Source organism: Chitinophaga caseinilytica (assembly GCF_038396765.1).
Lineage (GTDB): Bacteria > Bacteroidota > Bacteroidia > Chitinophagales > Chitinophagaceae > Chitinophaga > Chitinophaga caseinilytica.
The window spans coordinates 2,760,934-2,876,276 of the sequence record NZ_CP150096.1; the positions used below are offsets into that span (position 1 = coordinate 2,760,934).

Sequence of the window (115,343 nt, forward strand, 5' to 3'; positions counted from 1 at the left end):
TTCGCGGCGGGGTATAATTCCAGCAAATTCTATGTGGGCGTACATTATGTAGACATCTCCACGCGCGGCGATGCACCGGTAGACGGAGCTTACCAGACCTTCGGTGCGGGTAATCTCCGGTTCAGCATCGTGCGCCGGTTCGGGCTGAAGAAGCCGCTTTTCTGATCACAGCTTTTCCAGTTCCCTTTCCAGGTTCAACCGGGCGCGGCGCTCGTATTTTTCGCGGAAAAGTTCCGTGCGGTAGATGTGCGGCATCGCCAGGAAGTGCTGCAACACCTTCACGCGGCCATTCCGGTATTCCAGCCAGGGGTACATCCGGTACTCGCGGCGGATGTTTTTCGCATATACCTTATAGCGTTCCTCCGGCACGGAAAGTATGGACAAGTCGAAATCCAGGAAATAATCGAGGTCGGGGTCGGATAATTCCGGCTGATGGCCCGCCGTGGCCAGGATGTAGCGGTAGACTTTATCTTGCCGCTCTACCGGCGCGCCTACTTTCCGGAGATAAAAAATGGCTTCCTCGGCGCTTTTCAGCTCATTGTCTTTCCGTTTCGGCTGATAGATAAAATCGTGAAAATAAATGGCGTAGAGTACGGAATCATTGTCCAGCAACAGTGGTGCGTATTGCCGTTGGAGCTTGACGAGCTCGGCGAGGTGATCGAGGTTATGGTAATGCCGGCCATGGGTGGAATACTGGAAAGTGATCCGGTCGATTTCGTGCCAGGCGGCCTGGGGCGGGCTTCCGCATCGCTGGTTAAGGTCCATCCAGTATTTCCTGATCGCTTCGGGTTGCATAGCCTCGGGATTTTGGGGTGATTGGAACAAAAAACAGGCCGTTCCCGGTGGGGAACGGCCTGTAATATATGCTTTTCAGCGATTTTATTTTTTCGCCGCTGCGAACTGGGCGCGGATCACGTTGAGCGCACCGCCAGCTTTAAACCATTCGATCTGCTGCTGGTTGTAGGTGTGGTTCACGGTGATGGAATCTTTCGATCCGTCTTTGTGGTTCAGTACTACGGTCAGCGGAGTGCCGGGCGCGAAGGTGGTCAGGCCGTCGATATCGAACGTATCGTCTTCCTGGATTTTTTCGTAATCGTCCTTGTCGTTGAAGGTCAGTGCGAGCATGCCCTGTTTTTTCAGGTTGGTTTCGTGGATACGCGCGAAGGATTTCACGAGGATAGCACGAACGCCGAGGTGGCGGGGCTCCATGGCAGCGTGTTCGCGGCTGGAACCTTCACCGTAGTTTTCGTCGCCCACAACAACGGAACCGATGTTAGCGGCTTTGTAAGCGCGCTGGGTGGCCGGAACGGCGCCATATTCGCCGGTCAGCTGGTTCTTCACGGTGTCGGTTTTGTCGTTATACGCATTTACCGCGCCGATGAGCATGTTGTTGGAGATATTGTCCAGGTGGCCGCGGTATTTCAGCCAGGGGCCTGCCATGGAGATGTGGTCGGTCGTACATTTGCCTTTGGCCTTGATGAGGAGTTTCAGTCCTTTCAGGTCGGTACCTTCCCAGGCCTTGAACGCTTCCAGGAGCTGGAGGCGGTCGGAGGTGGGGGATACGAGCACCTGAACGCCGGAGCCGTCAGCTGCGGGTGCCTGGTAGCCGGCGTCTTTCACGTCGAAACCTTGCGGGGGCAGCTCATAGCCTTTGGGTTCATCGAGTTTCACGTCTTTACCGTCGCGGTTTTTCAGTGTGTCCGTGAGGGGGTTGAAGGTGAGGCTTCCCGCGATGGCCAGTGCGGTAACGATTTCGGGGCTGGCCACGAAAGCGTGGGTGGAAGCGAGGCCGTCGTTACGTTTGGCGAAGTTGCGGTTGAAGGAGGTGATGATGGAGTTTTTGCGGTTGGGATCGTCGATATGACGGGCCCACTGGCCGATGCAGGGACCGCAGGCATTCGCCAGCACTACGCCGCCGATCTGGTCGAACGTGTCGAGCAGGCCATCTCTTTCGATGGTGTAGCGAACGAGTTCGGAACCGGGGGTGATGGTGAATTCGGAATGCACTTCCAGGTTTTTATCGATTGCCTGTTTCGCGAGGGATGCGGAACGGGAGATGTCTTCGTAGGAAGAGTTGGTGCAGGAGCCGATGAGGGCAACTTCCAGCTTTTCGGGCCAGTTGTTTTCTTTAACGGCCTGTGCGAATTTGGAGATGGGCCATGCCAGGTCGGGCGTGAAGGGACCGTTTACATAGGGCTCCAGTTCGTCGAGGTTGATCTCGATCACCTGGTCGTAGAATTTGGCGGGGTCTGCGTACACGGCTTCGTCCGGACGGAGGTGTTCGCGAACGCCGTCTGCCAGGGCGGCAACTTCGGCGCGGGACGTGGCTTTCAGGTATTCGGCCATGCCTTTGTCGTAAGCGAAAACGGAGCAGGTGGCGCCGATTTCCGCACCCATGTTACAGATGGTGCCTTTACCGGTGGCGCTCATGGAGTCGGCACCTTCGCCGAAGTATTCCACGATGCAGCCGGTGCCGCCTTTTACGGTGAGGATGCCGGCAACGCGGAGGATCACGTCTTTCGGGGAAGCCCAGCCGCTCAGTTTGCCGGTGAGTTTCACACCGATGAGTTTCGGCATTTTCAGTTCCCAGGCCAGGCCTGCCATCACGTCTACGGCATCCGCACCGCCAACGCCGATGGCCAGCATGCCCAGACCGCCTGCGTTAGGGGTGTGGGAGTCTGTACCGATCATCATGCCGCCGGGGAAGGCGTAGTTTTCCAGCACAACCTGGTGGATGATACCGGCGCCGGGTTTCCAGAAGCCGATACCGTATTTGTCGGAAATAGAAGACAGGAATTCGTACACTTCCTTATTGGTGTCGATCGCGGTGGCAAGGTCTTGCGCTGCGCCCGTTTTCGCCTGGATCAGGTGATCGCAGTGAACGGTGGACGGAACGGCAACCTGGTCGCGGCCGCAGGTCATGAATTGCAGCAGTGCCATTTGCGCGGTAGCGTCTTGCATGGCCACACGATCAGGAGCAAATTCCACATAGGATTTCCCTCTTTCGTACGGTGTGGTCGTAGCTTCGTACAGGTGCGCGTAAAGGATCTTTTCTGCCAGTGTAAGCGGCCGGCCCAACATCTTACGGGTAGCTTCCACTTTACCCGGGAGTGCCGCATACAATTTTTTAATCATGTCAATATCAAACACCATGGAAATAAATAATTTAAGAGCGGTTACATTAAAATTTGCACGGCGAAGTTAATCATTTCCGAACTTTTTTTAAAGTTAAAACTCTTGTTAACGGGGTCAATTTCATTTGTTAAATTTGCTGGATTGCAATAAATTTGATATATGAATAAGGTCAAAGATTTTGTGGAGTGGAAGACCTTTGGCGTTTGTACCGCCATCGGGGAGAAGCTCGGCATCGCCACGTCCCGCATCCGTCTGTTCTTCATCTATGCTACTTTCCTCACGATGGGCTCCCCCTGATCGTGTACATGATCCTCGCATTCTGGATGAACATCAAGCATTACATCACCAACGCCCGCCGCAACCCCCTTCGTTACCTCTAATCCCCCATTCCGTTCAACCCCGTCCGTCATCCCCCGGAAAAAAAATTAACCTTCCATTAAACTTTTCCTGTCGTAATCGATCAAATGACTTTGAGTGACCTAACCAAATGCTCAACTTAAACCGTCTTTTGATGAAAAACACATGGAAAAACCTGGCCCTCGGCACCTTTATGCTGGGCGGTATCGCAACCCTCACAGCCTGCTCCAACACCGATTCCAACGGCGGGCCCGAGAAAACACGCCTCCAGATCGCCCTCACAGACGATCCCGGAGACTATGCAGAAGTCTGGATCGACGTGAAAGAGATCCGTATCAACAGCTCGGATGCGGACGATCAGAACTGGGTGCCGCTGCCGGGAGTGAAGGCCGGGGCCTACAATCTGCTGGACCTCGTGAACGACAAGGATACCATCCTGGCCGACGCGGAAATCCCCACCGGCAAAATCTCCCAGATCCGCCTTGTGCTCGGCGATAATAACTTCCTCGTCACCAACGACGGCAAGCGCCTCCCGCTCACCACGCCCAGCGCGCAGCAATCGGGCCTCAAGCTGAACATCCACCAGGCCGTTATCGGCGGTATCATCAACAAGCTCACCCTTGATTTCGACGTCGCCAAATCCATCGTAAAAGCCGGCAACAGCGGCAAATACATCCTCAAACCCGTGATCCGCACTGTGCTCGAAGCCGTTGGCGGCAACATCAGGGGCGGTGTATTGCCCGATTCCGTGCAAACGGCCGTGCTCGCCATCCAGGGCGCAGATACCGTTGCCAGCACGTATTCGCTGAACGGCGGCTACCTGCTCCGCGGCATCCCCGCCGGTGCTTACAGCCTGCATTTCATTCCGACAGACACCAACTTCCTGCCGGCCGTGAAGAACGCAGTGCCGGTGGTGCTGGGGCAGATCACGACGGTAGATACCGTACGGCTGCAAAAGAAATAGTGATTTAAGTGGTTTCCGCCACGAGTGATTCCCAAATACAAAGAGGCTGCCGACGGGCAACCTCTTTTTTTATATAGTAATGTTTGGAGCGGTTTTATTCGAGATGGATAAGCGTCATCCCGTGATAGTGGTTCTGCAACTGATGGACCATAAGATGGCCGGCGATGTTCCGGGTTTCATCGCGGTAATGCAGGATGGTGCGGGGATCGGAGCCGTTGTGAAGGGTAATGGTGAAGGGGCCGCGGACGTATGTATCGGGGGCGCCGTTCAAGGTGGTTTCTTCCGATTTCTTGAATTTCAGTTTCAGCAACTGTTCTACCGTCAACGGAATGGGGAATAAATCTGCCGGCTCGTACCAGTTTTCCTGTTCGCCAACCAGCACGCAGGCCTGGCCCAGCTCGCGGTCTATTTGGAGGACCGGCCCTTCTGATAACTGTTCCTCGAATTTTGCCAGCACAAGATCGCCTGTCTTTAAATCATGCAAATGAATCATAGTGCAGTGTTTTTTGGGTTTGAAAACTTTGCTTATCGAATTCAGTATGGCTATGAATTTAACGGAAATCCGGGGAACTAAAAAGTAAAAAAGGCAGAACCGCGGTGGCCCTGCCTTGTTATCGTTACTTTTTGTAGACCGCTTCGCGGAGGCGCACCAGCTCTTCGAGCAGGGGCTCCAGGAGGTCGAGGCGGAGCATGTTGGCGCCGTCAGACTTCGCGCAGGCGGGGTCTGGATGGGTTTCGATGAAAAGCCCGTCTGCTCCCGTGGCGATGGCCGCTTTGGCGATGGTGCCGATCATCTGCGGGTTGCCGCCGGTTACGCCGCCGGGCTGGTTGGGCTGCTGGAGCGAATGTGTGCAGTCCATGACCACCGGTGCGCCGAGGCCTTTCATGACGGGGATATTGCGGTAATCCACCACGAGGTCCTGGTACCCGAAGGTAGTGCCGCGCTCGGTGAGGAGGATGCGGTCGTTACCGGCCTGCTGGATTTTTTCCACGGCGAATTTCATGGATTCGCCGCTGAGGAACTGTCCTTTTTTCACGTTCACGAATTTGCCGGTGTCGGCGGCGGCCAGGAGGATGTCTGTCTGCCGGCAAAGGAACGCCGGGATCTGGAGCACATCCACATAAGCTGCGGCCATGGCGGCTTCGGCGGCGGAGTGGATATCTGAGGTCACGGGTAAGTTAAAGGTTTTGCCGACTTTCTGCAGGAGGTCGAGCCCTTCCACATCGCCGATCCCGGTGAAGGAATTGATGGAGGTGCGATTGGCCTTCCGGTAGGAGGCTTTGAAGACGTAGGAGATATTCAGTTTTTTGCAGATGGCGGACACTTTTTCGGCCACGCCCATTACCAGGTCTTCGTCTTCGATCACGCAGGGGCCTGCGATGAGGAAAAAGTTTTCAGGATGATATTGCTCTTTGAAAAGCGATTGTAAAGTTTTCATTGCTATCTGTTAGACTGTTAATTCAAAATCGGTGTGCTACCGCCCGGGGTTGCACGGCGCAAAATTAGGCCTTATTTTCGACATGGCTGATGCCCGCGTTACGAAGGGCAACAGGCGTTCGTTCAAATTGTTATGGTATTGTCATTGTTTGGATGGGTAATTCAGGTAATATTGCGACTTGAAGCTAAATTTGGCCACTCATTTTTATTAATCGCTATATGAAGAAAGACAAGATTCTGGTTATCGGCGCCTGCGGCCAGATCGGTGTGGAACTGACACTGGCCCTGCGCAAGATGTATGGAGATTCCAACGTGATCGCATCCGACCTGCGCGAAGAGCACGATCTGCTGAAGGGAACCGGCCCCTATGTTTCGCTGGACGTGATGAACAAGGAGATGCTGCACGTGCTGGTGATCCGTCATAACATCACCCAGGTCTACCTGCTCGCAGCGATCCTCAGCGCCACCGGCGAAAAGAACCCGCTGCTGGCCTGGAATATCAATATGGCGAGCCTGCTCAATGTGCTCGATATCGCGAAGGAAGAAGGGCTCGATAAAATCTACTGGCCCAGTTCCATCGCCGTGTTCGGCCCCAATTCCCCCAAACAGGAAACGCCGCAGCACACCATCATCGAACCTACTACCATTTACGGCATCTCCAAATTCGCCGGCGAGCGCTGGTGCGAATATTACAATACCCGGTATGGCATCGACGTGCGCAGCCTGCGCTACCCGGGCCTTATCAGCTATAAATCCGCCCCCGGCGGCGGTACCACCGATTACGCGGTGGAAATCTACCACGAAGCCCTCGAGGAAGGCAGCTACAAATGCTTCCTGTCGGAAGGAACGTACCTGCCCATGATGTATATGCCCGACGCCATCCGCGCCACCATCGAACTGATGGAGGCAGACAGCGCGAAAATCTCCGTCCGCTCAGGCTACAACCTGTCTGGCATGAGCTTCTCGCCGAAAGAGATCGCCGGCGCCATCCGCGAGCATATCCCCACCTTCTCCATCAGCTACGAGCCCGATTACCGTCAGCACATTGCAGACGGCTGGCCGCAAAGCATCGATGACGAACTGGCCCGCAAAGACTGGGGCTGGAAACCCGAATTCGACCTGGAGAAAATGACGGCGGACATGCTCAAAAACCTCAGGGCACAGAAAGGCATGTAATCTCATTTTAACACTACTATAGGTTGTACCCCGGCATTTTTGCCGGGGTTTTTTGTTGTGCGGAAAAATGATGAACGACATGGAAAATGTTCACCCTTTGTTTTCGGAAGGCGCTCTTTAATACGTTAACTCAATAACTGTTTCTTTATGAACAAACCATTCGCCAACATGAAATTTTCAGCACATTATCCGGGAGCGCATTCGGCTTCGTCATTAACGCATAGTATGGTCCGCGGTTTTATATCCATGATGGAAGGCTTCCTGAGTTTTGGCCATCGCCGGAAGTTCGTTCCCAGATCACCGGACGACGATAAAATGCATCTGCGGGAGGATTGGAAAACCGTCGGCGGCTACATTCGCGAAGCCATGCAGCAGGTAATGTCCGTAACGCCGGGAAGTACGCCAGGCAACACGGTTTGGGAGTCGAGAAGTGAAGATAGGGTAGCATTGCCTTCTCAATTTGAAGCTTCCGTAACTTCAGCCATCACCGACATTTTGAAAGAGGAAGAGCCTGCTGAAAAGAAGTCCGCGGCCTTCACGAATCTTTTGATTTCCATTTCCCGCCATCATCACGGCCCGCTTCCGGATGGGGAAACGGTAGCCGCATATTCCCGGTTCATTCCGGATGGGGGCAACCGTGTGATGATCATGGCGGAGAACGCACAGGCGCACCGGCAGGAGATGGACCGCACTGCCATGCAGAAAGATTGTCATCAGAGTTTGAGAGGGCAATGGATGGCTGCAGTCGTAACGGTGCTGTTTTTAGGAGCAGCGGTATTTATAATTTTACAGGGTCATGAAACGGCGGGCATCGCTATGTTGGGTGTATTGGCAACGGTTATTTCGATTTTCATTTATGGCGAATGGAAGAAGAAACTGACGGGCCGGCAATAATCGTTCAGGTACGAAATGCGGGATGATGGTGGACGGGTTACCCATAATATTTTTATGGGATAGGGGATTCATTGCGCTAAAATAATGGTTCTCACACGGGTATGGGCCGCATAAGGCGATCTGTGAATAACGGGTTTTCTTATTATAAATTACTTATATTTGTATCGGCCCCCGCGCCACCCGATCCTATGAAGAAAACCTTGATCCTCTGCCTGCTGGCCCTCGGTGCCGGCAAGGCCCGCGCGCAATTCACCACCATCGCCGAAAGTCCCGCATTCCAGGAGCCCGGAGACGGCAACGCGCGCATCCTCCAGCTCACGAACGGCAACACCCTCTTCATCCACTTCACCCCGAAGCAGGGCCTCCAGCTGCAACTGTTCGACCGCCAGCACCGGCGCATCGACACCCTGCCGCCCATTACCGACTGGAAATCCTATAAAAACGCCCAGCTCGACGCCGCCTTCGAATCCGGCAACGGCAACGCCACCATCTTCCTCAGCGATCGCGCCAAAAGGCATCCCCTCCTCCGCCGGCTCACCATCAGCGCAGAAAACGGGCTCCTCACCGAAGACAGCGTCATCGCCGAACAGGATAAAGTAGATCTGCGGAAGAAATCCCTCGCCAGCTCAGACTTCCTCATCATCCGCGATCCCCACTCCGGCAGCTACGCCGTCTGGATGTACTTCAACACCGACGATGAATCCGACGCCGGATACCAGATCGTCCACTTCTCCGCCCATCACCGCGAAATCAGCCGCGCACGGTTCAAAAACTTCGATCACGGCGCACCCTTCCGGTATTGGGATATGGCCGTCATCGGCGAAGAAAAACTCTGCATCCTCGGCATGGAAGAAAATAAAGGCCAATCGGGCGACAGCCTCGTCATGAAACTCGCTACGCTCGACAGCGGCATGGTCTTCTTCAAATTCCACGATCTCCGCTTCCCCGCAGAAGCCGCAGTGACAGGAGCTTTCGTCAAATACAACCCGCAATCCCGCCAGCTGCTGCTGCTTCAGGCCGTAAAGAAAACGGAAAAGAAAACCGAGCGCATCATGACACGCAGCTCCGTGGTGCAACTCCCGGCATTGAATATTTCCTTCGCCAAAGACATTTACTTCTGGGGCGTAAACCAAAAGCAGCAGGAAGCTTTCGGTTCCGAAACGGATTACAACGGTGTACCGCAGAACGTGTTCTTCCGGGCAGACGGCGGCTACAGCATTGTGTTCGAAGAGCTGGACAACCACATCCGCATGATGAACAACACGCCCACCGTGGTGAGCACCGTGCTCGCCAACGTGGCAGTGGTGAACTACGACAGCACCGGGAAGGAAATCAACAGCTGGATCATCCCGCGGCGGCACATCAACCAGGGCGTGGTGATGAAACCCTTCTACCTCAAAGCCCGCGAAAACGTGAACGCGCCCTTCCAGTGGGGAGACCAGTACAAACTATTCACCTACATCCCCGGATACATCCTCATCAACGACCTCGACGCACGCCGCAAAGCCGCTGATCCCTCACGCCAGACCGCCATCCGCGATATCAGCAACTGCCACGGTTTCTATTACACGCTCGAAGGGAAAGACCCCGTGCCGCAGCGCGATTTCGTTTTCAACACGGAAACCGACCGCCAGGTTGCCCTTTTCGCTTTCAGCGACTACGACCCCGTGAAACGTACGCTCGTTACCCTGAAACGCAATCCCGGCAACAAAAGGGAGATCAAACTGGTATGGCTGCAGGTGCCGGAACGCAAAACCGACGGTCATGATATGGCCGGCGCCGCTTCCAATAACATGAAATGAGACGCTAAAATGCTATAAAACGGGAAAGCCGGGGCAATGGTCCCCGGCTTTTTATTTTAGTTGACAGATGGTGCGCGCTATTCGATGAAACCCACGGCCACCGTGGCGTTCGAGAACTCGTCGACGAGTATGAACGTGCCGTTGGCGGGATTGATTTCGTATTTGTCGGCGAACACGGGCTGGGCGGTTTTCAGCACGATGCGGCCGATATCGTTCAGCCCCATTTCCGTTTTCTCCTCGATGCGGTTGGTCGTCACCTCCGTTACGTTCACGATCTGCTGCACTTTGGATTTGATGCGGGTAGGACCGTGTTGCAGGAGGTAAGTCTTGCCGGGCGTGAGTTTGTTCTGGTCCATCCAGCAAATCTGCGCTTTCACTTCGCGGAGGCCTTCGGGCTGCGGTTGCCCTTCCTTCACCAGCAGGTTGCCCCGGCTGATGTCGATCTCGTCTTCCAGCGTAATGACCACGCTTTCGCCGGCATGCGCATCCTGCAGTTGCTCCCCGAATTTCTCGATGGATTTGATTTTGCTTTTTTGCTCGTTGGGGAGCGACACGATGGTGTCTCCCACCGAAAAGCTGCCGCTGGCGATCTTGCCGGCAAAACCCCGGAAGTCGTGGAACTGCTCCGTTTTGGGGCGGATCACGTACTGGATGGGGAAGCGGGCGGGATGGTTACGGTCGTTGCGGTCGAACTGGATTTCTTCCAGGAACTCCAGCAAGGGGAGCCCTTTGTACCAGCTGATCTTTTCGGTGCGCGTCACCACGTTTTCGCCGTACAGCGAGGAAATGGGGATGCATTTCACTTCCTTTCCGTCGTAGAAGGAGCCCGGCAGCAGTTGCTGGAAATCTTCCACGATCTGGTTGTAGCGCGCTTCGTCGTATTCCACGAGGTCCATCTTGTTGATGCAGACCACGAGGTGCGGGATGCGCAGCATGCAGGCGATGAAGAAGTGGCGGTAGGTTTGCTCCACGATGCCTTTGCGGGCGTCGATGAGGATGAGCGAAACCTGCGCGGTGGATGCGCCGGTCACCATGTTGCGGGTGTACTCGAAGTGCCCCGGGGTGTCGGCGATGATGTATTTGCGGTTGGGTGTGCTGAAATAGATGTGCGCCACATCAATGGTGATGCCCTGCTCGCGCTCGGCGATGAGCCCGTCCGTGAGCAGCGAAAGGTCGGTGAAATCGAGCCCCTTTCTTTTGCTGGCGGCCTGGAGGGCTTCCATTTTGTCTTGCGTGATGGATTTGGTATCGTAGAGGAGCCGCCCGATGAGGGTGCTTTTGCCGTCGTCTACACTGCCGGATGTGGTGATACGTAAAACGTCCATATGTTGCGTTGCGGTTATCGGTGATTGTTAGAAATAGCCTGCCTGTTTGCGTTTTTCCATGGCGGCTTCCGACCGTTTATCGTCGATCCGGGCGCCACGCTCGGAAATTTTCGCTGCGAGGATTTCCTCGATGATGTCTTCCAGCTTATCGGCTTCAGACAATACAGCGGCGGTGCAGGTCATATCGCCCACCGTGCGGAAGCGCACTTTCGAGCGGAAAGGAACTTCTTCTTCGGTGGTGTTGAGATAGGGCGAGAAGGGCCAGTACATACCGTCGCGCTCGATGATCTCGCGTTCGTGGGAGAAGTAGATCGAGGGGATGGCGAGTTCTTCTTCGCGGATATAATTCCATACGTCGAGCTCCGTCCAGTTGGAAATGGGGAACACGCGCACGTTTTCGCCGATGTTGATTTTGCCGTTGAGCATGTCGAACAGTTCGGGGCGTTGCATTTTGGCGTTCCACTGGCCGAATTCGTCGCGGACGGAGAAGATGCGCTCTTTTGCGCGGGCTTTTTCTTCGTCTCTGCGGGCGCCGCCGATACATGCGTCGAACTTCAGTTCTTCGATAGCATCGAGGAGGGTTACGGTTTGAAGGGCGTTGCGGGATGCGTATTTGCCGGTTTCTTCCTTCACTTTACCCTGGTTGATGGAATCCTGCACATTGCGGACGATCAGTTCGAGCCCGAGCGTTTCCACGAGCCAGTCGCGGAACTCGATGGTTTCGGGGAAGTTATGACCGGTGTCTACGTGGAGGAGGGGGAAGGGGATCTTTCCGGGATAGAAGGCTTTCTGTGCGAGGCGCACGAGTGTGATGGAGTCTTTACCGCCGGAGAAGAGGATCGCCGGGCGTTCGAATTGCGCGGCGGTTTCCCGGAGGATGTAAATCGCTTCGTCCTCGAGGGCCCTTGGAAATTGCCATTGTATGCTACTCATATCTTGCTGTTATAAGTCTTAACTGTGTAATCCGCATTCTTTTTTAGACAGCTCCCACCACCAGCGGCCGGCGCGGGGATGTTCTCCGGGCTCGATGGCGCGGGTGCAGGGCGCGCAGCCGATGGAGATGAATCCTTTGTCGTGCAGTTTGTTGTACGGCACGTTATTGTCTTTCAGATAGGCGATCATCTGCTCGTAGCTCCAGTGGATGAGGGGATTGTACTTGTACAGTCCGCGATGATCGTCCCACTCCAGCACGGGCATATCCGTCCTGTTCTCGCTCTGTTCGGCCCGCAGCCCGGTGATCCAGACTTTGGCGCCCTGGAGCGCCCTGCCCAGGGGCTCCACTTTCCGGATATGGCAACACTCCTTACGGTTCTCGACGGAATCGTAAAAACTGTTGGTGCCCTTTTCCTTCAGCAGGTTTTCCACTGCCGCGGTTTGGGGAAAATAAATATCGAACGGCTGCTTGTAACGCGCCCTGGTGACGTCCATCAGGTCGTACGTTTCCTGGAAAAGCCGGCCGGTGTCTAACGTGAAAACGCGCACCGGCAGGGCGTTGCGCCAGATGATGTCTGCCAGCACCTGGTCTTCCTGCCCAAAGGAGGTGGAAAAAACCACTGCTCCCGGAAATTCCTCCGTCAATATGCGTATTCCCGTGGCGATGTCCGTTTGCTGGGCAATGATGCCCGTTAAATCTTTCATATCCTTATCTGAGTGTCCGTTCAACAAAAATACATAAAGTCTATAAAAAATATAGACTAATTTTCGTGAAAAGGGAAGAGCCCCGTCCTGCGGAGCCCTTCGGCGACTTTTCTGGGGAACGTCATATTTGGAAATAACTCTGCGAAAGCAACGTAAGCGGGTTGGAAATCAAAAGTATACACGTTGAATAGGGTAGCTGCAAGCGCGCTGTTTCCATGACAACAGGTATACATTGACGGAGAAATATCCGTTGCAACAAAGGTACCGGGCCCCGAAACTTCTGACAATACTCACTTCTGAGTATTTTCTATGGGTTTGGGTGAAAATCCGTCCACTCAACCCGCAGAATTCCCCTCCCAATTGGTATTATCTTAGCCTGAGGCGGTTTTTGCGCCCATAAAAAAGAGGCTGTATCGCATCGATACAGCCTCTGTACTTATAACCCTGAGAATTTCTTATTCCCTTGTGAGAATATCTTTCAAAGATTTGTTTTCCAGCAATTTAAGCGTAGCGTCGCGCACTTTACTCATCACTTCATGCAGCCCGCAGATCGCTTCGTCCTTGCAATTTTCGCAGCGCTCGTAATAATTGAGGCTCACGCAGGGAAGCAGGGCGATAGGCCCGTCCAGCAGGCGGATAATGCGCGCCAGCGGAATTTCCTTGGGCGTGCGCATCAAATAATAGCCACCGCCTTTTCCCTTCTTGCTGCCTAAGATACCGGCATTCTTCAGCTCCAGCAGGATGTTCTCCAAAAACTTGATGGAGATGCTTTTTTCCGAAGCGATTTCAGAAATCAGTATAGGACCCTTATCCACATTCTCTGCCAGGTAAATCAAGGCATGGAACGCATATTGTGTTTTTTTAGACAGCATATTCCTTAGTCTCCAGTAATTTTTGCACTCTCAATTGTACAAATATAACAAAAAACGCCAGCTTTCGCGGGGAGGGGAAGATCAGAGGTTGAGGACGTCGCTCATATTGAAGATCCCTTTCTTGCCCTTCAGCCATTCTGCCGCGGTTACCGCCCCGGCGGCAAAGCCTTCCCGGGAATGGGCCGTGTGGGTAATGGTAATATCGTCGATAGTGGAATGATAATCAATGATATGTGTTCCGGCGGCGGGGTCGATCCGTTTGGAATGGATGTACAGCTGCGAGGCGTCTTGCGTGGCATCGTTCACCCAGCCTTTCTTGCCGGGCAGCTTGTCGATGATCTGCTCCGCCAGGGTGATAGCCGTGCCGGAAGGCGCGTCTTTCTTCTGGGTATGGTGGATTTCCTCCATGCGTACGGAATAGGAGGTCTGACCCGCCATGAGCTCGGCCAGCCGCTGGTTCAGCGCAAAAAAGATGTTCACGCCGATGCTGAAATTGCTGGCGTACAGGAAAGCCTGGTGCTTTTCGAGGCAGATGGCTTTCACTTCGGGCAGCTTTTCGAGCCAGCCGGTGGTGCCGCACACCACGGGAACGCCTGCTTCGAAGCATTTCAGGATGTTGTGGTAAGCGGTTTCAGGGGTGGTGAACTCAATGGCAACGTCTGCCTGGGAGAGGTTTTCCTTCTCCAGGAGGTGGCTGCTGTTGATGTCTATGCGGTGAATTACTTCGTGCCCGCGGCTGGTGGCGATGGCTTCAATGGCTTTGCCCATTTTGCCGTACCCGATGAGTGCGATTTTCATATCTGTAAGAGGATACTGTGATTATTTGAAAGAAAACCCTCCGGAGCGTTGCTGCTTCGGGTTGAGGGTGATGGTGAGCCCCACGCCGATGGTCCGTTTGTCGAACATTTTGGGCGATATGCGGATGCTCAGGTCGTTGGAGATGTCGAACTGCCTTAAATGCGCGAACACCGTGGCATCCACGATATTGAGCGCGTAGGCGGCCACGAACACGAGTACGGAATAGTCCACATACTGGCGGTAGGCGTCGCGCAGGTACGTCAGATCTGCGTCTACGTATCTTTTATACGGGTCTACCCAGTCGGGATTGTCGCGATTGGCGACGCGGGCGCGGAAAGCGCCGCGGAACTCGCGGTATTTATCCATATTGAAAAGGAAAACCCCGGTGCTGACGCCGATAGCGGCGTAAACGATGGGCACTTTCCAGTATTGGCGGTTATAGATCTGCCCCAGGCCCGGGAGCACGGCGGAGTAAAACGCTGCTTTCCTGGGGCTGTGAAGTGGCTTGTAATTGGCCACGATGCTGTCTGCCGGACTGGCATATACGGTGTCTGCGCCAACTTCTGTGGTGGTGGGCCTGCGTTTGAGCGAGTCCATTATCACACGGTTGCCGTTGGCGGTGTCCGTCTGCGCCAGGAGCCCCGAAAAGGGGAGGAGCAGCAGGCAGCAAAGCAGGAAACGGGCGCTGTTTTTCACTTACAATGATAATTTTTCCAGGATGGCGTCCAGCTCTTCGTCTGAATAGAATTCGATCTGGATGTTGCCTTTCCCGTTCTTGCCACGGGCCAGGTTGACCTTGGTGGAGAAGTGGGTCGACAGGTTGTCCTGGATTTTCTGGTAAGCCGGCGGCAGGAGGTTTTTGGCCGGTTTTTTCGCATTGGCCTTGTCGTTGGCGTTCACCTTACGGACGAGTTCTTCCGTTTGGCGGACCGACAAGCCATTTTTCATGATCTCGCCGAAAACGAACAATTGCTTGTCCACGTCTTCGATGCTGATGATCGTGCGGGCGTGGCCCATGCTGAGTTTATTGTTGCGAACGGCCACCTGGATGTCTGGTGGCAGTTTCAGCAGCCGGATGTAGTTGGTAACGGTGCTCCTTTCCTTGCCCATTCTTTCGGCTACCTGCTCCTGGGTGAGGTCGATCTCTTCCATGAGGCGTTTGTAGCTGAGGGCGATCTCGATGGCGTTGAGGTTCTCGCGTTGCAGGTTTTCCAACAGCGCCAGTTCCAGGAGCTCCTGGTCGTTGGCCTGCCTTACATACGCGGGAATATCCTTCAGTCCGGCCATTTTACTGGCGCGGAAACGGCGTTCCCCGGCGATCAGCTGGTATTTCTTGCCGATGCGGGAAACGGTTACGGGCTGAATGATGTCGTGCAGCTTGATGGATTGGCTCAGCTCCTGCAGCGCCTGCTCATCGAAATCGCGGCGGGGCTGCTTGGGGTTGATCTCGATCAAATCCAGCGCGATCCGCTCGATGCCGGTTGCCTGGGCTACCACTTGTTCGGCAAGCGCACCGGTGGTTTGCTTCAGGTCTGTGTCGATATTCTGTAACAGCGAGCGGATGCCTTTGCCCAACGCCTCTTTCTTACTCGGATTGGTCATCGTTAATTGCTAATATTTTGTCTTCTTGATTGATCTTGGTAAAGTTATGCTTCTGCAGGATTTCCTTCGCCAGGTTCAGGTAGTTGATGGCGCCGGTGCTCATGGCATCGTACATAATAACGGACTTGCCGAAGCTCGGGGCTTCGCCCAGTTTGGTATTACGATGGATGATGGTGTTGAACACGCTTTCCTCGAAGTGTTGTTTCACTTCGTCTACCACCTGATTGCTGAGGCGGAGGCGGCCGTCGTACATGGTCATGAGGATACCCTCGATCTCCAGGTCCGTATTCAGCCTGCTTTGCACGATCTTGATCGTATTGAGCAGCTTGCCCAGGCCCTCCAGCGCGAAGAACTCGCACTGTACCGGGATGATCACCGAATGGGAAGCCACCAGGGCGTTCACCGTGATCAGGCCCAGCGAAGGGGAGCAGTCTACGATAATAAAGTCGTATTCGTCCTTGACAGTGTCAATCACCTGCTTCATCACCCGTTCCCGGTTGGGATGGTTGATCAGTTCCAGCTCCGCGCCCACCAGGTCGATGTGCGAAGGCAACACTTTCAGGTTCGGCGTGTCGGATTCCAGGATCACGTCCCGGGCCTGCACGTCGTTCACCATGCAGTCGTACAGGCTCTGCTGGATATTACGCAGGTCGAAGCCCAGCCCTGTGGTACTGTTGGCCTGAGGGTCAGCGTCCACGAGCAGCGTTTTGTACTCCAGTACCGCCAGGCTGCTGGCGAGGTTGATGGCGCTGGTCGTTTTCCCCACGCCCCCTTTCTGATTGGCGATTGCGATGATTCTTGCCATTGTCTTGTCTTAAATTCCAGGTTTAATAGGATAAAATAGGATATCAGCCGATGGCATCGATGGTTTCACCGATCCCCGGCAGCAGCAGGGTCAGCCCTGCTTCTTCGAACAACTGCTGTGCGGCAGCCTTATCGATCTTGATATATCCGAATGTGTCGTAATGTACTCCAATAATGCGCTGGCATTCAATGAATTCTGCAGCGATCACGGCATCGTCTGCCCCCATCGTGAAATTGTCGCCCACCGGCAGCACCGCAAAGTCCAGCTTCGCCCACCGCGGGATCAGTTCCATATCGAACGTCAAAGCCGTATCTCCCGAATAATAGAAATTCCCCTCACCGGTCATGAACAGGAAACCCATCGGGTTGCCCCCGTAATTGCCGTCGGGCAAACCACTGGAATGATGCGCAACGGTACATTTCACCGTACCGAAGTCAAAATGCCACTTGCCGCCCGTATTCATCGGGTGCACTTTTTCATGCCCCTGCTTCTGCACCCACTCCGTCAACTCATAAGCCCCCACCACCGTGGCACCCGTGCGCTTCGCCAGCGCCATCAGGTCGGCCACATGGTCGGCATGACCATGGGAAACGAATATGTAATCCGCCTCAATACGTTCAACGTCAATGGATTTTGCCAGCTCGTTGTGCGTAATGAACGGGTCGAACACGATCTTTTTCCCCTTCACTTCCACCGCAAAACTGGAATGCCCGTAATAGGTGAATTTCATATTGCAATGATATAATAATATGACCTAATCGGACAAAAATACAACGAATCACCTAATAACGGGCCATGCTCCCTATTTATTTATTCACACCGCCGGCTGGGGAAAAATCACATTTTTTTAGGTTTTACTTTGCAATTTTTTGGTCAGATATTCGTCTTCCTTACCACGGAAGCCATCCCCATCAGCGCGATTGTGCTATTTTTACAGGATTGCTTCGATAATTAAATCATTGATCCATACGATATTATGCGAGCCGGACCCAATTTACTCTCCACCATACTCCTCGTCATCATCATGCTGGCGCTCGACGCCTACGTTTTTTACGCCCTCCGTTCCCTGATGGCCAACGCCGCCCCCAGGCTCCGAGGTGTCGTATTTACCCTTTACTGGGTGCTTTCCGCCGTGGTGATGGCCTCCATCGTCTTCTACGGCAAGATCCCCTGGGCCAAATTCATGCAGGCAAGGGCCTATTACCTCACCTTCGCCTTTTCCTTCTCCTTCTCCAAACTCATGGTCGCGCTTTTCCTCTTCATAGACGATGGCCGCCGCGCCGTGATGTGGGTCGTGGAAAAAGTCCGCTCTGCCCCGGCCGTTGCCGCCGCCGTTCAGGCCAGGGAAGAAGGCAACCGCGAAACCGAAGGCATGTCGCGCTCCCGGTTCCTCCTCAAATCAGGCTTCCTCGTTGGCGGCACCCTCATGGGCACGCTGTTGTACGGGCTTTCCAACAAATACAACTACCACGTCCGCAAACTGCGGCTGGCCTACCCGAATTTACCTTCGGCGTTCAAGGGCCTGAAAATCGTTCAGATATCCGACATCCATTCCGGCTCCTTCAACGATAAGGAAGCCGTTAAGCGCGGTGTTGAGCTCATCCAGGCGCAAAAACCTGATCTTGTGCTGTTTACGGGCGACCTGGTGAACGACCGGTCCCTCGAAATGGACGATTACCTCGACGTGTTCGACAAGATCAACGCCCCGATGGGCGTGTTTTCCACCCTCGGTAACCACGACTATGGCGATTATTACCCCTGGCCGGATTACGATAACAACCGCCGCTCGCGCCTCAAGGCTCAGAACCTCGAAACCCTCAAGGGCATCCACGCCAAAATGGGTTGGCGCCTGCTGATGAACGAAAATAAAATCCTCGAAAAAGACGGCCAGCAGATCGCACTGCTGGGCGTCGAGAACTGGAGCATGAACCCCCGGTTCCCGCGGCTCGGCGATATGAAAGCGGCGTACGAAGGCACCAGGGAAGTTCCCTTCAAAATCCTCCTGTCCCACGACCCCACGCATTGGGACGGACAGATCCGCACCGAATATCCCGATATCGACCTCATGCTCGCCGGCCATACGCACGGCATGCAGTTCGGCGTCGAAATCCCGTTCTTCAAATGGAGCCCGGCGCAATACATCTACCGGCAATGGGCGGGTCTGTACGAAGAAGGCAAGCAACGGCTGTATGTGAACAGGGGCTTCGGTTTCCTGGGATATCCCGGCCGCGTGGGCATCCTTCCGGAGATCACCGTGATCGAACTCGTATAAGTTCTGTAATTTGCGGGCGATGAAAAACCTCGTCGCCCTTATCCTCATTTTTACGCTGCCGGTTTCGTTCGCCCGGGCGCAAAGTCTCGCCGAACTGGAAAGACAGCTGGATTCGCTGTTGGACAGCCGTTATAAAAGCGAGGTGACCCTGGCAGTGGGGTTCGGCAACAACCCCGCGTACGGCGGTAAAGCGGCGGACGCTTTCCGGCCCATAGACATGAAGCCTTTCCTTTCCCCTTCTGTCACCTACACGCATAAAAGCGGTCTGTTCGCCAACGCAGCGGCGTATTACCTGCTGAGCGGCGGCAACAAGCCCTGGTTCGAATTCGACCTGGGTGGCGGGTACGACTACACGCGCAACCGCGATTTGATGACGGGGATTTCCTACACGCGATATATGTACGCCGATAGCTCCGACGTTCCGCAAACGCCCATCAAAAACGAATTGTACGCCTATTTCATTTACCGCAAATGGTGGCTGCAACCCGGTCTGAGCCTCGATTTCGGCTGGGGGAGCCTCAAGCGGGAAGAGGCATCGGTAACCACCCGGGAACACGGGAACGATTTCAACGTGATCGTGGACGTTCGCCATCCGTTTTTGTATATGGATGTGCTGACGGCGGATGATGGCCTGCTGATCATGCCCATCGCGGGATTGACGACCGGCACCGCGAAATATTTTTCGAGCATGAGAAGCTTTCGGTACGCGACGCGGGGGAATGCCATCAAAAAATTCAGCGAAAAGAAGAACAATGGCCGTGGGAACGGGAATGGTAATGGAAACGGCAACGGCGGTGGACAGGGAGCGCCGGTTGCGGAGGCTACGGAAACCATTTTATCCGACGGAAGCGCGTTCAAGCCGCGGGCGGTGGACCTGGGGCTGCGGGTGTCTTACATCATCGGCAAGTTTGCGATATCCCCATCTTTCACTTTGTTCAAAATGTTGCAGGGCCCGGACACTTCCGTATCCGGATACTTTACTGCCAACGTGAGCGTTACATTCTGAAAACTGATCGAGTGCTCTTTTAGCATGGAATTTGCAACGAGCGTAGGGGTTGCAGGCCCGGGGTTCGTCTGTATGGACGGAAGTGGTTCGCAATCAAGCCCATCAAGATAAATTAGCTGCTTAACACTAAACAAATATCGAATATGAAAAAACTGTTTTTGGCCCTTGTTGTAATCTCCGGCCTGACCGTATCCTCCGCAAAAGCCCAGAAAATGATCCGTTTCGGTTTCAAAGGCGGCGCCAACCTGGGGAAGATCGACGGAACGGGGTATGACGACGCCTTCAAACTCGGGTGGCACCTGGGCGGTTTCGCGCAGATCAACCTGGTGAAAGGTTTCGGCATCCAGCCCGAACTGATCTATTCCAGCTCCAAAACCGAAGTTAAGAACACCGGCGAATTCCAAACCGAATACGAACTGAACCAGGTAAAAGAGAATAAGCCGAAATTGGATTATCTTTCCATTCCGGTGCTCGCCAACATCGACCTGGGCTCTCCCCGCTTCAAACTGCAGGTAGGCCCCCAGTTCAGCATCATGACGAGCAAGAAAAGGAACGTGTTCCAGGAAGGAAAGGAAGCATTTAAAGGCGGTGACTTCGGCGCTGTTGGCGGCCTCTGGCTCCAGCTCCCTATCGTGAACATCAGCGCCCGCTACGTGATCGGCCTGTCCAACGTCAACGACATTACTTTCGCCAACGGTACCAATCCCGAAAAGTGGAAGAATCAATCTATTCAACTGGGCGTAGGTATTACTCTCTAAGTTTTACCTACAACTGAGCGATGACCGCTTCCGGAAACGGGGCGGTCTTTTTTTGCCCCGGGCAACCCCCGGCCGCCTTCCCGCGTTTCCTATTTTGGCATGCCCACAGCAATGGCACTAAAGTTGACTATATAGGCTTGTTCTATTTTCAGGGACTTTTGCAGGAGGGATCCTGCCATTCTGTCCCGATACTTAAAACTGACAGATGAATACATTTTTCTTGGGCAATACAGAGGAAGAGATGGAGTTTATGCCCATCATTCCGCTTAATGAAGACGGAGAAGGGCAGGAAGAAGACCTAATTCCCGAAGAACTGGCACTTTTACCCCTCCGCAATACCGTACTGTTCCCCGGCGTGGTGCTCCCCATCACCGTTGGGCGCGACAAGTCGATCAAGGCGGTGAACGATGCGTACAAGACTGACAAAATGATCGGTGTAGTCGCACAAAAAGACAGCAATGTCGAAGAACCTGCGGTGACAGACCTCAACGAAGTGGGGACGGTCGCCAAAATCGTGAAGCTCATCAAAATGCCCGATGGCGGCACCACCATCATCATCCAGGGCCGGAAACGCTTCCGTATCAAGGAAATCGTGACGGAAGACCCCTATTTCAAGGCGAAATACGACATCCTCAGCGATGAAGTGGAAGAAGGCGATTCGGAGTTCGACGCCTATGTTTCTTCCATCAAAGACCTGGCGGGGCAGATCATCGCCCTCAGCCCGCACCTCCCGTCGGAAGCCAGCATCATCCTCAAAAACATCGAGAACGCGCCTTTCCTCATCCACTTCGTGTCCAGCAACCTGAACAGCGACGTGAAGGAAAAGCAGCGCATCCTCGAGATCAGCAACCTCCGCCAGCGTGCGGAAGTGCTCATGAAGCTCCTGCAGCTGGAATTGCAGCTCGCGGAACTGAAAAACAAGATCAATAACAAAACCAAGCAGGACCTCGACAAGCAGCAGCGGGACTACTTCCTCCAGCAACAGATGAAATCCATCAAGGAAGAACTGGGCGGAGACAGTAACGATCGCGAGATCAAGGAAATGATCCGCAAGTCGGAAGCCAAGAAATGGCCCGATGCCGCGCGCGACCTGTTCACCAAAGGCATCGAGAAGCTGGAGCGCATGCATCCCAGCACGCCCGATTACTCCGTGGTGTACAATCACCTCGACCTGATGCTCGACCTGCCCTGGCAGGATTATACCAAAGACAGTTACGACCTGAAGAAGGCCAAGAAAGTGCTCGATCATGATCATTACGGGATGGACCGGATCAAAGACCGCATCCTCGAATACCTGGCCGTGCTGAAACTGAAAGGCGACATGAAATCGCCGATCCTTTGTTTCGTGGGCCCTCCGGGCATCGGTAAAACCTCGCTGGGGCGCTCCATCGCCAATGCGATCGGCCGTAAGTACGCGCGCCTCAGCCTCGGCGGGCTGCACGACGAAAGCGAGATCCGCGGTCACCGTAAAACCTACATCGGCGCCATGGCCGGCCGTATCCTGCAAACGATCCGTAAAGTGAAATCCTCCAACCCGGTGATGATCCTCGACGAGATCGACAAAATCGGCAACGACTTTCGCGGCGATCCGGCTTCGGCGCTGCTCGAAGTGCTCGATCCCGAACAGAACAGCACCTTCTACGATAATTACCTGGAGCTGGAATACGACCTGAGCAAAGTACTGTTCATCGCTACGGCCAACAACCTCGGCGCTATTCCGCACGCCCTGCGCGACCGCCTGGAGATCATCGACCTGAGCGGTTACTCCATCGAGGAGAAAGTGGAGATCGCCAAGCGCCACCTCCTGCCGAAACAAAAGGAAATGCACGGGCTCGATAACGTGAAGTTATCGTTCGCCAATAAAGTGATCGAAAAAGTAATCGCCAATTATACCCGCGAAAGCGGCGTCCGCGAGCTGGACCGCCAGTTTGCGGCCATCATGCGCTCCCTCGCCAAAGACGTGGCACTCGGCAAAACGCCGAAAGAGGCCGTATCCGAAGAAAGGATCGCGCAGGCGCTGGGCAAGCCGAAGTACAACAATGAAATGTACAAAACGGGCAATCCTCCCGGCGTGGCCGTGGGCCTGGCCTGGACGTACGTGGGAGGAGACATCCTCTTCATCGAGTCCAGCCTCTCGGACGGGAAGGGCGAGCTGAAGCTGACCGGTAACTTGGGCAATGTGATGAAAGAATCGGCCGTTACGGCGCTCAGCTGGCTGCAGGCCAACGCGCTGAATTTCAAGATCGATCCGAAAGTGTTCCAGCAAAAGACCATCCACATCCACGTTCCGGAAGGAGCGGTGCCGAAAGATGGGCCCAGTGCGGGCGTTACCATGCTTACGGCGCTGGCCTCGGTGTATACCGGCCGTCGCGTAAAGCCGTACCTGGCCATGACGGGCGAGATTACGCTCCGCGGACAGGTGTTGCCCGTGGGCGGTATCAAGGAAAAAATCCTCGCCGCCAAGCGCGCCGGCATCAAGGAGATCATCCTTTGCTGGCAGAACGAAAAAGATATCCAGGACATCAACCCCGACTATATCAAGGGGCTGAAGTTCCATTATGTGCGCGAAATGAACCAAGTGCTCGAATCTGCGTTATTAAAGAGGTAGGACGCACGGTCCGTTACTCCTGACGCAACCGTGCCACCAAGTTCACTTGAAAAAGTGAGCGCATGTTGATTGTTTAAGGGTTTGAATAGAGCCATCCATGAAGGGTGGCTTTATTCTTTTTTGTTCGGTCCAAGTTGTAACTTAACGGCCGTAATCCTTTGCCATTTCCCTGTGAAGATCCGGTTCCTCCTCATATGGTTGTTCCTGCCGTTTGCCGCCGCCGCCCAGTTGCTGGGAGGGCGGAGCTCGTACGCATTCCTGGAACTGCCGCCCTCGCCGCAGATCACCGCGCTGGGAGGCGCCAACGTGGCCATCCAGGGGAATGACGTGAGCACGGCGCTACTCAACCCCTCGCTGCTCCGGCCGGAAATGGGCGGGCAATTGCAGGTGAACATGGCCGGGTACAACGGTGGCATCAAATATGGGCACGCCGCTTTTGGCGCGTATGCTCCTAAAATGCAGACTTCCTTCGCGGCAAGCCTTCAGTACGTGGGGTACGGGCAGATGCAGCATACCGACGTGACCGGGAATGTAATGGGGACCTTCCGGCCGGTGGATTTTTCCTTCCAGCTGACCGCCTCCCGCCGCTACCTCGAAAAATGGTATTACGGCCTCACGGTGAAATACATCCGCTCCAGATATTTCGACTACAGCTCCACCGGCCTCGCGGCCGATGTCGGCATCACGTTCACCGATTCCGCACGCGGTTGGCAGGCGGGGCTCGTGGCCATGAATATGGGCACGCAGTTCACCAAATACGCGTCCGACGAAAACGCGACCCTGCCTTTCGACCTCCAGGTCGGGATTTCGAAGCAACTCGCGCATGTGCCGATCCAGCTGTCGGCCACCATCCATCATCTCCACCAGTTCGATATCCGCTACAGCGGCCCCGACCTGCGCAACGATATCCGCATCGAGAACGGCGATACCCTGCGCACGGGCGGATATGGAATCGACAACCTTTTCCGGCATTTCGTGCTCGCTGCGCAATGGAACATCGGGAAATACCTGGAAATCACCGGCGGCTACAATCATTTGCGGCGGCAGGAACTTTCGCTGCCGGAGCGCCGGGGCATGAGCGGCTTTTCGCTGGGCGTGGGCGTGGTGGTGAAGAAGTTCCAGCTGCGGTATGCGAGAAGCTGGTACCAGCGGGCGGTGGGCTTTCATCACATCGGTTGCAGTATTCCTTTGCAACAATGGGCAGGAATCGGTATTTTCGATGGGCGCGCGGGACGTTGACCCGGATTATCCCGCCGCATTATCTTTCATCAACATGCATATGCAACCAGTTATCGCCATACGGCATTTAAACAAGCATTTCGGAAAGAAACAGGTATTGATGGACATCAACCTGGAAGTTCGTCCGGGTGAAGTGATCGGCTACATCGGCCCCAACGGTGCCGGTAAATCCACCACCGTGAAAATCCTCATCGGGCTGTTGGGCGATTATGAAGGCGATGTGAGCGTGATGGGGCACGACCTGCGCGAGAACACCCTCGCCGTCAAAGCCCTCACCGGATACGTGCCCGAAAACGCGGAGATCTATGAAGTACTCACGCCCATGGAATACCTGTCGTTCACCGGCAAACTGTACGGGCTTGATGAAGATACCATCGCAGAGCGCGCCCAGCGCATGCTCCAGGCGTTCGGGCTGCTGGAGAACAAAGACCAGCGCATGGATACGTTCTCCAAAGGCATGCGCCAGAAAGTCCTCATCATTTCCGGCCTGCTCCACAATCCGCAGATCGTCATCCTCGACGAGCCGCTTTCCGGGCTGGACGCCAACGCCGTGATCATCGTGAAGGAAATCATCACCCTGCTCAAAAAAGAGAATAAAACCATTTTCTATTGCTCGCATATGATGGACGTGGTGGAGAAAGTGGCAGACCGCATCGTGCTGATAGACGAAGGCCGCATCGTGGCCGACGGCACTTTCCGGGAATTGCAGCAATCCGGCACCGAAACCCTTGAGCAGGTGTTTGCCCGGCTCACCGGCAAGCAGCGCCTCAGCGAACAGGCGGATCAGTTCATCAACGCCCTCGGCCAATAAATTACCGCGCCCATGAATAAAATAATGCTGGCGATGGTATCGCTTTTCAACCCGCTGTGGCGCATGCTGGGAGTTGACGTGATGCAACTCCGCACTATCCTCGACACCAAGCTGCGCATAGACGACCGCCGGCCCAACGTTTACAACCGCGGCTCGCGGCAGGGCTCAACGAAGCCGGTGCGCAACAGCGCCATTCTCACGATGGTGCTGTCGTTTTTCATCGGGATGATCTATCTGTCGGTTTTTACGGTGGGAACGGATATCCGGCTGCAAACGTTCCTCTGGTTTTCCGCGTACCTGCTCACGATGTGCATCACGCTCATCACTGATTTTTCGTACGTGCTGATCGACCCGCGTGACAATTACATCCTGCTGCCGCGGCCCGTGAGCGATCGCACGCTGGTAGTAAGCCGGCTGTTGCACATTGCGCTGCATATTTCGAAGCTCGCGGTGCCGATGGGCTTATCGCCCTTCCTGTATATCTGTTATTTCTTCGGCGTGCTGCCGGGGCTGTGGTTTGCGCTGCTGGCGCTCATGCTGACTTTCCTGGCGATATTCCTCATCAATCTGGCCTATTTGCTGGTGCTGCGGATCACCTCGGCCGAAAGGTTCAAGGAAGTGATCAACTCCATGCAGATCGTGTTTTCCATCGTGATGTTCGGCGTGTACTTCCTGGGGCCGCGGGTGTTGCGGAACATCCAGGTGGAGGGCGTGTTCAGGAGCGAAGATTTTCCCTGGCTGCCCTTTGCGCCTACCTGGTGGTTTGCGGGATCGTTCAGCTGGCTGGTAGACGGATGGCGGGCGAACACCGCGCTCAGTATCACTTTGGCCTTCCTGACGCCTATGGTGTGCCTTTGGGTGGTAGTGCGGTTCCTGGCGCCGAGCTTCAACCGGAAGATCGCGGGAATGGGCGCCAGCGACCCCGCGCCGCCGGTCGTGAAAACGGTTAAAGCCGTAGACGGGAAGGAGCCGTTTTACAGGAAAATGTCGCGCCTCTTCGCCAAAGACGGGCAGGAACAATTGTCGTTCGAGCTGGTATGGCTGCTGACGGCGCGCACGCGCGAATTCAAGCTGAAAGTATATCCTTCGATCGCGTATGTGTTCGTCATCACCGTGGGGATTGTTTTCTTCTCCGACCGCGGATCGTTCCAGCAGAAATGGGGGCAGATACGGGATACGCCGATTTATCTGTTCCTCATCTACATGAGTAGTTTCATTTTCATTACCGCTATTTCCCAATTGGTATATTCCGAAAAATACAAGGCTGCCTGGGTGTATTTTACTTCGCCGCTGGAGGCGCCGGGGCCCATTCTCGTGGGCGCCTGGAAAGCCGCGCTGGTGAAGTTTTTGCTGCCGGTATATGCGGGCGTTTCCGTGTTCGCCGCGGCGATCTGGGGCCTGAAGATCCTGCCAGACCTCATCCTGGGTTTCATCAACGTATTGGTGATCAGCTTGCTGTATGCGCTCATCGTGCTGCGGGAGCTGCCGTTTTCCGCGGCGCCCGATCTGGCGGGAAGTTCCGGGAAACTGATGCGTAATTTATTGGTGATGACCATTCCCGGGATCATCGGCCTGGCGCATTTCCTGCTGGGGTTTGTGGGGAAGGAGACGCCGGTGCTGTATTTCGGCAGCGTGGCGCTTTTTGCGGCGATATCTGCCGCCATATTTTACCTGCTGTACGGTTCTTACCGGAAATCGGGTTGGAAAGACGTAAAAAGCTGACGGGCGGCCGTCAGCTTTCTGGATATTGTTGCAGGCAGTGCGTGGGCGCTGCCTGTTTTCGTTGATGGGAGGGGGTTAGTCCTGCAATTGCCGTTTGTACAGCTGGATGGTGTTTTCCAGTCCGAAGTACAGCGCGTCGCAAACGAGGGCGTGGCCGATGGACACTTCTTTCAGTTGCGGGATGTGCAGTTTGAAGAAGCGGAGGTTATCGAGGTTGAGATCGTGACCGGCGTTGATGTCTAGCCCGATTTCGGTGGCGGCGCGGGCCGTGTCTTTATAATCGTTGAAGAGCCTGAAATTCTGCGGTTGCGTGCGGGCATTGGCGTATTCTTCCGCGTAAGGGCCGGTGTACAGCTCGATGCGGTCTGCACCGGCGGATTTGGCGCCTTCCACTTTGCTGACGTCTGCGTTGAGAAAGATGGAAACCCGGATGCCGGCGGCTTTGAGGGTGCCGATGACGTCTTTGAGGAACGACTGGTAAGTGACGGTGTCCCACCCGTTATTGGAAGTGAGGACGCCCGGCGGATCGGGGACGAGGGTGCATTGATGGGGTTTTACGTCCAGCACGAGGTCCATGAAATCGGGGGCGGGGTAGCCTTCGATGTTGAATTCGGTGGTGACGAGCGGTTTCAGGTCGCGGACGTCCTGGTAACGGATGTGGCGCTCGTCTGGCCGCGGGTGAACAGTGATCCCGTCTGCGCCGAATGCTTCGCAATCCTGCGCTACTTTCAAAATATCCGGAAGATTGCCGCCGCGGGCATTGCGCAGCGTCGCAAACTTGTTGATGTTAACACTCAGCTTAGTCATGCCGCAAAATTACGATTTATAGGGGAGGAACGCGGCGAAGTGCGGGATAAAAATGACGAGCGTAACTGGCGGGGTGATGAGGGGTGTTGGTGGAATAAAAAAAGCAGCCCCCTTGCGGAGGCTGCTTCGTGATATCGGTAAAACCGCTGTTAGTAGCGATAGTATTCCGGTTTGAAGGGACCTGCGACGGGAATGCCGAGGTATTCGGATTGAACGGTGGTGAGCTCGTCCAGTTCCACACCGATTTTTTTCAGGTGGAGGCGGGCAACCTTCTCGTCGAGGTGCTTGGGAAGAACGTACACCTTGTTTTCGTATTTCTCGGTGTTCGTCCACAGCTCCAGCTGGGCGAGGGTTTGGTTGGTGAAGGAGTTCGACATAACGAAAGACGGGTGACCGGTGGCGCAGCCCAGGTTCACGAGGCGGCCTTCGGCGAGGAGGATGATATCTTTCCCGTCGATGGTGTATTTGTCTACCTGCGGTTTGATCACCACTTTGGTATTGCCGTAGTTCTTGTTCAGCCAGGCAACGTCGATCTCGATGTCGAAGTGGCCGATATTGCAGACGATGGTTTTGTCTTTCATGGCTTTGAAGTGCTCGCCGGTGATGATATCGCGGCAACCGGTGGTGGTTACGATGATATCGGCTTCTTTCACGGCGTCAGCCATTTTTTTCACTTCATAACCTTCCATAGCGGCCTGGAGGGCGCAGATGGGGTCGATTTCGGTAACGATCACGCGGGCGCCTGCACCGGAGAGGGATTCTGCGGAGCCTTTGCCTACATCGCCAAAACCAGCCACAACAGCCACTTTACCGGCGATCATCACGTCTGTAGCGCGACGGATCGCATCTACGCAGGATTCGCGGCAGCCATATTTGTTATCGAATTTGGATTTGGTAACGGAGTCGTTGATATTGATGGCGGGCATGGGCAGGGTGCCTGCTTTCATGCGCTCGTACAGGCGGTGAACACCGGTGGTGGTTTCTTCGCTGAGGCCCTTGATGTGCTGGATCAGCTCGGGATATACGTCGAACACCATGTTGGTGAGGTCGCCACCGTCGTCGAGGATCATGTTCAGGGGGCGGTCGGTAGAGCCGAAGAACAGCGTCTGCTCGATGCACCAGTTGAATTCTTCTTCGTTCATCCCTTTCCAGGCGTAAACCGGGATACCGGCGGCAGCGATGGCGGCGGCGGCATGGTCTTGCGTGGAGAAGATGTTGCAGGAAGACCATTGCACTTCAGCGCCGAGGGCTACGAGGGTCTCGATCAGCACGGCCGTTTGAATGGTCATATGCAGGCAGCCGGCGATGCGGGCGCCTTTGAGAGGCTGGGTTTTACCGTATTCTTCCCGCAGGGCCATGAGGCCGGGCATTTCAGCTTCCGCTAACTGGATTTCCTTGCGACCCCAATCAGCCAGTGACATATCTGCGACTTTGTACTTGAGGCTCAAATCAATCTTGGATTTCGTTATCGTTGACATTCCAATAATTTTTTGCAAATCTACCTTTATTTTACCTATTCCCATAAACTAAAATCCCCTCATATCTGCATCAGTTTGAATGGTTATTTACCTGCTTTTCGTAATTATATATAGATAAATAAGTATAATTATTACTTGTTTTAATATTATAATTATTATACATTTGCTTCGATAGGTGGATTCCGTCCAGTTATCAGTTCAGTATCCGGAGTCATTGAAGTAGGAGCGTGGCGCCTTCCCAGGGGCGCCCGTCGTGGCATTGGTTATCGTGCCGACAGTTCCCGCCGGTGGTGCAGTCCTTAGCTTCCGGAGTCAAAAAACGCCAGTTTCAGGCGGAAAAGTATGTATGTAAAGAAATTTTAAAGTTTTTTATGTTAGTCCTATCCTATCCTATGAAAGCGGTCATCCGTTTCGCCAATGCATCCCGGTGCGTCGCGATCGTGCTTACCCTCCTCTTTCTTTCCGGCAGGGCCATGGCGCAGGTTACCCCTGTCACCATCAATCCCACGGGCGGCAACGCAGGCGGTAACGACCTGAGGATCACCATTACCGACACCAGCGTGCAGGTAAGGCATAACGGCGCCGACCAGTTTTCCCTCGACCCGATGCTGGACCGGTACGCCAGGGGCGGATTACGGACCTACTTCTCCCTCGAACAGGAGATGGGGCCCAAGGTACCGGCCGACATAAATCCCCAATACCTGAAACATTGCGAAATCTCCGAAGTTTCCGGAGACGGCACCGCCGCCAACCCCTGGAGGGTAGTGGCGCAATCGAGCATCCATAACAAGCGGGGATACGACTATTTCATCAGCACCACTTATAAATACGTAGCCGGGAACAGGTATTACACCATCGATTTCATGGTAACCTCCAGCGAAACCGCCCACGATGGCACCAACGGAGGCACCTATTGGCTGCACTTTTACCTGTCGGAAGCCTCCTTCATCGATGGGAGCACCTGTGCGAAAGGGTTCAAAGACGGGATCACCCCCAGCACCCTGGACCATTATTATTCCATGACGAGCTCCGGCGGCGCCGTGGTCGATTTTTACAGCACGGTTGGGGTGACGCGCACCGCCGGCGACTGTCCAAACCCGGTGACGGGCACGCACGTTTTCAAAACGGAAGCGCCGTTTTCTTCGTTCGCATCGCGCCCGTTCATCAGCCGCGACGACAGGAACGGCAATTTCCTGCTGTCCAACATCATGACCGATAATGTGCCGCTCGACATGGGGATCACCGTTCACAAGGCGGTGGAGATCGTTCCCCACCTGGATTTAACCACCTACCGGCACGCTTCCAAGCAATTCGTTGTCGGTTTCGACCGGGCGGAAATCAACGGCGTAACACCCGTAGATCCGCCGGTGCCCGCACCGGGCGTGGAAGACGATCCCATGCGGATCTTCAATGCCACCGTCAACTTCGCTTCCGCCGCGCCGGAAGGGATGGAGGGGAACAGCGACCATGCCATCACCGGGCTCGAACTGATGATCGGCCGCGGGCAGTTCAACCTGCCGCAGATCCTCGAAGTGGTAGCCACCCCCTCGGAGCCGGGGCAGGCCATGCCGTTCCCGGGACCGATTATGAAGTTATCCGTCAAAAAATCATCATCGAACCGGGCCGGTACTGGGATTCCATTGTGGCCATCGATCCCATTAAAATCAAAGGGAACACGATCGTCGACAACGACCGCAAGTTCCGTGTGGAACTGCGGCCGCTCACCTGCTCGCCGCACCTGACGATCGGGCCTAATAACGTTGTCGAATACACGATAATCGATGACGACGAGAACCGCGTTTTCCTGGAACCTGTGTCCACAGCCGTTCGTGAAGGAGAAAAGGTAAGAGTGAAAGTAAAAGTGACCGGCATTACCCCTCTCGCCAGCGACCTCACGGTAGCGCTGACGAAACCCGCGGTAGGGGAGCCCGCCGCCGAAACAACGGATTACTCCGGCATCCCCAGCTCCGTGACCATCCCGGCCGGCCAGTGGGAAGCCTTCTTCGATATGACGGCCACGGCAGACCGCATCCTGGAAGAAAAAGAAAAAATCGATATCGAGGCCACTGCGGTGTTCCCCACAAAAACGAGCACCCACAAAGTGACCCTCACCATCATAGATACGACCGGCCTGAACCCAGACAACCGCATCATCACCCTCGCCGTGCCGCAGGGCAAAGAGGGCGAAACGGTTGCCGTGAAAGCCAGTCTGCCTGTGGGCGTAACCACCGAAAAACCCATCACCGTCAACATCGACCTGCTGGCGGGAGACCCCACCAACACGGCCGATGCGTCTGACGTAAGTACCATGCCCGCTTCCATCACCATCCCCGCATACGGGAATTCGGAAGAGCATAGCATGTACCTCGAAGAAGACTTTGTGATGGAAGATTTCTACGAATACTGGAATTTCGAAGGATCGGCTTCCGACCACGACGGCGCTTTCACCGTGATGCCGGGCACGTTAATAATAGAAGATAGTCCGATGGGCAGGGAGCTCAACGTATTATTAATGACGCCCACCCTGTCAAGGGAAAACGGCAGCCAGGTAACGATCCTGTTCGAGATGACCGGATTTGCGGTTGCGCCTCCCGGCGGCCTGAGGTTCCCGATCCAGATCAAAGTCGTTGACCCCGCTACCGACGCGGATATAAACGATATCGCGTATACGGGGAATTTTGAAGTGGAGATCCTGGAAAACGAATCTTATGGTGAGTACACTTTCACGATCCCCAACGATCCTGTTTGGCTCGAGGGCATGGAAAAGCTGTACCTGACCGGTTCCAAATTGGGCTTCACTTTCCTGAACGATGTAATGGTGAGGATTGTGGACGAAACTGCGGCAGACCCCGACAACCTCCGCCTCATCGTGGAAGCACCGGCGAATGTGAAAGAAGGCAACACCGGCACCATCACCGCCAGGCTCGCCAAACCGACGCTGAAACATAAAGGCGCGGTGCAGGTAGACCTCACGTTCGACAACTCCACGGCCATCCCGTCTGACTACACGCTGCCGGATACGAAGATCATCATCCCCCAGGGCGATAACGGTGCCTCCATCACCATGACGGCGGTAGCCGACGCGCTCATCGAACCGGCGGATACGCTCAAGATCGTGGGAAGTGCTACCATCGCCCTCACGCCGGCAGTGTCTGACACCGCGAAGATCGCCATCCTCGATCCTCCGTCCACCAAAATCAAATTTACCGCCACGCCGCTCACCCTCACCGAAGGGCCCGGCGGCGTCACCGTCACCGCATCGCTGGAATACGGCACCGCGGCCGCGGATATTCCCATCACGCTCAAAATCGGTAGCGGCTCCACGGCCGAAGCTGCCGACTTCACCACCACGCCGGCATCCATCAAGATCCCGGCGGGTAGCCAATCCGGCACTTTCACGATTTACGCTACGGACGATCAGCTCCTCGAAGTCCAGGAATCCCTGGAACTGAGCGGCGAATCCACCGGCTATACTTTCGAAGGACTGACGTTCCAGATCACCGATCTGCAAAACGGCAACGTTAATAATAAGAAGATCAGCATCCAGCCGCAGGCGGCTACGCTGAACGAAAACGGCGACCTCACTGTTTGGGTGCGCCTGCCTTCCGGCATCAAAACTTCGACGGCCATCACCGTGAACCTCGGAAGGGGCGCGGCCAGCAGCACCGATCTGCAGACTTCAGAATACAACATGCCGGCCAGCGTGATCATCCCCGCCATGGGCAACGAGATCAGCTTCACGCTGCATGCCAATACCGACAATGTGCTCGAAGCGGATGAACTGCTCGAGATCGAAGGCACCGCCACCGTTTGGGGCACCGCTCAAACCGGCAAAGGCAACGTAACTATTAAAGATGTGCGCACCGTTGGAATGAAGCAACTGGTGGTGACCGGCCCCACCGAAGTAACGGAAGGGTTCACCGGGAACTGGCGCATCGCACTGCCGGCGGGTGTTACGGCAGAAACACCCATCGTGGTGAACATCGCCGTGGCAACGGTTGGCAACACGACCACCGGCGCGGATTTCACCGGCGGATACCCGGTTTCTGCCACCATTCCAAAAGGACAACCTTATATCGATGTGCCTTTCGTTGCGAAAGCGGATAATATCGTGGAAGGGATGGAAAGACTGGAGATGACACTTTCCTCTACCGACGGCTTCACCTTCACGCAGCAAATCGGCATGAACGTGAAAGACACCGACCCCGCGGGCTTCCAGATCCGGCTGACGGCCGGCGCCACCACCCTGAACGAAGGCGCCGCCACCCTGATCACCGCTACGCTCGACGGCTTCACCGCCACTTCCGCAATTGATGTGGTACTGAGCGCGCATAGCTCGTCGACCGCAACGGTAACCGACGACTACGATCCCCTCGGCACGATACACATCAACGCCGGCGCCAGTTCCGGCACCTTCACGCTGCAAACCAAATCCGACCTGCTGCTGGAGCCCGATGAACTCATCGCCGTGCGCGGAACGTCCACCTACACCGTTGTGGGTGAAGACATTACTATTAAAGACGTAACCGGCACCAACGCCAACAAAACGCTGTCTCTCACGCCTGTCACCGCTTCCGTGAACGAAGGCGGCCAGCAGAAAATGACCGTGAGCCTGCCCACTGGTATTAAAACCACGCAGCCCATTACCGTAACCATCACGAAAGGTGCGGGCAGTGCAGCCACCATCACCGCTTCCGATTACACCATGCCGGCCACGGTAGTGATCCCGGCGATGGGCAATGGTGTGCAGTTTGACCTGGATGCCAATACCGACGGCATTATCGAACCCGCAGAACTGCTGCAGGTAAGCGTTTCGGGGACTGTCTTCGGATTCGCCACTTCGGATGTATCGGATATCACCATCAACGACGTTTCCAACAAACAAATCACGGTAACCGGCCCGGCAACTGTAGCGGAAGGTGGCAATATCACCTGGCGCTTCGCATTGCCATCGGGCGTTACTTCCACCAGCGACATTAATATCGCGTTGGCGCTCGATCCCACATCCACCGCCACCCTGGCCGATCTTACGGCCATGCCTACGCTGAAAATAACAGCAGGGCAGCCTTTCGGCGAAATCATCTTCAACGCGAAGGCCGACCAGTTGATCGAAAGCACCGAATCGCTGAAATTCACACCCTCCGCCAGCGGGGGATTCACTTTCACGCAACCCGTTTCCTTTACCATTACGGATAACGACCTCGCCGCAGCGGGCATCGCATTATCGTTTGCCCCGAGCCCCGTGGCAGAAGGCGGCAGCACGGTGATCAAAGCCACTTTGACCGGTGGTGTGAAATCTGCCGGAAATATTACGGTGACGCTGGCGAAAAGCGCCACATCGACCCTCAGCGACGATGAGCACGGCACACTCGGCAACATCGTCATCGCCGCGGGAGATACGGAAGGTACGCTCACGCTGACCACCACTACCGACCTGCTGCTCGAACCGACGGAAACGCTGGTGATCACGGGAGCGGCGACTTCCGCTATCCCCGTTACCGGCGCCACCCTCAACGTGACCGACGCTACCGGCACCCTCGCCAACAAAACCCTCCAGATTTCCCCGCTCACCGCTACGCTCCTGGAAGGCAGCGATCTGGAAATTACCGTTGGCCTGCCGGCGAATATCATCACCACGCAGGATATCACCGTAACATTGACGAAAGGCGCGGGCAGCGCGGCTTCGCTCACATCCACCGATTACAGTTTCCCGGCTACCGTGCTCATCGAAGCAGGGAAAAACAACGCGAAATTTATCCTGCATGCCAATACCGACGGACAGATCGAAGCAGCGGAACTGCTCGAACTGAAAGCGAACGCATCCGTGTTCGGCAACAACAGCACGGCCACCTCGCAAATCACCATCACCGACGTATCCAATAAACATATCACGGTGACGGGGCCGGCTACCGTTGCGGAAGGCAATAATATTACCTGGCGCTTCGCGCTGCCTTCTGGGGTAACCGCTACCAGCGATATCAATATTACCCTGACACGGAATTCCGCTTCCACGGCTACCATGGCCGACCTTGGCGCATTACCCGTATTGAAGATCGCGGCAGGACAGCCTTTCGGAGAAATCATTTTCACCGCACCGGCTGACCAGCTGATAGAACCCGGAGAAACGATGATCTTTGATGCAGCCGCAACAGGATTTACGTTCTCCCAACCGGTGACCTTCTCCATTTCCGATAGCGACCTCGCCGCGGCGGGCATCACGCTGTCGGCTACACCGGCCACGGTGGCGGAAGGCGGCAGTTCGGTGATCAAGGCAACGCTGACGGGCGGCGTCACTTCCGCAGGCAGCATCACCGTTGCGCTGGCTAAGAACGGGGCGTCTACGCTCGGAGACGCCGAGCACGGCGCGCTGGGCAATATCACCATCGCGGCGGGCGCAACGGAAGGTACGGTAACCGTTACCACGAATACCGACGCGGTGCTGGAACCCACGGAAACACTCGTGATCGGCGGATCGGCAACTTCGTCTATCCCCGTAACCGGCACCACCCTCAGCGTAACCGACGCAACCGCTACCAACGCCAACAAAACGATTTCGCTCACGCCCGCTACCGCCACTATCGTGGAAAGCGGTAAAGTGACGATGACGGTTTCCCTGCCGGCGGGCATCACCACGGCAGGCCCCATCACCATCAACCTGGCGAAAGGTGCGGGCAGTTCCGCTTCACTGACAGCTTCCGATTACAGTTTCCCCGCCTCCGTTACCATCGATGCGGGCGGCGACAGCAAAACGTTCGACGTAACGGCAGTAGCCGATGCGCTCATCGAAGCGCCGGAGCTCCTGGAACTGACGGCCACCGCCACGGTATACGGCTATACTTCGTCCGACGTATCTAATATTACCATTACCGACGTTTCGAATAAACATATCACCGTGAGCGGTCCGGCGACTGTGGCCGAAGGAAGCGCCATTACCTGGCGTTTCGAGCTGCCGGCGGGCGTTACGGCCACCAGTGACATTAATATTTCGTTGACGGCAGACCCCGGTTCCACGGCTTCCCTGGCCGACCTGACGGGTATTCCTTCCCTGAAGATCCTCGCCGGTGCGCCTTATGCCGACATTACTTTCACGGCGAAAGCCGATCAGCTGATCGAAGCGGCGGAAACACTCGTGCTGAACCCCTCTACCATTTCAGGGTTCACGTTCAGCCAGCCCGTTACCTTCTCCATTACCGACGGCGACCTTTCCGCCGCAGGCATCACCCTTTCGGCCACGCCGGCGGGCGTAGCGGAAGGCGGCAGCACTGTGATCAAAGCCACCCTGACCGGCGGTGTGAAAGCGGCAGACGATGTGGTAGTGACCTTGTCGAAAGACGGCGCGTCGACCCTCGGAAACACCGAGCACGGCGCCCTGGGAACGATCACCATTCCCGCGGGTTCCACTGAAGGCACCTTCACGCTCACGACCAACACCGATCTGCTCCTCGAAACCACCGAAACGCTGGTGCTCGCCGGCACGGCTACCAATTCCATCCCCGTAACCGGCATTACCGTTACGGTGACGGACGCGACCGGCACCACCGCCAACAAAACCCTCCAGCTTACGCCTGCCACCGCCACCGTGGCGGAAGGAGGGAAGGTGACGATGACGATCGCATTACCGGCCAATATTATCACGACACAAGCCATCACCGTTACCCTGACGAAAGGGGCGGGCAGCTCCGCTTCGCTGACGGCTTCCGACTATAGTTTCCCTGCCACCGTTACCATCGACGCGAACACCAACAGCAAAACGTTTGACGTGTCGGCATTGACAGACGGCAATATCGAAGCGAACGAAACCCTCGAGCTCAACGTAGCCGGCACTGTATTTGGGTTCGCATCAACAGCGGTTTCCAATATCACCATCACCGATGTTTCCAACAAAACCATTTCGGTGAGCGGCCCGGCCACAGTTGCCGAAGGCGGCAGCATCGTGTACCGCTTCAGCCTGCCTTCCGGCGTGACGGCAGCTACCGATATTAATATTACATTGACGGCGGATGCGGCATCTACCGCTACCCTCGCTGATCTCACTGCGTTGCCCGTTGTGAAGATACCGGCCGGCCAACCGTTCGTAGACGTCACCTTCGCCGCGAAGGCCGATCTGCAGATAGAGCCGACGGAAACGCTCACGCTGAACCCCTCGGCCGCAGGATTCACCTTCGCCCAACCCGTTACCTTCACCATCACCGACGGCGACCTCGCAGCCGCGGGCATCCAGCTTTCCGCTGCGCCCGCCACCATCGCGGAAGGCGCGGGAACGGTGATCAAAGCCACGCTCACGGGCGGCGTAACGGCGAAAGACAAGATCGTGATCACCCTTACGAAAGACGGCGCTTCCACGCTCGGCAACAGCGAGCACGGCGCCCTGGGCACCATCGAGATCAACGGTGGTGATACGGAAGGAACGTTCACATTAACGACCAACGCCGACCTGCTGCTGGAACCCACCGAAACACTGGTGCTCGGCGGCACGGCGAGCCCGGCCATCCCGGTTTCGCCGGTAACGGTTTCCGTGACGGACGCCACCGGCACCAATGCCAACAAAACACTGCAACTCACGCCCGCCACCGCCACCATTATGGAAGGCGGAAAGGTAACGATGACGGTTGCGCTCCCTGCGGGCATTCAATCTACGCAGGCAATCGTAGTGGCACTGACAAGAGGGGCAGGCAGCTCCGCATCGCTCGCAGCTGGTGAATACAGCTTCCCGGCAACGGTCACCATCGATCCGATGACGAACAGCGCCACGTTTGATGTAGAGGCGATCGCAGACGGCAACATCGAAAGCCCCGAGCTGCTCGAACTGGTAGCCGGCGGAACGGTGTTCGGATTTGCATCGACAGACAAATCCGCCATCACGATCACCGACGTTTCCAACAAACACATAACAGTAACCGGTCCTGCCACCGTAGCGGAAGGCAGCAGCATTACGTACCGCTTCAGTCTGCCGGCCGGCGTAACCGCTTCCAGCGATATCAATATCGGCCTGGCGGTGGATGCGGCCGCTACAGCAACGCTAGCCGATCTGACCGGTTTGCCAGTGGTGAAAATCCCGGCAGGACAACCTTTCGTTGACGTTACGTTTACCGCGAAGGCAGACGGGCTCATCGAACCGGACGAAACGCTGATCCTGAACCCCTCGGCCGCAACGTTCACTTTCTCCCAACCTGCATCGTTTACCATCACGGATGGGGACCTCGCTGCCGCGGGCATCACCCTTTCGGTGGCGCCTGCCAGCCTGGCGGAAGGTGGCAGCACGGTAGTGAAAGCCACCCTCACCGGCGGCGTAACGGCTACCGCAGGCATTACGGTGACGCTGGCGAAAGGAGGGGCGTCGACCCTGTCTGATACGGAACATGGCGCGCTGGGCGTGATCACGATCCCGGCGGGCTCCACCGAAGGAACATTTACCCTTTCCACCAACACCGACCTGCTGCTCGAACCTGCGGAAACGCTCGTGATCGGCGGCACGGCCAACCCGAATATCCCCGTAACCGGCACCACCCTCACCGTGACCGACGCAACCGGCACCAATGCCAACAAGACATTGCAGCTCACGCCGGCCGTAACTACGGTGGCGGAAGGCAATAAAGTAGTGATGACGGTGGCGCTGCCTGCGAATATTATTACCACGCAGCCCATTACCGTAACGCTCGCCAGGGGCGCAGGAAGCGCAGCTACACTGACGGCCGGCGATTATGTTTTACCTGCCAGCGTAACGATCGCTGCGGGCGCCAACAGCCAGACTTTCGACGTGGAAGCTGCGGCGGATGCGATCATCGAAAGCGCTGAACTGCTGCAGATCACGGCATCTGCGAACGTATTCGGTTATGCGACCAGCAAATCTGCAGACATCACGATCACCGATGTTTCCAATAAGCTCATCACTGTGGCCGGTCCGGCTACGGTGGTGGAAGGGAATACCGTGACGTGGACGTTCAGCCTGCCGGCTGGCGTCACTTCCGAACAACCCGTAGTCATCAACCTGGCACAAGGTTCCGCCACACCGGCGGCATCTGCGGCCGATGTGGAAGGAGGCTTCCCTGCTTCGGTGACCATCCCGGCAGGTTCGCCTTCCGTGACGCTGGACATCGACATCAAATCGGACGACCGCATCGAAACGGTCGAGAAGCTGGAACTGGTGCCCTCGGCAGCGGGAGGCTTCACTTTCAGCAAGCCTGTCCTGATCGATATCCACGACGCTCCCGTAACCGGCAACATCTCGATGACGGCGTCGGCAGCTACCATCCGCGAAGGCGCTTCCGGCACAACGATCACCGTTGCGCTACCGGGCACCTACATCGCAGGCGGCAACATCGTCGTGAACATCTCGAAAAACGCCCTTTCCACCGCAGCAAATACAGATCACTCGGCATTGCCCGCTTCCGTGACCATCGGCGACGGACAGCATTCCGCAACATTCACGATCAGCGCGGCAACGGATAATATTCTCGAACAGCTCGAATCGCTGCAACTGGAAGGTGCTGCAACCGGATTTACGGTAGACGGTATCAGCATCAGCCTGGAAGACGCGACCAGCCTCGATCCTGCTAACACGAAGATTTCGCTGCTGCCTGCCGGCGCACGGATCGCGGAAGGAACGGCGGGCCAGTTCAGGCTCAGTCTGCCTGCGGGCATCACTTCCAGCACCGATATCGCGGTGCAGCTCGCCAAGGTAGACGCTACGTCTACCGCGGCAGACACCGATCACGGCGCCATTCCCGTACTCGTGACCATCCCCGCGATGGCTGCTTCCAGCGCCGATTTCGCGATCACGGCCGCTACGGATGGCATCCTGGAGCCGGTTGAAGTATTGCGCATCGGCGGAAATCCGCCCACGGGCTTCAGCTTCGAAGAAAGTATGATCGAAATTGCGGATGGCACGGGCCTAATCCCTGCCAACCGCCTCATTACTATCACCATCGATTCTGCCACCCTGCATGAAGGGAATGCCACGAAAGTGAAATTCTCCCTGCCTGCAGGTATCACCACGGCGCTGCCCATTACGATCACGGTAGGGGCGAACGCCGCACAAACCGCCACAGCGGCCGATTTCTCCATCTCGCCGCTCCCCGTGGCCATCGGTGCGGGCCAGCACGAAGTAACGGTACAGCTCACCGCCGTACAGGATATGATCGCCGAAGTGGCCGAAGTGCTGCAAATCACCGCCGCCGCCACCGGGTATACGTTTACGCCGGCGCCAACAATCACCATTCCTGGTGAGCCCGCGCCCGGACTGAGCGTTATGTTGACGAAAACCGCCGATGCGGCGGAACCCTCGTCTAACGGCAGCTTCCGCATCCAGCTGGCCACCGGCACGGCGCCCGCGGATATTACCGTGGCCTACACGACCGGCGGCACCGCCACTTCCACGAAAGATTACACCGCATTATCCGGCACCGCCGTCATCAAAGCGGGCGATGCGGGCGTGAATGTTCCGGTGAACGTGCTGGACGATAAAATCCTCGAAAACAGTGAAACCATAACGATGACCCTGGTTTCCGGTAGCTTCGATTACCTGGGCGCCACCGTTCCCGTGAACATCGCCACCGCCGGCGCAATATCCATGACGCTGGCAGATGACGATGGGAACATCGACCGGAGCATCCTCATCGAAAAGATCGCCGATGCCGCAGAACCGGCCACACCGGGCCGCGTGCGCGTCCGCTTCGCAAATACCGACTTAACGACGGTTGTGCCGGTGAACGTGACCTACAACATCGGCGGCACCGCATCCGCAGGCGCGGATTACCAGGTACTCACCGGTTCCATAGACATCCCGGCCGGACAGAAAGAAGCCATCATCACGATATTGCCCGTCAACGACCTCATCCTCGAAGGCACGGAAACGGTCGTAATCACGCTTTCGGCAGCCTCTGCACCGATCGGCAGCTACACCTGGCCCATCGCCGCACAAAACACCGCCACGGTGAACCTGCATGACGATGACCAGATCAAAATGGAAGTGACTGCACCGGTGGAAATCACCGAAGGCGGCAATATGACGGCCACGCTCCGTTCGTCGGAAGCTTTCCCCACGGCCATTCCAGTGAAGATCACGCTCACGCACAACGCCGTGCGTTCCGTGAGCACGGCCACTCCGCGGACGGGCACCACGCTCACCGTGACCATGCCGGCGAACCAGACGGAAGTTACCTTCCAGCTCACATCCGACGAAAACGATACGAACGATGACGACGGTTACATCAACCTCGCCATTCTGCCCCACAGCGGCGCCGGCCAGCCTTATGGCGTAGGAACGGCCGATAAGTCGAGCACCGCGGTAAAAGACAATGACGCACTGGTGATCAGTTTCGCATCAGACAGCGCGCGGATCGACGAAGGCAATTCCGGGATGGCCATGCTGGCTTTCAAAGTAACGCTGAGCCGGAAGAGCACGCGCCCGATCGAGCTGCAGTACGCGTTCGCAGACGCGTTCGAAGGCCAGGGTGCCGGTAAGGACCCCCAGCGCGCGAAACCCGCCGAAGACTTCCAGGACGCCACGCGCAAGATCGTGATCGCGGCAGGGGAAGTGGAAGGTGTGATCGAAGTGCCAGTGATCGGCGATGTGAACGTGGAAGAAGACGAATTCTTTGCCGTGAAACTGACAGCGGCCGTGGTGGCTTCATCGCAGAATGTGCCCACGATGGGGACGGCCGCCATTGCGGTGGGCGTCATCGTGAACGACGATGTGATCCCGGACATGGAGATCCGTGTGCACAAGGGCCTGTCGCCCAACGGAGACGGGAAGAACGATGCGCTGGTGATCGAGAACATCGAAAAGTATGTCCGCAACGAGATCGCGATCGTGAACCGTTGGGGAGGTACCATTTTCCAGACCACGAATTATCATAATCAGAACAACGCGTTCAAAGGCATCGCCAACCGGGGCGGTGGCAACGGCAGCCTGCTGCCCGACGGGTCTTACTTCTACGTGCTCCAGGTGTGGGACGCAGAGGGTAAGATGACGCGTTTCACCGGCTATATCGTACTGAAATCCGCCCAATAAGCTTTAAATGTTTTTGAGATGAAAACAGGCATTCAAAAGATTTTCCTTTCCCTGGCCGCGCTCTTCGTGGCCGGGGAAGCTGCCGCCCAGCAACAGCCGCTGTATGCGCAGTATCAGTATAACGGGATGGTGATCAATCCCGGATATCCATCCATGGACGAGTTCGGCAGCGCCACGGTGGTGATGCGCAACCAGTGGGTGGGGATGGAAGGCGCGCCGAAAACTGCGACGTTTTCCTTCTATTCGCCTATCCGCTCCACGGGCACCAGCGTCGGGTTCATGGCGCTGAAGGATGAGATCACGGTGTATTCCCAAACGGGTTACCATTTGAACATCTCCCAGAAGGTGAAGCTGGATGATAAACTCTACCTGGCGATGGGCCTGAAGGGTGGGATGGAGCAGTACCGGGAGAACAACGATCACCTTGGGAGTCCTGACGATCCGGTGTTCGCCAATAACCAGTCGTACTGGAAAACCGACGTCGGATTCGGCTTCGTGTTATTTTCCGACAAGTGGTTCATTGGCTTTTCTGCCCCCTCGTTCCACAATTTTGACCTGGGTGGCTCGGTGAATAAGGTGGAGTTCAAGCGGCATATGTACCTGCACGGGGCGTATATCACCAAGATCAACGACTTCCTGAAATTTAAGCCGGGGGTGGTTTTGCGCCAGGTGAGCGGGACGGGTGTGCAGGCGGATATCAATGCGATGTTCATCCTGAAAGACGTGTTATGGGCGGGTGCTACCTGGAGAACGGAGAAATCGGCCTGTGCAACGGTGCAGGTGCAGGTGTCGAAGAACTTCCAGTTCGGGTATTCGTATGATTTTGCGTCGAACACGCATTTGAAGAGCATGCAGGGCGGATCGCACGAACTGATGCTGAATTACCGGTTCAGCCTCCAGAAAGATAAAAAACCGACTCCCCGATTGCTTTAACGGATAAAATTTTATACATTAGTGAAATAAATATTCGGATTTCAGCATCTGAAATTTATCCAGCTACGTATATACTCCCGAACAAGCATACACGACATGTTTCGCCTCGCCTTTCATAGTTGTTTATCCGGGTTTATTTTGGTTAATAGTTAGTTATCCTAACGTGAAGGTTTTGAATCTTCATTTTTTTAAATTAGATTTGATTTAGAGATTGACACCGTAAGTGAGGCTGTTGTTTAGTGATCAACCAAAGTTCTTTCCAACACGATTCCGATTTTAAACATCAAAGATATTTGTCGATGCGGCAACGCAAAGGCAGTAAGAGTTGTCTTAAGCTAAATTGGAGAAAAATTCGAGCCTGATGTTCGTGTCGGGCTCTATTTTCAGTTTTTCTTTCGGCGATCTTACGAAAAGCATTTCAAAGAGTCTTATTAGGGAATAAGGGATTTTTGTCTTAAGCTAAATTGGAGAAAAACGAGCCTGGTTGTCTTATCGGGCTCTTTTCATTTTACCCCTTTCCGACTGCTCCACTTAAACTATCATCCCACCAGAAAATTTTCTGCCGGGCTTACAGAAATAGTTTAGCAATCCTAACTATATAATTAATTTTTTGTAGATTTACAGAGAAGGAAAACGCTTCGCCATGGCCGTTTCCTGAAAATCAACGACATCTGCTTTCACAAACTTTTTATATCCACTTTGCATTACTAGTTAATTTGGAGGATGGGCCTGATTGTCAAGTCGGGCCTCTTTTTTTATGCTTTTTTCCGAAAAATTACTAGATTTAAAACATACCAATGCACCGGATAACCATGAATGAGGAAGTGTTGCTCATGATATTGTTTCTTGCCCACCTGTGGCTGGTGGTCCGTTTTGTGGTGCTTCATACTTTTAAAAGGACCGACAACAACCGCCCTTATCACCTGAAATGGCTCATGCTGGTATTTTTTGTGCCCTTTTTGGGATACGGCCTCTATTTCTGGTTAACCCGCAAGAGCATTTCCGAAAATCAATCCTGATCCGGCGTTATTTTCGTCAAACTTGTCTGACCTTGCTTGCCGCCGATATATGCCTGAAATTCGGCTTATTTCCCCCATTAATCGCTAAAATTCGATCCCGGTCATCCGGTAGATGTTCGGGATAAAGGAAGCGCAATGTTCCCTGGAGGCGCATTTTGCGGGTTATCTGTCGAAAATCCAACTTAAAAAGAATGCTGGACAGACCATCCGTTCGATGCATCCGTCCAGCATTGTTTTTGAAAATCGGCCGGTGAATGCCCGGCTTCGGTCCGGTTATTAACCAGTGAATAGCGTTTGGTAATAGCGCCCATCAATCCGGGTCCCGCTCTTTTTCCATTTTTACCGCGTTCTCATTTTCCTGCCGCAACCTTTCCCACTCTCGGGAAGTAGCCCTGTGCTGCCGGATTGCCCGGATAGACAGGCGAACGGCGATAAAAAGGCACACCAGCGCCGCCAGTACCTGGAAGATGCTGTCGCCAATAAACAGGAAGAAATCGAACGCGCCATGGAACACCACCGCCCAGAAAAGCCCTGTGAACAACAACGTGCCCCTGTGCTGGGGGATAAACTTCGCCAACCCCGCATAATACCCCATCAAAATCGCAAAACAGGCATGCGCCGGCACGGAAATGAACATCCGCGCCCAACCCGTGGCCATTCCATATTGGTACACGTAGCTGATATTTTCCGCCGTCGCGAAACCCATCCCGATCATCACGGAATACACGATACCGTCAAACGGCTCGTCGAACGCTTTTTTCGGGTAAGCGAAGAACCGCAGCACGAGGTATTTTCCACCTTCTTCACTGAGCCCCACGATGAGGAAAGCATAGATCGCGCTGCTGAGCAAACCGTCGCCTGAAGGCCGCCAGCCGCGGATAGCTGCCACCGTCTGCACGAAAAGCGGCAACGCCACGCAGAGTACGCCCAGCAGGAAACAGCGTACCAGCAGGCCCAGGGGCTCACGGTTGCGCTGGTCGAGCGCGTATATGATCAGCATGATGGCGATCCCCGGCGCTACGGCCAGGGCGAATGAATTCATTAACATGTCAGATTCCTTTGGATTGTCTCCGGGCTGCCAGCCAGGCTTCCAGTTCGGACAGGCTGAAGCTGCTCAGGTTTTTGTCGGCAGTGAGACCGCCTTTTTGTGCGGCGAGCGTGCCGTAACGGATGTCGGCAAAGCCTTCGATCGTGTGCGCGTCCGGGTCGATGGAGAGCATCGCGCCCTTGTCGATGGCCAGGGAGATCCATTCCCAGTCGATGTCGAGCCGGCGCGGGTGCGCGTTCAGTTCGATCACCACCTGGTTGGCCACGCAGGCGTCGATAATGGCGGGATGATTTACGGGATAACCGTTGCGGCTCAGCAGGAGGCGGCCGGTCATATGCCCGAGGATCGTCGTATACGGGTTTGCGATGGCTGCCAGCAGGCGGGCCATGGCTTTTTCTTCCGGCATTTTGAGGTTGGAGTGTACGGAGGCGATCACCAGGTCGAAGCTGCGGAGGATATCGTCCGGGTAATCCAGGCTGCCGTCGTTCAGAATATCTGCTTCGATGCTTTTGAAGATTTTGAAGGGCGCGAGTTGTTTGTTCAGTTCGTCGATCTGCGCGTGCTGCGCCAGGATGCGGTCGGGCTGAAGGCCGTTGGCATAGAACGCGGAGCGGGAGTGATCGGAGATGACGAGATATTCGAAACCTTTATCCCTGGCGGCTTTAGCCATATCTTCCAGTGAGCTGGCGCCATCGCTCCATTGGGAGTGGGAGTGGATGATGCCTTTAATATCGCTGGCCTGGATAGGTTCGGGGAGTTTGCCGGCGGCGGCTTTGAGGAGGATATCGGGTGTTTCGCGGAGGGCGGGGGCGATGACCGGGAGGCCGGCGCGGGTGAAAATTTCGGTTTCGGTGGTTTCTGTTCCGCCGTTGGCAGCGCCTTCGCGCGCGAAGAACGCGGTGAGGAAGGCATCGGTGCCGGTGGTGGTGAAGAGTTTGGTGGCGAAATGTTCGGGTGCGGTGCCGAAGAGGCGTATTTTGACCTGTTCACGGAATTGAACGAGGATGGAATCGTCGGTATTGCCGAGCCTTTCGAATCCTTCGAGGGCGTGGAAGGTGTCGGAGATCTGGTTGATGGGGGTGCCTACAACGAATTCCAGTTCATCGATAACGGGTTGCTGGCGGCGGTAGGCGCCGGTGGGGGAGACGGGAGATCCGGGGAAGGATTTCCCGAGGAGGGTGAGGAGTTCATTGGCGAAGGGTTCTACTTCGGCGAAGAGGAACCTTTCGCGGTTGGAGAGGAAGAATTCGATGCTCTGGCGGATGGATTCCTGCGTTTTGGCGCCGAACCCTTTGAGGAGGGTGAGCCGGTTTTCGTTGCAGGCGTAGAGGAGTTCGCCGAGGGTTTCGACTTCGAGTTCTTTCCAGATGGTGGCGATCTTTTTGGGCCCGATGCCTTTGATGCGCATCATGTCGAGGATGCCTGCGGGTGTTTTGGCGAGGTATTCTTCGAGGAGGGGGAAGGCGCCGGTGTCGAGCATTTCGCAAACAGATTTGCCGGTGGATTCGCCGATGCCTTTAATGCGGAAGATAGCGTCTCTGGGAGTTTCCTGGAGGGGAACGGTGAGTTTTTCTATCTGGAAAGCCGCGTTGGCGAAGGATTTGGCTTTAAAGGGATTATCTCCATGGATGTCCATGAGTTTGGCGAGCAGGGAGAAGTTATCGGCGATGACGTAGTTATCCATAGGGGTGTAAGTTAACAAAAAAAGAACCTCGATTTTCATCGAGGTTCTTTATGCTACAGTTTGTAAATCCGATCTTACATGGCCGGAGCTGCAGGAGCAGAGGGAGTTGCTTTTTTAGCAACTTTCTTTTTCGGAGCAGCTTTCTTAGCGGCGGCTTTTTTAGGAGCAGCTTTCTTGGCAGCGGCTTTCTTAGGAGCAGCTTTCTTAGCAGCGGCTTTTTTAGGAGCAGCTTTCTTAGCAGCAGCTTTTTTCGGAGCGGCTTTCTTAGCAGCGGCTTTTTTAGGAGCAGCTTTCTTAGCAGCAGCTTTTTTGGGAGCAGCTTTCTTAGCAGCGGCTTTTTTAGGAGCAGCTTTCTTAGCAGCAGCTTTTTTGGGAGCAGCTTTCTTAGCAGCAGCTTTTTTAGGAGCGGCTTTCTTAGCAGCAGCTTTCTTCGGAGCAGCTTTTTTAGCAGCGGCTTTCTTAATTGTTGCCATTGTTTTTTGAATTTTGGGTTAGTAATTAAAATTGGGTATTAAAAAAACTTTATGGCAAACACTACGCTAAATTAGGCTTCCGCCTGCGCAGTGGTGTCAAATGATTTAACGGAAACGAAAGTGCGGTTTTCGCGACCTTTCCTGAATTCCACCACACCGTCGGTCAGCGCATAGATCGTGAAGTCCTTGCCGATACCTACGTTGGAACCAGCATGGTACACGGTGCCTCTCTGACGGATGATGATGTTACCGGCTACAGCTGCCTGACCGCCGAAGATTTTAACCCCGAGCCTTTTGCTTTGGGAATCCCGGCCGTTCTTTACACTACCTTCACCTTTTTTGTGTGCCATTGTATTATAACTTTAGAAACTTTTAGTCAATATGAATTTAAGCAATTTCGTTGATCTTGATCTTGGTGAAATGGGTACGATGGCCCACTTTCTTCCGGAAGCCTTTCCTGCGCTTCATTTTGAAGGCGATAACTTTATCACCTTGCACATGGCCCAGAATTTCAGCCTTGATCACTGATTTTACATCAGTACCTACGGTAATCTTACCGTCGTTGTCAGTCAGCAGAACTTCTGCAAATTCTACTTTATCTCCGACGTTACCAGCCAGTTGGTGAACGAAGATCTCCTGATCTTTTTGCACCTTGAACTGCTGACCTGCGATTGTTACAACTGCGAACATAGTATTTCCAAAAATAATTTCCTGCAAAGGTATTACTTTGTTTTTTAATCAACAAAACAATTCCTGCAATTTTAATGCCCGTTCACCCGGCATGGGTTTTTACAGGCTTGAAAAATAGTAGATTACATATCAAAGATACGCACTTTTTACAATTTTAGTTTTTTTTAACAATTGTATACATATCCCCCTTCCCCCGCACCCGCAGGCCACCTGCCGCTTTACACCCTGCAAGCCCCGCCAGTGGCCAGTTCTAAAAACGCTTAACTTGCGGACAATTTTTATACATTTGTTACTTACGTTGATCATTAAAATAACGGGGCATGAAGTTTAAATCACTGCTGGCCAAACCATTTGCTTCCATTATCGCCGGAAAGGTGAAGAAGGAAATGATGCGGGCGGCGGAAGACCAGGAGGCCATCCTCCAGGATTTGCTGAAGACGGGCAGGAAAACAGAGTTCGGGAAAGAGCACACATTCGAGAATATTCACAATTATCAGGAATATAAACAGGCCGTTCCCATCCGTGACTACGAGCAGTTCCGGCCCTGGATCGAGAAAATAAAGGAAGGGCGCCACAACATCCTCTGGAAAGGCCTGCCCATGTACTTCGCCAAAACGTCGGGCACCACCAGCGGCGTCAAATACATCCCGATCTCCAAGGAATCGATCGATCATCACTTCAATACGTCCCGCAACGCCGTTTTCTGCAACGTCGTGGAAACGGGCGACGCGTCGGCCTTCGACGGCAAGCTCATCTTCCTTTCCGGCTCCCCCGAACTGGAAAGGATCGCGGGCATCCCCACCGGCCGGCTCAGCGGCATCGCCAACCACCAGATCCCCCGGTACCTCCGTACCAACCAACTGCCCACTTACGAAACCAACTGTATCGAAGACTGGGAGACCAAGCTGGGAAAGATCGTGGACGAGACCATCAACCAGGATATGCGCCTCATATCCGGCATTCCGCCGTGGATGCAGATGTATTTCGACGAACTGATCGCCCGGAGCGGCAAGCCGGTCGGCGAACTGTTCCCCAACTTCAACCTCCTCGTGCACGGCGGCGTCAATTTCGAGCCGTACCGCGCCAAACTGATGGATTCCATCGGCCGGAAAGTGACCACCATCGAAACTTTTCCCGCGTCGGAAGGCTTTTTCGCCTACCAGGACACCCAGCAGCAGGAGGGCCTTCTCCTCAACACCAACGCCGGCATCTTCTTCGAATTCGTGCCAGCGGCGGAGATCTTCTCGCCCAACCCCACCCGTATTTCCCTCAAAGACGTGGAAACAGGGGTGAATTACGCCATGATCGTGAGCACCAATGCCGGATTGTGGGCATATAATATAGGAGACACCGTGAAGTTCGTGTCCCGCAACCCCTACCGTATCGTCGTAACCGGCCGTACCAAGCACTTCATTTCCGCCTTCGGCGAACACGTCATCGGCGAAGAAGTGGAGCACAGCCTCATGGGCGTGGCCGGCCGCCACGGCGTCCGCATCACCGAATTCACCGTTGCGCCAAAAATCCAGGTGAACGGCGAACTGCCTTACCATGAGTGGTTCGTGGAGTTCGAAGACGTGCCCGGCAACCTCGACGGCTTTGCGCAGGAGGTAGACGCGGCGATGCAGGAGCAGAACATTTATTATAACGACCTGTTGACCGGCAATATCCTGCAAACCCTGAAAATCAGGCCGGTACGCAAGAACGGGTTTATCGACTATATGAAATCCATCGGAAAACTGGGCGGGCAGAACAAGGTGCCCCGCCTCAGTAACGACCGTACCATCGCGGACGAGCTGGGCAAATACCTGGAAGGCCGCTGAAAACCGGCATTCCCCAGGTAAATATTCCCCGCCCAACAGGCGGGGCGGCCCTTTTCGCACGCCGCAATTGAAAAAACCTTTAAATTTAAACGCAAGGAGAGATTCAATCTGATCATGAGTAAAAAACGTATAGGCATTTTCGGGTCTACCGGCTCTATCGGCCGCCAGGCACTGGAAGTGATCGAAGCCCACCCCGCCCTGTTCGAAGTGGAAGTGCTGACCGCACAATCGAACGACGCGCTGCTGATCGAGCAGGCGCTGAAACACCGGCCCAACGCCGTAGTGATCGGCGATGAAACCAAGTACGCCGCAGTGAAGGACGTTTTATTCGACCAGGGGATCAAAGTGTTTGCCGGCCCTTCCGCCATGGTGGAAGTGGCCGCATGGGATTCCATCGACCTGTTTTTGTCTGCCATCGTGGGCTTCGCCGGGCTTGCGCCTACGCTGAGCGCCCTGGAGCAGGGCACGCCCGTGGCCCTCGCCAACAAGGAAACCCTTGTGGTGGCGGGAGACATCGTCATGGCAACTGCCCGCAAGAAGAACGTGCCCCTCATCCCGGTGGATTCCGAGCATTCCGCCATTTTCCAATGCCTGCAGGGCGAACCGCTTTCCAAAGTGGAAAAGGTGATCCTCACGGCTTCCGGCGGACCGTTCCTCGGCAAAAAGACGAATTTCCTCATCAACGTAAAGAAAGACCACGCCCTGCAGCATCCCAACTGGAGCATGGGCGCCAAGATCAGCATCGATTCGGCCACCCTCATGAACAAGGGTTTGGAAATGATCGAGGCCAAGTGGCTGTTCGGTTTGCATGCAGACCAGATCGAGGTGATCATCCATCCGCAGTCGATCATCCATTCTATGGTGCAATTCGCCGATGGTTCCATCAAAGCACAGATGGGCCTGCCCGATATGAAGCTGCCCATCCAGTATGCCATGGGGTATCCGGACAGGCTGGTCAACGAATTCCCGCGGTTTTCCTTCAAGAATTATCCTTCCCTGACCTTCGAACAGCCCGACGTGAAAACGTTCCGCAACCTGGCGATCGCCATGGAGGCGCTGCGCAAGGGCGGCAACGCCGCCTGCGTCATGAACGCAGCCAACGAAGAAGTGGTGAACGCTTTCCTGAAAAACAGGATCGGGTTCCTGCAGATGACGGAGGTGATCGAGGAAACGATGGCGAAAGTGCCATTCGTCGAGAAGCCGACTTTACAGCAATATTACCAGGCCGACACAGCTGCCCGCGATCATGCCGCAGAATTGATACATAGCCTGACCTAATTACTTACATTCGCAAAAAATACCTGGTTTTTCAAGCAAATACATGGAAACAACCGCAATATTAGTCAAGGCAGGCCAGTTGCTCCTTTCTTTATCGATCCTCGTGGTCCTGCATGAACTTGGGCACTTTATCCCGGCCAAACTGTTTAAAACGAAAGTGGAGAAGTTCTACCTCTTCTTCGATCCCTGGTTTTCCCTTTTCAAATTCAAGAAAGGCGACACCGAATATGGCGTTGGCTGGCTGCCGTTGGGCGGCTATGTGAAGATCGCGGGGATGATCGACGAGAGTATGGACAAGGAGCAGATGAACCGGCCGCCGGAGCCCTGGGAGTTCCGTTCCAAGCCGGCCTGGCAGCGCCTGATCATCATGATCGGCGGTGTGACGGTGAACCTCGTGCTGGGTTTTCTCATTTATACGATGATCCTTTGGCATTGGGGCGAGAAGATTTTGCCGGTCGAAAACGTGAAATACGGTATTCATACGGATTCCGTGGGTTACAGCATCGGGTTGATGGAAGGGGATAAGATCGTGGCGGTAGACGGTAAAAAACCGGAAGATTTCCGGGACATCACCAAAGGCGTGATCCTCGACGAAGCCAAAACCATCCAGGTGATCCGCGACGGGCAGCAGCTCGATGTGCATATTAAAGATGGATTTGTGGGGGGGACGATCCGGAAGAAGGGCGCCATAGCGGCTGTCAGGCTACCGGCGGTGATCGATACCGTTATCGCGAAAGTGAAAAAGGAGGAGACGCCCGCATACAAAGCCGGGTTGCTGGCAGGGGATACCGTGCTGGCGATCAATGGCCAGCCCGTGCATTATTTCCATGAAATATCGAAACTGGTGGTGAAGGATTCCGGTAAAACGGTGACCGTTATGGTGAAACGTGGCGCGGATACCATTACCAAAAGTGCTAAAATCCCTGCGGCAGGGTACCTGGGCGTGAATGTTTTTCCTGACCGGCATCTTGATTTCGTGACGAAGCGGTATACTTTCGGAGAAGCGATCCCGGCAGGTTTTACAACGGCCATCGAAACGCTGGTAGACTATGTGAAGCAATTACGGTTGATTTTCGTTTCGAAGGAAGTGAAGGCCAGCGAGTCGCTGGGCGGTTTTATGGCGATCGGGAACCTGTTCCCCTCGGAATGGGACTGGCAGAGCTTCTGGACGCTGACGGCGCTGTTGAGCATCATCCTGGCGTTCATGAACATTCTCCCGATACCTGCGCTGGACGGGGGGCATGTGCTGTTCCTCATCTATGAGATCATTACCGGCCGCAAGCCGAGTGAGAAGTTCATGGAGTATGCGCAGATCGTAGGGATGGTATTATTGTTCGGTTTGTTGTTGTATGCGAACGGTTTGGATATCTGGCGAGCGATCACCGGAAAATAAATCAGGAATTATTCGTATCTTTGCAGAGCAAAAATACCGGGGCTGACCGGTTTTGACAGCATAGGTCTTTGAAAGTGTAAGCATGTCGTGCGTTGGATAATTAGCACGTAAATCTGAATACCCAAACTTTAATTGGCGAATCTAACTACGCCATGGCTGCCTAATCAGATTAGGTACCCATTATAGCCGCCGGAATTGTGTCCTACTGCGACTCCCGCCGCTGAATCAAAACCACAGATGGATAAGTGCACATGGTTTCTGTGAGTGTGCAACGAAAAACTTAACGGATAAGGGCAAGGTTGGTTTGTTCCGTTCCTGCCAGGCCTCGAAAAAGCAATAAGGAAATAAGCATGTAGAAAGCTTTCCGGGAATATGTTTGGACGCGGGTTCGACTCCCGCCAGCTCCACGAAAAATTTTTGAATTTTTGATAGGTAAGTCATCCGGCTTACCTATTTTTTTTGCCCGCATTTTTTGCTTTGGTTGCATTGTCGTTGGCAGGGTTGTGTCGTTCCAAATGGATTTGTTGTCCATTGCTGCTTCGAAGGGATGCTGATTGCTGAATAACGCTTTGTCCTATTATCGGAGAATGATGATTGACAGATACTGTAAATAAATACGGACGCTGTGGATATGATTCCCACAGCGTCCGTTTTATTAACCAGGAATTTGCCTTTGCTATTCCAAAATGAACGAAAAATCTTTCAAGCTTCCCCCTTTTACCATTTCTTCCCGCACTGCGCGGAACATGCGTTCCGGAAAGGCTTCCGCTCTTGAAATGGCGACGTCCATCTGCTGGAGGGCTTCCTCTTTTCGATGGAGTTCATAGAGCAACATGGCGCGGGCGTATGGGTACATATTGCTGGATGTATCCTGACGCGTAGGTTCGAGCCAGGCCAGCACCTGTTCGAGCCTCGATGCATCCGTATACATGGAAGTCGCGGCGAAACTGATGCCGGAAAGGTCTTCGAAGGAGATTTCCTTTTCGTACCTGGACAAATAGGATTTTGCAGCAGCGAAGAGGGACGTGGAATCGAAGCTGTCTCTCGCTTCTATCAGTTTCGCGTATTGAATGATCTGGTCTGCTTTTTCAGGATATTTTTCTTTCAGCGACGGACCTTTATCCTTGGAGAACCGGACGGTATTCAGGATAATACCGAACGCAAGCTGTTGCGCGACGCCCTGTCCCAATACGGCATTGACTTTTGAAGGTTCTTCCATCAAGAGTTTGAACCCGGGATCTGTGGTTTTATGGGTGAATTCCTGCAATAAAGCGAGGTACTCCGGAGAAAAGGTATCCTTTACGGTGCGCAGGTAAATGTCTGCAGCCGTGTCTGCCGCGGGATCCCCGACGGATTTGCCGGAAAGCGCGAACGCCCGGAGTTGTTCGGGGGACCGCTCGCCGGAGGTAAATCTGGTTTTCAGGGCGTAATAGCCGGAATCGCGTGTTCGGCCCTGGCGGGCGGATTGGAGGAAGTCGTCGCTGCCGAATGCACCCACAATCCTGTTGACCGGTGTGCCGTTCGCTTCGAGGTACACCATGGTGGGATAACTTTTGACTTTATAGCGGGTCGCGAGCATGCGTGCCGATTCCCGCCAGCGGCGTACGAATGCATTGTCGGCCGCGGTGCTGTCTACCTGGATTTTAACACTGATATAGTGCTCATTCATGTAAGCGCCCACTTTTTCCATTGTAAAAATGTACCGCGTCATATGTTTGCAGGGGCCGCACCAGGTGGTATAAAAATCGATGAAAATACCTTTGTGCTCACGTTTGGCGAGCGCCTGCACTTCTTCATAAGTAAGTTCGTTCCGGAAATTGATCCCCTGCGCATGCGTGCTAACGGCGGCCAGCAGCGCGATCGCCATTTGCAGGGCAACCCATTTCAATCTCAGCGGTCTGTTGAATAATCGTTTCAATTGTATCGATATTTTGATGTTACGTTCGGTTGACAGACACAACTTTACGCAGACTATCCGAAAGAAAAAACAGAATTTCCATTCACCCGAAACCGACTTCCGGTTGCCTGTTAGGATATGCGACAACTCTTCTTCCGCCAATTGAAGGCATTTCATTATACGGTGCCTGTTCTCGCCGCCGGGTTACTTTGCTCGTCGTTCACGACGGTCAATGACAAGGAAACCCATCGGGTCAACACGCTCCGCCAGGTGATGAAACGCATCACGACCGAGCATTTCCAACCGAAAGCGCTGGACGATAATTTTTCCAGTTCCATCTGGACGAAGTATCTCCAGAACCAGGATCCCAATAAGTTACTGTTCCGCCAGCAGGATATAGCACTGTTGCGGAGTTGGGAAAAGCAGATCGACGATGAGCTGAAAGCGCCGTCGCTGGGCTTTTTCCGCCAGGCAGACAGTCTGTTGGTCATACGCATAAAGGAAATAATGCCACTGTATCGGGGAATACTGGCCAAACCGATGGATTTTTCGCGGAAAGACAGTATAGCGGCTACCATCGAGCATTGGCCGGGAGGGGAGAAGGCGTGTAAGCTGGCCTGGGAGCGTTATCTGAAGCTACAGATTTTACAGAAGATGAGGGAAGTCCAGGCGGAAAAGCCCGCGTTAAGCATGGCTGCCGCCGAAAAGGAAGCACGGGCGAAAGTGTTGTTCCGGCAGGATGTTTTTTACAACAATTATGTCGGGGAATCGGGGACAGACCTGCGGTTTTCGTCTTTTATGAATACGGTGGTGATGGAAATTGATCCGCACACGAATTTTTACGCGCCGGCAGACGAAAGGGAGCGCGACGCGCGCATGTCTCACCGGTACTTCGGGATCGGTCTGGAGCTTTCGGCCGACGAAGGGGAGATCCGGGTGAAGCGGGTGCTTCCGGGTGGATCGGCGGAGCGCAGCGGGTTGCTGCAGGCGAACGATCATATTCTGAGCCTGGCCGATGCAGGCGGGAAGATGAAGCCGTTGGCGGGGTTATCGGTGCCGCAGGTGTCGCAGATGGTGCGTGGGGATTCGGGGTCGGTGCTGCGCATGCTTGTGAGCCGCGCGGGCAGGGAGTCGGAGATCAGTCTTACAAGGGGCGTGATCCTGGATAATTCCAACGCGGCGAAGAGTGCCGTCATAGAAAGGAATGGGAAGCATTACGGATATATCAAACTGCCGGATTTTTATAGGGACCTGAGCCGGCCGGACGGCGCGCAATGCGCGGTGGACGTGGCAAAGGCGGTGCTGGCCCTGAAAAAGGAAAACGTTGCCGGCATCATTATCGATTTGCGCGGTAATGGTGGCGGATCGCTGGAAGAAGTGCAGAAGATGGCCGGGATATTTTTGCCCGCGGGCCCGGTGTCGCAGGGGCGGTTTAAGGACAAGGTCACCCGGTTCGATATGATGCAGTGGAAGGACGTGTCGTACGACGGGCCTTTGACGGTGATGGTGGACGAAAGCAGTGCGTCGGCTTCCGAAATGTTTGCCGGGGCGATGCAGGATTATGGTCGTGCCGTAGTAGTGGGCAGTCCTTCTTCATATGGAAAAGGAACGATGCAGGAAACCCGGGCGATGGGGAAGATGGGCAACAAGCAGCTGGGAACGCCCAACATCAGTTATGGCTCGATGGCCATTACGTTGGGACGGTTTTACCGGATAACGGGTGCGTCTACGCAGTTGCAAGGGATAACGCCCGACGTGGTGTTCCCTGGAAAGGGAGAGTGGAACGGGTTCCGGGAGCGGAATTACCCGACGGCTTGGGAGCCGGATACGATGGCTGCGGCTTATTTTGAGCGATGGGAGCGTGCCGGAACGCTGACGGCGCCTATTGCGGCGGCGAAGGCCCGGGTGGCGCAGGATACGGGGTTTGCCGCGATCCGGGAGGCCCTGGGATGGCTCAAGGCGCATGAAAAGGATGTTCGGCCGCTATCTTTTAAGGAATTTCAACGTGCGGCGGCTGAGAAAGCGGTCTTCGAGCAGCGGCTGGAAGTTGCGGCCCGCATGACAGGGGGCGGTGTGATGGGGGCCCGGGTTCTGGTGTCCGCAGCGGCGGGGTCTCCGGAGGCGGACCGCCAGGAGGAATGGCTCAAAACGCTGCGTACCGATCGGTATATCGCCCATACGGCTGACCTTGTGGGGGATATGGCGCCTTGATCAAATGCAAAATCTGCGAAATCAAATAATTAACTATTTTGTGAGGGTAATAATGATGTGTGCTATAAAGGGGTATGAGTCAACCAATTTCACGAGATCAGATTTCGTTCGAGGATCTTTTCCGTCAACATTATTCGGCGCTTTGCCGGATCGCATTTTATGTGGTGGAAGATGAGGAGGCGGCCAAAGACATCGTTCAGGATTTTTTCCTGTATTGCTGGAATAAGAAGGACGAGCTGGTCATCAACGTCGGATTTCCGGGATATGCTGCGCGGTCGGTAAAAAATGCATCGTTGAATTATATCAAACGGGCAGGCCGGATCAGTTTTGAAATGACTGATGAATTAGTGGAAACCGTTGCAGACCCGACCGATGAATCATCCGAAAACGAAGAAATAAGGAATGCCGCCCTATGGGCGGCCATTTCGCGTTTACCCCAACAGCGCCGCACTGTGTTTCTTCTCAGCAACCGTGATGGATTAAAGTACGCGGATATTGCGGCCCAGCTGGATATTTCCATCAATACCGTCAAGACCCACATTAAGCTGGCGTACCAGTATTTACGGAAGGAGTGCGGCTGGTTGGTCCGCGTTATCAGTATCCTGTTTTTTCTTAAATAAAAATATTCCCCGGCATTCACCCTTTTTCAAACTTGTGTTGCCATTTATATAGTCAAAGAATGGAAAATCCGGATCACGATATTGAATGGGATCGGTTGCTCCCGAAACTGGAGGACCTCGAACAAAATGCTTCCGCTGGCAACAGCGATGAGGACGAACACTTGCGTCTTGCACATGAAATTCGCCGCCGTACAAAGGCCGGTGGCCCGGGAATTCAATTCCCGGCTGAAGCGCAATCCGCGGCCGATGCGAAACTCGCGGGTGATGCACAACTCGCAGCAGATGCAAAACTCGCGGCAGATGCAAAACTCGCGGCAGATGCACAATTCGCAGCAGATGCACAACTCGCAGCAGATGCACAACTCGCAGCAGATGCACAATTCGCAGCAGATGCACAACTCGCGGCGGATGCAAAACTCGAGGCTGATGCAAAACTCGAGGCCGATGCACAACTTACGGCTGATGCAAAACTCGCGGCTGATGCACAATTCCCAGCTGATGAAGGTTGGGCGCGGTTTCAGCGAGCAGTTGAAATGGAAGGCATGAAATCTGGAAGTGATGCTGCGGATGGGCAACGTACGGCTGATACGGAAGCAGGAAAACAGGGAAGCGGAAAATTACGCCGGCTTTGGTGGGCTGCCGCTGCGGCAGCGGCAGTGATCGCGGTTGTAGTAGGCGTTCGTACCCTAAGGAACGATGCGGGCCGCACCGGTGGGGACTCGCCGGAAGCGATAGCGCACGTGTCCTTGCAGATTACGATCAAATCTTCCAACGGAAAGACCGTTGTGCTGGGAGACAGTGCCATCCAATTGCAGTTGAATAACGGTGCCACCATCAATTCCGCAGGGGACGATATCGTATACGCAGATGCCGGATCGGGTACAGAAACGGTAGATACTTTGCTGATCCCGCGGGGCAAACATGCCCGCATCCTGCTGGCAGATGGTTCGGCCGTTTGGATGAATGCGGCGTCGAAACTCATCTATCCTTCAGCGTTTTCCGGCAACAGTCGCCGAGTGCAGGTAGAAGGAGAAGCGTATTTCGAAGTTGCGCCCGATGCGCGGAAGCCGTTTATCGTGCAGGCGGGAGGTATGGATGTGGAGGTGCTTGGTACGGCATTCAATGTCAATACCTATACAGGCATTGCATATACCACGCTTGCCAGTGGAAAAGTAAAAACCAGCGCAGCCGGCAAATCGATGGTACTGTCCCCCGGGGAACAGGTGGCTTTCGATCCCGCATCCGGCAGCATGGACCGTACTCAGGCGGATGTTCGCGGAGTTACGGCCTGGAAAGACGGCCAGCTTTATTTCGACGACGCCAGCCTGGAACAAATTGCAGGAACATTAGACAGGGAATACGACTATACATTCCGATTTGAAGACGAATCCCTGCGGCAGCGCAGCTTTACGCTGGACATGTCGCGCCCGGATGACTTGATAACGGTACTCGAACAACTCAAAAAAACAACTGGGGACATCCGGTTCCGGATACAAGGCCGGACGGTAATTTTTGATAAGGACTAGCAGGGACTATCGCTGCAGGCTTGAATACATAGATACGAATTCGCCGTAGACGAGGCGGCAAGTAAATCTTTTTATCAACATGAGATCAAAATCTGGATTGCTTATCGGAGGATGGGCCTGGCAGTGCTATGCCCGCACATTCCTCCTGGTGTTTTTGCTGGCGCTTTCCGGCAGTTTGGCCGCGCAAACCCGTTCCGTTATGGACATTCGGGTGAACTATAAAGCGGACAAAACATCCCTGGCCAAGGTGCTTAAAGACATTCGCGCGCTTACCAACGTGCGCTTTACCTACAACTCCGACCTTATCCGCAATCAACCACCGGTTAATGTGGATGCGAAAGGTCAGCGGCTCCAGGATGTGCTGCAACACATCCTGGCAGGTACCAAACTGCAGTTTGCAGAAGATATGGGCGGGATCATCATTTATCCCGAAGTGGAAGCCAATCAAAAAAAGGCAGGAAAAGCTTCCTGTTGAGCGGGCAGGTCGTTTCCGAAAACGGGCCCAACCTGGAAGGGATTTCCATCCGGGCCATGGAATCGAACATCGGAACGGTAACGGGCGACGACGGGATATTTTCCCTCATGGTGTACGAAAACGAGCTGCTCCGATTTTCCGGCGTAGGCATCCGTGCCGTTACCATGCGCGCTAATCCGGCAACAGAAGGCCTCCTGAAAGTGACGTTGAAGCCCTCGCCCGAGGAAATCAAGGAAGTGGTGGTAAACGGCTATCAACGCATCGAAGCGCGGATGGCCACTGCATCTACGTTCAAACTCAATGCGGCAGACATCCTCCAGCCCGGAGAGCCCTCGATCGACAGAATGCTCCAGGGAAAGGTACCTGGCCTGATGATCCTCAATACTTCCGGCGGCGTAAATGCGGCACCGAAGATCCGTATGCGCGGAACCTCCACCTTCATCGGGAACGCTTCGCCCATCTGGGTGATCGACGGGATGATCCGCCCAGAGCCAGTTCCCCTCGCCACCGGGGAACTGAACAACATCATCGGCGGCGATTTTAACCTGCTCGGTAACGCCGTTCGCGGACTGAACCCTTACGACATCGAAAGCATCACCTTTCTCCGCGACGCGGCGGCTACCGCCATTTACGGCACCCAGGCCGCCAATGGTGTGATCGTGATCCAGACCAAAAGAGGTAAGGCGGGGCCCTTGCAGATCAGCTATAACACCGATATGTCTTTCTCCGCCCGGCCTTCCTATCGCAGGATGAATCTTATGAACTCCGAAGAAAGAATGAATTTTTCCAAAGAGATCATCGACGACGGCCTGGTGAAGGAACGCTTTACCGCAGGTTTCGAACCGGAATCTTCTTATGAAAAATTACTGGCGAGGCTGTACGCGCGCGAATTGACGGAAGATCAGTTCAAGGCTGCCGTACAGGCCAGCAGTTCCCGGAATACCGACTGGTTCAGGGAGCTTTTTCGCAACGCGTTCAGCATGAATCATTCGCTGAGCGTGGGCGGAGGTAACGAAAATACCACCTGGTACGCCTCGTTGGGTTACGGGCGTAACAACGGCGCAGGGAAGAAAGACGGGAACGAAAGATACAATGCCGACATCCGGCTGAACGCGAAACTGAGCAAACGATTGAAGCTGGACCTCCACCTGATGGCGGGTTACAGCCAAATGGAAGGATATTATACCGCAGTGAACCCCATGACCTACGCGATCCAGGCCAGCCGGTTTATGGATCCGCATGAAAGATATGCGTGGTCGCTTCCCGATGTGCCCAGCGGTAACTATATCCCGAAACCGATCAACTACAACATCCATGACGAAATTGCCAATACGCTCAATACCAATGCTTCCCGCAATGCGTCGGCCAATCTGCAGTTATCTTATAACATCGGAGGCGGTTTGCGTTTCGAACATATGTCCAGCGCTATTTCCGACGCCACAGACGCGTTTCGTGCGGCGTTCGAGGCCAGCAGCCATTCGGGGAAAATCAGGGGCTGGAACCTGGGCGAAGTCGTTCCTGTTGAAGTCATGAACCGGTCGGAGTTAAATCGCGGCGGGATCGCGAATTTCAGTAACATGAACAGCCTCACTATCAATACCCGGAACTCGCTCCAGTTTTCAAAGTACCTTTTCAAGCAGCGCGACCAGTTCGACTTTACCGTGGGTACGGAAATCAGTTCGCGCCAACTGAAAGGGCATCTTTCCCAGGAGCCCGGATATTACCATGATCGCGGAAAAACGTTTTATGCCAACGATTTTTCCAGGAGAAGGCAGAGCCGGAACCAGCTGATGGACCAGCTCGACAACAGGCTCGGGGTATATGCCAATGCTGCGTATAACTACGACAACCGGTATACCGTTGGCGTTACGGTACGTTCCGACGGTTCCAACCGTTTCGGGCAGTATTCCAACTCCAAATTCCTTCCCAACTTCGGCTCTTCTTTCCGCTGGAATGTTACCGGCGAAAAATGGATGAAAACCACCCGGTTCTTCAACAACCTCGGTCTCCGCGCTTCGTACGGTACCCAGGGCAACGTGGTAACACAGGTTGGGCCCAGCCTCATCGCCAACTTCATTCCGGGAACGGAGGAAGAACGCAACCTGCTTGGCAGGCCCCCGTTGTTATCAAAACCCTTCCATACCCCAATCTGCGTTGGGAAAAGACCTATCAATGGAACCTCGGGCTCGATGTGGCGTTACTCCAGAACCGTGTGAACCTGGCGGTGGACCTCTACGGCAAGAAAAGCGTAGACCTGCTGTCGGCCCGCGCAGTGCCTGCCGAAAACGGGGTAGAGGAAACGTATGTGAACCTCGGGAATATGACCAACGGGGGACTTGAAATTACCCTGAACGTGGTGGCAGTGCAAAAGAAAGACATGACCGTTTCGTTCACGTTCATGAACAGTATCAACCGGAATAAAGTCGGCGAGCAGGGATACCGCAACAATCATATGGATTACCTCAGCGGAAGTGCCATTATGCCCGGCCGTCCGCTCAGTGGATTTTATTCCTTCTCATATAATGGTCTCGACGGAAAAACGGGTCTTCCCGTCTTCAACTTCATGAACCCCGGTAAAATACTGAACGAGCCCTACGAATACATGGTGTACAGCGGGCAACTGGAGCCGTCTGTTTTCGGGAACGTAGCACCGAGCTTCCGATATAAGAATTTTTCGATGAATATGGCCTTGTACTACAGCATAGGCGCTTCCAAAAGGTTGAACCAGATGTTCCGCCGGCTGGATGCCGGGTACGGGATCCCGTCACCCTCTTCCAACGCCAGCCGGGACCTGATCGATCGCTGGCGTAAACCCGGCGACGAGCAATTTACCGACGTGCCGGTGATCAGGGATATTTTCCCGGCGGGCTATCAGCAGCTCCCCATGGTGCGGGACTTTGCGGGTGCGGGAAGTATGGCGCAATACCAAATGTATGATCTGTCAGATCTGCGCGTGGTGAATGCCAACTTCCTGCGATGCAGATATATCATGATGGCTTACGCAGTTCCCGCAACCGTATTCCGTAATACACCTGTTAAAAACCTGCGGATGAGCCTGAACATTTCCAACCCCTTCACGATCGCTTCCCGTCAACTGAATGGGCAAGACCCCGAAATCGATGGGGTAGGTACTACCGCCCTGCCGATTTCCCGCCAGTTTGCATGGAGCATACAGGCAAATTTTTAACGGACAAATCTGAAAGCTGATGAAAAAATTATTCTTGATAGCGATACTGGCCGGGGCAACGGGCATTACGTCCTGCAAAAAATTTCTCGAAGAGCGCTCCCAGACAGATATCATACCTACAACTGTTGCTGATTACGGCGATATCCTTTGTACGAAAGGATATCCCGACGGGAACAGCAAATTACAGCCGCAACTGTTTTTCCTGACCGATGATGTGGAATATTACTTGACGATCGGCTCCACCGATCATCAGGCGCACCAGAAATATTCGCCGATTTTTAAATGGCAGGCGGAGTATACCGAAGCGGTAAGGCTGGCAGGCGGCGAAACTACGGTGATCAATTCCTGGGAAACATATTATAAGCTGTTGTTGCCTGTAAACGTTGCCCTGCAGTACCTCGATGTCGCGAAAGGCGACAACGACGAGCGGGAATGGTTTAAAGGCCAGGCGTTCGGGTTGCGGGCGTACTATTACTACATGCTCGTTAACTTGTATGCGATGCCGTACAATACGGCTGGTACCACGCCGGATAAATTGCCCGGCGTTCCCCTGAAACTGGATGCCAATGTGGTGGAAAGCGATTTGACCCGCAATAGCGTGGCCGAAGTGTATGCACAGATCAAAAAAGATATCGACAGCTCTATCAGACTGCTCGAGAAAGATAAAAGGGAGCGGGAGAAAACATTCTTTAGTCATGTTGCCGTTCATCTGCTCGCCAGCAGGGTAGCGCTTCAAATGGAAGACTGGCAGGCCGCGGTGGACCATGCCAGCTACGTTTTGCAATACAATCCGGAACTGCAGGACCTCGCGGGCTGGTCCCAGGAGTATTCCCCGATCCGCAGCCAGAGCCCCGAAACCATCTGGGCCTACGGTACCAACAAGGAAACGGAAGTGAACGGGTTCCCGCTCCTGGCGGATGTTTCGCACAACCTTTACGATTCTTACGAGCCTAATGATCTTCGTACGTTTTACTACATCTGGTGGACGCCTCCGGAACTGAAAGTCTGGTTCGCTCCAGATTATTCCAGCCAGAAACATTTCAACGATATGGATTATATGATCTGGAGAAGTTCCGAAGCCTATCTCAACAGGGCGGAAGGGTACATTCAGCTGTATCGTAAAACCGGTGATGCATCGTTCGCACAAAAAGCACTCACAGATCTTAATACGCTTCGCGCCAAAAGGTTCAATCCCGGAGAAGCACCGGTGTGGGGTATGATGCCGGGTGACGAGCTGTTGACAAAGTACCGCGCAGAGCGCCGCCGTGAATTATTCTTCGAGGAAGGCCACCGCTGGTTCGACCTCCGCCGCTATGGCATGCCGCGTATCGAGCACGTGTATCGCCCCAGTGAAGCCGTTACCGAGGTGTACGTGCTGGAGGAAAACGATCCGCAATACGTGCTCGCGATTCCGCGGGAAGTATTGGATCGCAACCGTTCCCTCACGCAAAACAAACAGATTACCTACGTCCGCAAACCGCAATAAACTCAACCAACATGGCACTTACTTTCAAACGATTCGCAGCGGCGGCAGGGATGGCAGGAGCCCTTTGCATCCTGGCTGCATGCGGCAAGGAAGCGAAACCAAGCCCGCAATTGTTGCCCGACGCATTCCAATTGCCGCAGGGGAACCATGCGTTCGATAACGAAATCGTCGCGTTTAAAAAACAATACGGTACTTATATCCTTTATAAATTCAACTATCGTGATTTCGCCTACAACAACACCGGCTACCTATCAGATACCGCGGCGCTGGGAGATCCTGCGTATGTTGGGCAGTTGATACAAGTGTTCAAGGAAAGCCTGTCGGTGTTCCCGGAGAGCTTCATTAAAACAACCGTACCATTTAAGATCATCCTCTCCTCCGCCATAGGAGCACCTTTGCCTGGCGGCGCCATCAATGTGACGACCGGTTTCGCCGCCAGCCCGGAAATGCTGGGCATCGGGTGGACGAAAGCCGAACTGGAACAGCAGACGCCCGAGGAAAGGAAAGCTTTCCTGGCCTCCCTGCGGCGCTATTACATGTATCGTGCGGCGCTGGGGAAAAGCGTGGAAATGCCGAATGAGTTCCTCGCCCTGTGGCCCGCCAGTATCTCTGGCATCACCGAGAACAATAAATACCAGTTCGGGATGCTGGAAGTGCAGGCGCCTAACCGGCCCGACCGCGCGCAGGATTTTTCCAGCTACACGCAGGCCATCATGAGCCATACAACGGCCGAACTGGAAGCGACCATTCTCAGTCCGCAGAAAGACACGAAAGGGATCGTACGCCGCAAATACAACATCGTACTGAATTATTTCCGCGAGAAACATAACCTGGACCTGGCTGCCATTGGCAACCGGCCGTAATCCGTTCATCTAATTAATGCATTTGGAATGAAGAAAACCTTTGGGCTCCTGATAGCCGCCGTATGTGGAACACTGACGGCCGCAGCCGGCGAACCTGGCAAATTTCAACTGAACCTGCACTCGAAAACGAATGCCAATTACACTTTCATGTTCTCGTACATCGGAGCCAATGGGCATGTGTTCGAGCAGATACATGGTAAGGAGGGGCAGGCGCCCCTGCCCATTTTGCGGGATTTGAGCAAAGGCAGCCAGATAATGTTTATACATAGTAAAACCTTTCTCGTTAATACCAATGAACCGCTGGAAGTAGAAATGGATGTATCGCAGATGCGGAATATGAGACCGCATGCGCTGTACAACGACAGGAAGTTCCAGCTGCCGAACAGGATCGATTCAATCTATTTTACTTGCGGCGAAGCGAAGACGAGGGCGGAAATGGATGGATTGCTCAAGTTGGCGGATGCATGGATCGCGAAGGAAAAGAAGGCCGCAGTATTATCGGCCGATGAGCTGGAAACGGTTGCCGTATTTGAAGGTTTCTGCCGGATGATGGCCAAACGTTCGATGGTGCGTGCGCACGAAGAAGTGACCAAAACGGAAGGTTTTTCCGACTGGTATTTTGAGGGATTCGATCTCACCAACCCTCATTTCGACAGGATCGGCAATGCGCATCTGATGAGCACCATCGTTTCTACCTGGTGGTTTGGCCGGCAGGCTGCAGAACCCGGACTGGAAGCGGAATTCATGATGGTAGACCTCATGCGTACCGCCAAAAGCACCGTTCTCCGCGACGAAGCCGCGAGGAACTGGATGTATGCTGAAACGCGCTATAAGCATTGGAATCCCACGATCAAGGAGGTATATCCGGTATTGAAAAACGGCGTAAGTACAGAAGCGGCCCGCAATTACATCGATTCGCTGTACAACCGCTACGTAGTGCTCGACTATGGCCGGCCGGCGCCCAACTTTGCGGCGAAAAACGAAAAGTTCAAGACGGTCCATTTGTCTGATTACAAAGGGAAAATGGTTGTGATCGACGTGTGGGCGCACTGGTGCACGTATTGCATCGCCAAACTGCCGCGTTTCCGGGAGATCGCTGAAAAGTACAAAGGCAAAGACGATATCGTTTTCCTGACCATCGCCTGGCATACGCCGGGTTTTGAAAAACTCTGGATGGAACTGGCGAGGAACGCCGGTATCACCGGGCCCAATAACCTGACAGTGATCACCCGCGACGACGATAAGGCGGCTAAAGCCCTCTTCGAAGACGGTTACCGCATCACGCAGGCACCCCGTTACATCGTTATCGACAAAAACGGCAATTTCCTCAATGCGGCGCTGAGCACTGCGCTCGACGAGAAAGTGGAACAGGAGATCGAAGATTTCTACAACCAACAGGCACAGTAAAAGTGGTCAATCATACATACAGGAACGCGCTGCTGATGCTGGCGCTTGGGTTTTCCATGCCGGCGCTGGCCCAACAGCACCCGGAGAACGGATACGATCCCGTTGCGGCTTTCGCACCGGTGTCGCATCCGCCGGGCAATGCGCAGAGAAGCTTCAATGGTACGCCGGGCCAGGGGTATTGGCAAAACAGGGCGGATAACAAGATCGTCCTTTCGCTGGATACCGCTTCGCGGAAAGTACAGGGGCAGGTAACCATCGTCTATTCCAATAACAGCCCGGATACTTTGTCGTATCTCTGGCTGGTGACCATCCTCAACCGCTTCCGGAGCGATTCGCGCGAGAGCCTGCTCACACCGCCGGAAGGTAGCCGTTTCGGGGTGAAGGAATATACGGATGGATGTGTCATCGAACGGTTCCTGGCCGATCAGCAGCCCGCCGATTACCGGGTTTCGGATAACTACATCCGTGTGGCGTTGGCCAAACCGTTGCTACCCGGCAAACAAATGAAACTGGAAATCGGCTATCATTATACCCTTCCGGAAAGCGGCGCCGATTATATGGGCGTGCTGAAAACCCCGCATGGAGGCGTTTACCAATTGAGCTCCGTGTTCCCGCGGATGTGCGTGTACGACGATCTCCGCGGCTGGAATGTACTTTCGACACAATACTACGTTGAGACCGGCAGCATAGACATGCGGTTTACCGCGCCGGCCAACTTGATCGTCCAGGGCACGGGTACCCTCATGAACCCGCGGGAAGTCATGCGCCCGGAGCTGCTGCAACGCTACCACACAGCGATCGCGGGAGATACCGCCATGCGCATCCGCACGGCAGGCGAGGCCACCGCGCCAAAAGGTGCCGAAACCCTCACCTGGCATTTTTCGGAGCCCCAGGCCGGAGACGGTATCTGGGCCGCTTCCACAGCCTTCAACTGGGACGCCCTCGGCACCCCGCTGCCCGACGGGCGCCGGGTGCCTACCATGGCACTGTATCCGCCCGGCAGCCATCGGGAGTGGGATACCATCGCCACTGCCATGTCCCGCATCATCAAAGCTTATTCTAACCAATGGACTCCCTATCCCTATACGTCCGCCGTCAATATCGGTGCCGCCATTACCGGTGTGGCCAGCCCCGGAGTGTCTGTCCTGCGCTACGACCAAAGCAGCTCGGGCAGCACTGTCTGGGGAAAAACCAATCATGAGATCGGGCACGCCTGGTTTAACCTCATGATCGCCGGAGACAGCCGCATCGGCTGGATGTGCGAGGGGCAAAATACTTTCATCAATATCCTGAACGCCGCCACATTGAATGGCCCCGGCCCTTACGAATGGGAGAATGCCGTGCAATGGATGACGATGAAGGAAAACCGGGCGCCCATCCACACCACTTTCGGAAGCGTTCCGCCCAAAGACATGGGCGCGCTTATGTACCTGAAACCCTCCATGGCATTCATGCTCCTGCGGAACGAAGTGCTGGGCGCCGAGCGGTTCGACGATGCTTTCAGGCGGTACATCCGGTCATGGTCGTTCCGCCATCCCGCACCGCACGACTTTTTCCGCGCCATGGAAAACGCTGCCGGTGAAGACCTGTCGTGGTTCTGGCGTGCCTGGTTCTTTACCGATGCGCGGCTGGACCAGGGGATCCGGAAAGTGACGTATACAACGGGAAATCCGGCGAACGGAATTTTCATCACGCTCGTCAACAAACTGGCCATGCCCATGCCCGTCAACCTGCTGGTGCGCGAGTTCAACGGCAAATCGCACCGTATTAAGTTGCCGGCGCAGGTGTGGGAATGGAATGACCAGCACACGTTGAAAGTGCCCACTACATCGCCCGTTACCGCCGTTCTCCTCGATCCGGAAAACCGCCTGCCTGATATGGACCGTTCCGATAATATCTGGATCGGTGGTGGTACGAAGTTGCGCACCGATAAAACCGTTACGGCGCAGCAGGTGATAGACCGTTACCTCGAAGCCATCGGCGGAAAGGCACAACTGACGCAGCTGCGATCGGCCAAACTGGAGTACCGGGCTGGCCCCGGCAATGCGTTCGTCATGGCACAACGATTGGAACCCGGTAACGCCAGCTCGTGGAGCACCATGCTGGAAACGGGCCATACGCAACTGATGTTGAAATCGCTGCAAGTGGCAGACAGCCTTAAGTTTTCCAGCTTCAGCCAGCCGCAGCACGTAACGCTTGCCGAAGCGGACCAACTGCGATACGCCGGCGCACTTTTCCCCGAGCTGCGGTTTTTCGAAGCAGGCAACAAAGTAATGCTATCGGATTCCTTCATGTTGATACATGGTGTTGAAGCGTACCTCGTTACCGTGACCACCGCAGCGGGCAACACCTGGAAATGCTATTACGATGCCGCGTCGGGCATGAAAGTTAGGGAAGAGTTCAAAGGACAGGGAACACCACTCCTGTACAACTCCAAAGTCATGTCGGCGTACGAAACCCATGATGGCATCAAAATCCCCAACCAGGTGACGCTCAACGAAGACGGCACGAAAGACGAACAATACGAACTGAAAATATTCTCAAAATCTTAAAAAAATCGCATCGCATGAAACGTATATTCACAGGTATGGCCTTGCTTTCCGGGATGGTTTGCTTTGCCCAGGACAAACTGGAAATCAATGCCGAAATCGACGGATTGAAGGAGAACGACCTGGTAATTTTCTGGCGCCCGCTGGGAAACGTGGTTGATTCCGCTTTTGTAAAAAACGGCAAATTCTCGAAAACGCTCGATATGAAGGAAGGTGGTTCTACCTACATCATTCAGATCGGCCGGGAGAAAAGGGAAGAACAGGGAACTTTCCTCTATCTCGAAGGCGGAAAGCTGAATATCAAAGGAAAAGGCCCCTATTTCACCAACGCCGTGTATAGCGGAAGCCAGTTCGTAAACGATTGGCAGAAGCTGGAAAAGGATTTTTTCAGCAACAACCTGGGCGAAGCGAAAATCGCAGAGCTGGAAGGCCAGATCTCGGAAGCAACCCGGGTAGGCGATGTTGATGCACAGCAGGAGCTCAACGTACAACTGAATAAAATCACGAGCGAAAATAGCCGTCTCGCAAAAGCCTGGCTGCTGAGCAATCCCAATGCCGGTGCAGGGTCGTACCTCATCAACGCCTACATGAGCAACGCAGCTCCCGGGGAAATTACCGGGCTCCTGGACAAACTGGGCCCCAACGTCCGCAACACCTTCACCGTAAAATACATGCTCACCCAGATGACGGGCACCGGTACCGCCACGTTCGATAAAATCGGCAAACCCGCTCCCGGCTTCCGGTTGAAAGACGATAAAGGCAATACCCACAATCTCGCCGACTTCAAAGGCCAATACGTGCTCATCGATTTCTGGGCCAGCTGGTGCAAACCCTGCCGCGAACAAAACCCGCTGCTCATCAAACTCAACGAACAATACAAAAACAAAGGGCTGTCCATCGTTTCCATTTCCATCGACGAAGACAATGCCAAATGGCTGAAAGCCGTTGCGGAAGACAAACTGACCTGGCCGCAACTGATCGGCGAAAGCGGCCCCACCAGCCAGGTAGCGAAAGATTACAACGTGGTCGCCATTCCCGCCACGATGCTGATCGACAAACAGGGCAACCTGCTGAAGATTGGCTTGCGCGGTGCTGAACTGGAAGAATATCTCAGGAAATTGTTGTAACTGTTATGTCGGTTGTGTAGTAATAAAAGCGTCCCGCCGCCGGAACACCGGTTGGAGGGGCGCTTCTTCAAAAAAGGAAAGTAGAAAAGGAGGCTCGTTGCACGGGCCTCCTTTTTTTATATGGATTTATTTTCCGCCGGTGCTATTGAAAAATGTTTTCAGTTCATTGGCCCACAGCTCCGGCACTTCCAGCGCGGCGAAATGGCCGCCTTTATCCATTTTGGTGAACCGTTTGAGGTTCACCCTCCGCTCCGCCCATTCCTTCGGTGTGGGCGCGTCTCCCGGGAAAATCGCCACACCGGTGGGAACGTTCACTTTATTGTTGGAGGCGAGGCCCTGCGGATTATCGACCGCATAGGTGCGCATGGAAGAGTTGATCGTTTGCGTCACCCAGTAAATCATGATGTTGGTGAGCAGATCGTCTTTCGAATAATGATCTTCGATGGAACCGTCCGGCGTGCGCCAGGTATTGAACTTCTCCGTGATCCAGGCGGCGAGGCCGGTAGGAGAGTCGTTCAGCCCGTAGGCCTGGGTTTGCGGCTTGGTGGCGTGCAACATGGCGTAGGCACCTTCCCGGTACCACCAGCCCTGGATAAACTGTCCGAATTGCTGCTCCGCCGGCGACATCTGGCTCCAGTCTTCCGACCCGTTCGGATACCCGACGTCAGACAGGTGGATGGCCGCAACATTGTCCGGGTACAGGTTGGCGATCGATTTGGCGATCCCTTGCCCCACGTCGCCACCCGCCACGAAGTAGGTTTTATAACCCAGCACGTCGTTCATCAGCGTAGCGAAAATCTTCGCCGATCCGTCGTCCGTTTTAGCGACGTGCCCGGAAAAGCCGAACCCGGGGATGGAAGGGATGATGAGGTGGTAATCGTCGGTCAGCAGCGGGATCACTTTGTGGAAGCGGTAGAAGCAATCGGGCCACCCGTGAACAAGCAGGAGGGGTTTAGCATTGGGGTTTTTACTTTTGATGTGCTGGAAATGGATCGTCATGCTGTCGATTTCCACGGTAAACTGGGGGATGGCATTGATGGCGGCTTCGTGTTTGCGCCAATCATATCCGTTTTGCCAGTACTTTACGAGGTTTTGGAGGAAAACGGGGTCCGTTCCGTAATTCCAGCCGATGTTTTCAGGCGCATCGGGCCAGCGGGTCTGGCGGAGGCGTTGTTGGAGATCGTCCAGCACCGTTTGCGGGACATTTACTTTGAAGGGCTTTACAGTAAACATATTGTCAGGTTTTTTGGTTTGTGCATTTGCGCAGAAGGCAAAAACAGCAATAGTCAGGAAAAGAACGGTCTGTTTCATGGGTTTTTCGGTTTGATGAAACAAATTTCAGAACGGGTTATGACAGCAGTATGTCAGCAGTATAATTAGGTTTATAAATAAAAATACACTTTTTATGGAATCGCGTAAAACATTGATTTACGGTTAGTTTGAGGTGGGATTGATGTTGCAACGGCTAAGTAGGGGGATGGGAAGGAAGCCATCAACTGATCTGCCGGAAATTGTTGCATCTGCCATCCTTCGCGTTGAAAATATCGGCTGAAATTTGACGCATCAAAACACCGGATCATGCAAAAAATTTTCATCATCGGTGCCGGCGCTATCGGGCGGGTACTGGCCGTGGCGCTGGGGACCCACCAGCGGAACGTTGTGCTGTTGCGGGGAAGCACCACCGAGCAGCAGCGGGAAACGCAGCTGACCCGGGTGGCTACGCCGGAAGGGGAACTGGAATATCCCGTGGCCGTCGACTCGCTGAGTAACCATGCTGTGCTTAACGGGACCGTCGTGCTGACGAACAAATCGTTCGGCAATGCGGCATTGGCCAGAGCTTTGAAGGGCAAGACCGGAGATTCGCCGGTGGTGCTGCTGCAAAACGGGCTGGAAGTGGAAATGCCATTTTTGCAGGAAGGGTTTCCGAACGTGTATCGCTGTGTTTTATTCGCTACGAGCCAGTTTTCGGACGATGGGGAGCTGCGATTCAAACCGGTGGCACCGTCGCCGGTGGGTTTGATCCGGGGAAGTGAAGCTGGTCTGGATGATTTGGCGGCGCTGCTCGATACGCCTGTTTTTCCATTCCGCGCGGAGCGTAACATTCAGCCGGTCATCTGGAAAAAAGCCATCGCCAATTGTGTCTTCAATTCCATCTGTCCCTTGCTGGAAACGGATAACGGGCTTTTCCACCGCAATGAAAAAGCCATGGCACTGGCCCGCAGCGTGATCCGGGAATGTGTGGGCATAGCCCGGGCGAAAGGTGTGGAGATCGGGGAAGAAGAAGTGGTGGAGAGCGTTGTCACGATCAGCAAAATGTCTGACGGACAATTGATCTCCACCCTGCAGGATATCCGGCATCACCGGCCCACCGAAATTGACACCCTGAATCTCACGATCGCAAAGATGGCGGAGGATATGCAGAAGGCCGGTGAGGTAAGCGTCACGCGGTTGCTGGGCGAGCTTACCCGGTTAAAATCCGACATTAATTTGTAGCCTGGTTACTTCGCGGTTAACGCTTCCCCTTCAAATGCGATCCCGTCCCAGCCGTGCTGCATGAACTGCCGGATATTCTGGTGATCAGCGCCGTCGGGCGTGCTGAGCACGGCCTGGTAATGTTCCGCGAACAATTGCAGGGTATCTTCCTTCCCGAGCCCGTTTATCTTAGCGAATGAAAAAACTTTGGCGCTGCCCTGGTTCTGGGTGGCTTCGTTGAAAGCTTCGCCGTTTTTGAATGCGGTGGGCTGGTGCAGGTAGTGGGACTCGATGAAGGCGATTACGTCTTTAAACGCAAGCGCATTGGATTTCAGCTGTTGGAGCAATGTATCGGTTTGCTGTTTCATGATGATCAGTTTAGATGAGTTGGACCGCAAAAATAGAAAATTGGGGAAATAATGGTCTGTCATTTGATGAAGTATATATATGCCCGAAGGACCTTCCATCGTCATTTTGAAAGAAGAGCTCGCCCCGTTCTCGGGGAAGAAAGTGCTGACGGTAGCCGGAACGGAGAAATCGTTCGACCTGCAATTGTTGAAAAACAAGACCACGCATTTCCGGACATGGGGCAAACATTTCCTCATTTGTTTCCCGAAGTTCACGGTGCGGGTACATTTGTTGCTGTTCGGATCATATCTTATCAACGACCGGAAAAAAGCAAAACCCCGCCTGCATCTGCGCTTCCGGAACGGCGAAGTGAACTTTTACGCCGGTTCCGTACAGTTGTTGACATCACCGCTGGATGAAATATACGACTGGAGCGCCGACCTGTTGAACGATGCCTGGGCCCCGCGCAAAGCATCCCAAAAACTGAAAAACATGCCCCGCGCGCTGCTCTGCGACGCCCTGCTGGACCAGGACATTTTCGCCGGTGCCGGGAATATCTTCAAGAACGAAGTCCCCTGGCGCGTTCGTGCTCACCCAAGCAGCAGCGTCGGCGCCCTGCCCGCGCGAAAGCGAAGCGAACTGGTGAAAGCGATGCACGATTTTGCGTTCGATTTCCTCGCCTGGAAAAAAGCCGGCGTTTTAAAACAACACTTGAACGTACACACGAAAACGGAATGCCCCCGGTGCAAAATCCCCCTGGAAAAATCATACATGGGCAAAGGAAAACGAAGGACCTACCATTGCAATAATTGTCAAAGGAAATACACATGAACCCGATCATCCGCCATAAATTTACCGCAGACCCCACCGTGCTCGAATACGACGGGAAAGTATTCCTGTTCACCGGCCACGACGAGCCACCAGCCGGCGTCGACGATTATGTGATGAAAGACTGGTTGTGCTTTTCTACTTCCGACCTCGTCAGCTGGACGGCACACGCGTCGCCATTGAAGGCAACTGATTTCAAATGGGCCTCGGGCGATGCATATGCGTCGAAAGTGATCCGTTACAAAGATGCTTTTTACTGGTTCGTGTCCGTTTCCCACCGCGATATTCCCGGGAAGGCGATCGGTGTGGCAACGGCCCCTTCGCCGGAAGGGCCTTACACAGACCACCTGCAACAACCGCTCATAACGGGAGATATGCTCCCCCTGCTGCATCACGAAAAAGAAAACCTCGACCCCACCGTGCTGACGGACGACGACGGTAAAACCTACATATACTGGGGCAACGGATATTGCCACTTCGCGCAGCTCAACGCGTCGCTCACCGCGCTGGAAGGCCCCATTCAAACCATCCGGGTGCCTGATTTCAGCGAGGGCAGCCATCTTTACAAAAGGGACGGCTGGTATTACCTCATGTACGGCGCCGGCCAGCCCGAGAAAGTGGGATACGCCATGAGCAGGCAGATTACGGGGCCGTGGATGTATCGCGGCATCATTTGCGCCCCGGCGTTCAACAGCGACACCAATCGCCCGGCCACGCTGGATTTCGGCGGGAAATCATATTTTTTATCACAATGGCCGGTTGCCGGAAGGAGGTAGTCACCGGCGGTCCGTTTGCGTCGACGAGTTAAGGTACCGGCCGGATGGCACGATCGGAGACGTGATCATGACATCCTGAACGCTTGCCGGGTTGTTCGCCTTTAAAAAAGCCGCAAACGGATGTTTGCGGCTTTCAGACGTAAATATCAAGCGGATTGCTGCGCAGTATAATGGTCCATCGCTTCCTTCATGAACAGCGCCAGTTCCATGCTGGGCATACCGTTCACCGGGGTATAGCGGTTGTCTTGCACATACAGTTCGCCGAGTTTGCGGAAGTATTCCAGTTTCCCCATTTCGATCTTGCCACCGCTCAGCTTCAGGATGATCGCGAACCGGCGGGCGATGCATTCCTGCACCGGCGCGCTTTTCGGATCGGTGTTCATCAGCTCGGTAAGGCGGTCGCCGATGCGCGTGAGCTCGCGCTGGAGGACTTTCATCTCGTCTTTACTGAAGCCGCGCAGCGTTTCTTCGGCGGAAAGAACGGTGTCTTTCCCCCATTTGGCCATGGCCTCGGCCCGGTATGCTTCCATCTTTTCGTTGGGGATGCCATCGTATAAATCTTCTACCTGTAACATAGATTTGTTTTTAAGTGTTACCAATGTTTTGTCGATGGTACCAACCAATGTGTCTATCCTTTCCTTTTTCGCCAAAAGCGCCTTCCGGTGGCCTTCCAACGCCTGTTCGAGGTCGAACGCGGGGTCTTCCAGGATCGCGAGGATGTCTTTGAGCGGAAAGTCGAGCTCCCGGTAGAAAAGGATCTGCTGCAGCCGCAACAATTCCTTTTCACCATACAATCTGTACCTGGCCTCGGTACGGACCGATGGTTCGAGCAAGCCCATCCTGTCGTACAGGTGCAAGGTGCGCACGCTTACGCCCGCAAGTCTGGAGAGCTTTTTTACGGAATATTTGTCCATCGTTTGGATTTATACCTTTCGGGCAAATATAGGGTATGACGTAAGGGGAGAGTCAAGTCCCGCCGCCGGTTTTTTTAAAAAACTTTTTTCCGATACGCAGATACCCTGCGCAAGGTGGTGGTAATTTTATCCCAGAGATCGGAGAAATCAGGTCTAATGAATTCACTATCAGATTATGATCGATGTGGTTTATTTTGACTATTTTCGATCGCACAGATTTGTTTGTTTTAGCCAACTTGTAAATCAAAAATCCCTTGCAACTCACAGAAGAACAAATACTTTCCCTTGCGCCCGACGAGCCTTCCCGCAAATCCGGCAAAGGCCTGGCCAATGCCGCGAAATGGGTCAGTGCCGGCGTGAACGACGTGGCCATGTGGGGCGAATGTCAGGGTAGCGGCGCAAAGCCTTACCAGACGCAGGTCGATCTTTCGAACATCGCCTTCAAATGCAGTTGTCCCAGCCGCAAATTCCCCTGCAAGCATGGGCTGGGCCTCATGCTGCTGCACGCCCGTCAACCGGGTTTCTTCACCGCATCGGCGTCGCCGGATTGGGTGACGGAGTGGCTGGAAAAAAGGACGAAGCGGGAGGAGAAAAAAGCCGAAACGGCCGCCAAACCGGTAGACGAAGCGGCGCAGGCGAAACGGAAAGAATCGCGGGAACAGCAGGTGGAAGACGGGCTGGAGGAATTGTTGCGGTGGATGAAAGACATCGTGCGCAATGGCATCCTGCAGATGCCCGAAAAAGACCCTGCATTTTTTGCGGATATGGCCAAAAGGATGATCGACGCCAAATCTCCGGGGCTCGCCGGAATGGTGCGCCAGCTCGGCTCGATCGGGTTTTTCCGGGAAGACTGGCAAAGCCGCTTTATGGACCAGCTTTGCCGCATGTACCTCGTGGCATCGGGGTTCCGGCACAGGAACGATCTCCCGGAAGGGCTGGCGGAAGACGTCCGCTCCTGGATCGGGTTCACCCAAAGCCAGGAGGAACTGAAATCCCAAAGCGGCGTTTCCGATATCTGGACCGTCCTCGGCAAACAAACCCTCGAAGAAGACAATCTCCTCGTAGAGCGGAACTGGCTTTTCGGGACGCAATCCCAACAATACGCCCTGGTACTCCAGTTCAGCGTGCGCGGCCAGGGGCTGGCATTTTCGCTGAGCGCGGGCATGCAGGTGCAGGCGGAGCTGGTGTTTTTCCCTTCTGCCAGGCCGCTGAGGGCCGTTATCCGGCAGCAGCAGTCCACCCGCGCCCAGGCCCCCTACACCGCTTTCAGCGGCTGGCTGGAAGTGGCGGGATCGGGGGCGGCCGTGTGCGAAGGGCTTCCGTTCGACGGCGACCGCCCGTTCATCGTGGAAAAACTGCGGCCCGTGCAATGGAATGGCCAATGGTGGCTTTGCGACGGACAAAACCGGCTGGCGCGCATCCGCGAAGGGTTCCGCCATTTGTTTACCCTGCTGGCCATCAGCGGCGGCGAACCGCTCGACATGGCTGTGCTCGGCCGCGAGCACGCGTTCGAGCCACTGGGCGTTTGGGCCCGCGGGCAATATCATCACCTCACAAATTAAGACATGCAATCCTGGGATAACATCGTTCAAACGGCGCAACTCGGCACCGAAAAACGGCAGCCTGCTGCGCCTCCGGAACCCTCGCTGGCGGAAGCCGTTTCCGCCGTGCAGCAACATCCGGACATCGACCGCGAAGAAAAATTCCTGCAGTCGGCCGCGCTGGTTTTCAATTTCCGCCAATGCGGCAGGCTTCCTATATCCTACACCGGCGATGGACTGCAACCCGCACCTGCGGAGGAATTGGTGCATTGCAGCCCGGCGGCGCACCAGGCGTTGAAGGACATTTTCATTTTCGAAAGTCCCGGCCTGCTCGCGCTTTGGCTGCAACAGGCGGCGGAAAAGCAAAAGATCGCCCGGCCGGAAGTGCTCCCCGTTTTGCTGGACACCGCCCGGCAGCAACGCGTGCTCCGCCCCATGATCGCACCCGTTCTCGGCCGGCGCGGCAAATGGCTCGCACAGTTCAATCCGGATTGGCAGTTCACAACCGATCTGCCAGACGATGAGTTGTGGGATACCGGCTCGCCGCAACAGCGCAAACAAGTGCTCCTCCGTACCGCCCAATCCGATCCGGCGAAAGCGTTGCAATGGCTGAAGGATACCTGGGGCAAGGAGAACGCCGCCGCGCGGACGGAACTGCTGAAAGACCTGCCCCCGTCACTGTTCGAAGCGGACCTGCCCTGGTTGGAATCCCTGCTGGGAGACAAGAGCCAGAAGGTGAAAGACGAAGCCATTAAAATCCTGCAGCGGATTCCCGCATCATCGCTGGTGCAGCGGTATTGGGAATTATTGAAATCCTGTTTTCAGATAAAGGTCGAAAAGAAGATGCTGGGCTTGTCGTCCCGCAAAATTCTCGATTACAATGAACCCGAATCGTTCGATCCCGGGATTTTCAAACTTGGGATCAACAAAATAAATACGAGCGGCAGCAAAAACGGTATTACGGAAAATACGATGGTCATTTATCAAATGATGCAGTTTATCCCGCCCCACTATTGGGAATCATATTTCGGGGAATCAGCTGAGGAGATCTTCACGCTTTTTTCCAAAGACGAATTCGTGGAAGGATTGTTGCCCGGCATCGGCCTTGCTTTGAGCAAGCACCCTGATGAGAAATGGGCCACCATTTTCGCCAAAGACGAGCGAAGGTATTTTCATGACATCTTGCCAGTTTTAACTGGAAAGATGCGTGAGGAATACATAATCCGGAATTTTCCACATAGTGCCGATCTCGTTATCCGTTTTCTGACGGAGCAGCAACAGGAAGAATGGAGCCTGGAAGTAACGAGGGTGTTCATGCAATATGCGGCCAACAATCATTATACCTGCAATCGCGGTTTCTTCAACAAGCACATTCACCTGTTGCCCATCCGCATCGCCGGGGAGCTCGACAAATTTTCTGCCGACGACGAATACAGTAAAAAAGGCTGGACGGAAATAGCAGGATATGTGCTCCAGTTGCTGTCCATCAAAAGTCAAACCTTACAAGCATTTCAACAATAAACCCTTAACAACAACACATATGTCAGCCATCTTACGCAGCCATGCAGAACAACTCTTCGCGCAAGAACTGGAGGAGCTGCAAAAACAGGACAGCGGCAAGCGCCCCGCCAACTGGAAGTTAACCCCGCAATCTGTTGTCACCTACCTGGTGGGCGGCACCCTGAAAAACGGCATGGAGATCACGCCCAAATACATCGGCAACCGGCGCCTCATGGAAATTGCCGTGGCCACGCTCACCACAGACCGTGCCCTGTTGCTCTACGGCCTTCCCGGCACCGCGAAAAGCTGGGTGAGCGAACATCTCGCCGCCGCCATCAGCGGAGACAGCACCATGATCATCCAGGGAACGGCCGGTACCAGCGAAGAAGCGATCCGTTATGGCTGGAACTATGCGCGGCTGCTGTCTGAAGGCCCGTCGGAACGGGCGCTCGTCGAAACGCCGGTCATGCGGGGCATGAAAGACGGAAAGATCGTCCGCATCGAAGAGCTCACGCGCATCGGCGCCGATGTCCAGGATACGCTCATCACCATCCTGTCCGAAAAAACCTTACCGGTACCCGAACTTAACAGCGAAGTACAGGCGGTGAAAGGCTTCAACGTGATTGCCACGGCCAATAACCGCGACAAAGGCGTGAACGACCTGTCCAGCGCATTGAAGCGCCGTTTCAACACCGTGATCCTGCCTGTTCCCGATAGTATGGACGAGGAGATCGATATCGTGAAGCGCCGGGTGGAAAGTTTCGAGAAAGTAATGGAACTGCCCGCCGAAAAGCCCGCCCTTGAAGAGATCCGCCGCATCGTCACCATCTTCCGCGAGCTCCGCTCCGGCGTTACGCTCGACGGGAAAACGAAGATCAAAGTGCCGTCGGGCACACTGAGCACGGCCGAAGCCATTTCTGTGGTGAACAACGGTTTGTCGATGGCAGGATATTTCGGCGACGGACACCTCAAAGCCGCCGACCTCGCAGCAGGCATCCTGGGCGCTGTGATCAAGGACCCGGTGCAGGATAAGATCGTGTGGCAGGAATACCTCGAAACGGTAGTGAAACCCCGCGAAAACTGGAAGGATATTTACAGGGCTTGCAGAGACCTTGTGTAAAAAAAGCGTTTATGTCGATACATGTTTTAGGCATACGCCACCATGGCCCGGGCTCTGCCGCCAATGTAAAAAGTTTCCTCGAACGGCTGAAACCGGACATCGTGCTGGTGGAAGGGCCGCCGGAAGCAGATGCGCTCCTGCAATGGGCAGACCATGAAGCGCTGCGCCCGCCCGTAGCGATCCTCGCTTTCCAGGCAGACGATATCCGAAAATCGGTGTTCTATCCCTTCGCCACGTTTTCGCCGGAATGGCAGGCCATTCAATACGCGAAACGCAGCAATATTCCCGTTCGGTTCATGGACCTGCCGCTGGTGCATGCCTTTGCGGAAGATCAGCAAGCGGAGAATAGCGTGGAGCTGGAAAATGTGGTGGCGGAAGAAACGGGAACGTTGGAAAGAAAACCGCATCCCATGGAGGAAATGGCCATGGCGGCGGGTTACGCCAGCAGCGACAAATGGTGGGAACATACCTTCGAGCACCGGCGGATGAACGACCAGGTGTTCGATGCCATCGGCGAAGCGATGCAGGCGATGCGCGAATCGCAGCCTTCCCGTAGCGACCGCGAAGAGCAGCTGCGCGAAGCGTATATGCGCAAGATCATCCGCCAGGCGGAAAAGGAAATGTTCACCTCGATCGCCGTGATCTGCGGCGCCTGGCACGCACCGGCGTTGCGGGAAATGCCCCCGGCGAAAGAAGACAATGAATTGCTGAAAAGCTTGCCGAAAGTAAAAGTGGAATGTACCTGGGCCCCCTGGAGCTACAACCGCCTCAGTTATCAGAGCGGCTACGGCGCGGGGATCCAGTCTCCCGGGTGGTACGAACATATCTGGGAGCATCCCGGCGACGATGGCTCGCGCTGGATGACCAACGTGGCCCGGCTTTTCCGCGAAAATAACATGGACACTTCCGTGGCCCACGTCATCGAAGCCGTTCGCCTCGCGGAATCGCTCGCGGCGCTGAGAGGCTTGCCCAAAGCGGGCCTCGAAGAACTGAACGAAGCCACCGTAAGCGTACTTTGCACCGGCGAAAACATCATGATGCAACTCATCAACGAGCAGCTGATCGTGAGCAACAAAATGGGGCAGGTGCCTTCCGAAGTGCCGAAGCCGCCGCTGCAGGTCGATATTGAAAAGTACCAAAAGAAACTCCGCATCCCCGTTACGCCCGATCCCAAAGACCTGCTGCTCGATCTGCGCAAGGAAGGCGACCTCGAAAAGAGCGTGTTCCTGCACCGTTTACAGCTGCTGGGGCTCACCTGGGCGCAGAAAACGGAAGTAGGCGGGAAGGGGACGTTCAAGGAACAATGGCGCCTGCAGTGGGACCCCGCGTTCACCATCGAGATCATCGAGAAAGGGATCTGGGGCAACACAGCCGCCGAAGCCGCGGCCAGGTTCGTGACCGGTGAAGCACGCGGATCGGGTAGTTTGCGGACGGTGGCAGCACTGCTGTCAGACACCCTGCCCGCAGAATTGCCCGAAGCGGTGGAAGCGTTGATCGGCATGCTGGGCAACCTGTCTGCCGCCAGCAGCGACGTGATGCAGCTGATGGAAGCGATCCCTTCGCTGGTCAGCGTCAGCCGCTACGGGAACGTCCGGAAAACGGACGCGGCGCTGGTGACGGGCATTGTAACGGGCATGATCACACGGATCTGCATTAGTCTGCCCAACGCCTGCAACGCCGTATCCGACGAAGCCGCGCAAACTTTGCTGGAATTGTTGTACCGGATGAACGATTCGGTGAATTTGTTGCAGCAGGAAATCGCCACGGCAGAATGGCAACAATCGCTCAAGACCGTTTCCGAAGGCCGGCAAACCGCGCCCGTCATCGCCGGGTACAGCACCCGTCTGCTGGCTGATCACCAATTATTGACCGGAGACGCGTTGGTGAAGGTGTTCAATTTCGCCATGTCGAAAGCCTCGGCGCCGGCCACGGCAGCCGCATGGCTGGAGGGTTTCCTCAAAGGCAGCGGCACCCTGCTGCTGCTGGACGCGAACCTTTGGAACGTCGTGAACAGCTGGGTGGCCACGCTCGGAGAAAGCGATTTCACGGAAGTACTGCCGCTGCTGCGGAGAACGTTCGCGCATTTCACGCATCCCGAACGGAGAAAATTGGGCGAAAAGGTAAAACAGGGCGGAGGCGCCGCCACCGTGCTGCCATCGGGAACAACGGACGAATTTGATTTTGACCGCGGGGCAAAAGGGCTCCCGGTTGTCATGAACTTACTCGGATACAAATGAACAACGAATTCAATCTCCGCAAATGGCGCATGATCCTCGGCGGTGGACAAAACGACGGTACCGGCGTTGAACTGGGCGGCAACGAGCTGCGGATGGACCGTACGCTGGAAGCGCTGTACGACAGTGAGAGAAGCGGTGGCCTGGGGCCTTCGTCGCCCAACGTAAGCCGCTGGCTGGGCGATATCCGTACCTTTTTCCCGAACACGGTGGTGCAGGTGATGCAGCAAGACGCGCTCAAGCGCCTCAACCTCACCCAGATGCTGTTCGAAAAGGAAATGCTGGAAAACGTAACGCCGGATGTGCACCTCGTGGCCACGCTCATGACCCTCAGCCGCGTGATCCCCGATAAAACGAAAGACACCGCGCGGCAGGTGGTCAGGAAAGTCGTGGACGAACTGATGCGGAAACTGCAGCATCCCATGCAGCAGGCCGTTTCCGGCAGCCTCAACCGCAGTATGCGGAACTACCGGCCGCGGCACAACGAAATCAACTGGGACATCACCATCCGCAAAAACCTCCGGCACTACCAACCCGAATTCAAAACTATCATCCCCGAGGTAAAAGTGGGTTACGGCCGCAAAAGGACGGCGCTGAAAGACGTGGTGCTCTGCATCGACCAAAGCGGCTCCATGGGCACATCCGTCGTGTATTCCGGGATATTCGGCTCCGTGATGGCGTCTATCCCCGCCATCAGAACGAAGATGGTCGTGTTCGACACCGCCGTCGCGGATCTTACCGAAGAGCTGACAGACCCCGTGGAACTGCTTTTTGGGGTGCAACTGGGCGGTGGGACCGACATCAATGCCGCGCTTACCTATTGCCGCCAGATCATCACCCGTCCGATGGATACGGTGCTGGTGCTCATTACCGACCTGTACGAAGGCGGGAACGAAGCCGAAATGCGCAAACGCGCGGCCGAGCTCACCGCCGCCGGTGTGCAGGTAGTGGTGTTGCTGGCGCTCAATGATGAAGGCGCCCCGTCCTACGATCACGACAACGCACAATATTTTTCCAGCCTCGGCATTCCCGTGTTCGCCTGCACGCCCGACAAATTCCCCGACCTCATGGCGGCCTCCCTCAGCCGGCAGGATATCGGCAGTTGGGCTGCGAAAGAAGACCTGGCATTGAAAAGGTAACTTATGTAATTACCTCGTCATATGGTTGTTTATTGTCATAACAGATTGATTATTGGGGATTTACATAAATTTGTCCTCAAAATCGCAAGCATATGACCTTACCTGCAGTTAATCTCAGAAGCCTCCTGTTCTTCGTAGCGGCGGCACTGTTAACCTCCTGTGCGGCGTCCAAGAAAGGGACTTCCCATGCTTATATGACCAAGCAGTACAAGGAGCTGAAGAAAGTTTTGAACGAAGCGGATGTTTCCATCCTGAACGACAGCCTGAAAATTATCTTCCCCAACAACGTGATGTTCGCTACCAACTCCGACCAGTTGAAAGACGAAATCAAGCCCACTTTCGGCCGGTTTGCGGAAGTGCTGAACAAGTTCGACAAAACGAAGATCCTGGTGACGGGGTATACAGACAATACCGGCACCGACCAGATCAATAACGACCTGTCCGAAAAACGGGCCGTGAGCGGGAAAAACCAGCTCACCGCCAGCGGCGTTGCGGGCGACAGGCTCTTCACCTGGGGACTGGGATCGCGCCACCCCATCGCAACGAACGATTCGGAAGACGGACGGTCCAAAAACAGACGGATCGAATTCGTGATCCTTTACGACGTCAAACCTGAAAGTAAATAAATGAAAAAGCAGTCCCGCGGGACTGCTTTTTTTATGAGATCTGAATATCGTATTTCCCCAACAACCCCAGTACCCCCGGCACCGAGAACTTCGCTTTTTTGATTTTGTTCCGCTCCGGATCGATGAGGTAATGCTCTGCCGTGCGGAAGTCTGCCTGCTCCAATACCGTATTGCTGAAAACCGCGTTCAGCAGGTCGCAATGCGGGAATGCGGACCCCGTGAGATCGGCGTTCGTGAAATCAGTTTCGCGCAACTGGCAATGGGCGAACGTCGTTTTTTTGATTTTCAGGCCGAAGAAGGATGAACTGGTGAGCGTGCATCGCTCGAAAGTGAACGACAGGTTGAAGGAATTGCATTCGTCGAACCGGAGGCCGAGGAGTTTGCAGTCCTGGAATTTCACGCCGCGCAGCGCCGTTCCCTTGAACTTCGCCAGGGTAAAGTTGCAGCCGGAAAAAGTGCAGTCGATAAAAACGACGTTGACAAGCGGGCTTTCGGAAAAATCGCAGTTCCGGAAAGTACATGCCTCGTATTCGCCGGGCGAGAGTGGCTGCGCGCGATAGTCTTGCCGCTCGAAAGCCTGATCGTAAAATTCGGTTTCCATATCCCTGAAAATTAATCATTTCCTCCAGATCTTGCTGCTGAATTCACTTGACTGCGCTTTTGGGGCCGACCAATGCTCCCCTTAATGACGTCAATTCTCCGTCAATTCCGGTGAAAAAACTATCACTCCACCTCCGATATTTACTGTTATTTAGGAATGCAAACGATTGCATTTATTCACGTTATTGAAAACTTCCACTTATGAAAAGAATTTTACCCCTCGTCGTCCTGTTTTTATGGACGCACACGGCATTGCACGCTGCCATCATCCGCGTGACGTCAATTTCCGCGCTGCAGTCCGCCATTAATGCCGCCGTCCCCGGCGACGTGATCGTGCTGGCTAACGGTGTGTACACCACTACCGGTACGATTACCGTCAACCGCCAGGGCACGGCGGCGCAGCCCATCATCATCGCGGCGGAAACCGTGGGCGGTGTGGAGATCAACGGTGCGGGCGGGTTCCAGGTATTGAGCCCGGCCCGTTACATTACCATCACCGGGTTTATATTCCGTCATGCGGCGGGAAAATCGTCGACCGCTCAGGGCACCGGCTTCGTCCGCCTCATGCATAACGTGTACGAGACGCCCGGTGAAGGCGACAACCTGAACATCCAGGGGAACGATCATGAGCTGTCGTACTGCACGTTCCGCAACAAGCGCGGCCTGGGCCAGTACGTTTCGATCCACGGTTCGGGCAACGGCGGCAGCCAGGTGGCGCAACGGATCTGGGTGCACCACAACTATTTCTACAAGCAGTATCCCGGCGGCGGGAACGGCTCCGAAACCATCCAGTTCGGATTGAGCGGCTACAGCCTTTCTTCGAGCCACAGCGTGGTGGAATACAATCTTTTCGAAGAATGCGACGGGGAGAACGAAGGTATTTCGGTGAAGGCGTCGCACGTAACGTTGCGCTACAATACCATCCGCAACAATCCCGCGCAGTTTACGCTTCGGCATGGGAATTTCTGCCAGGTGTACGGCAATTATTTCATCAAAACGCCGGGCATCCGCATTTTCGGGGATGATCACACCATCCATTCCAATTATTTCGACAGCTGCAGCATCGCCATCAATATCGGGAATGGCAGCGCGGAAGTATCAGAAGGCGGGGCGCTCACCTCGCACGACCGGCCAGACCGGGTATTGATCGCATTCAATACGCTCAACGGCAACGCGCAGAATATCCGCCAGGCCGCGCGCACGGATGGTTTGGGATCCACCTACATCACCGGCGCCTACAACATCATTCAGAACAGTACGTACGATGCGTTGCAGATCGCCGGGCCCAGTACGGGCTCGGTTTGGCGGGGCAACATCCTGCATAATGTGCCGGCCGGTATTTTCCCGGATACTTCTTATACCAATGAAAATCCGCTGCTGGAGCGGGATGAGAACGGCATCTGGCACCTGGCGCAGAACAGTCCTGCCATCGGGAAGGGCGGCGCCGGATATCCGCTGGTGACGGTAGATTTGGATGGTCAGCCCCGCACATCGCCCATGGACGCGGGTGCCGATCAGTTTTCCATAGCGCCGGTGAAAGCCATTCCGCTGGATAGTACCATGGTCGGCTATCTCGCCGGCGGCGACGGACCTCGCGCCGGCATTACCGCTCCTGCGAACGGTGCGCTGATCAAAGCCGGCGATACTGTTTCCATACAGGCGACCGCGATTTCATTTTCCGATACGATCGCAAGGGTTGAATTTTATGTGGATGGGGTGAAGGTAGGGGAGGATTCATCGGCCCCTTATGCATTCGCCTGGACGGCAGTTTATGGTCAACACAGCATTTCGGTGAAGGCATTCGACCGGAAAGGCCGTGAGTCCGCGACTGCGCAATCCCAGGTGACCGTAAACCCTCGCGGCACCGATGTTTCACTGACTTCACCGGTGGCAGGAACGGTTTTCGTTTCGCCGGTATTCATCCAGTTGTCGGCAACAGCTTCCGACAGCCTGGGCGGCATCGTGGCCGTGTCTTTCTACGCAGATACGGCGCTGATCGGAACAGACAGCACGGCGCCCTACGCTTTGCGTTGGTACGGCCCGGCCGCGGGCAATTATTCCGTGACGGCGAAAGCCCTCAACGCATCGGGCCAAACGGCCATCTCCGGCGCATCCGCCATCAAGGTCAGGATCGGCAATATCGATATTACCGACAACGGCGGAACGATCTCCGGTCAATACCCGAACCCTTCCAAACCCACCGAAGACCTGCCTTCGCTCATCGACAACAACCCCGGCACCAAATACTACCGCAGCGGCCGCACGGCGCTCTGGGTACAATACAAATCGACAGAGCCCGCCATCGTTGTGCGTTACACGATCACTTCGGGGAACGACCGTCCCGCCCGCGATCCCCGCGACTGGGCACTCCTCGGCTCCGTCGATTCCCTCAGCTGGGATACGCTCGACGTGCGTGCCGGCGAAACGTTCTCCGGCCGCGGACAGCTGCGCTCCTTCGATGTTGCGGGCAATACGAAAGCTTATGTCTACTATCGTTTCAACATGACGGCAAATAACGGTGAAGGCAACACGCAGTTCGCGGAGTGGGAACTGTTTGAACGGCGGATGCAGTCCATCGTATTCGACAGCATCGGTGAGCGCCGTTACGGAACTGCGCCGTTGCAGCTGGTGGCCGAATCTACGGTCGGGCTGCCGGTCACCTTCTCGGTGGTGGAAGGGCCCGCGGTGCTGGAGGGTTCGCAACTCACTTTCACGGGGCCTGGAACGGTGACGGTGAAAGCCTCCGCCGCCGGGACCGACAACTATTTCCCGGCAGATACCGTGCAGACGTTTACCGTTCTCAAAGGCATCCAAACCATCCAGTTCCCGCCGGTTGCTCCCCGCCTGAAATATGAGACCATTCAGTTGCAGGCCTCCAGCTCCATCGGATTGCCGGTGCGTTTTGCGCTGGTCGACGGCGGTGGGATCCTGAACGGAAATTCGCTGAAACTTACGACCACGGGGATCGTGACGGTGCGCGCGCTGGCAGACAGTACCGCGCTGTATGAATCTGCGTCTGCGGAGCAGGGGATTCTCGTATTGGGGATCGGTTTGATCGCAGACCCCATCGGCATCACGATCTTCCCCAACCCCACGCGCGGCCCCATCACCGTGAAGCTGGACAACAAAAAGAACCGTGGATATGTGTTCCAGGTCATCGACCGGATGGGCAACCAGGTGGCCAGAACGGTGATCCCCCAGGGCCAGGGCGCCACGCAGGTGCAGTTCGACCTTTCTTCACAGATCGATGGTATCTATTTCCTGCATGTGTCTGACGGTGTCGTGAAAACCGTTCGCGCGATCATGAAGTATTGATGCGAGGATCGATTGAATGCAGTAAAGGCGGCTCTTTCCGGGCCGCCTTTACTGTTTTGGATGAGGTTATTCTTCGGTGTTTGCTATCGGTTCGAAAACGCCCCTTTCCATCCTGATCTTCAGTTTTTGCATGAAAGCGGCCGGATCGAAGCCTTCTTTCCGATAAGCTTGCTGAACGGCGGTTTTAGCGGCCTGCAGGGCTTCCGCGTTCTTCCACCGCGCGGTGGTGATGCAGATGAAATCCCCATTTTCGGCCGTGTGGCCGAGCAGTTCATCTTCCAGGAATCCCGGCAGGGTTTTGATGAAATCCCGGTTGATGCGGACGCGCTCCAGGAACGCCTTTTTCGCTGCTGCGGGCACGGTAAACTGGTCGACGAAGCGCACTTCCCCCGGCTGGTTTTTCGCCCGGATCTGCGATTCATCGGCGGGCAGTTGCCGGAGCTGCTGCAGGAATCCCAACCGGTCGTTGAACAAAAATCCGTCTATGACTTTTTCATGTTTGAGCGTGAAAATAGCGATGGCATTGTGGGTGATGTGGAGACCGGTGGCGGAAATGTGCTGAAAATCGCCCGCATGCGTGCCTTTCCATTGCCATTTCACCATCACTTTATCACCCTCCGCGATAAATTCCAGCAGTTGCCACCGGATGTCGGGGAAGGAGCGGATAAGCCCTAGGATGGAGGCTTCGAAGGCTGCCGGGCCTTTCAGCCCGGAGGGACCGGTATATTCGTTCGCCACATATTTCGGCATGTCGGCAAAATGCCGCTCGTTGATCACCTGCTCAAAGAGCTGGCGTACCACCTCTTTGTTGTGTTGTGCGGTACTGGTATCGGTTTGTTCGATGGCGGGGGAGAGGAAATGTTGTGCGGGAGCGGATTCCGGGCTGAGGGAAACCGATAGGGCCAGGCTGGCTGCGGAAAGTATGGTAGTCATCATCTTAGATTTTTTACAAAACTACCTGCAGTGCTGCGGAAGAAATTGTAAAAAATCATTGATTTACCAGCCGCGGGCGGCGCTGAAATACGCTTTCGGGGTTTGACCGGTGAACTGCCTGAAATCGCGTATAAAGTGCGACTGATCGAAGTACCCCGCTTCGTAGGCGGCCTGTGTGAGCGATTCGGTGTCGTGGTAGCGCCCGACGAGGGTATTCAGCCGTACGAGCGCCGCGTATTGCTTCGGCGTAGCGCCCATCCGGGCGCGGAACCGTTTCTCCAGCGGGTCTTGACTGATGTGCAGGGCTTCCGCCAGCGATTTGATGCGCAGGTTGCCGTTTTGCCGTTTGATAAGGGAAGCCGCTTCCAGTACCAATCCGTCTTGCGGGATTTGGGTCAGTTGGCGGAGGAGGAACGTTTCCAGCAGAAAAAGCCGCTGCGGATGCCCGGGGGCTTCGGCCAGCCGTTCCAGCAATGCATGTATTTCGGTGGAAGGGAATATATCCTGCGTATCCACGCTCAACCCGAACAGCTCGTGCGCCGGCAGCCGGGTAAATGCATGGATGGCGCCTTCGCGGCAAACAGCCAGGAGGTTGGATGTTCCTTTTTCGTACCGGAAACCCCGCGCGTTCTTCCGCAAACCGCTGATAACGGAGCCTGGCAACACTTCTGATTTGCTGTCCGATTCCTGCACGATCCGGCCGCCGAACCGGAACGAAAGCACCAGCGAAGTGCCGGGGATCGTTTGGTTGAGGATGTCCGCATCGCTTTCGATCAGGAGGTACTCGCTGATGAAGGGCGCAAGCGGGGCGGAAGGCTGGAATTTCCGGATGGTCATGCCTTAAAATTACGGAATCCGGACGGTTAAAAACAGCGCGACCGTACGAGCATAGCCGTACGGTCGCCGAAAGCAGGATGTCCGGTTACGTGTTAGGGTTGAATGGGGATATCAAACATGAACTGTAGACCGCCGCCGGAATTGCGTTCTACCTGCAGCGGGGTGTTATAGAGTTTCTCCAGCCTTAGGGCGGTGTTGCGGAGCCCTACGCCGGAGCCGAGCATGATTTGATCGAGCGGGCCGCAGAAGCCGGCGCCGGTGTCGCTGACGGTGCAGCGCAGTTTGTTGTTGTGCCGGGCACAGCGGATGGTGATGGCGCCGCCGTCGATGCACGGGCCGATCCCGTGTTTTACGGCGTTTTCCACCAGCGGTTGCAGTAACATCGGGGGGATGCGCATCCCTTGCACCGATGGAGCCGCGTCTATTTCAACATGGAGACGGGAGGAGAAGCGGTGTTGTTCGATCTGGAGGTAGTCGCGTAGGAAGGAAAGCTCCTGGCCCAGGGGCACCAGGTCTGTCCGGGTGGAGTTCAGCGCATACCGGAACGTATCCGCCAGTTGCGCGATGAGCTCCCTGGCGGCTTCCTGTTCGGCAGGCAGGCTGGCGTTCACCCGGTTGAGGGCGTTGAAGAGAAAATGAGGCTGTATCTGCGCTTTCAGGGCCTGTAATTCCGCCTGCAAAGCCTGTTCCTGCAATAAGCGGACTTCCGCTTCCCGGTCGGGGATCCCGGCCACAGTCCGATTTTCACCCGGCATGCGGAGCAGCAGGACGGTGATGGTCACGGCTGCCAGTGCGAGCACGGCTGCGAGCCCGCCGGATGCGCCGCTTTGGTGAACAGTGAAGGCCAGCAATAGCAGCGAAGCCGCGAGCAGTCCGGCGATCATGGTTTGTACAAGAAGGGGGGCTTTCTTTTCTACAAGCAACATGGTCATGAAGTTTCCTCAAAACTACCTGACAACGCAAACGGATTTTTCCGATGTATTACTCGTATTTGAAACTGAGTAATTTTACTTACCCGGAATGGAGGCGGAAAACCGGGAATGGGAAGGTGTATTAGCTGGCGAGCCCCAGTTCCATGGCTTTTCTTACCAGGGCGGCGGTATTTTTCACGTCCAGCTTCTGCATGAGGTTGTAGCGATGGTTTTCTATGGTGCGCACGCTGAGCGACAGCTTGTCGGCGATGTCCTGGTTGCTGCTTCCCTGGGCGATGAACCCCAGTATCTCTTTTTCGCGCCGGGTGAGGGAAGGGGCGTAGCGGCTCGGTTTCCGCTGGATGATCTGCTGGAACATCTGGTCTTTCAATTCCCCATGCACATACTGATCGCCTGCATGCACGGCATCGATCGCTTCGCGGATCTCGCGGCTGCCGGCCGTTTTGAGCAGGTATCCCGCCGCACCGTTCTGAAATGCGGTACGGATGGTATGCTTATCTTCCACATTCGTGAAAATGATGACCCGCGTGTCCGGATAATCGGCCGAAACCCGCCGGCACAGCGCCAACCCGTCTTGCCCCGGCAACTGGATGTCGAGGAAAAGGATGTTGGGCGCGGCAGCCTGCAAACCGTCCAGCAACTGGTCGCCGTTTTGCCAGGCGCCAGACACGGTAACGTCCGGGAAACCCTGCAAAATCATTTGTAAACCATTGAGAATGGCGGGATGATCGTCTACCAGTGCGATAGTAATGCGGTCCATGAGAATCGGTTAGATATGTAATATTAATGGTTTCCCGGGAGATATGAAAGAATTCCCCGCTTACAGCTGTTCTGGCATCAAATATGCATTACCATCCTATATGTTAAACCTGTTGTAACGCGTAAACCCAGACGCATTTACAACGTCTAATTAACAAGAACTAAAACCAGCATGTATGAAACGGATTTTTCTCATCCTGGCTGTGATGACCGCTTTTACGGCCTCTACCCCGTCTCCCGCCTCGGCACAGGTGAACGTGAGTATCAACCTTGGTATTCAGCCCGCCTGGGGCCCCGTGGGTTACGACTACGCGGAGTACTATTACCTTCCTGATATTGACATTTACTATTACATCCCGACGCAGACGTACATCTACTTCGACTTCGGCCGATGGGTCCACACCCGTTATCTGCCGGCCCGTTACGGATATTACGACTTCTACCGGGGTTACAAAGTGGTGATCAACCAGCGCGATCCCTGGAGATTCCATAACCGCTACCGCAGGGAGTATTCACATTACCGGAACAACTATACGCAGATCGTTTGGCGAGACCGCCCCGGCGACCGACGCGAATGGAACGACCGCTGGAGAAACCACCCGGAAGAACGCCGCGAATGGAACAGTCGCCCCGTACAGCGCCGGGTAGATAACGATAATCGCCGCGAATGGACGCGCGACAACGACCGGAACAACGACCGCGACAATAATCGCCGCGAATGGAATCAGAACAACAATAACAATAACAACCGCCCTGCAGAACGCCGCGAATGGAATCAGAACAACAATAACAACAACCGTCCTGCAGAACGCCGCGAATGGAATCAGAACAACAACAATAACAACAACCGTCCTGCAGAACGCCGCGAATGGAATCAGAACAACAACCGCCCGGAACGCCAGGTAACGCCGAACCGCCCCGCCGAACAACGCCGGGAAGTAACGCCGAACCGCCCTGCAGAACGCCAATGGAACAATAACAACGGAAACCGTGGAAACGACCGCAGAGCAGAGCCCGGCAGCCGTGGACACGAGAACAGCCGAGGCCGCGAGCGCGGTTAAGGATATCAGGGGTAATCAGGAATTAAACCTGTAGTGTGTGAGAAAAACCGCCGGCAACGGCGGTTTTTTTTATGCCAAAACCTTTCCGTAACTGCGATCCCGCTCGTTCATCCCCACAAAAAAAGGCCGGTACAAAGACCGGCCTTTTACTTTTTACAAACCCATTTATTTGGCGATGATAACAGGTCTTGTTTGCTTGTGCTTCCCGGATTTCACCTGCACGAAATACATGCCGGAACGCAGTTTCGTTGCGGGAACATAAATATTCCCCTGCGATTCGGTGAGCACTTGCCGGTGCAACACACGGCCGAAAAGGTCCGTCACGGTCAATTCCATTTCACTGGATTCGGGGATGACGAATTTGACGCGGAAACCCTCCTGCGCAGGGTTCGGATAAATCCACAACGATTCCCGGCTCGCAGCCACCAGGATGGTAAACTGTGCGGAACAACCGGTGGTTCTGTCTGTGACGTTCACGGTATATAAACCGGGCGCCCGTTGCTCGAGGTCTTCGGTGGTGGATTTGTCGGACCATAAGTACTGGTAGTTCCCGCTGCCGCCGTTCACGCTGATGTTGATATTACCGTCTTCATCCGCCGTGCCGATGATCACCAGCTGGTTGAGCGTACCGCCTACCGTTACGGTTTGCGTGTTCGAGAATCCGCCGGTACCGGTTACCCGGATGGAATAATTGCCTGGTGCGAGGTTGCGGAACTCCCGGTTGGCGGGGCCTGCGGGGTTTTCCCGGTTGTCGATGAAATACCGGAAATCGGAGGGCGTACCGGCACTGAGGTTCACGCCGATCACACCGTTCGCGCCGCAGCGGGCGTTGGTAACAGTAAAGGTAACGGTGGGATGGGCGGGCCGCGTCACCCGGAAATCTTTCCTGGTCACGCATCCAACCGATACATCGGTCACTTCCATCCAGTAATCGCCGGTGGCGAGGTTGCTCACGTCCTGCGTGGTGGCGCCGGTAGACCAGCGATAGGTATAATTGCCGCTGCCACCCGTCACGGTCACATCGATCGCGCCGGTAGTATGATCGGTCTGCGACGTCACGTCCATGTCGTTCAGCCATCCATCGATCACCACCAGTTCATGCTTCTCGAAACCATTCGTACCCGTGATGCTGACTTCATAAACATCCGCCTGCAAATTGCGGAATACCGGCTCGTTGGCGCCGGCCGGGTTGGCTTGTCCGTTGATGAAATACTGGTATGGCGCCGCGCTGGCCCCGGTGGTGTTGACAGTAATGGTACCGCCGGTGTTGCAGGAGGCGTCGGTAGGCGTGAAAGTCACGTCGGGGCCGGTACGCGTTACGGTAAGCGTCATGGCCGTCACGCATTGCGTTGTGCGGTCGGTCACTTCGATTTGATATTGTCCGGACGCCAGGCCAAACTGGTCGGCCACCGTAGACCCATGCGCCCAATTGATGCGATAACTTCCGCTGCCGCCGGTAATGGTAATGTCGATATTGCCGTAGCGGTGATCGATGGTATGCGCGATCAGCAGGTCGTTGAGCGTTCCGCCCATCGTCACGGCCTGGGAATAATCGAACCCATTCGAATTCGTGACGCGGATGGTATATACACCGGGCTCCAGTTGACCGAAAATGTTGCTGTTGATACCGTTCGGATTGGCTTTCCCGTTGATATAATACTGGTACACGCCGCTGCCGTTGCTTACCGTAGCGGTAATGATGCCGTTGGGATAGCATTGCGCGTTTTTCACGGTGAACAGTACGGCCTGCTGGCGCGTCACTTTCGCCGTTCCGCGATACGTACATCCGCTGACGTTATCCCTCACATTCACCACATAATCGCCGGAAGGCACGTCTGTCAAATCTTCCGTAGTAGCGTTGTTCGACCAGGCGAAGGTATAATTCCCGCTTCCGCCGGTGATGGTCAGATTGATATTCCCGGCCTGGTCATCTACCTGGATATTACCCTGAAGGCCTTGTCCACCGCCGATTACGACCGTTTCCACGTACACGAAATTATTCGGCCCGGTGATCCGCAGGTCGAACTGCCCCGGTTGGAGGTTTTCGAAAACAGGACTGGCTTGCGCCGCGCCGCCGATGGAATACTGATAGTTATTGGATGCGGGTACCACTTTCTTTACTTCGATACGGCCATTGTTCCCGCATGCGGAGGGCTGCGTTACAATCTCCACATCCGCTACCGGGCTGCCGCTCAGGTAAATATCGTCTACCTGGAAATCCACGCCGCTGTTAGGCATTTGTTCCGACAAAAATCCAATGAGCGCAACTTTCGACGGATCGATCTCGGAACCGTTCACCATATCGGCGAGCGGGATGCGGACCTGCTGATAATTGGCCGACAATTGTGTAAGATACTTGTCGCGCAGCAGGAATGCGGCATTCGATCCGCCACCGAACCGGTCTTTCAGGAAAATCTGCAGATCGAAATTGCCGAGGCCGGCGGTATTGGGGAAGCGGATGCTGAAGTTGAGGTATCTTTTCTGGCGAAGGTCGATCATCCGGGCGTCTACGTCCTGCGCCAGGTCCCAGAACACATAGGCGAAGGGTTCCGGGTTTGGTTCGATATGCGCCGACATGTTGATCGGGCCTTTGTTCCCGCCGGTGGGCAGCACCACGAGCTGCGATGCGTTATTGCTGGTGCTGTGGACGATGCCGGGATTTTTGGTGTCACCATCCCAGATCACGTCAGATGATGCGCGGCTCCACACGAGGTAATCCGCCGGTATCTGCGCCGTGTTCCCTTTCTGGTCGGTTGCCGTGATGTGGAAGGAACGGGGGCCGGGAGGCGTGGTGGCCGGCACGGTGAAGCTCGCCACATATCTTCCGTTCACCAGCTGGAGCGCCTGGTTGTTGGCGCCTCCGACCGGCGAAAGATCGACGGTGACGGTAGCCAGGTCGTTGTTCGGATCGCTGGCCAGCACGCTGAGCTGGACAGGGGTGATGCCGTCCGCGAAACCCGCTGCAGGGTTGATCCGCACATCGCTGAGGACCGGCTGAACGGTGGGGTTGTCGTACGGCACGGCGCGCACATCGTCTATCCATACATCAAAGCCATCCTGCGCGGAATTGACGAGGAAATTGAACTGCCACAGCCGGGTGAGGTCGAACCCGGAGCCGGTGAACAGGTCGGAGAAGGGGATTTTTACTTTCGTGAATTGGGTGGGGTGGAAGGAAGAAATGTAGCCGTTGGCCTTCAGTTTCACGCTGTTGGAAACGTTCATGTTGGCGCTGGCGTCTCTCACGCTGAATTCTATGTCTGCATATTCCGGAGCGTTGGAACGGATGTAAAATTCGAGATACCCGAATTCGCTTACATCCCGCGCACCGCCCGCATTGGGATCGATGCGCCAGGTCATGAGCCCCCAGTAATTGGGATCATGTTTGAACCGCATGTACAAACTGCCCGGGTCGGTGTTGCCGCCGGTGGCCCGTCTTTCGATGATTTGCGTCCCGGCCGTTTGATCGCTGCCGTCGTTGAACCGTTCGCCTTCACCGCCGCGGATCGCATCTCCGTTCCAGATGTCGGTGGATGGCAGTTCGCGGATCACGCGGTAGGTGACGTTCCCGGAAACGCTGTGCCCCGCTGCGTCTGCGGCGGAAACGGTCAGCATTTTCATGCCGGAGGCGGTATTGGCGGGCACGGTATATTGGATGGAATACTGATCGCCGTTGCGCACGAGCGGCGTGGTGGCGCTGCCTCCCAGGGAGCTCAGGTCGATCGTCGGCGGGCGCATATCGTTATCGGAGTCCGTGATGGTGGCGGATACGGTAAACCGGGCATTCCCGTCAGAATAACCGATGGCCGGCGCAATGGTGAGGTTCGTGATGTAGGGGTATACCGTAAGATCGGTTTCCGATAGCACCAGGTGATACACCGTCATGGGCGGCATTTTCAGCTGGAAGGAATTGTTCACCACGGTACGGATGTCTTCCATCCTGCGCACCACCGGACTATTCCTGTCTACCACGTACACCGATGCGCTCTTGTACTGGCGCGCTCCCGAAAAAGCCACCGTCGCTACCACCGTATCGGTCATGCTGCGGTTGATGGCGATGGTATGGAGGAACTCGTCGCTGGAGGCGTTCACGGATGCGTACACCGCGCTCACCGCGCGGTTGTCTGTCTGCGCTTTGATGGACGTGTTGCCGAATTTCCCGCCGTTGCCGTCGTAGTTGCAATACAGATCGAACCCGCTTTTGATATACCCGATCACCGCGCCCCAATAAGAAGCGAAATAGATCTGTTCCGTCCCGAAAGCGCCCAGCGCGTCGGCCTGCGCAACGGTGCCGGAAACGTGGCTCGTTCCCCCGTAACTGTATTCCGTGATCCCGAGCTTCGTGCCGGGATAAAAGTCGGCGATCATTTGCTTCAGCTTGGGCAGCACGGGGAAAATCTGTCCGTTGGAAGCGTCGTTCACCCAGGAATTTTCCCGGTAGGTATCGTCCCACAGGCCGCGCGACATGGAAATGCGGCCCAGTACGGAATTGTCGTCGTTATCGTCGTCGAACGGGCTCATATTGCCGAAATCGCGGTTTTGCTGCGGGTACCAGTGCAGGTCGAGCACATCGAGCAGGCGTTTCCCCGCGGCCTGGCCGCGGGCGCGCATGTTGGCGAGGTAGTAATGCACGAACAGCTCGTAATTGCCCCGCACCTGGTCCCAATCGGGCGCGAACTGGAGGTTTTGATAAGCCGTATAACCCCATAGTGATGGGCCGAACACTTCGGCCGTGGGGTCCATTTCCTTGATCAGTTCCGCCGTTTCGTACGATTTGTTCATGAGGTAGTTGACAGACACGCCGGTGGTGCCGAACAGCCGGGGATGGGTGCTGGTCCAAAGGCAGGGCTCATTGTCCAGCGAATAACCTTTGATGCCGGTGGCGGTATTGCTGCGGCCGTAGGAGTCGAGGAGGAAATGCAGTTCCTCGTCTACATACACCGCATTATCATTCACATCGGGCGTGAGCGACAGGTTTCCGCCGGGTTTGCGGGCAACCACCGGCACCCATCGGTTAGAGGGTGCGGTTTCGTTTTCGCTGACCGTCCCGTTTTTGTCTTTCGCCACGTAACCCGCCATGGGCAAGGTGGCCAGGGAATAGGCGCCTTGCTGGAGCGATTGGTTGTGAAATGCCTTGAGCGCCGAACCTGGCACGTTGTACTGGTTCTCGGGCGTGTTCCATTGCGCCGGCACCCAGTCGTCGCTATGATGCACCCAATCGACACCGGCGTTACTGGCGTTGTTTTCCCAGTTGTAGTTGGTGATGCGGTTGCCGCCCATCCGCTTGGCGGGCGCGTAGGGATAATGGTCGTTGGTGCCGTACACCAGCGGACTGATGGCTTTCCTGTTGGGAGCGGATGCATCGATGGTGAAGCGGACGTTCCGTGTGGCCTGGGCTGATGATCGTACGCTGGAAAGCAGCACCATGGCGGCACACGCCATAATTGAGTAGAATGGTTTCATGAGAGATGGTTGAGGTCAATAAATCGTTCCGCGGAACGGCATGGATCTCGTTAGGTATAATAAAAAAGTCGAATGCAAATTACGGGGATTGAAGGGGGCAACTAAGGGGCTTCCGCCGGGGTGTCGATATTCATATCTGAAACATACGCGGATAGCCCCGAAGCGAAGGATGTTCCGGTTGAACTGATCCGTTATTCGTAACATACTGATCCTCCATTCGTTAGTGCTCTTGCCAAAAGCCGGCCGGCCCAATTCGCGGAAATGTTTTTTCTTTATGTTCCGGAAATGGAACGCGCTTTGCAGTAACCGGCCGGCAATTTTAGGGAATATGACGTTTTTACAAGTTTCAGATATCGCGAGGAAAGACAAGCTGGGATTCGAATTGCAGCCTTTGACTTTCAATGTGGAGCGTGGACAGAAAGTAGCCGTGATGGGCGCTTCCGGATCGGGAAAAAGCACATTGCTGCGGATGATCGCGGGATGGGTACAGCCGGATGGCGGCACCATCCTGTTCGAAGGAGAGAAGGTGCTGGGGCCGGATTGGAAATTGATTCCCGGCCACCCCGGCATCGCATACCTTTCGCAACATTACGAGCTGCGCAATAATTACAGGGTGGAAGAACTGCTCGCGTATGCGAACCAGCTGACCGACGAAGAGGCCACCCGGTTGTTCGACATCTGCCGGATCAGCCATCTCCTCAAACGGAAGACCGACCAGCTTTCCGGCGGGGAAAAGCAGCGTATTTCCCTCGCGCGGCTGCTCGTCACCAAACCTAAGCTCCTGCTGCTGGACGAGCCCTATTCCAACCTCGACCTCATTCATACCCACATCCTCAAATCCGTGATCCGCGAACTGGGCGAGGCTTTCGGCATCACGAGCCTCCTCGTTTCCCACGATCCGGACGATGTATTGCCCTGGGCAGACCATCTCATCATTCTCCGCGACGGGCAATTCGTGCAACAGGGCAGTCCTGCGGAAGTATATAGCAAGCCCGCAGACGCATATGCAGCGGGGCTCCTGGGCGATTTTCAACTCTTTCCGCCCGAAAAGGCGAAAGTATTTGCCCTCATGCCGGGGATCGTCGTGAACGGGCGGCGCAGCCTGGTGGTGCGGCCGGAGCAATTCCGTTTCGCGAAAGACGGCAGCGAGGCCATCAAAGGTGTGGTGAAGGAGGTGATGTTCGGCGGCAGCTATCATGATGTGGTGGTGGAAGTGCCGGGAAACCTGCTCACCGTGCGCACTACCGCGCCGAAATACCAGAAGGGCGATGCCGTTTTCGTGGCATTGCCGTCGAAGGGGATTTGGTTCCTGCCTTCGTAAATTTATTCCGCTCCCTTAACTTTCATGTCAACGGTATAAACCGCAGTGGATGCGGTGAGGAAAAGGATGTTCCTTTTCCTGCCGCCGAAGCAGGCGTTGGCGGTCCATTTTTCAGGGACGTCGATATGCCCGATCTGCTGGCCTTGGGGGTTGTAGATGAATACACCGTTGCCGCAGAGGTAGAGGTTCCCGCGCTCGTCGAGCGTGATGCCGTCGCCGCCTTTATTGGTGAAAAGTATGCGGTTGGCGAGTTTCCCATCCCCCGAAATTTCATATCTGTAAATTTTATCCCCGCCGATATCGGCAACATAGAGGTACTTCCCGTCTGGCGTGCCCACGATGCCGTTGGGTTTCACGATATCGTCTGCCACGATAACGGGTGCGCTGGCGCCTTTGGGCAGCCGGTACACGCGCATGGCTTCGATCTCGGGCTTTTGGCGGGTCCAGTAGTTGCGTTGATAGTAGGGGTCGGTGAAATAGATATCGCCGTTTGGATGGATCCAGAGATCGTTGGGGCCGTTCAGTTTCTTCCCTTCGAAATTATCCATCAGTACGGTATGTGTGCCTTTCGGGGAAAACGACCAAAGCTCGTTGTCTGCGTCTGCGCAGGCGAGGATATTCCCTTTTTTATCGACGTACAACCCGTTGGCGCGGCCGCTTTTGTCGGAAAAGAGGCTGAGCCTGCCTTTGGTGTCGTATTTCCAGATGGTGTTGTTCGGCTGGTCGGTGAAGTAGATATTGCCTTTCCGGTCGGGCGCGGGGCCTTCCGTGAATTTGAACTGTTTGGATATCAGCACGGGCTTGGCGCCGTCTGCCACAAGCAGGTGCAGTGAATCGGACTGGGCATTGGCAGACAAGGCTGCCAGTAAGAAAAAGGCGGCTAGTTTCATGTGGAATTCGTATTTCCATCAAGATACGAAAAACCGGAAACCTTTCCTATGCAGACGCTGCCTGCAACTGGCGGAGTAGGCTCCCTTTGTCTATCATCCCCGCATGCCGCCACACTACTTCCCCTTTCCGGAAAATGATGAAAGTGGGCACGGCGCTCACGTTGAAATGGCTGGCGGCCTGCTGGTTCTTGTCGATATTCACTTTTACGACCCGCGCCTTGCCTTCCACCGCCTGCGCCACTTCCTTGATGACGGGCGTCATGGCGTGGCAGGGCTGGCACCAGTCGGCGTAGAAATCTACCAGTACGGGCTGTTCGGATTGGATGAGATCATTGAATGCGCTCATAACCTGCGTTTAAAAAGTGAGGGAAGCCATGAGCGATTCTTCGTCATAGCTGCCGTTGTATTTGTGTCCGTTGATGAAAAACGAAGGCGTACCGTTAACGCCGCTTCTTACGCCGCTTTCGAAATCCGCGTCCACTTTATCTTCCAATGCGGTATCCTGGATGTCGTTCCGGAATTGTTCGAGGTCGAGGCCGATGTGTTGCGCGATGGCGAAGAGGGCTTCGACGGATAACATTGCCTGGTTTTGGAAGATGCCGTGATGCATTTCCCAGAACTTCCCCTGCCGGCCTGCGGCTTCCGCGGCGATGGCTGCGGGTTTGGCCATGGCGTGGGATTCGGAAAGGGGGAAGTGACGGAAGATGAACCGCAAACCGGGCCCCATTTTTTTAACGATGTCTTCCACTGCGGGAAAAGCCTTTCCGCAATGCGGACATTGAAAATCGCCGTACTCCACGAGCGTAACGGGCGCTCCTTCCTTTCCCCGTGCATGATCTTGCGGGCCGGGCGGCGGTGTGAGTTTTGCCATAGACAGTTTATATTTTTTTAGCCTGAATTTTTTCCAGTGCATCGAGAATCCCGTCTGCACCTGGATTAACAGCAGGGGGCGATAAAAAGTTCCAGCGGATGATGCCGTTGCCGTCGATCACGTACAATGCGCGATGGCATTGGCCTTCCTTATCGTCGTACGCCTCATACGCTTTGGCGACGGCTCCCTTCGGCTCAAAATCCGCCAGCAGCGGGAAGTGCAGGTTGCGCGCCTGGGTGTAGGCCTGGTGGCACCACTTGCTGTCTACCGAAACCCCTACGATCGCCGCGTTCTGCTTGCGGAACAACTGGAGCATTTCGTTGTAGAGCGACATCTGGTCGCCGCAAACCGGGCTCCAGTCTGCCGGGTAGAAAGCTACGATGAGGTTCTTACCCTGGAAGTCTTGCAGCGTATACTGCTGGTCGGGTGTTGAATACAAATTAAAATCCGGTGCCGGGGTGCCGATCGATAACATACCGCATGATTTTTTGTGACAGGAAATCGGGTTTTTCAAATCCCAGCAAAGGTACGCCCAAAAAGCATACCGGTGTTTCCCGGATGGTGGGGCGCGATGTACATTCTCTCCGCCGGAAACTACCATCCGATACCGTAATCCTCGCCGTGATTGCTGCTGCCGCCCCATATGGAACGATGCAGCGTATCGAAGAAAATAGCGTTGATGGGCCCGCTCGTGCGCGCCGCGAAACTGAGCGTATAGCCCATGTTTTCGAGCGCACGGCGCGTACTATCTGGCGTGGCGCTGGCAACGAGGATGCTCCCGGCCCTGGGAACCCTGTCTTTCACCGCCGTTCCACCCAGCGACAGCCACAACTGGTTGCTATTGACGTTCGCCGCTTCCGTGGCCTGCTGCACCGTCATCCCGAATTCCACCACATTGAGGAAGAATTGCAACAGGTTCTGGTCTTGCGTATCGCCGCCCTGCACGGCGAAGGAAAGGAACGGTTTCCCGTCTTTCAAAGCCATGGAAGGCGTCAGCGTAACGCGCGGCCTTTTACCGGGAGCGATCACGTTGAATGGGTTCATGACCGAATCGAGGACGAAGCTTTGCGCGCGCTGGCTCATGCCTACGCCCGTGCGCCCGGCGATGCAGGCGGGCAGCCATCCGCCGCTGGGCGTGATGCTGACCACCCAGCCTTCCGCATCGGCGGCTTCCACGCTGGTGGTGCCGCGCCAGAGGCGGTCGTGGTACACGCTGTCCGATGGCTGGTAAGCGATGGCGTCGTGCTTCGGGACAAAATTCCCCGGCGGTTTTTGCTGCGTAGTGTCAGACAATGCGGGCCGGCGGTCGAGGAATCGTTTCCAGGGATTGTGTTCGTTCTGGAAAGGGTAGGGGTCTCCGGGCATGACGCTCGTTGCGTTCTGCCGCGGATCGATGGTGCCGGCGCGCTGGCGGGCGTAGGCTTTGCTGAGGAGCCCGCGGATGGGGGCTTCAGCGTTCCGTACGGATCGCCATAGTAGAAATCGCGGTCGGCGAAACTGAGGTTCATGGCCTGGTAGACGGTGTGGATGTATTGCGGGGAATTGTATCCCATCGCCTGGAGATCGAAGTTTTCGAGGATGTTGAGGGCTTGCAGCATCATGGGGCCCTGCGTCCATTCGCGGAGTTTGTAGACGTCAATGCCTTTGTAATTGACGTGGACGGGCTCTTCTTCGATCACTTTCCAGTTGGCGAGGTCCTGCATCGTGATGAGGCCTCCCTGTTCGCGGGCGCCCCGAACGAATTCCTGCGCAATATCTCCCTTGTAGAACCTGTTATATGCGGCCATGATGGCTTCTTTCCGGGATTTTCCGGCACGCAGCGCGGCGGTTTCCGCGTCCACCATTTTCTGAAGGGTGGCCAGGAGGTCGGCCTGCACGAAGATCTCGCCCGCTTCCGGCGCTTCGCGGGGTTGGCCGGGATGGGTGAGGAAAACCTTTTCGCTGTAGGGCCATTGCTTGATCCACGATTTTCCGCGTTCGATGCTGTTGGCCGTTTGCGCTTCCATGGGGTATCCTGCGGCCATTTCCATGGCGGGGCGCAGCACTTCCTGAAGGCTTTTGGTGCCGTATTCGGACAACATATGGCAGATGCCGCCGGGTGTTCCCGGGGTTACGGCGGAAAGGGGGCCGTATTCCGGCGGGAAGGCGTAACCCTTCCCCTTGTAAAACGCTGCCGTAGCGCCGGTGGGCGCCACACCAAGGGCGTTGACGGCGATTACTTTCCCGGTTTTGGGATGATAAATGAGCGCCTGCGTTTCTCCGCCCCAGCTCAACACGTCCCACATGGTGCAGGTGGCGGCCAGCATGGCGCAGGCAGCATCTACGGCATTGCCGCCCTGTTGGAAAAGCGCGGCGCCGGCGGTGGCGGCGAGGGGTTTGCCCGTAATGGCCATCCAGTGGCGGCCGTGGAGCGGTGGCTTTTGGGTTTGCTGCGCCTTGCCGGTGGCGGCCAGCAGCAAAAGCAGGATCAGGAAACGTTGCATATAGGCTAATTTAATCAAAGGGAAGGGAATATTCAGGATAAGTTGCGGGGGGATTTCATGAACGGGGTTCGTCATTTTACGCGTAATTGCTATCTTTTCTGTATTAATTTTGCCGACCCATGATGTTGACCGGCTTTATACAATCCCTTGCCTCCGATGGCGCCGTTACCGTTGCCGGTGAAATTACCCGTTTCGACCAGCCCGATTACGAAAGCGCCACCCGTCTGCTGGAAAACATGTACCAGTCAGACGCCGCCCACCAGTCCGGCGAAGTACCGGCATTCCATGCGCCGGCGGCACGCTGGGCAACGGAATTCCTCTATCGCGCCATACAATGCAATTTCCTCCGCCACCTGAAATCGGACGAAGTGCTGGACCTGTTGCCCGATTATGATGGGGACATGACGCCGGAAGCCATTTACAGCGCCGACCTCGTGCTGCGCCAATTGCCCGGCCTCTTCCGCTTCACGCGCCACCTCGCGCCAGACGATGTGATGGTGCCCCGGCTAGGCGCCATCGCCGCCGCATGGCCGCTTTCTTCCGTGGGCGTTCCGGTGCCGGGTGTGCCGGATGCCGCCATGGTGATGGAGCATCCTGCGCTGCGCATGTTGTACATCGACCGCATCATCGAAAACAGGGATATCGCCCGGTGTGGGGACCCCTTCGTCCGGAGCGCCGTCCAGGCCGCGATCGGCGGGCACGAAGACGCTTACTGGCCCGGTTTTTCCCTTCAATCCTGATCATTCAACCCAATTCCTCCATGGATAAAATCGCATCCCTCAATGCTGTATTACAGCACCTCAAACAAAAATTCGTCGGAAAAGACGATGTGATCGATCTGATGGGCATTTGCCTCGCGGGACGCGAAAACCTGTTTCTGCTTGGCCCTCCCGGAACGGCGAAAAGCGCCATCGTCCGTGAATTGTCGCGCCTGCTGCACGGCCCCTCGTTCGAATATCTCCTGACAAGATTTACGGAGCCCAACGAACTGTTCGGCCCGTTCGATATCCGCCGCCTCCGCGAAGGCGAGCTCGTCACCAACACCGCCGGCATGCTGCCCGAAGCTTCGCTCATTTTCCTCGACGAGCTCCTCAATGCCAACAGCGCCATCCTCAATAGTCTGCTCATGGTGCTCAACGAAAGGGTGTTCCGCCGCGGCCGCGAAAACCGTGCCCTGCCGGCCCTCATGATCGTTGGTGCCAGCAATCACCTGCCCGAAGATGCGGCGTTGCAGGCGTTGTTCGACCGTTTCCTCCTGCGCGTGCATTGCGATTACGTGGAAGGATCGCGATTGAACGAAGTGCTCCAGGCCGGTTGGGAGCTGGAAAGCGGAGCCACCGGCGAAGCGCCCGTCATCACGGCGGAAGACGTGCTCCACATCCAGCAGATGCTGCCCCAAGTTGACCTTTCGCCCGTGCGCGATGCCTATATCAACCTCATCGTGAAAATGCGCAACGCCGGCATTCCGCTAAGCGACCGCCGCGCGGTGAAACTCCAGCGCCTGGTGGCCGCCAGTGCATTGCTCTGCCACCGCAAAGCGGCTCAGGTGTCTGACCTCTGGGTGCTGCGCTACGCCTGGGATACGGACGAGCAGCGCGAAATACTGGCGGGCATCGTAGACCAGCTGATCGGAAAGGAAAAGCTGGGAGCGGAAGCGCATCCCCGCGCCCTGTCGGCCGGCGTTCCCGATGCAGAGGCGCTGCACGCGGAAGTAATGCGGATGGACGACTTGTGGGCCAACCCGGAAACCACCGGCGCCGAGCGCGCCGTGATCCGCGACCGGTTGCGCCTGCTCAACGGCAGATGCGAATGGATCCGTAACCCCGAGCAGCAGGCGTTCGTTCGCCAGCCGATCGAGGCCCTGTGGCAGAAAATCCTGCAAACGGTATGACCGGCATCGTGATCGCGGTCCGGCCCTCCGATGCCGGCGGCCTTTCCTCATTCCGGAATTTCCCCGGCCTGGAAGCGGCGGAAGGCGAAGGCCTGCTGTGGTTCCGGGCGCCCATGGATTTCCCCTGGCGGAATGTGCCCTGCGAAGGTGCGTGGCGGGTAGACGCGGAACAACGGCTTATCCCGTTCGGGAAAACCGTGCCCGAAAAGCGCCTCCCGGAATTGACGTGGCGCCCCGTGGCGGAAGTGCTGCCGGTAAAACTGCCGGTGTCTGGGATGCCGGCGGGAAAAGTACGCGCGGTAGTGGTGCGGCCGGAGAAGACGGACGATGGCCCGGAACCCTCGTTCCTGCGGCTCCCATGGCAGGTCTGGAGGGATTATGCGCTGGGCGCGCCGAAAGTGCGCCTGCAAAATTGGATGTTCGTGCGCACGGCGGAAAATGAAGCCCTCGTGCTGGGAGCGCCCGTTCCTCCCTTGCCTGGCCATGCCTATGTACTGCAGGAAGATGCGCTCCTCGTTCCCGAAGGTTGGCTGTTCCGGTCGGCATTCGAATTGGAACTGCTGCTGGAGGGATTAAAGTCCACCCAATCCGAACCTTCCATTTACCTTTTCGGGCAAGACGGTATGTGCGAACGCATCCCGGCAGCGATTTTTGTGCCGGCTACACGCCAGGCCGTGAGAGCGGCCGATCAAACCGCAACGCATGAATAAAGCATTTTATCAGACTACGGCATATTTCCAGACATCGTCCGACTATTTCTGGCGATGGGCGGAGCAATACACCGTCATCGAAACGTGTTTCGGCAATACCATCGTGTACAGGGAAGAGCTGGCCACATTCGTGGAAAACCTGCAGGATGAATTGCCACCGCTCGATGCCCTTTTGCTCGTTTTAATGGCATGCAAGGCGCAACATTCGGATGCGGACCGAAAGCTGAAGGATAAAATAGCGGAATTGCTGGATGATAAGCTGGAGGAAGAGGTGCCCCACCTGGCCGAACGGCTCCTGGGAAACATCCGGCAACTGCCGCAGGAATGGAGGACGGGCAAAGGCAGGATGAAACTGCTGGAGCTGCTTTCGGAGGATAATTCCTGCACGGTATACGTAGAAAACGTGGCGCCGATGCTCGATTTTCTACGGAAAGGAGGCATTCCGGCGGAAGTCAGCGATAACGGCGGCATGTGGCATCAGTTGCACGACAGCATTACGTTCCTGGCAGAAGCTTCGCGCGCATATCCGGACATGGAATCGCTGCTCCGTAAACTGGGATCGCCCGGTACCGCAATCCCTAAGCCCCTCCCCACCACATTTCCCGACGTGCTGGCAGAGCTCGAAGCCGATGAACAGCTGGCCGGCATCGCCAAACTGGCGAAGCTTCTCAAAGCTGTCATGCGCTTTCCTGCATTACCGGAAAACGGCGCCGACGATCAGTTCGGCGGCGTGTCAGACATCGGGAACCGCGGAGACCTGCACCGGCTGCTGACTTCAGAGCTCGCGCAAGACGACGATCTCCTGCTGGCGCGCCTCGCCAACAACGAAGCACTGTTTTTGAGAAAAGAAAACGTGCCGTCGCCGCCGAAATCGAATAAGCGGGTGGCGATAGACGTTACCCTGCGGATGTGGGGCACTAACCGACAGTTCGCAGTGGCCGCCGCACTCGCCTGGCTGCAGCATGAAGCAGATGCGGATGCATGGATGCTGTCGGGAAAGGAAGCAATCGACGCAGATCTTCAAACCGGTACCGGGGTTTTAGCAGCCATGCAGCACCTGGCCGGGGAAATGCATTGCGGGGATGCGCTCGCTTCCGCCGACAAACAACTCCGCGATGTGGAATGCCTGTACATTTCCAGCGAAGAAAATTTCCTGTCACACGATTTCCAGTTCGCTTATGCCGGCATGCAACATCCGCCGGCGTTACTGGCGCTGATCGGCAAAAACGGCAGGATCAACGTGTACAGTAATTTTCGCAGACATCGCAAACTACTGTCGACCGCCACGTACGACCTGCAGGATATCCTCTCGTTCAAAGAAACAGCTCCCCAGGGAAATTTATCCCTGCCTAAAATCTTCCAAAACAAGGAATGGCCGCTGCTGTTCCCCTGGCTCAACCGGGGTGGAGAAGGCGACAAGGATTACCTGACGAGCGACGGCCACGTGATCCGCGTCATGCGCGACCAGCGACTGGTTTGCGGAACGCAGCGAACACCGGCCAGAGAACTGCATGCCAATTTCCCGGAAGGAGAATGCGTCCCGGCCTACGATTCCCAGAGCAAACGGTTTGCCATGCTGGTGCTTTCGGCGAGGAACGAAGTGATGCACTTTGTGTTCGGTTTGGAAGACTTTACGCTCATCGATTATCATAAATTGAAAAGGGAAGATAATGTAAGCGTGGATTCCTGGAACGGGCGGTATTACTTCACCGCTAAGGAAAAAACCTTTTCCATCAACGCATTCAATACTACAGAGCGCAAAATGGCCGGAATGCCCGCGAAGTATGGCAACGAACTGAAACGCGATGTATTCGTTCACCGGAAATACGTCCGTACAAAGTACCAGGTATACGTGAAACCATCACAAATTTGTTGCATGAATACGGGTGCGTTGATGGTCGACAATACGCAGTTGGTCCGCGTATATGAACATATGAAACTGAAGTCGCGGAATGTTTTGCAGGAACGGGGCTGGATAGCAAACGGCGCCATACGGAATGAAGAGAAAATCTATCCCGGCGGCAACCGGAAAGTATATCTCCGGCAGTTCAGATGGCGGAATGGAAGCCTTGCCTGGAGCGATTCCCGCGGGTTCCTGCATTTCCGGAGCATCGATGGATCCATCCCCGAGATTACGATCGTTGCCGCTGCAAGTTGCCTGATCGCAGCGTGGACGTCCGACAACTGCGTTTGCGGGAATGATGCGTTCATCGGGAAACGCAGCACAGCCACGAAGATTTCCGTCGAAAAATTCTGGACGGAATATTGGGAACCCTTTATCAAATCAGTCAATTCATGATGGAACTGTCACTCAAATACGAAGCGGTGGGCGCTGAACCTTCGGCGGTGTTCCTCCGGGGCCATGATCCCCGCTGGTGGCTGGAGCACTTCCGCGTCTGGGGGCTTCGTCCTGCGGATATGACGCTCCTGGCGCTGGCAGGTACATCGGGGCAGGAAGTATCCGGCCTGTTCGTCGTTTTCGCCGCCGGCTGCACGCCCGACCCCCTGCTGTTGCCCGAACCGTTCATCCGCACCGGCAAGCGCCTGTTCATCCCCCAACATACGGTGCTCCTGCCTGCGATGACCGATGCGGAGCTGGAAGCGCTTTGCATTTGGGATTACCAGCTCCTGCATCCCTCGCTGGGATTTTACGGACTGGACAAGGCAGACGTGCTGCCGCCGGAAAGCCTCGTGATCCTGCCCCAACCCGTCGACGAAAACCGGGATTTCAATATTGCCCAGGTGGCCCCGCTGCCGCGCATTGCGCGTGTGAGGATGGAGATGCCAGAAGAAGATACGCTCACGCGGGAAGCGAAAGCCATTGGCAGCAAAGAGCTCCCGCCGCCCGAAGGGGCGCCCAAAAGCTGGTTCGGTAGAAAACTCCTGCAGGTGCAGCTCATCGCCGCCTCGGCCGCACGATCGATCGTTGGTTTGTTTGCCGGGAACGGCCAAAACGGGCTGTTGGGGAAATTGGCGGCATGGCTGGACAAAAAGCTGAGCCATCTCCGGAAACTGCAGGAAGACGAAGCCGACCGCCTGCTGCGCATGTTCCGGGAAAACCCCGAACTGGCGCTGGAATACGCTATGCCGCTGGACCCGAACGCCCGTCCGGATGGCGATTCCGCAGCCAGCGGCAGGCTCGTGCGCCGGGACGCGCGTTATCATTCGTGGCTGCTGAACCGTGGCGGACGCGGAGGGGGCGTCCAGATGCTGGATGGAGATACGTACCAAAACCTGCAGGAACAATACCGGAAATCGGCCAAAACGGCGGAAGAGAACGGTGACTGGAGCCGTGCGGCATACATTCACGCCCATTTGCTGAAAGATTACCATGCAGCTGCGAAGGCGCTTCGAAGCGGGAAATTCTTCCGCGACGCGGCGGTCATGTATCATGACAAGCTGGAAAATCTGCACAATGCGGCAGCATGTTACCAGGAAGGCGGCATGTACCCCGAAGCCATCGCGCTGTACCTGAAACTGGAGCTCTACGAAGAAGCCGGCGACTTGCATGTGCTGAACGGAGACGATGCGGAAGCGAAAGATTGTTATGAAAGAAAGGTTGCCGGCCATCTCAAATACGATAAATATCTCGAAGCGGCCCAACTCATCGAAGAGAAAATGCACGACCGCGAGCGGGCGCAGCGCTGCCTGCTCAACGGGTGGTACGGTAAATCTTCGGCAGCGCGTTGCCTGGTGGAATACATCAGGAAGGCCGACGGGCCCGTCCATGAAAACATTCGCCGGTTGTACGAAGAGGTGGTCGTACCGACGGAGCATCGCCGGTTCCTGGATGTGTTGAGCGAGTTGAAAAGCGCATCTCCTGAAGCCGGGGAAACGGCGCGCGACCTGGCGTACCAAATCGTCGGGGCTTCGGTGGGCCGTGGTGAAAAGGACTTGCTGCCGATGTTGGGAAGCTTTGTGCCGGAGGACCCTTTCCTCCGGAAAGACGCCCTGAACTTCCAGCTGCAAATGCCTGCATTGCCGGAAAGAGAGAAGCGGAATATCGACAAGCTGAAGCTCCGCACCGACATCCATTGGCTGGAGGCCGTTGGCTGGCGGCAGCAGATTATCGTGATCGGCTCTTCCGGCGGAAAGCTCGTGCTGGCCCGCTGCAATTGGGAAGGGGAGGTGTTGTACCAGAATACGGAGCTCCCGCTTGATTATAATAGTATGAGGCAGCTGCTCGTTGTTTCCGCCAACGATCTGGATAACCGCATCCTGGTTTGTGACCCTTACGGGGCATTCGCATCCCAGGAATTCAGCCATGAACCGGCATTCGGGGATGGGTTTACGATCCTGAGGAACATCCCGGAAGAATATGGGGCGTACATCCGTATCGGTCATGCGGAACGGACGATCATACGTTTGGCGAATGATATTGCAGGTAAGCATACAATTTCCCCGGTGTTGTTGCCACCGGGCGCCAATTCTTTCAGTGAATTGATTCATGAAGGAGAAATTTCGGTTGGATTGGCTCGGATTTTCAGTTGGAAGCATAAATATTTTACCGCCGATAGCGACCGCTTGTTGATTATGACCGATCTTGAAGAACCGGAAAAAATTGAAACCCGCTGCAATTGCCTTTGCCAGTCCGGAAAATGGCTGGCCTGGCTGGATGAAAACAGGGTGGTGCATATCATGGACGCGGAAGAGATCGCCATTCAGCGCCCTGATACGGAAGGCGGCAGGGATTTTCATACGTTGGAATTCATAACACCGGGATTCTTGGTGGCCGCCGGCAGGGATGTGATGGTGGGGTTCGAATTGACGGATGGGGCGTGGATAATGGCTGGCGAGGGAGAAATGAACGGAAGATGTCTAAAACTATTTCCCAGCGGAAGTTTTGGCCGGTTCGCCGGTATGTTCATCGACGGAACGATCCGGTTTTTCGATATTCCGGGTGAAACGGATTAAAAAAGAAAAGCCCCTCCGGCCGGAGGGGCTTAATTATTTTGCAAGGCGTTCCTATACCGAAACCTTATTGTTTTCCCTCACCTTTTCCGGTACCCCGTGGATATCCCACACGAGGCCGAACCAGCCGAGCATCTTGATGATGTAAAACGTGATGTCGATCTCCCACCAATAGAAGCCCTGGCGCGTAGCGCGCTGGTAGTAGTGGTGGTTGTTGTGCCAGCCTTCGCCGAGGGTCACCAGTGCGAGGATGAGGCTGTTTTTGGATTCGTCGCCGGTTTTGTAACGGGGCTTGCCCCATTTGTGCATAAGCGAGTTGATGGTGAAAGTGCCGTGGAACAACAGGATCGTGCTGAGGAAGAACCCGATGAAAAGCGTGGAAAGCCCGGCCGACCAGTCGAACCAACCCGCGCCATTCACTTTGTTGCCGATGAAATACACGACAACAGCGAGGATCAGCGGCGGAACGAAGTGGTACTTATTGAGCCAGAACAGTTCTTTATGCTTCATATCCTTGATGAGATCGTAGCGGGTTTCCTTGTGTTCCTTGTCCATGATCCAGCCGATATGGGCATGCCAGAAGCCGTAGATCTTGGCGGAGTGGGGGTCTTCCGGGGTATCGGAATGTTTGTGATGGACGCGGTGATTGGCAGCCCACCATAACACCCCTTTCTGGAAGCTGCTCTGCGCGCCGCAAGCCAGCAGGAATTGGAAGAAACGGGAAGTTTTATACGATCGGTGCGAGAAGTATCGGTGATATCCGCCGGTCACGAAGAACATGCGCACGAAATACAGCACTGCGCACAAAATCCAGTCGAAAGCAGTCACATGCGTGAAGAAGGCGAGAAAGGGCACGAGGTGCATCCCAATGAAGTCCATCTCGTGCAGCCAGTTGGTCCCCGCTTTCTTATTCGGAGTAATGGTGGTATTCATCCGCCAAAAGTACGGGGTGATTTATTAATCTGCAATGATTTCAGTCAACGGATATAGGTGGATTTAACATTGTCTTAACGATTTCGGGCGATCTATGATGGAATTTTTACAAATCGAATTGATTTCCGTCAACGGGATTTTCAGTTTCCGTTTTGACGGTATGTAAAATGCTGCAGGCGACATTCAGTAGAAATACGGTACTGCCAAAAATACGTAGCATCGCCGATTGCCCCTCATTCGTGACGGAGGTACCTTTGCGTTGGAATATCATCATCAGCTAATAACCATCTTACCCCACATGAAACGGATCATCGCCCCCGTGCTGGCCATGCTATTGCTATTTGCCTGCACTTCACACAAAAATAATGATAACGTAACCCCTGAACCGCAACCGCCCAAAGGCGCCGTTCGCCCCGCTGGCACTTCACTCGGCACACCCGTCACCAAAGCCATCGGCGCACAGGGGGAGACATTTCCTCGGGAGACGGGAAGCTCAAGATTACCGTGCCGGCCGGCGCCATCGCCGCCAACACACAATTCTCCGTGGAGCCCATTTCCAACACCCTGCCCGGGAGCCCCGGCATCGCCTACAGGCTCCGGCCCGAAGGCGTCAAATTCGCCAAGCCCCTCACCCTGCAGTTCACCTACAACGATGCCGATCTCGACAGCACGAACGAAGAAGCACTGTTCATGGCTTACCAGTCCAACGACGGCATCTGGCGAATGATCCCCAAAACCCAGCTCGATATCACGCAGAAAAAGCTGACCGTCCAAACAGATCACTTCTCCGACTGGGCACCCTACGCCATGTTCTGGCTAACGGCCCTCAAAGATGCCGTGAAGCCAAAGGAAACGACGTCGCTGGTCATCCATACAACGGAAAATTTCCTGCTGGCCGACCTTACGAAAAACGAGGTGGAGATCGCAAAAGAAAAGGTGCTGGAAAGTGCGGAAAACGTGAAGAACTGGAAATTGACCGGCGCCGGAAAGCTGGTGCCCGACGCGAAGCCGTTCCTGGCCAACTATACCGCGCCCGAAAAAGTGCCCAACCCCAACCCGGTGACCGTGAGCGTAGAGGTCCACAATTTCATCCCGCCCGGTAAAATCCCTGGAAGGGGCGCCACCGGCAAAGCAATCCTGTTCAAGAAAATACGCATCTATGACGACACTTATTTCTACGGCACCAACGGGGGAGTTGAGTATAATACCCTGCAGCACTGGTTTTTCGAAGAAGATGGGGAGGAAGTGATGCTGATCGGCGGTTTTACGGGAACCATTGCCCATATAGGATTGTACCTCCCGAAAGCTTCCGGCCCCGGCACCTACCGGATGAATATGCAGGGAATGGTATATATAGAAGATTTTTCTCAGGCCGGGAAATTGCTCTACAATACGGTGTATACACATTGCATCAGCGGAGACGATATCAATGCCGCCGGATCTATCGAGATCGAGAAAGTGGAAACGGTAAACGGCGTAAAATACATCACCGGTAATTTCAGTGTGGGGATGTTTAAATTCACCAGTTGCAGCCCACCGGTGAAGCAGGTTACAGGGCAATTCCGGGTGCGCGACAGAAGAAGTTACTAAGCATATCGGTTGAAGCGCAAAAGGGCCGTCATTTCGAAATGACGGCCCTTTTGGTATATGATAGTGTAGAGAGAATTATGCAAGTTGCTCCCTTACCTTACGGTCTGCCTTATGGCTGGCCTCCGCGGCTTTCCTGCTGACGCGGTCGTATGCATTGCGGGCAGCTTTCTTCATATCGTCGATGGCGGCGTCTGCGCGCTGGCGGTTTTTCATGTACCAGAAAATGCCGGCGGCGGCGGTGCCCAAAACGGAAGCTGCGATGATGATCTTGTTCATGACTCTTGTTTTTGGTTCATGCAAATACAAACAATGGGCGTGCCAGAAATTCCCAAAGAATTTTAAAAATCAGGCGCGGACACATTTTCACATGGGTTGAAAAAAGACGATCGCCCGGGGAAAATCGCCATTGACTGATGGCGTTTCGGATGAGAAGAAAAAAGGTGTAACGACAAGAAACGCATGGGCAAATTTTGACATGAGTTGCAGACATTGCGTTTTCCATCCACCGGATTTCCAACAAATCGGGAAAGCCGGTTCTCCCGGACAGGCGATTTTCCGCTTTCGCGTTCGTACACTACAAAATGTGAAATGTGTTGATAATCAATATGATGTATATTTTCGGATCGGGAAAGGATGTATTGGGCAAAAACGACTTTTTAGGGTTAAGTATTTGTAATTCAGTGAGTTGTTTGAAAAAAGAACAACGTACAAACTTTTTCCCGATCGCGTAAATGGATTTCCCGATCCGACCGCCTTTACCGGTCAAAACAGCTGTTCTTTGCAGAAATTTAGAGTGAGCAAATGAAGCAAGTTTACCTCCTGATGCTCGCCGGCGCCCTTGGGGCCCACACGGCGGCAGCACGATCAACCTACTATATAACTGCAGCAGTTTCCGATACTGCAGCCACCTTATCTGAAGAAGAAAACCCCGCCAAAGGTTCCCTCAAAGGACATGTATCCACCGCCGACGGCAAGCCCGCCGGCTTCGTAACCGTTGTAGTGCGCGAACTCAACCGCGGCACCACCACCGGCGAAGACGGGTCCTTCTCCCTCCGCAACCTCAAGCCCGGATCTTACACCCTCTTCATATCGTCTGTCGGCCTTAAGCCTGTTGAAAAACAGATCACCATCACCGGTGAACAAGGCACGGAAATCAATATTTCGCTGGAAGAAACGGCTCACCAGCTTTCCGAAGTGGTGATTTCCGACAAGCGCACCCAGAACGATCGCCCCGTTAACCTGAGCAAACTGCCCATCCCCGTGATGGACCTTCCCCAGGCGGTAGCCGTGATCGGCCAGGCCACCATCCGCGAACAGCAGGCCCAGCGCCTCAGCGACGTGGTGAAAAACGTGAACGGCGTTTACCTCGCTTCCACGCGCGCCGGTACCCAGGAAACCTTCTCCGCCCGCGGTTACGGTTTCGGGAGCTATAATATGTTCAAAAACGGTGCACGCGTCAACTCCGGCACTTTCCCGGAAATGAGCTCCCTCGAGCGCGTTGAAGTGCTCAAAGGCAGCGCCGCCATCCTCTACGGACAGGTGGCCCCCGGCGCCGTGATGAACCTCGTCACCAAACAGCCCAAATTCGAAGGCGGCGGGGAAGTGAGCATGCGCGTAGGCAGCTACGACCTCTACAAACCCTCTTTCGATATCTACGGCCCCATCAGCGGCAAAGTAGCCTACCGCGTAAACGGTACCTACGAATCCGCCGGCAGCTACCGCGACCACGTCAGCAGCAAACGCTACTACGTGAACCCTTCGCTGCTCTTCAAAGTATCTCCCCGCACCGAAATCATCGTGCAGGGCGATTACCTGAAACACGATTACACGCCCGACTTCGGCATCGGCACCAACAACGGTAAATCCATCGTAGACGTTCCGCGGAACACTTTCTTCGGCACCTCCTGGCAGTATTCCAAAGTTCAGCAGGCCACTGCGGGCGTTACCGTAAGGCATCAGCTGAACAGCAACTGGAGCATCAACGGCAACGTGGCTTTCCAGCAATACAAAAGGGATTATTACTCCATCGAAAGACTGCAGTTCTCGAAAGATTCGCTGGACCGGCCGCTCGGCAAAGCACTTAACGACGAAAGATACGTTAGCGCTACGATCGACCTCACCGGTAAATTCAGGACCGGGTCCG

The 115,343-nt window shown here is 55.2% G+C and carries 86 protein-coding genes, 1 other RNA gene and 1 pseudogene (2 of these 88 only partly in view); 51 read left to right on the plus strand and 37 right to left on the minus strand.

Features of this window, described 5'->3' with window-relative positions; translation table 11 throughout:
- Positions 1-165: the final stretch of a DUF4421 domain-containing protein gene (locus WJU22_RS11570; protein WP_341843393.1), read on the plus strand. The gene continues 876 nt to the left of window position 1, outside the view; 165 of the gene's 1,041 nt are visible here — the last part of the coding sequence; its start codon lies off the left edge, out of view; its stop codon occupies positions 163-165.
- Here the strand turns inward: WJU22_RS11570 and WJU22_RS11575 are convergent, their stop codons facing one another.
- Positions 166-795: a hypothetical protein gene (locus WJU22_RS11575; protein WP_341843394.1), complete on the minus strand. Its 630-nt coding sequence runs from the start codon at positions 793-795 to the stop codon at positions 166-168.
- An 84-nt stretch (positions 796-879) separates the two neighbouring features.
- The gene (locus WJU22_RS11580) at positions 880-3,135 is read right to left on the minus strand and encodes an aconitate hydratase (RefSeq protein ID WP_341843395.1); all 2,256 of its coding nucleotides are present in this window, start codon (positions 3,133-3,135) and stop codon (positions 880-882) included.
- A gap of 159 nt (positions 3,136-3,294) precedes the next feature.
- Here WJU22_RS11580 and WJU22_RS11585 point away from each other — a divergent pair, with 159 nt between their 5' ends.
- Positions 3,295-3,432 carry a hypothetical protein gene (locus WJU22_RS11585; RefSeq protein WP_341843396.1) on the plus strand — a complete coding sequence of 46 codons (138 nt, stop codon included), beginning with the start codon at positions 3,295-3,297 and terminating at the stop codon, positions 3,430-3,432.
- Between the two features lie 214 nt (positions 3,433-3,646).
- On the plus strand, positions 3,647-4,456 hold the full coding sequence (locus tag WJU22_RS11590) for a DUF4382 domain-containing protein (RefSeq protein WP_341843397.1): 810 nt from the start codon (positions 3,647-3,649) through the stop codon (positions 4,454-4,456).
- Between the two features lie 94 nt (positions 4,457-4,550).
- Here the strand turns inward: WJU22_RS11590 and WJU22_RS11595 are convergent, their stop codons facing one another.
- Together WJU22_RS11595 and kdsA are read right to left on the minus strand one after the other, a co-directional pair.
- Positions 4,551-4,949, minus strand: coding sequence for a hypothetical protein (locus WJU22_RS11595; protein ID WP_341843398.1), 399 nt, complete (start codon positions 4,947-4,949; stop codon positions 4,551-4,553).
- A gap of 124 nt (positions 4,950-5,073) precedes the next feature.
- Positions 5,074-5,895, minus strand: a complete 822-nt coding sequence (gene kdsA, locus WJU22_RS11600; RefSeq protein WP_341843399.1) for a 3-deoxy-8-phosphooctulonate synthase — start codon at positions 5,893-5,895, stop codon at positions 5,074-5,076.
- A gap of 218 nt (positions 5,896-6,113) precedes the next feature.
- Between kdsA and WJU22_RS11605 the strand changes: the two genes are divergently transcribed.
- The 3 genes from WJU22_RS11605 (at position 6,114) to WJU22_RS11615 (ending at position 9,766) form a co-directional block, all read left to right on the plus strand.
- Positions 6,114-7,070, plus strand: a complete 957-nt coding sequence (locus WJU22_RS11605; RefSeq protein ID WP_341843400.1) for an NAD-dependent epimerase/dehydratase family protein — start codon at positions 6,114-6,116, stop codon at positions 7,068-7,070.
- A gap of 147 nt (positions 7,071-7,217) precedes the next feature.
- Complete coding sequence (locus WJU22_RS11610) at positions 7,218-7,964, plus strand: DUF2335 domain-containing protein (protein ID WP_341843401.1); 747 nt, start codon at positions 7,218-7,220, stop codon at positions 7,962-7,964.
- Between the two features lie 188 nt (positions 7,965-8,152).
- Positions 8,153-9,766, plus strand: a complete 1,614-nt coding sequence (locus tag WJU22_RS11615) for a hypothetical protein (RefSeq protein WP_341843402.1) — start codon at positions 8,153-8,155, stop codon at positions 9,764-9,766.
- Positions 9,767-9,843: 77 nt separating this feature from the next.
- On the opposite strand, the gene WJU22_RS11620 is transcribed toward WJU22_RS11615, so the two are convergent.
- From WJU22_RS11620 to WJU22_RS11660, 9 genes are all read right to left on the minus strand, one after another.
- The gene (locus WJU22_RS11620; protein WP_341843403.1) at positions 9,844-11,091 is read right to left on the minus strand and encodes a sulfate adenylyltransferase subunit 1; all 1,248 of its coding nucleotides are present in this window, start codon (positions 11,089-11,091) and stop codon (positions 9,844-9,846) included.
- Positions 11,092-11,118: 27 nt separating this feature from the next.
- Positions 11,119-12,024: a sulfate adenylyltransferase subunit CysD gene (cysD, locus tag WJU22_RS11625; protein WP_341843404.1), complete on the minus strand. Its 906-nt coding sequence runs from the start codon at positions 12,022-12,024 to the stop codon at positions 11,119-11,121.
- A gap of 18 nt (positions 12,025-12,042) precedes the next feature.
- On the minus strand, positions 12,043-12,729 hold the full coding sequence (locus WJU22_RS11630; protein ID WP_341843405.1) for a phosphoadenylyl-sulfate reductase: 687 nt from the start codon (positions 12,727-12,729) through the stop codon (positions 12,043-12,045).
- Between the two features lie 455 nt (positions 12,730-13,184).
- Complete coding sequence (locus tag WJU22_RS11635; protein WP_109697139.1) at positions 13,185-13,601, minus strand: RrF2 family transcriptional regulator; 417 nt, start codon at positions 13,599-13,601, stop codon at positions 13,185-13,187.
- 81 nt (positions 13,602-13,682) lie between these two features.
- Positions 13,683-14,399, minus strand: coding sequence for a 4-hydroxy-tetrahydrodipicolinate reductase (gene dapB, locus WJU22_RS11640; RefSeq protein ID WP_341843406.1), 717 nt, complete (start codon positions 14,397-14,399; stop codon positions 13,683-13,685).
- Positions 14,400-14,420: 21 nt separating this feature from the next.
- A complete protein-coding gene (locus WJU22_RS11645; protein ID WP_341843407.1) occupies positions 14,421-15,095 on the minus strand; it encodes a DUF5683 domain-containing protein in 675 nt (224 codons plus the stop codon).
- Positions 15,096-16,001 carry a ParB/RepB/Spo0J family partition protein gene (locus tag WJU22_RS11650; protein WP_341843408.1) on the minus strand — a complete coding sequence of 302 codons (906 nt, stop codon included), beginning with the start codon at positions 15,999-16,001 and terminating at the stop codon, positions 15,096-15,098. It abuts the gene before it with no gap.
- Positions 15,985-16,806 carry an AAA family ATPase gene (locus tag WJU22_RS11655; RefSeq protein WP_341843409.1) on the minus strand — a complete coding sequence of 274 codons (822 nt, stop codon included), beginning with the start codon at positions 16,804-16,806 and terminating at the stop codon, positions 15,985-15,987. Before WJU22_RS11655 ends, WJU22_RS11650 begins: the two co-directional genes overlap by 17 nt.
- A gap of 43 nt (positions 16,807-16,849) precedes the next feature.
- Positions 16,850-17,536 (minus strand): metal-dependent hydrolase, encoded by a 687-nt coding sequence (locus WJU22_RS11660; RefSeq protein WP_341843410.1) that lies wholly within the window; start codon positions 17,534-17,536, stop codon positions 16,850-16,852.
- 246 nt (positions 17,537-17,782) lie between these two features.
- Here WJU22_RS11660 and WJU22_RS11665 point away from each other — a divergent pair, with 246 nt between their 5' ends.
- From WJU22_RS11665 to WJU22_RS11695, 7 genes are all read left to right on the plus strand, one after another.
- A complete protein-coding gene (locus WJU22_RS11665) occupies positions 17,783-19,078 on the plus strand; it encodes a metallophosphoesterase (protein WP_341843411.1) in 1,296 nt (431 codons plus the stop codon).
- Positions 19,079-19,097: 19 nt separating this feature from the next.
- Positions 19,098-20,084 carry a hypothetical protein gene (locus WJU22_RS11670; protein WP_341843412.1) on the plus strand — a complete coding sequence of 329 codons (987 nt, stop codon included), beginning with the start codon at positions 19,098-19,100 and terminating at the stop codon, positions 20,082-20,084.
- A 143-nt stretch (positions 20,085-20,227) separates the two neighbouring features.
- Positions 20,228-20,842: a porin family protein gene (locus WJU22_RS11675; protein WP_341843413.1), complete on the plus strand. Its 615-nt coding sequence runs from the start codon at positions 20,228-20,230 to the stop codon at positions 20,840-20,842.
- A gap of 205 nt (positions 20,843-21,047) precedes the next feature.
- A complete protein-coding gene (gene lon / locus WJU22_RS11680) occupies positions 21,048-23,450 on the plus strand; it encodes an endopeptidase La (protein ID WP_341843414.1) in 2,403 nt (800 codons plus the stop codon).
- 171 nt (positions 23,451-23,621) lie between these two features.
- Positions 23,622-24,689 (plus strand): type IX secretion system protein PorQ, encoded by a 1,068-nt coding sequence (porQ, locus tag WJU22_RS11685; RefSeq protein WP_341843415.1) that lies wholly within the window; start codon positions 23,622-23,624, stop codon positions 24,687-24,689.
- Between the two features lie 40 nt (positions 24,690-24,729).
- Positions 24,730-25,500 (plus strand): ABC transporter ATP-binding protein, encoded by a 771-nt coding sequence (locus WJU22_RS11690; protein ID WP_341843416.1) that lies wholly within the window; start codon positions 24,730-24,732, stop codon positions 25,498-25,500.
- A gap of 12 nt (positions 25,501-25,512) precedes the next feature.
- The gene (locus WJU22_RS11695) at positions 25,513-27,222 is read left to right on the plus strand and encodes a hypothetical protein (protein WP_341843417.1); all 1,710 of its coding nucleotides are present in this window, start codon (positions 25,513-25,515) and stop codon (positions 27,220-27,222) included.
- A gap of 75 nt (positions 27,223-27,297) precedes the next feature.
- On the opposite strand, the gene WJU22_RS11700 is transcribed toward WJU22_RS11695, so the two are convergent.
- Together WJU22_RS11700 and ahcY are read right to left on the minus strand one after the other, a co-directional pair.
- Complete coding sequence (locus tag WJU22_RS11700) at positions 27,298-28,029, minus strand: pyridoxine 5'-phosphate synthase (protein WP_341843418.1); 732 nt, start codon at positions 28,027-28,029, stop codon at positions 27,298-27,300.
- A gap of 149 nt (positions 28,030-28,178) precedes the next feature.
- Positions 28,179-29,507 carry an adenosylhomocysteinase gene (ahcY, locus tag WJU22_RS11705; protein WP_341843419.1) on the minus strand — a complete coding sequence of 443 codons (1,329 nt, stop codon included), beginning with the start codon at positions 29,505-29,507 and terminating at the stop codon, positions 28,179-28,181.
- Between the two features lie 392 nt (positions 29,508-29,899).
- On the opposite strand from ahcY, the gene WJU22_RS11710 reads away from it, so the two are divergent.
- From WJU22_RS11710 to WJU22_RS11725, 4 genes are all read left to right on the plus strand, one after another.
- On the plus strand, positions 29,900-31,249 hold the full coding sequence (locus tag WJU22_RS11710; RefSeq protein WP_341843420.1) for a hypothetical protein: 1,350 nt from the start codon (positions 29,900-29,902) through the stop codon (positions 31,247-31,249).
- Positions 31,150-42,519 (plus strand): Calx-beta domain-containing protein, encoded by an 11,370-nt coding sequence (locus tag WJU22_RS11715; protein ID WP_341843421.1) that lies wholly within the window; start codon positions 31,150-31,152, stop codon positions 42,517-42,519. The genes WJU22_RS11710 and WJU22_RS11715 overlap by 100 nt, the downstream gene beginning before the upstream one ends.
- 18 nt (positions 42,520-42,537) lie before the next feature.
- On the plus strand, positions 42,538-43,452 hold the full coding sequence (locus tag WJU22_RS11720; RefSeq protein WP_341843422.1) for a type IX secretion system membrane protein PorP/SprF: 915 nt from the start codon (positions 42,538-42,540) through the stop codon (positions 43,450-43,452).
- A 797-nt stretch (positions 43,453-44,249) separates the two neighbouring features.
- Positions 44,250-44,471, plus strand: coding sequence for a PLDc N-terminal domain-containing protein (locus tag WJU22_RS11725; protein WP_341843423.1), 222 nt, complete (start codon positions 44,250-44,252; stop codon positions 44,469-44,471).
- A gap of 310 nt (positions 44,472-44,781) precedes the next feature.
- On the opposite strand, the gene WJU22_RS11730 is transcribed toward WJU22_RS11725, so the two are convergent.
- From WJU22_RS11730 to rplU, 5 genes are all read right to left on the minus strand, one after another.
- A complete protein-coding gene (locus tag WJU22_RS11730; RefSeq protein ID WP_341843424.1) occupies positions 44,782-45,513 on the minus strand; it encodes a PrsW family intramembrane metalloprotease in 732 nt (243 codons plus the stop codon).
- Positions 45,514-45,520: 7 nt separating this feature from the next.
- The gene (locus WJU22_RS11735; RefSeq protein WP_341843425.1) at positions 45,521-47,203 is read right to left on the minus strand and encodes a helix-hairpin-helix domain-containing protein; all 1,683 of its coding nucleotides are present in this window, start codon (positions 47,201-47,203) and stop codon (positions 45,521-45,523) included.
- A gap of 74 nt (positions 47,204-47,277) precedes the next feature.
- Positions 47,278-47,676, minus strand: coding sequence for a histone H1-like repetitive region-containing protein (locus WJU22_RS11740; RefSeq protein WP_341843426.1), 399 nt, complete (start codon positions 47,674-47,676; stop codon positions 47,278-47,280).
- Between the two features lie 71 nt (positions 47,677-47,747).
- A complete protein-coding gene (rpmA, locus tag WJU22_RS11745) occupies positions 47,748-48,026 on the minus strand; it encodes a 50S ribosomal protein L27 (RefSeq protein WP_109697096.1) in 279 nt (92 codons plus the stop codon).
- Between the two features lie 37 nt (positions 48,027-48,063).
- Entirely contained in the window at positions 48,064-48,393 is a 330-nt protein-coding gene (gene rplU, locus WJU22_RS11750; RefSeq protein WP_240646677.1) for a 50S ribosomal protein L21, read from the minus strand.
- A 293-nt stretch (positions 48,394-48,686) separates the two neighbouring features.
- Between rplU and WJU22_RS11755 the strand changes: the two genes are divergently transcribed.
- The 4 genes from WJU22_RS11755 to ssrA all read left to right on the plus strand — a co-directional run bounded on the left by WJU22_RS11755 (position 48,687) and on the right by ssrA (position 53,267).
- Positions 48,687-50,186 carry a GH3 auxin-responsive promoter family protein gene (locus tag WJU22_RS11755; protein ID WP_341843427.1) on the plus strand — a complete coding sequence of 500 codons (1,500 nt, stop codon included), beginning with the start codon at positions 48,687-48,689 and terminating at the stop codon, positions 50,184-50,186.
- Between the two features lie 114 nt (positions 50,187-50,300).
- The gene (locus tag WJU22_RS11760) at positions 50,301-51,464 is read left to right on the plus strand and encodes a 1-deoxy-D-xylulose-5-phosphate reductoisomerase (RefSeq protein ID WP_341843428.1); all 1,164 of its coding nucleotides are present in this window, start codon (positions 50,301-50,303) and stop codon (positions 51,462-51,464) included.
- Between the two features lie 43 nt (positions 51,465-51,507).
- Entirely contained in the window at positions 51,508-52,857 is a 1,350-nt protein-coding gene (gene rseP, locus WJU22_RS11765) for an RIP metalloprotease RseP (protein ID WP_341843429.1), read from the plus strand.
- Between the two features lie 38 nt (positions 52,858-52,895).
- Positions 52,896-53,267, plus strand: a transfer-messenger RNA (tmRNA) gene (ssrA, locus tag WJU22_RS11770).
- 266 nt (positions 53,268-53,533) lie between these two features.
- Here the strand turns inward: ssrA and WJU22_RS11775 are convergent.
- The gene (locus tag WJU22_RS11775) at positions 53,534-54,775 is read right to left on the minus strand and encodes a thioredoxin family protein (protein WP_341843430.1); all 1,242 of its coding nucleotides are present in this window, start codon (positions 54,773-54,775) and stop codon (positions 53,534-53,536) included.
- A gap of 117 nt (positions 54,776-54,892) precedes the next feature.
- On the opposite strand from WJU22_RS11775, the gene WJU22_RS11780 reads away from it, so the two are divergent.
- The 11 genes from WJU22_RS11780 to WJU22_RS11830 all read left to right on the plus strand — a co-directional run bounded on the left by WJU22_RS11780 (position 54,893) and on the right by WJU22_RS11830 (position 70,205).
- Complete coding sequence (locus WJU22_RS11780; protein WP_341843431.1) at positions 54,893-56,965, plus strand: S41 family peptidase; 2,073 nt, start codon at positions 54,893-54,895, stop codon at positions 56,963-56,965.
- A 74-nt stretch (positions 56,966-57,039) separates the two neighbouring features.
- Positions 57,040-57,585: an RNA polymerase sigma-70 factor gene (locus tag WJU22_RS11785; RefSeq protein ID WP_341843432.1), complete on the plus strand. Its 546-nt coding sequence runs from the start codon at positions 57,040-57,042 to the stop codon at positions 57,583-57,585.
- 59 nt (positions 57,586-57,644) lie between these two features.
- Complete coding sequence (locus WJU22_RS11790) at positions 57,645-59,111, plus strand: FecR family protein (RefSeq protein ID WP_341843433.1); 1,467 nt, start codon at positions 57,645-57,647, stop codon at positions 59,109-59,111.
- A 79-nt stretch (positions 59,112-59,190) separates the two neighbouring features.
- A complete protein-coding gene (locus WJU22_RS11795) occupies positions 59,191-59,586 on the plus strand; it encodes an STN domain-containing protein (RefSeq protein ID WP_341843434.1) in 396 nt (131 codons plus the stop codon).
- Positions 59,583-61,802 carry a SusC/RagA family TonB-linked outer membrane protein gene (locus WJU22_RS11800; protein ID WP_341843435.1) on the plus strand — a complete coding sequence of 740 codons (2,220 nt, stop codon included), beginning with the start codon at positions 59,583-59,585 and terminating at the stop codon, positions 61,800-61,802. The genes WJU22_RS11795 and WJU22_RS11800 overlap by 4 nt, the downstream gene beginning before the upstream one ends.
- Positions 61,736-62,773 carry a hypothetical protein gene (locus tag WJU22_RS11805; RefSeq protein WP_341843769.1) on the plus strand — a complete coding sequence of 346 codons (1,038 nt, stop codon included), beginning with the start codon at positions 61,736-61,738 and terminating at the stop codon, positions 62,771-62,773. Before WJU22_RS11800 ends, WJU22_RS11805 begins: the two co-directional genes overlap by 67 nt.
- A gap of 19 nt (positions 62,774-62,792) precedes the next feature.
- Positions 62,793-64,259 carry a RagB/SusD family nutrient uptake outer membrane protein gene (locus WJU22_RS11810; RefSeq protein ID WP_341843436.1) on the plus strand — a complete coding sequence of 489 codons (1,467 nt, stop codon included), beginning with the start codon at positions 62,793-62,795 and terminating at the stop codon, positions 64,257-64,259.
- Between the two features lie 11 nt (positions 64,260-64,270).
- On the plus strand, positions 64,271-65,122 hold the full coding sequence (locus tag WJU22_RS11815) for a hypothetical protein (RefSeq protein WP_341843437.1): 852 nt from the start codon (positions 64,271-64,273) through the stop codon (positions 65,120-65,122).
- A 27-nt stretch (positions 65,123-65,149) separates the two neighbouring features.
- The gene (locus WJU22_RS11820; RefSeq protein WP_341843438.1) at positions 65,150-66,529 is read left to right on the plus strand and encodes a TlpA disulfide reductase family protein; all 1,380 of its coding nucleotides are present in this window, start codon (positions 65,150-65,152) and stop codon (positions 66,527-66,529) included.
- Between the two features lie 2 nt (positions 66,530-66,531).
- Positions 66,532-69,081, plus strand: a complete 2,550-nt coding sequence (locus WJU22_RS11825) for a M1 family aminopeptidase (RefSeq protein WP_341843439.1) — start codon at positions 66,532-66,534, stop codon at positions 69,079-69,081.
- A gap of 14 nt (positions 69,082-69,095) precedes the next feature.
- A complete protein-coding gene (locus WJU22_RS11830; protein WP_341843440.1) occupies positions 69,096-70,205 on the plus strand; it encodes a TlpA disulfide reductase family protein in 1,110 nt (369 codons plus the stop codon).
- A gap of 126 nt (positions 70,206-70,331) precedes the next feature.
- On the opposite strand, the gene WJU22_RS11835 is transcribed toward WJU22_RS11830, so the two are convergent.
- A complete protein-coding gene (locus WJU22_RS11835; RefSeq protein WP_341843441.1) occupies positions 70,332-71,438 on the minus strand; it encodes an epoxide hydrolase family protein in 1,107 nt (368 codons plus the stop codon).
- A 345-nt stretch (positions 71,439-71,783) separates the two neighbouring features.
- On the opposite strand from WJU22_RS11835, the gene WJU22_RS11840 reads away from it, so the two are divergent.
- The gene (locus tag WJU22_RS11840; protein ID WP_341843442.1) at positions 71,784-72,698 is read left to right on the plus strand and encodes a 2-dehydropantoate 2-reductase; all 915 of its coding nucleotides are present in this window, start codon (positions 71,784-71,786) and stop codon (positions 72,696-72,698) included.
- A gap of 5 nt (positions 72,699-72,703) precedes the next feature.
- Here WJU22_RS11840 and WJU22_RS11845 read toward each other — a convergent pair whose 3' ends face one another.
- Positions 72,704-73,045, minus strand: a complete 342-nt coding sequence (locus tag WJU22_RS11845) for a HopJ type III effector protein (protein ID WP_341843443.1) — start codon at positions 73,043-73,045, stop codon at positions 72,704-72,706.
- 79 nt (positions 73,046-73,124) lie between these two features.
- On the opposite strand from WJU22_RS11845, the gene WJU22_RS11850 reads away from it, so the two are divergent.
- Entirely contained in the window at positions 73,125-73,856 is a 732-nt protein-coding gene (locus tag WJU22_RS11850; RefSeq protein ID WP_341843444.1) for an endonuclease, read from the plus strand.
- Entirely contained in the window at positions 73,853-74,629 is a 777-nt protein-coding gene (locus WJU22_RS11855) for a family 43 glycosylhydrolase (protein ID WP_341843445.1), read from the plus strand. Before WJU22_RS11850 ends, WJU22_RS11855 begins: the two co-directional genes overlap by 4 nt.
- Positions 74,630-74,775: 146 nt before the next feature.
- Here WJU22_RS11855 and WJU22_RS11860 read toward each other — a convergent pair whose 3' ends face one another.
- On the minus strand, positions 74,776-75,543 hold the full coding sequence (locus WJU22_RS11860; RefSeq protein ID WP_341843446.1) for a MerR family transcriptional regulator: 768 nt from the start codon (positions 75,541-75,543) through the stop codon (positions 74,776-74,778).
- Positions 75,544-75,797: 254 nt separating this feature from the next.
- Between WJU22_RS11860 and WJU22_RS11865 the strand changes: the two genes are divergently transcribed.
- The 6 genes from WJU22_RS11865 to WJU22_RS11890 all read left to right on the plus strand — a co-directional run bounded on the left by WJU22_RS11865 (position 75,798) and on the right by WJU22_RS11890 (position 83,703).
- Positions 75,798-77,105 (plus strand): SWIM zinc finger family protein, encoded by a 1,308-nt coding sequence (locus tag WJU22_RS11865; RefSeq protein WP_341843447.1) that lies wholly within the window; start codon positions 75,798-75,800, stop codon positions 77,103-77,105.
- A gap of 3 nt (positions 77,106-77,108) precedes the next feature.
- Positions 77,109-78,605 carry a DUF5691 domain-containing protein gene (locus WJU22_RS11870; protein WP_341843448.1) on the plus strand — a complete coding sequence of 499 codons (1,497 nt, stop codon included), beginning with the start codon at positions 77,109-77,111 and terminating at the stop codon, positions 78,603-78,605.
- A 19-nt stretch (positions 78,606-78,624) separates the two neighbouring features.
- The gene (locus WJU22_RS11875) at positions 78,625-79,704 is read left to right on the plus strand and encodes an ATP-binding protein (protein WP_341843449.1); all 1,080 of its coding nucleotides are present in this window, start codon (positions 78,625-78,627) and stop codon (positions 79,702-79,704) included.
- A gap of 11 nt (positions 79,705-79,715) precedes the next feature.
- Positions 79,716-81,941, plus strand: a complete 2,226-nt coding sequence (locus WJU22_RS11880) for a DUF5682 family protein (RefSeq protein ID WP_341843450.1) — start codon at positions 79,716-79,718, stop codon at positions 81,939-81,941.
- Positions 81,938-83,077 (plus strand): VWA domain-containing protein, encoded by a 1,140-nt coding sequence (locus WJU22_RS11885; protein ID WP_341843451.1) that lies wholly within the window; start codon positions 81,938-81,940, stop codon positions 83,075-83,077. Before WJU22_RS11880 ends, WJU22_RS11885 begins: the two co-directional genes overlap by 4 nt.
- 92 nt (positions 83,078-83,169) lie before the next feature.
- Positions 83,170-83,703 carry an OmpA family protein gene (locus WJU22_RS11890; RefSeq protein WP_341843452.1) on the plus strand — a complete coding sequence of 178 codons (534 nt, stop codon included), beginning with the start codon at positions 83,170-83,172 and terminating at the stop codon, positions 83,701-83,703.
- 31 nt (positions 83,704-83,734) lie between these two features.
- Here the strand turns inward: WJU22_RS11890 and WJU22_RS11895 are convergent, their stop codons facing one another.
- Positions 83,735-84,304: a pentapeptide repeat-containing protein gene (locus WJU22_RS11895; RefSeq protein ID WP_341843453.1), complete on the minus strand. Its 570-nt coding sequence runs from the start codon at positions 84,302-84,304 to the stop codon at positions 83,735-83,737.
- A 200-nt stretch (positions 84,305-84,504) separates the two neighbouring features.
- On the opposite strand from WJU22_RS11895, the gene WJU22_RS11900 reads away from it, so the two are divergent.
- Entirely contained in the window at positions 84,505-87,618 is a 3,114-nt protein-coding gene (locus WJU22_RS11900) for a chondroitinase-B domain-containing protein (protein ID WP_341843454.1), read from the plus strand.
- A 66-nt stretch (positions 87,619-87,684) separates the two neighbouring features.
- Here the strand turns inward: WJU22_RS11900 and WJU22_RS11905 are convergent, their stop codons facing one another.
- From WJU22_RS11905 to WJU22_RS11920, 4 genes are all read right to left on the minus strand, one after another.
- Positions 87,685-88,554, minus strand: coding sequence for an ester cyclase (locus WJU22_RS11905; RefSeq protein WP_341843455.1), 870 nt, complete (start codon positions 88,552-88,554; stop codon positions 87,685-87,687).
- A gap of 60 nt (positions 88,555-88,614) precedes the next feature.
- Positions 88,615-89,388 (minus strand): helix-turn-helix transcriptional regulator, encoded by a 774-nt coding sequence (locus tag WJU22_RS11910; RefSeq protein ID WP_341843456.1) that lies wholly within the window; start codon positions 89,386-89,388, stop codon positions 88,615-88,617.
- Between the two features lie 92 nt (positions 89,389-89,480).
- Complete coding sequence (locus WJU22_RS11915; RefSeq protein WP_341843457.1) at positions 89,481-90,314, minus strand: sensor histidine kinase; 834 nt, start codon at positions 90,312-90,314, stop codon at positions 89,481-89,483.
- Between the two features lie 127 nt (positions 90,315-90,441).
- Complete coding sequence (locus tag WJU22_RS11920; protein WP_341843458.1) at positions 90,442-91,080, minus strand: response regulator transcription factor; 639 nt, start codon at positions 91,078-91,080, stop codon at positions 90,442-90,444.
- 175 nt (positions 91,081-91,255) lie between these two features.
- On the opposite strand from WJU22_RS11920, the gene WJU22_RS11925 reads away from it, so the two are divergent.
- Positions 91,256-92,140, plus strand: a complete 885-nt coding sequence (locus WJU22_RS11925) for a hypothetical protein (protein WP_341843459.1) — start codon at positions 91,256-91,258, stop codon at positions 92,138-92,140.
- 165 nt (positions 92,141-92,305) lie between these two features.
- On the opposite strand, the gene WJU22_RS11930 is transcribed toward WJU22_RS11925, so the two are convergent.
- Positions 92,306-97,600 (minus strand): glycoside hydrolase family 44 protein, encoded by a 5,295-nt coding sequence (locus tag WJU22_RS11930; RefSeq protein ID WP_341843460.1) that lies wholly within the window; start codon positions 97,598-97,600, stop codon positions 92,306-92,308.
- Between the two features lie 328 nt (positions 97,601-97,928).
- On the opposite strand from WJU22_RS11930, the gene WJU22_RS11935 reads away from it, so the two are divergent.
- Positions 97,929-98,921: an ABC transporter ATP-binding protein gene (locus WJU22_RS11935; RefSeq protein WP_341843461.1), complete on the plus strand. Its 993-nt coding sequence runs from the start codon at positions 97,929-97,931 to the stop codon at positions 98,919-98,921.
- Between the two features lie 2 nt (positions 98,922-98,923).
- Here WJU22_RS11935 and WJU22_RS11940 read toward each other — a convergent pair whose 3' ends face one another.
- From WJU22_RS11940 to WJU22_RS27260, 5 genes and pseudogenes are all read right to left on the minus strand, one after another.
- Entirely contained in the window at positions 98,924-99,811 is an 888-nt protein-coding gene (locus WJU22_RS11940; protein ID WP_341843462.1) for an SMP-30/gluconolactonase/LRE family protein, read from the minus strand.
- Positions 99,812-99,857: 46 nt separating this feature from the next.
- Positions 99,858-100,157, minus strand: coding sequence for a thioredoxin (gene trxA, locus WJU22_RS11945; protein WP_126247161.1), 300 nt, complete (start codon positions 100,155-100,157; stop codon positions 99,858-99,860).
- Positions 100,158-100,166: 9 nt separating this feature from the next.
- Positions 100,167-100,682, minus strand: a complete 516-nt coding sequence (locus WJU22_RS11950; RefSeq protein ID WP_341843463.1) for a DsbA family protein — start codon at positions 100,680-100,682, stop codon at positions 100,167-100,169.
- Between the two features lie 7 nt (positions 100,683-100,689).
- Positions 100,690-101,157 carry a redoxin domain-containing protein gene (locus WJU22_RS11955; protein ID WP_341843464.1) on the minus strand — a complete coding sequence of 156 codons (468 nt, stop codon included), beginning with the start codon at positions 101,155-101,157 and terminating at the stop codon, positions 100,690-100,692.
- Between the two features lie 119 nt (positions 101,158-101,276).
- Positions 101,277-103,240 (minus strand): annotated as a pseudogene (locus WJU22_RS27260) (gamma-glutamyltransferase family protein).
- A gap of 44 nt (positions 103,241-103,284) precedes the next feature.
- Here WJU22_RS27260 and WJU22_RS11970 point away from each other — a divergent pair.
- From WJU22_RS11970 to WJU22_RS11990, 5 genes are read left to right on the plus strand one after another with little or no spacing between them, the layout of a single operon-like run.
- A complete protein-coding gene (locus tag WJU22_RS11970) occupies positions 103,285-103,905 on the plus strand; it encodes a hypothetical protein (RefSeq protein WP_341843465.1) in 621 nt (206 codons plus the stop codon).
- Positions 103,906-103,925: 20 nt separating this feature from the next.
- The gene (locus tag WJU22_RS11975) at positions 103,926-105,056 is read left to right on the plus strand and encodes an AAA family ATPase (RefSeq protein WP_341843466.1); all 1,131 of its coding nucleotides are present in this window, start codon (positions 103,926-103,928) and stop codon (positions 105,054-105,056) included.
- On the plus strand, positions 105,053-105,766 hold the full coding sequence (locus WJU22_RS11980; RefSeq protein WP_341843467.1) for a hypothetical protein: 714 nt from the start codon (positions 105,053-105,055) through the stop codon (positions 105,764-105,766). The genes WJU22_RS11975 and WJU22_RS11980 overlap by 4 nt, the downstream gene beginning before the upstream one ends.
- Complete coding sequence (locus WJU22_RS11985; protein WP_341843468.1) at positions 105,759-108,065, plus strand: hypothetical protein; 2,307 nt, start codon at positions 105,759-105,761, stop codon at positions 108,063-108,065. The genes WJU22_RS11980 and WJU22_RS11985 overlap by 8 nt, the downstream gene beginning before the upstream one ends.
- Positions 108,062-110,680 carry a hypothetical protein gene (locus WJU22_RS11990; RefSeq protein WP_341843469.1) on the plus strand — a complete coding sequence of 873 codons (2,619 nt, stop codon included), beginning with the start codon at positions 108,062-108,064 and terminating at the stop codon, positions 110,678-110,680. Before WJU22_RS11985 ends, WJU22_RS11990 begins: the two co-directional genes overlap by 4 nt.
- 51 nt (positions 110,681-110,731) lie before the next feature.
- On the opposite strand, the gene WJU22_RS11995 is transcribed toward WJU22_RS11990, so the two are convergent.
- Positions 110,732-111,610, minus strand: a complete 879-nt coding sequence (locus WJU22_RS11995; RefSeq protein WP_341843470.1) for an acyl-CoA desaturase — start codon at positions 111,608-111,610, stop codon at positions 110,732-110,734.
- 504 nt (positions 111,611-112,114) lie between these two features.
- On the opposite strand from WJU22_RS11995, the gene WJU22_RS12000 reads away from it, so the two are divergent.
- The gene (locus tag WJU22_RS12000; RefSeq protein WP_341843471.1) at positions 112,115-113,200 is read left to right on the plus strand and encodes a hypothetical protein; all 1,086 of its coding nucleotides are present in this window, start codon (positions 112,115-112,117) and stop codon (positions 113,198-113,200) included.
- A gap of 75 nt (positions 113,201-113,275) precedes the next feature.
- On the opposite strand, the gene WJU22_RS12005 is transcribed toward WJU22_RS12000, so the two are convergent.
- On the minus strand, positions 113,276-113,476 hold the full coding sequence (locus tag WJU22_RS12005; protein ID WP_341843472.1) for a hypothetical protein: 201 nt from the start codon (positions 113,474-113,476) through the stop codon (positions 113,276-113,278).
- A 525-nt stretch (positions 113,477-114,001) separates the two neighbouring features.
- Between WJU22_RS12005 and WJU22_RS12010 the strand changes: the two genes are divergently transcribed.
- Positions 114,002-115,343, plus strand: the 5' portion of a protein-coding gene (locus tag WJU22_RS12010; protein WP_341843473.1) for a TonB-dependent receptor. The gene runs 1,139 nt beyond the window's last position; the window shows 1,342 of its 2,481 coding nt (coding positions 1-1,342); it begins with the start codon at positions 114,002-114,004; its stop codon lies off the right edge, out of view.

Bases quoted from the DNA above. Each gene is read 5' to 3' on its own strand.
- WJU22_RS11615 (WP_341843402.1), top strand. From the start codon at position 8,153: ATGAAGAAAACCTTGATCCTCTGCCTGCTGGCCCTCGGTGCCGGCAAG.
- WJU22_RS11935 (WP_341843461.1), top strand. From the start codon at position 97,929: ATGACGTTTTTACAAGTTTCAGATATCGCGAGGAAAGACAAGCTGGGA.
- WJU22_RS11940 (WP_341843462.1), bottom strand. From the start codon at position 99,811: ATGAAACTAGCCGCCTTTTTCTTACTGGCAGCCTTGTCTGCCAATGCC.
- WJU22_RS11755 (WP_341843427.1), top strand. From the start codon at position 48,687: ATGAAGTTTAAATCACTGCTGGCCAAACCATTTGCTTCCATTATCGCC.
- WJU22_RS11710 (WP_341843420.1), top strand. From the start codon at position 29,900: ATGAAAGCGGTCATCCGTTTCGCCAATGCATCCCGGTGCGTCGCGATC.
- WJU22_RS11910 (WP_341843456.1), bottom strand. From the start codon at position 89,388: ATGACCATCCGGAAATTCCAGCCTTCCGCCCCGCTTGCGCCCTTCATC.
- WJU22_RS11585 (WP_341843396.1), top strand. From the start codon at position 3,295: ATGAATAAGGTCAAAGATTTTGTGGAGTGGAAGACCTTTGGCGTTTGT.
- WJU22_RS11900 (WP_341843454.1), top strand. From the start codon at position 84,505: ATGAAAAGAATTTTACCCCTCGTCGTCCTGTTTTTATGGACGCACACG.
- lon (WP_341843414.1), top strand. From the start codon at position 21,048: ATGAATACATTTTTCTTGGGCAATACAGAGGAAGAGATGGAGTTTATG.
- WJU22_RS11795 (WP_341843434.1), top strand. From the start codon at position 59,191: ATGAGATCAAAATCTGGATTGCTTATCGGAGGATGGGCCTGGCAGTGC.
- WJU22_RS11655 (WP_341843409.1), bottom strand. From the start codon at position 16,806: ATGGCAAGAATCATCGCAATCGCCAATCAGAAAGGGGGCGTGGGGAAA.
- WJU22_RS11785 (WP_341843432.1), top strand. From the start codon at position 57,040: ATGAGTCAACCAATTTCACGAGATCAGATTTCGTTCGAGGATCTTTTC.
- WJU22_RS11855 (WP_341843445.1), top strand. From the start codon at position 73,853: ATGAACCCGATCATCCGCCATAAATTTACCGCAGACCCCACCGTGCTC.
- WJU22_RS11670 (WP_341843412.1), top strand. From the start codon at position 19,098: ATGAAAAACCTCGTCGCCCTTATCCTCATTTTTACGCTGCCGGTTTCG.
- WJU22_RS11830 (WP_341843440.1), top strand. From the start codon at position 69,096: ATGAAACGTATATTCACAGGTATGGCCTTGCTTTCCGGGATGGTTTGC.
- WJU22_RS11575 (WP_341843394.1), bottom strand. From the start codon at position 795: ATGCAACCCGAAGCGATCAGGAAATACTGGATGGACCTTAACCAGCGA.
- cysD (WP_341843404.1), bottom strand. From the start codon at position 12,024: ATGAGTAGCATACAATGGCAATTTCCAAGGGCCCTCGAGGACGAAGCG.
- WJU22_RS11975 (WP_341843466.1), top strand. From the start codon at position 103,926: ATGGATAAAATCGCATCCCTCAATGCTGTATTACAGCACCTCAAACAA.
- kdsA (WP_341843399.1), bottom strand. From the start codon at position 5,895: ATGAAAACTTTACAATCGCTTTTCAAAGAGCAATATCATCCTGAAAAC.
- WJU22_RS11905 (WP_341843455.1), bottom strand. From the start codon at position 88,554: ATGATGACTACCATACTTTCCGCAGCCAGCCTGGCCCTATCGGTTTCC.
- WJU22_RS11890 (WP_341843452.1), top strand. From the start codon at position 83,170: ATGACCTTACCTGCAGTTAATCTCAGAAGCCTCCTGTTCTTCGTAGCG.
- rpmA (WP_109697096.1), bottom strand. From the start codon at position 48,026: ATGGCACACAAAAAAGGTGAAGGTAGTGTAAAGAACGGCCGGGATTCC.
- WJU22_RS11930 (WP_341843460.1), bottom strand. From the start codon at position 97,600: ATGAAACCATTCTACTCAATTATGGCGTGTGCCGCCATGGTGCTGCTT.
- WJU22_RS11690 (WP_341843416.1), top strand. From the start codon at position 24,730: ATGCAACCAGTTATCGCCATACGGCATTTAAACAAGCATTTCGGAAAG.
- trxA (WP_126247161.1), bottom strand. From the start codon at position 100,157: ATGAGCGCATTCAATGATCTCATCCAATCCGAACAGCCCGTACTGGTA.
- WJU22_RS11580 (WP_341843395.1), bottom strand. From the start codon at position 3,135: ATGATTAAAAAATTGTATGCGGCACTCCCGGGTAAAGTGGAAGCTACC.
- WJU22_RS11840 (WP_341843442.1), top strand. From the start codon at position 71,784: ATGCAAAAAATTTTCATCATCGGTGCCGGCGCTATCGGGCGGGTACTG.
- WJU22_RS11810 (WP_341843436.1), top strand. From the start codon at position 62,793: ATGAAAAAATTATTCTTGATAGCGATACTGGCCGGGGCAACGGGCATT.
- dapB (WP_341843406.1), bottom strand. From the start codon at position 14,399: ATGAAAATCGCACTCATCGGGTACGGCAAAATGGGCAAAGCCATTGAA.
- WJU22_RS11620 (WP_341843403.1), bottom strand. From the start codon at position 11,091: ATGGACGTTTTACGTATCACCACATCCGGCAGTGTAGACGACGGCAAA.
- WJU22_RS11635 (WP_109697139.1), bottom strand. From the start codon at position 13,601: ATGCTGTCTAAAAAAACACAATATGCGTTCCATGCCTTGATTTACCTG.
- WJU22_RS11820 (WP_341843438.1), top strand. From the start codon at position 65,150: ATGAAGAAAACCTTTGGGCTCCTGATAGCCGCCGTATGTGGAACACTG.
- WJU22_RS11885 (WP_341843451.1), top strand. From the start codon at position 81,938: ATGAACAACGAATTCAATCTCCGCAAATGGCGCATGATCCTCGGCGGT.
- WJU22_RS11700 (WP_341843418.1), bottom strand. From the start codon at position 28,029: ATGACTAAGCTGAGTGTTAACATCAACAAGTTTGCGACGCTGCGCAAT.
- WJU22_RS11610 (WP_341843401.1), top strand. From the start codon at position 7,218: ATGAACAAACCATTCGCCAACATGAAATTTTCAGCACATTATCCGGGA.
- WJU22_RS11870 (WP_341843448.1), top strand. From the start codon at position 77,109: ATGCAATCCTGGGATAACATCGTTCAAACGGCGCAACTCGGCACCGAA.
- WJU22_RS11660 (WP_341843410.1), bottom strand. From the start codon at position 17,536: ATGAAATTCACCTATTACGGGCATTCCAGTTTTGCGGTGGAAGTGAAG.
- WJU22_RS11985 (WP_341843468.1), top strand. From the start codon at position 105,759: ATGAATAAAGCATTTTATCAGACTACGGCATATTTCCAGACATCGTCC.
- WJU22_RS11980 (WP_341843467.1), top strand. From the start codon at position 105,053: ATGACCGGCATCGTGATCGCGGTCCGGCCCTCCGATGCCGGCGGCCTT.
- WJU22_RS11630 (WP_341843405.1), bottom strand. From the start codon at position 12,729: ATGAAAGATTTAACGGGCATCATTGCCCAGCAAACGGACATCGCCACG.
- WJU22_RS11995 (WP_341843470.1), bottom strand. From the start codon at position 111,610: ATGAATACCACCATTACTCCGAATAAGAAAGCGGGGACCAACTGGCTG.
- WJU22_RS11950 (WP_341843463.1), bottom strand. From the start codon at position 100,682: ATGGCAAAACTCACACCGCCGCCCGGCCCGCAAGATCATGCACGGGGA.
- WJU22_RS11815 (WP_341843437.1), top strand. From the start codon at position 64,271: ATGGCACTTACTTTCAAACGATTCGCAGCGGCGGCAGGGATGGCAGGA.
- WJU22_RS11990 (WP_341843469.1), top strand. From the start codon at position 108,062: ATGATGGAACTGTCACTCAAATACGAAGCGGTGGGCGCTGAACCTTCG.
- WJU22_RS11895 (WP_341843453.1), bottom strand. From the start codon at position 84,304: ATGGAAACCGAATTTTACGATCAGGCTTTCGAGCGGCAAGACTATCGC.
- WJU22_RS11955 (WP_341843464.1), bottom strand. From the start codon at position 101,157: ATGTTATCGATCGGCACCCCGGCACCGGATTTTAATTTGTATTCAACA.
- WJU22_RS11880 (WP_341843450.1), top strand. From the start codon at position 79,716: ATGTCGATACATGTTTTAGGCATACGCCACCATGGCCCGGGCTCTGCC.
- WJU22_RS11790 (WP_341843433.1), top strand. From the start codon at position 57,645: ATGGAAAATCCGGATCACGATATTGAATGGGATCGGTTGCTCCCGAAA.
- WJU22_RS11725 (WP_341843423.1), top strand. From the start codon at position 44,250: ATGCACCGGATAACCATGAATGAGGAAGTGTTGCTCATGATATTGTTT.
- WJU22_RS11695 (WP_341843417.1), top strand. From the start codon at position 25,513: ATGAATAAAATAATGCTGGCGATGGTATCGCTTTTCAACCCGCTGTGG.
- WJU22_RS11740 (WP_341843426.1), bottom strand. From the start codon at position 47,676: ATGGCAACAATTAAGAAAGCCGCTGCTAAAAAAGCTGCTCCGAAGAAA.
- WJU22_RS11595 (WP_341843398.1), bottom strand. From the start codon at position 4,949: ATGATTCATTTGCATGATTTAAAGACAGGCGATCTTGTGCTGGCAAAA.
- WJU22_RS11925 (WP_341843459.1), top strand. From the start codon at position 91,256: ATGAAACGGATTTTTCTCATCCTGGCTGTGATGACCGCTTTTACGGCC.
- WJU22_RS11665 (WP_341843411.1), top strand. From the start codon at position 17,783: ATGCGAGCCGGACCCAATTTACTCTCCACCATACTCCTCGTCATCATC.
- WJU22_RS11780 (WP_341843431.1), top strand. From the start codon at position 54,893: ATGCGACAACTCTTCTTCCGCCAATTGAAGGCATTTCATTATACGGTG.
- WJU22_RS11720 (WP_341843422.1), top strand. From the start codon at position 42,538: ATGAAAACAGGCATTCAAAAGATTTTCCTTTCCCTGGCCGCGCTCTTC.
- WJU22_RS11845 (WP_341843443.1), bottom strand. From the start codon at position 73,045: ATGAAACAGCAAACCGATACATTGCTCCAACAGCTGAAATCCAATGCG.
- WJU22_RS11835 (WP_341843441.1), bottom strand. From the start codon at position 71,438: ATGTTTACTGTAAAGCCCTTCAAAGTAAATGTCCCGCAAACGGTGCTG.
- WJU22_RS11675 (WP_341843413.1), top strand. From the start codon at position 20,228: ATGAAAAAACTGTTTTTGGCCCTTGTTGTAATCTCCGGCCTGACCGTA.
- WJU22_RS11915 (WP_341843457.1), bottom strand. From the start codon at position 90,314: ATGTTGCTTGTAGAAAAGAAAGCCCCCCTTCTTGTACAAACCATGATC.
- WJU22_RS11875 (WP_341843449.1), top strand. From the start codon at position 78,625: ATGTCAGCCATCTTACGCAGCCATGCAGAACAACTCTTCGCGCAAGAA.
- WJU22_RS11970 (WP_341843465.1), top strand. From the start codon at position 103,285: ATGATGTTGACCGGCTTTATACAATCCCTTGCCTCCGATGGCGCCGTT.
- WJU22_RS11860 (WP_341843446.1), bottom strand. From the start codon at position 75,543: ATGGACAAATATTCCGTAAAAAAGCTCTCCAGACTTGCGGGCGTAAGC.
- WJU22_RS11650 (WP_341843408.1), bottom strand. From the start codon at position 16,001: ATGACCAATCCGAGTAAGAAAGAGGCGTTGGGCAAAGGCATCCGCTCG.
- rseP (WP_341843429.1), top strand. From the start codon at position 51,508: ATGGAAACAACCGCAATATTAGTCAAGGCAGGCCAGTTGCTCCTTTCT.
- ahcY (WP_341843419.1), bottom strand. From the start codon at position 29,507: ATGTCAACGATAACGAAATCCAAGATTGATTTGAGCCTCAAGTACAAA.
- WJU22_RS11850 (WP_341843444.1), top strand. From the start codon at position 73,125: ATGCCCGAAGGACCTTCCATCGTCATTTTGAAAGAAGAGCTCGCCCCG.
- WJU22_RS11760 (WP_341843428.1), top strand. From the start codon at position 50,301: ATGAGTAAAAAACGTATAGGCATTTTCGGGTCTACCGGCTCTATCGGC.
- WJU22_RS11920 (WP_341843458.1), bottom strand. From the start codon at position 91,080: ATGGACCGCATTACTATCGCACTGGTAGACGATCATCCCGCCATTCTC.
- WJU22_RS11735 (WP_341843425.1), bottom strand. From the start codon at position 47,203: ATGGATAACTACGTCATCGCCGATAACTTCTCCCTGCTCGCCAAACTC.
- WJU22_RS12005 (WP_341843472.1), bottom strand. From the start codon at position 113,476: ATGAACAAGATCATCATCGCAGCTTCCGTTTTGGGCACCGCCGCCGCC.
- WJU22_RS11605 (WP_341843400.1), top strand. From the start codon at position 6,114: ATGAAGAAAGACAAGATTCTGGTTATCGGCGCCTGCGGCCAGATCGGT.
- WJU22_RS11590 (WP_341843397.1), top strand. From the start codon at position 3,647: ATGAAAAACACATGGAAAAACCTGGCCCTCGGCACCTTTATGCTGGGC.
- WJU22_RS11730 (WP_341843424.1), bottom strand. From the start codon at position 45,513: ATGAATTCATTCGCCCTGGCCGTAGCGCCGGGGATCGCCATCATGCTG.